This is a genomic window from Gilvimarinus sp. 1_MG-2023, assembly GCF_030548285.1.
In genome coordinates this window covers 1-82,695 of the sequence record NZ_JAUOSC010000015.1, presented here as the reverse complement: position 1 = coordinate 82,695, position 82,695 = coordinate 1, and the positions used below count along the sequence as shown (strand labels likewise).

Annotated in this window: 66 protein-coding genes; 39 read left to right on the top strand and 27 right to left on the bottom strand. The window is 48.9% G+C overall.

Annotated features, from left to right (window positions below; all coding sequences use genetic code 11):
• Positions 1 to 79: 79 nt before the first annotated feature.
• Complete coding sequence (rep, locus tag Q4563_RS14325) at positions 80 to 2,089, bottom strand: DNA helicase Rep (RefSeq protein ID WP_303604927.1); 2,010 nt, start codon at positions 2,087 to 2,089, stop codon at positions 80 to 82.
• 364 nt (positions 2,090 to 2,453) lie between these two features.
• On the opposite strand from rep, the gene Q4563_RS14320 reads away from it, so the two are divergent.
• Positions 2,454 to 4,190: a putative bifunctional diguanylate cyclase/phosphodiesterase gene (locus Q4563_RS14320; protein WP_215974816.1), complete on the top strand. Its 1,737-nt coding sequence runs from the start codon at positions 2,454 to 2,456 to the stop codon at positions 4,188 to 4,190.
• A 49-nt stretch (positions 4,191 to 4,239) separates the two neighbouring features.
• Here the strand turns inward: Q4563_RS14320 and Q4563_RS14315 are convergent, their stop codons facing one another.
• Both Q4563_RS14315 and Q4563_RS14310 read right to left on the bottom strand, forming a co-directional pair.
• Positions 4,240 to 5,733, bottom strand: coding sequence for a YifB family Mg chelatase-like AAA ATPase (locus Q4563_RS14315; protein ID WP_303604926.1), 1,494 nt, complete (start codon positions 5,731 to 5,733; stop codon positions 4,240 to 4,242).
• Positions 5,734 to 5,860: 127 nt separating this feature from the next.
• The gene (locus Q4563_RS14310; protein ID WP_442903760.1) at positions 5,861 to 6,088 is read right to left on the bottom strand and encodes an accessory factor UbiK family protein; all 228 of its coding nucleotides are present in this window, start codon (positions 6,086 to 6,088) and stop codon (positions 5,861 to 5,863) included.
• Between the two features lie 407 nt (positions 6,089 to 6,495).
• Between Q4563_RS14310 and Q4563_RS14305 the strand changes: the two genes are divergently transcribed.
• From Q4563_RS14305 to Q4563_RS14295, 3 genes are all read left to right on the top strand, one after another.
• Positions 6,496 to 6,834, top strand: coding sequence for a P-II family nitrogen regulator (locus Q4563_RS14305; RefSeq protein ID WP_215974819.1), 339 nt, complete (start codon positions 6,496 to 6,498; stop codon positions 6,832 to 6,834).
• Positions 6,835 to 6,864: 30 nt separating this feature from the next.
• Positions 6,865 to 8,133, top strand: coding sequence for an ammonium transporter (locus Q4563_RS14300; RefSeq protein ID WP_303604925.1), 1,269 nt, complete (start codon positions 6,865 to 6,867; stop codon positions 8,131 to 8,133).
• Between the two features lie 188 nt (positions 8,134 to 8,321).
• Positions 8,322 to 8,660: a P-II family nitrogen regulator gene (locus Q4563_RS14295; RefSeq protein WP_215974821.1), complete on the top strand. Its 339-nt coding sequence runs from the start codon at positions 8,322 to 8,324 to the stop codon at positions 8,658 to 8,660.
• 89 nt (positions 8,661 to 8,749) lie between these two features.
• Here the strand turns inward: Q4563_RS14295 and Q4563_RS14290 are convergent, their stop codons facing one another.
• Entirely contained in the window at positions 8,750 to 9,079 is a 330-nt protein-coding gene (locus Q4563_RS14290) for a hypothetical protein (protein WP_303604924.1), read from the bottom strand.
• Positions 9,080 to 9,362: 283 nt separating this feature from the next.
• On the opposite strand from Q4563_RS14290, the gene Q4563_RS14285 reads away from it, so the two are divergent.
• Positions 9,363 to 9,635 carry a hypothetical protein gene (locus Q4563_RS14285; protein WP_215975922.1) on the top strand — a complete coding sequence of 91 codons (273 nt, stop codon included), beginning with the start codon at positions 9,363 to 9,365 and terminating at the stop codon, positions 9,633 to 9,635.
• A 185-nt stretch (positions 9,636 to 9,820) separates the two neighbouring features.
• Here the strand turns inward: Q4563_RS14285 and Q4563_RS14280 are convergent, their stop codons facing one another.
• Complete coding sequence (locus Q4563_RS14280) at positions 9,821 to 10,399, bottom strand: exopolysaccharide biosynthesis protein (RefSeq protein WP_215975923.1); 579 nt, start codon at positions 10,397 to 10,399, stop codon at positions 9,821 to 9,823.
• A 4-nt stretch (positions 10,400 to 10,403) separates the two neighbouring features.
• Positions 10,404 to 10,607, bottom strand: a complete 204-nt coding sequence (locus tag Q4563_RS14275) for a CsbD family protein (RefSeq protein ID WP_215975924.1) — start codon at positions 10,605 to 10,607, stop codon at positions 10,404 to 10,406.
• A gap of 229 nt (positions 10,608 to 10,836) precedes the next feature.
• Between Q4563_RS14275 and Q4563_RS14270 the strand changes: the two genes are divergently transcribed.
• The 3 genes from Q4563_RS14270 to Q4563_RS14260 all read left to right on the top strand — a co-directional run bounded on the left by Q4563_RS14270 (position 10,837) and on the right by Q4563_RS14260 (position 12,723).
• Positions 10,837 to 11,109 carry a hypothetical protein gene (locus Q4563_RS14270; protein ID WP_215975925.1) on the top strand — a complete coding sequence of 91 codons (273 nt, stop codon included), beginning with the start codon at positions 10,837 to 10,839 and terminating at the stop codon, positions 11,107 to 11,109.
• Positions 11,110 to 11,223: 114 nt separating this feature from the next.
• Positions 11,224 to 12,258: a LacI family DNA-binding transcriptional regulator gene (locus tag Q4563_RS14265; protein ID WP_303604923.1), complete on the top strand. Its 1,035-nt coding sequence runs from the start codon at positions 11,224 to 11,226 to the stop codon at positions 12,256 to 12,258.
• 189 nt (positions 12,259 to 12,447) lie between these two features.
• On the top strand, positions 12,448 to 12,723 hold the full coding sequence (locus Q4563_RS14260; RefSeq protein ID WP_215975927.1) for a hypothetical protein: 276 nt from the start codon (positions 12,448 to 12,450) through the stop codon (positions 12,721 to 12,723).
• A 75-nt stretch (positions 12,724 to 12,798) separates the two neighbouring features.
• Here the strand turns inward: Q4563_RS14260 and Q4563_RS14255 are convergent, their stop codons facing one another.
• On the bottom strand, positions 12,799 to 14,307 hold the full coding sequence (locus Q4563_RS14255; protein ID WP_303604922.1) for an MFS transporter: 1,509 nt from the start codon (positions 14,305 to 14,307) through the stop codon (positions 12,799 to 12,801).
• Positions 14,308 to 14,380: 73 nt separating this feature from the next.
• Complete coding sequence (locus tag Q4563_RS14250; RefSeq protein WP_303604921.1) at positions 14,381 to 16,771, bottom strand: glycoside hydrolase family 15 protein; 2,391 nt, start codon at positions 16,769 to 16,771, stop codon at positions 14,381 to 14,383.
• 220 nt (positions 16,772 to 16,991) lie between these two features.
• Between Q4563_RS14250 and Q4563_RS14245 the strand changes: the two genes are divergently transcribed.
• The 3 genes from Q4563_RS14245 to Q4563_RS14235 all read left to right on the top strand — a co-directional run bounded on the left by Q4563_RS14245 (position 16,992) and on the right by Q4563_RS14235 (position 23,475).
• Positions 16,992 to 18,602, top strand: coding sequence for an alpha-glucosidase family protein (locus Q4563_RS14245; protein WP_303604920.1), 1,611 nt, complete (start codon positions 16,992 to 16,994; stop codon positions 18,600 to 18,602).
• A 392-nt stretch (positions 18,603 to 18,994) separates the two neighbouring features.
• A complete protein-coding gene (locus tag Q4563_RS14240; protein WP_303604919.1) occupies positions 18,995 to 21,823 on the top strand; it encodes a TonB-dependent receptor in 2,829 nt (942 codons plus the stop codon).
• Between the two features lie 161 nt (positions 21,824 to 21,984).
• Positions 21,985 to 23,475: a tryptophan halogenase family protein gene (locus tag Q4563_RS14235; protein WP_215975931.1), complete on the top strand. Its 1,491-nt coding sequence runs from the start codon at positions 21,985 to 21,987 to the stop codon at positions 23,473 to 23,475.
• 288 nt (positions 23,476 to 23,763) lie between these two features.
• Here the strand turns inward: Q4563_RS14235 and Q4563_RS14230 are convergent, their stop codons facing one another.
• From Q4563_RS14230 to lysA, 5 genes are all read right to left on the bottom strand, one after another.
• Positions 23,764 to 25,359: a polysaccharide lyase 6 family protein gene (locus Q4563_RS14230; RefSeq protein ID WP_215975932.1), complete on the bottom strand. Its 1,596-nt coding sequence runs from the start codon at positions 25,357 to 25,359 to the stop codon at positions 23,764 to 23,766.
• Positions 25,360 to 26,002: 643 nt separating this feature from the next.
• Positions 26,003 to 26,923 carry a tyrosine recombinase XerC gene (xerC, locus tag Q4563_RS14225; RefSeq protein ID WP_215975933.1) on the bottom strand — a complete coding sequence of 307 codons (921 nt, stop codon included), beginning with the start codon at positions 26,921 to 26,923 and terminating at the stop codon, positions 26,003 to 26,005.
• A 13-nt stretch (positions 26,924 to 26,936) separates the two neighbouring features.
• Positions 26,937 to 27,623, bottom strand: coding sequence for a DUF484 family protein (locus tag Q4563_RS14220; protein ID WP_303604918.1), 687 nt, complete (start codon positions 27,621 to 27,623; stop codon positions 26,937 to 26,939).
• Positions 27,623 to 28,456 (bottom strand): diaminopimelate epimerase, encoded by an 834-nt coding sequence (dapF, locus tag Q4563_RS14215; protein WP_215975935.1) that lies wholly within the window; start codon positions 28,454 to 28,456, stop codon positions 27,623 to 27,625. The genes Q4563_RS14220 and dapF overlap by 1 nt, the downstream gene beginning before the upstream one ends.
• Positions 28,457 to 28,568: 112 nt before the next feature.
• The gene (lysA, locus tag Q4563_RS14210) at positions 28,569 to 29,816 is read right to left on the bottom strand and encodes a diaminopimelate decarboxylase (protein WP_303604917.1); all 1,248 of its coding nucleotides are present in this window, start codon (positions 29,814 to 29,816) and stop codon (positions 28,569 to 28,571) included.
• A 413-nt stretch (positions 29,817 to 30,229) separates the two neighbouring features.
• Between lysA and Q4563_RS14200 the strand changes: the two genes are divergently transcribed.
• Genes Q4563_RS14200 through Q4563_RS14185 form a run of 4 tightly spaced genes read left to right on the top strand, consistent with a single transcriptional unit; the run spans position 30,230 to position 33,183 of the window.
• A complete protein-coding gene (locus tag Q4563_RS14200; protein ID WP_303604916.1) occupies positions 30,230 to 30,976 on the top strand; it encodes a phosphatase PAP2 family protein in 747 nt (248 codons plus the stop codon).
• Positions 30,977 to 31,027: 51 nt separating this feature from the next.
• Positions 31,028 to 31,816 carry a DUF1206 domain-containing protein gene (locus Q4563_RS14195; RefSeq protein WP_303604915.1) on the top strand — a complete coding sequence of 263 codons (789 nt, stop codon included), beginning with the start codon at positions 31,028 to 31,030 and terminating at the stop codon, positions 31,814 to 31,816.
• 25 nt (positions 31,817 to 31,841) lie between these two features.
• Positions 31,842 to 32,771 (top strand): lipid kinase, encoded by a 930-nt coding sequence (locus Q4563_RS14190; RefSeq protein WP_303604914.1) that lies wholly within the window; start codon positions 31,842 to 31,844, stop codon positions 32,769 to 32,771.
• On the top strand, positions 32,752 to 33,183 hold the full coding sequence (locus tag Q4563_RS14185; protein WP_303604913.1) for a hypothetical protein: 432 nt from the start codon (positions 32,752 to 32,754) through the stop codon (positions 33,181 to 33,183). Before Q4563_RS14190 ends, Q4563_RS14185 begins: the two co-directional genes overlap by 20 nt.
• A 41-nt stretch (positions 33,184 to 33,224) precedes the next feature.
• On the opposite strand, the gene Q4563_RS14180 is transcribed toward Q4563_RS14185, so the two are convergent.
• Complete coding sequence (locus Q4563_RS14180; protein WP_303604912.1) at positions 33,225 to 34,178, bottom strand: GGDEF domain-containing protein; 954 nt, start codon at positions 34,176 to 34,178, stop codon at positions 33,225 to 33,227.
• A gap of 383 nt (positions 34,179 to 34,561) precedes the next feature.
• Here Q4563_RS14180 and Q4563_RS14175 point away from each other — a divergent pair, with 383 nt between their 5' ends.
• Positions 34,562 to 36,637 (top strand): putative bifunctional diguanylate cyclase/phosphodiesterase, encoded by a 2,076-nt coding sequence (locus Q4563_RS14175; protein ID WP_215975942.1) that lies wholly within the window; start codon positions 34,562 to 34,564, stop codon positions 36,635 to 36,637.
• A 28-nt stretch (positions 36,638 to 36,665) separates the two neighbouring features.
• Here Q4563_RS14175 and Q4563_RS14170 read toward each other — a convergent pair whose 3' ends face one another.
• Positions 36,666 to 37,340 carry an HAD family hydrolase gene (locus tag Q4563_RS14170; protein WP_303604911.1) on the bottom strand — a complete coding sequence of 225 codons (675 nt, stop codon included), beginning with the start codon at positions 37,338 to 37,340 and terminating at the stop codon, positions 36,666 to 36,668.
• Between the two features lie 10 nt (positions 37,341 to 37,350).
• Positions 37,351 to 38,142: an AfsA-related hotdog domain-containing protein gene (locus Q4563_RS14165; RefSeq protein ID WP_303604910.1), complete on the bottom strand. Its 792-nt coding sequence runs from the start codon at positions 38,140 to 38,142 to the stop codon at positions 37,351 to 37,353.
• Between the two features lie 274 nt (positions 38,143 to 38,416).
• Between Q4563_RS14165 and Q4563_RS14160 the strand changes: the two genes are divergently transcribed.
• Both Q4563_RS14160 and Q4563_RS14155 read left to right on the top strand, forming a co-directional pair.
• Positions 38,417 to 39,109, top strand: a complete 693-nt coding sequence (locus Q4563_RS14160; protein WP_303604909.1) for a substrate-binding periplasmic protein — start codon at positions 38,417 to 38,419, stop codon at positions 39,107 to 39,109.
• An 18-nt stretch (positions 39,110 to 39,127) separates the two neighbouring features.
• Complete coding sequence (locus Q4563_RS14155) at positions 39,128 to 40,699, top strand: sensor histidine kinase (RefSeq protein WP_303604908.1); 1,572 nt, start codon at positions 39,128 to 39,130, stop codon at positions 40,697 to 40,699.
• A gap of 4 nt (positions 40,700 to 40,703) precedes the next feature.
• Here the strand turns inward: Q4563_RS14155 and Q4563_RS14150 are convergent, their stop codons facing one another.
• The 5 genes from Q4563_RS14150 to argH all read right to left on the bottom strand — a co-directional run bounded on the left by Q4563_RS14150 (position 40,704) and on the right by argH (position 49,137).
• The gene (locus Q4563_RS14150; RefSeq protein WP_303604907.1) at positions 40,704 to 41,153 is read right to left on the bottom strand and encodes a DUF6491 family protein; all 450 of its coding nucleotides are present in this window, start codon (positions 41,151 to 41,153) and stop codon (positions 40,704 to 40,706) included.
• A gap of 138 nt (positions 41,154 to 41,291) precedes the next feature.
• Positions 41,292 to 42,020 (bottom strand): NUDIX hydrolase, encoded by a 729-nt coding sequence (locus Q4563_RS14145; RefSeq protein ID WP_215975948.1) that lies wholly within the window; start codon positions 42,018 to 42,020, stop codon positions 41,292 to 41,294.
• A gap of 190 nt (positions 42,021 to 42,210) precedes the next feature.
• Complete coding sequence (locus Q4563_RS14140) at positions 42,211 to 45,072, bottom strand: class I adenylate cyclase (RefSeq protein ID WP_303604906.1); 2,862 nt, start codon at positions 45,070 to 45,072, stop codon at positions 42,211 to 42,213.
• Positions 45,072 to 47,558, bottom strand: a complete 2,487-nt coding sequence (locus tag Q4563_RS14135; RefSeq protein WP_215975950.1) for a response regulator — start codon at positions 47,556 to 47,558, stop codon at positions 45,072 to 45,074. Before Q4563_RS14135 ends, Q4563_RS14140 begins: the two co-directional genes overlap by 1 nt.
• 187 nt (positions 47,559 to 47,745) lie before the next feature.
• Positions 47,746 to 49,137 (bottom strand): argininosuccinate lyase, encoded by a 1,392-nt coding sequence (argH, locus tag Q4563_RS14130; protein ID WP_215975951.1) that lies wholly within the window; start codon positions 49,135 to 49,137, stop codon positions 47,746 to 47,748.
• Positions 49,138 to 49,368: 231 nt separating this feature from the next.
• Between argH and Q4563_RS14125 the strand changes: the two genes are divergently transcribed.
• The 7 genes from Q4563_RS14125 to Q4563_RS14095 all read left to right on the top strand — a co-directional run bounded on the left by Q4563_RS14125 (position 49,369) and on the right by Q4563_RS14095 (position 55,785).
• Positions 49,369 to 50,472: a sensor histidine kinase gene (locus tag Q4563_RS14125; protein WP_303604905.1), complete on the top strand. Its 1,104-nt coding sequence runs from the start codon at positions 49,369 to 49,371 to the stop codon at positions 50,470 to 50,472.
• A gap of 14 nt (positions 50,473 to 50,486) precedes the next feature.
• A complete protein-coding gene (locus Q4563_RS14120) occupies positions 50,487 to 51,212 on the top strand; it encodes a LytR/AlgR family response regulator transcription factor (protein ID WP_336623035.1) in 726 nt (241 codons plus the stop codon).
• A 49-nt stretch (positions 51,213 to 51,261) separates the two neighbouring features.
• Entirely contained in the window at positions 51,262 to 52,209 is a 948-nt protein-coding gene (hemC, locus tag Q4563_RS14115; protein WP_215975071.1) for a hydroxymethylbilane synthase, read from the top strand.
• Positions 52,206 to 53,015 (top strand): uroporphyrinogen-III synthase, encoded by an 810-nt coding sequence (locus Q4563_RS14110; protein WP_303604904.1) that lies wholly within the window; start codon positions 52,206 to 52,208, stop codon positions 53,013 to 53,015. The genes hemC and Q4563_RS14110 overlap by 4 nt, the downstream gene beginning before the upstream one ends.
• A 66-nt stretch (positions 53,016 to 53,081) precedes the next feature.
• On the top strand, positions 53,082 to 54,230 hold the full coding sequence (locus tag Q4563_RS14105) for a uroporphyrinogen-III C-methyltransferase (protein ID WP_303604903.1): 1,149 nt from the start codon (positions 53,082 to 53,084) through the stop codon (positions 54,228 to 54,230).
• A complete protein-coding gene (locus tag Q4563_RS14100; RefSeq protein WP_303604902.1) occupies positions 54,227 to 55,453 on the top strand; it encodes a heme biosynthesis HemY N-terminal domain-containing protein in 1,227 nt (408 codons plus the stop codon). The genes Q4563_RS14105 and Q4563_RS14100 overlap by 4 nt, the downstream gene beginning before the upstream one ends.
• Positions 55,447 to 55,785, top strand: coding sequence for a cupin domain-containing protein (locus Q4563_RS14095; RefSeq protein WP_215975075.1), 339 nt, complete (start codon positions 55,447 to 55,449; stop codon positions 55,783 to 55,785). The genes Q4563_RS14100 and Q4563_RS14095 overlap by 7 nt, the downstream gene beginning before the upstream one ends.
• Positions 55,786 to 55,810: 25 nt before the next feature.
• Here the strand turns inward: Q4563_RS14095 and Q4563_RS14090 are convergent, their stop codons facing one another.
• Entirely contained in the window at positions 55,811 to 56,047 is a 237-nt protein-coding gene (locus Q4563_RS14090) for a DUF5062 family protein (protein WP_215975076.1), read from the bottom strand.
• A 78-nt stretch (positions 56,048 to 56,125) separates the two neighbouring features.
• Positions 56,126 to 56,701, bottom strand: a complete 576-nt coding sequence (locus Q4563_RS14085) for a CPBP family intramembrane glutamic endopeptidase (RefSeq protein ID WP_303604901.1) — start codon at positions 56,699 to 56,701, stop codon at positions 56,126 to 56,128.
• Between the two features lie 267 nt (positions 56,702 to 56,968).
• On the opposite strand from Q4563_RS14085, the gene Q4563_RS14080 reads away from it, so the two are divergent.
• The 3 genes from Q4563_RS14080 to Q4563_RS14070 all read left to right on the top strand — a co-directional run bounded on the left by Q4563_RS14080 (position 56,969) and on the right by Q4563_RS14070 (position 60,064).
• A complete protein-coding gene (locus Q4563_RS14080) occupies positions 56,969 to 57,943 on the top strand; it encodes a hypothetical protein (protein ID WP_303604900.1) in 975 nt (324 codons plus the stop codon).
• Positions 57,944 to 58,255: 312 nt separating this feature from the next.
• Positions 58,256 to 59,416 (top strand): helix-turn-helix domain-containing protein, encoded by a 1,161-nt coding sequence (locus Q4563_RS14075; RefSeq protein ID WP_303604899.1) that lies wholly within the window; start codon positions 58,256 to 58,258, stop codon positions 59,414 to 59,416.
• Positions 59,417 to 59,419: 3 nt separating this feature from the next.
• A complete protein-coding gene (locus Q4563_RS14070) occupies positions 59,420 to 60,064 on the top strand; it encodes a hypothetical protein (protein WP_303604898.1) in 645 nt (214 codons plus the stop codon).
• Between the two features lie 46 nt (positions 60,065 to 60,110).
• On the opposite strand, the gene Q4563_RS14065 is transcribed toward Q4563_RS14070, so the two are convergent.
• From Q4563_RS14065 to Q4563_RS14055, 3 genes are all read right to left on the bottom strand, one after another.
• A complete protein-coding gene (locus Q4563_RS14065) occupies positions 60,111 to 62,510 on the bottom strand; it encodes a TonB-dependent receptor (RefSeq protein WP_303604897.1) in 2,400 nt (799 codons plus the stop codon).
• Between the two features lie 229 nt (positions 62,511 to 62,739).
• Positions 62,740 to 63,138 carry an ArsR/SmtB family transcription factor gene (locus Q4563_RS14060; RefSeq protein WP_303604896.1) on the bottom strand — a complete coding sequence of 133 codons (399 nt, stop codon included), beginning with the start codon at positions 63,136 to 63,138 and terminating at the stop codon, positions 62,740 to 62,742.
• A gap of 33 nt (positions 63,139 to 63,171) precedes the next feature.
• The gene (locus Q4563_RS14055; RefSeq protein ID WP_303604895.1) at positions 63,172 to 64,179 is read right to left on the bottom strand and encodes a permease; all 1,008 of its coding nucleotides are present in this window, start codon (positions 64,177 to 64,179) and stop codon (positions 63,172 to 63,174) included.
• A gap of 151 nt (positions 64,180 to 64,330) precedes the next feature.
• Here Q4563_RS14055 and Q4563_RS14050 point away from each other — a divergent pair, with 151 nt between their 5' ends.
• The 6 genes from Q4563_RS14050 (at position 64,331) to Q4563_RS14025 (ending at position 72,937) form a co-directional block, all read left to right on the top strand.
• A complete protein-coding gene (locus tag Q4563_RS14050) occupies positions 64,331 to 65,002 on the top strand; it encodes a glutathione S-transferase (RefSeq protein WP_215975085.1) in 672 nt (223 codons plus the stop codon).
• 52 nt (positions 65,003 to 65,054) lie between these two features.
• Positions 65,055 to 65,714, top strand: coding sequence for an NADPH-dependent FMN reductase (locus Q4563_RS14045; RefSeq protein WP_303604894.1), 660 nt, complete (start codon positions 65,055 to 65,057; stop codon positions 65,712 to 65,714).
• 200 nt (positions 65,715 to 65,914) lie between these two features.
• A complete protein-coding gene (locus Q4563_RS14040) occupies positions 65,915 to 66,478 on the top strand; it encodes a type 1 glutamine amidotransferase domain-containing protein (protein ID WP_303604893.1) in 564 nt (187 codons plus the stop codon).
• Positions 66,479 to 66,549: 71 nt separating this feature from the next.
• Positions 66,550 to 66,708, top strand: coding sequence for a YqaE/Pmp3 family membrane protein (locus Q4563_RS14035; protein ID WP_303604892.1), 159 nt, complete (start codon positions 66,550 to 66,552; stop codon positions 66,706 to 66,708).
• Positions 66,709 to 67,513: 805 nt separating this feature from the next.
• Complete coding sequence (locus Q4563_RS14030) at positions 67,514 to 70,639, top strand: CRTAC1 family protein (RefSeq protein ID WP_303604891.1); 3,126 nt, start codon at positions 67,514 to 67,516, stop codon at positions 70,637 to 70,639.
• A 6-nt stretch (positions 70,640 to 70,645) separates the two neighbouring features.
• Positions 70,646 to 72,937, top strand: coding sequence for a thioredoxin domain-containing protein (locus Q4563_RS14025; RefSeq protein ID WP_303604890.1), 2,292 nt, complete (start codon positions 70,646 to 70,648; stop codon positions 72,935 to 72,937).
• 319 nt (positions 72,938 to 73,256) lie between these two features.
• Here the strand turns inward: Q4563_RS14025 and Q4563_RS14015 are convergent, their stop codons facing one another.
• On the bottom strand, positions 73,257 to 73,466 hold the full coding sequence (locus Q4563_RS14015) for a hypothetical protein (RefSeq protein WP_303604889.1): 210 nt from the start codon (positions 73,464 to 73,466) through the stop codon (positions 73,257 to 73,259).
• A 356-nt stretch (positions 73,467 to 73,822) separates the two neighbouring features.
• Here Q4563_RS14015 and Q4563_RS14010 point away from each other — a divergent pair, with 356 nt between their 5' ends.
• The 5 genes from Q4563_RS14010 (at position 73,823) to Q4563_RS13990 (ending at position 82,146) form a co-directional block, all read left to right on the top strand.
• Positions 73,823 to 75,337, top strand: a complete 1,515-nt coding sequence (locus Q4563_RS14010) for a sulfatase family protein (protein ID WP_303604888.1) — start codon at positions 73,823 to 73,825, stop codon at positions 75,335 to 75,337.
• 600 nt (positions 75,338 to 75,937) lie between these two features.
• Complete coding sequence (locus Q4563_RS14005; protein ID WP_215975091.1) at positions 75,938 to 76,816, top strand: FCD domain-containing protein; 879 nt, start codon at positions 75,938 to 75,940, stop codon at positions 76,814 to 76,816.
• Between the two features lie 265 nt (positions 76,817 to 77,081).
• The gene (locus Q4563_RS14000) at positions 77,082 to 78,911 is read left to right on the top strand and encodes an arylsulfatase (RefSeq protein ID WP_303604928.1); all 1,830 of its coding nucleotides are present in this window, start codon (positions 77,082 to 77,084) and stop codon (positions 78,909 to 78,911) included.
• A 111-nt stretch (positions 78,912 to 79,022) separates the two neighbouring features.
• On the top strand, positions 79,023 to 80,387 hold the full coding sequence (locus Q4563_RS13995) for an alpha-L-fucosidase (protein ID WP_303604887.1): 1,365 nt from the start codon (positions 79,023 to 79,025) through the stop codon (positions 80,385 to 80,387).
• A gap of 115 nt (positions 80,388 to 80,502) precedes the next feature.
• Positions 80,503 to 82,146 carry a sulfatase family protein gene (locus Q4563_RS13990; RefSeq protein WP_303604886.1) on the top strand — a complete coding sequence of 548 codons (1,644 nt, stop codon included), beginning with the start codon at positions 80,503 to 80,505 and terminating at the stop codon, positions 82,144 to 82,146.
• Positions 82,147 to 82,695: the final 549 nt, after the last annotated feature.

Sequence of the window (82,695 nt, the reverse complement as noted above, 5' to 3'; positions counted from 1 at the left end):
GTCCAGCGTCCAGCGTCCAGCGTCCAGCGTCCAGCGTCCAGCGTCCAGCGTCCAGCGTCCAGCGTCCAGCGTCCAGCTCTCAATCAAACATATTCAATAAGCTAGTCAGCGTTTGCTCACCGGTGGCCTTGACTTGTTCTTTCGTGGCGGGGGAAAAGCCTTCGTAGGCGATGTCTTCTTGTGGCAGTTCGCTGATAAAACGGCTAGGGGTGGTCTCTGAGACATCGCCATACTGTTTACGTTTGCCCGCCAGGGTCATGGTAAGGGTGCGTTGGGCACGGGTAATGCCAACATAGGCTAGGCGTCGCTCTTCTTCGATATTCTCGGTTTCAATGCTGTTGCGGTGTGGTAGTAGGTCTTCTTCCATGCCCACTAAGTATACGTGGGGGAATTCAAGCCCTTTGGAGGCGTGTAGGGTCATTAGCTGAACCTGATCTAAAGTTTCTTCTTCTTCCTGGCGTTCTAGCAAATCCCGCAGCACTAGTTTGCTGATGGCGTCTTCAATGGTAATTTTGTCGCCCTCGTCGCTTTTTTCCATCATGGTGCGGATGGAGTCGGTAAGGTAGCGCACATTGTTCATGCGTTTCTCGGCAGCTTTGGCGCTGGATGAGTTTTGGTGCAGCCAGGCTTCGTAGCCGATATCTTCGATCATTTGCTCAATGGCGGCGATGGGTTCATGGCCGCTGCAGCGCGCGACAACGCGTTCAATCCACTGATTGAAGGTGCGCAAGCGCTCTAGGTTTTGCTTGGGGATATGTCGCTGTAGGGCGATATCATCGGTAGCGGCATATAAACTGATGTGTCGCTCACTGGCAAATCGGCCTAGGGCCTCCAGAGTACTGGTGCCGATTTGGCGGCGCGGGGTATTAATAATGCGCAAGAAAGCATTGTCGTCGTCCGGGTTCACCAGTAAACGCAGGTAGGACATGATGTCCTTAATCTCAGTTTTGCCAAAAAACGACGAGCCGCCACTGATTTTATAAGGTACCTGATGCTGCTGGAGTTTAATTTCCATCAGTCGGCCCTGGTGGTTACCCCGATATAGAATGGCGTAATCACTGAACTTTCCTCCGCGGCGCAACTTGTTGGCAAGGATCTCGGTGGCCACGCGCTCGGCTTCGGCATCCTCGGAGGCGCATTTTACAATGCGAATTTCATCCCCCAGCCCCATTTCACTCCAGAGCGCTTTGTCGTATTCGTGGGGGTTATGAGCAATCAGGTGGTTGGCTACCCGTAGAATACGGCTGGTTGAGCGGTAGTTTTGCTCAAGCTTAATCAGATGCAGATTGGGGAAGTCTTCTTTGAGCAGTACCATGTTCTCAGGCCGCGCCCCGCGCCAAGCGTAAATGGATTGGTCATCGTCCCCTACCACGGTTAGGGCATTTCGCCCGCCCACCAGCTGCTTTACCAGTAAGTATTGGCTGGAGTTAGTGTCTTGGTACTCGTCCACAAGCAGGTGCTGAATTTTGCGCTGCCAGCGCGCCAGAACCTCTGGGTGGGTCATAAACACATTAACCGGCACCAGAATTAAATCGTCAAAGTCCACGGCATTATAGGCTCTGAGCGCCTGGTTGTAGCGCTCGTACACACGCACCATAGTGAGTTCGGCGGGGCTTTGCGCTAACTCTTCGGCGGCCTCGGGGGTGGTTAGGTCGTTTTTCCAGTTGGAGATTTGACTTTGCACTAAATTGAGGTGGTCGCTGTCCAGCTCACCGTCTTTGAGCATTAACTCTTTGAGTAGGGAGCGGGCATCTTCGGCGTCAAAGATAGAGAAGCCCGGCTTAAACCCTAAGGTTTTCGCCTCACGGCGAATAATATTCAGCCCCAAGTTATGAAAAGTAGAAACGGTTAAGCCACGTGCCGCTTGGCCACGTACCAGCGAACCTACTCGCTCTTTCATTTCGCGGGCGGCTTTGTTGGTAAATGTCAGGGCGGCTATATGGCGAGCAGGAATATCGCACTGCTCGATCAAATAGGCAATTTTTCGGGTAATAACGGATGTTTTGCCAGAGCCCGCGCCTGCTAGTACCAAACAGGGGCCGTCGACATAATGAACCGCTTCACGCTGGCGGGGATTGAGTCGGGTCACAAAGCCTCGAATATTACGGATGAGTTTATTGAGGGGTCATATGCCATTGTAACAATGCATTGCCCCTTAAGAAACGAATGCTGGTAGGGTTGACAAAATCGCTTTATTTTTGTGCACATATCTTCTTAAATGGTGTATGTTTGACAGTCAACAGCCCAAGGTTGATTTGGGCGCAACTCTTACTTGATCACTTATGTTATTTAGCTATTTTAATTGGGTATTTTATTCAATTCAGCGGTCATTTGAGAGGGATGTTACAAATTCAAGGATGTAGTAAGCGCTAGCGTTGTGATTTACATGGTCAGCGTGTAGCTATAGCTCATGCATGAGCAATAATAAGATGGATTTTGTAAGGAATAATGTCATGGCTTCCACCATCAGCATTTTGCTGCTTAATGGCGAGCAATCACTTGCCGACCAAATCGGAGCCTGGTTGGACGAGGTAGCGCCCAATCAGTACAGCATTGTGCTCGGGAATATGGACGATGACGGTTTAATTTGCCTGCTATCGGAAGATTATCAGGTGGCTTTGTTTTACGCTGCTGACGACCCCGCCAGCGCTCGCGAGTTGCTCGACTCAATGAAAAGCCACTTTAGCCCGGTTCCGGTGTTGGTGCTTTCGAACAGTATGAATCAAGTGCTCGATCGCGAAGCTGTGCCTGCGGGGGCGGCGGACTATCTGGCCTTGGATACCGTCAATGCCTTTTGGCTGGAGCGCGCACTGCGCTACGCTATTGAGCGCAAGCGTACCGAACATCACCTCGCTCGTCTCGCCCATCACGATCCTCTGACTGATATTCCGAATCGGGTGCTGTTTCGCGACCGCCTGGAAAACGCTCTGCGAGTTGCTTCGCGTGAAAAAGCGCGCTTTGCCTTGATGTTTATCGATTTGGATGACTTTAAGGTGGTGAATGATCGCTATGGTCATGACATTGGTGACGGCTTAATCCGCCTATGTGCCGAGCGCCTACAGTCACTGCTGCGGCGCAGTGACTCCATGGCGCGAATGGGGGGGGATGAATTCACGCTGCTATTGCTCAATGTGGAGAGCTCGTCGGGATTGGCGCATCTGGCGGTCAAAATCATTGAGCAAATTACCACCCCCTACGAAATTGGCGGCTACCATATTAATGTGGGCTGTAGCTTGGGAATTGCCTCTTACCCAGAGGCAGGGCACGATGCCGATACCTTGCTCAAATCGGCCGATTTGGCTATGTATCAAGCCAAACAGGTGGAGGGCAGTAACTTTCGTTTCTTTACCGAAGAAATGAACCGCGATGTACGCTATCGCCTGCGGTTGGAAGAGGACTTACGGCGCGCGGTGGAAAATCGCGAACTGTATTTGGAATATCAACCTCGCTTTGCCATTAGTACCGGCAAGGTGGTTGCTCTGGAAGCTTTATTGCGCTGGAATCACCCGCAAAAAGGGATATTAAGCGCCCATAACTTTATCAGTATTGCCGAAGATACCGGGCTGATCTTTGCGATTGGTTATTGGGCCATTCGGCGCGCCTGTGCCGACCTACAGCGCTTAAAGCGCGATGTTGGCATTGAGCTTAAAATGGCGGTCAATCTGTCGGCGCGCCAATTTCGCGATGAGTCCATGGTGCAGCATGTGGCCAATATTTTTAATGATACGGGGGTAGATCCCAATAAAATTGAATTTGAACTGACCGAAACCGCGTTGATGGAAAATATCGATATGGTTAGTTTGTGTATGCGGCCATTGTCTTACTTTGGGGTGACATTTGCCCTGGATGATTTTGGTACTGGCAGTTCGTCATTTTTGCATCTGCAGCGCCTGCCCATCACCGCCTTAAAAATCGACTCGCAGTTTATGACGGATTTACTTAGACGGCGCAGCGAGCGACGGCTGGTGTCAGCCATGATCAATCTCGCCCACAACCTGGGCAAAGCGGTGGTGGCCGAGGGTGTGGAAAATGCCAGTCAGCAAAAATGGCTAATCGAAGAGGGCTGCGATCAAATGCAGGGGTACTTTTTGTCGGCCCCGCAAAGCTATGACCGTCTGCATAAAGTCATCGCCGATTTAACGCTGACCGATGTCTCGGCAGCAGTGCCGCCCGACGGTGAAGAAAGCTAAGCCGCAAAACACCACCCTCAGCGGCAGTGTTTATAAGTTTCATTTTAATTTATAAGCCGCGATCAAGCGAGCGGAAACTGATGGCCTCGGCCAGGTGAGCACGCTCAATCATTTCTTCCCCCGCCATATCGGCAAGTGTTCGGGCCACCTTTAATACGCGGTGATAAGCCCGTGTTGATAACCCCAACTTACTGACGGCCGATTCCACAAACAAATGTTCTGCTTTGCCCAACCGGCACACGGTCTCGATTTGTGGCGGTGATAGCTGGGCGTTGGCACATTGTTGTCGGTCGAGAGCGCGCTGGCGTGTCGCCACAGTGCGTGTCTGGACTGCGGCGCTGGATTCGCCTGCGGGTGCTTTGCCCAATTCGGTAGGGACAATGGCGGTTACCGGTACATGCAGGTCAATTCGATCCAGCAAGGGTCCAGAAATTCGGCCCCGATAGCGGCGTACTTGATCCGGTGTGCAGCGGCAGCGCTGATCATCGTGGCCATAATAGCCACAGGGGCAGGGATTCATGGCTCCAATCAATTGGAATCGGGCCGGGTAACACGTTTGCGCCCGCGCTCGCGATAGTCGAATTTCTCCACTTTCTAAGGGTTCGCGCAGCACCTCCAGCACTTGGCGTTGAAATTCAGGTAGCTCATCCAAAAATAAAACACCGCCATGAGCCAGCGATATTTCGCCGGGCCGGGGCACTGTGCCACCACCCACCATTGCCGCCGCAGAGGCCGTATGGTGAGGATTGCGAAAGGGCCGCTGTTGCCAGCTTTCGGGATTCGACTCGCCCACCACAGAGCAAATAGCGGCCACCTCGAGCGATTCGCGCAAATCAATGGGTGGCATAATGCCGGGTAAGCGACTGGCCAGCATCGTTTTTCCGGTCCCCGGCGGCCCGAACATCAATAAGTTATGCCCGCCGGCGGCGGCAATTTCGAGGGCGCGCTTAGCCTGAGCCTGACCGCGCACGTCTTGTAATTCCGGATAGGCAATCGGTTGTCGGCTGTAAGGTTCGGGGTGGGGAAGCTCGGCCCGACCGTGCAGTTGGGCGCAAACACTCAGTAAATTGGCAGCGGTGCGCACGTATTCGGCGCCTGCGAGCGATGCCTCGCGCCCGTTGTCTGTACCGGTGATTAAATGCCGCCGGCTGGCGACACTGGCCAGTGCAGCGGGTAGGGCGCCATGCACCTCACGCAGGTGGCCCGAAAGGGCCAGCTCGCCCAGAAACTCCAGTGAGGCCAGCGGGTCAGTTGGTACTTGTCCCGAGGCGGCCAGTATGCCGATGGCAATAGCCAAATCGTAGCGACCACCCTCTTTGGGGAGATCGGCCGGGGCGAGGTTGATGGTGATGCGCCGAGCGGGAAATTCCAGGTGGCTATTGAGTATGGCGCTACGCACCCGGTCTTTACTTTCTTTTACGGCGGCCTCGGGAAGGCCAACGATGGCTAGGCTCGGTAAGCCGTTGGAGAGGTGGACCTCAACCGTTACCGCCGGAGCGTCGATTCCGAGTTGAGCGCGGGTGTGAACAATAGCGAGTGACATAGGCAATCCTTTGCATACGGAGTGGGGCTTTGCCGCCCTATGTTCACAATCTAGTGGCCATAGCCGCTGAGGTCAATTCCAGTGTCGGTTTTATCTTTACAGCCCAGTAGTCAGCCCATGGTGCGCTTTAAGGGGTGTTCTGTTCCAGCTGTGCTACCTGCCGTTCTAGCGCTTCCAGTCTTTCACGGGTACGGGCCAGCACCGCGGCTTGGGCATCGAACTCTTCCCGGCTGACCAAATCCATTTTGCTAATGGCGCGATTGAGGGCGGCTTTAACGTTGGGGGTGGGCACTTCATCCAGCGAGGGAATGCGCTGCTTTAATTCATTGAATAATTGCTCGGCTAACGTTTGCATCATAGGCTCCTGAATAAAGGCACATTGTACACCGGTGGCAATTGTGCGTCCTGTGGGCGCATAAATGTGCGTCAAAATCGGGCATCTGTCGCGACTTTCGTCAGACAAGCAGAATCAGCGCATTATTGGTGCGCCGCTAAACGCCGATAGCACAATATTGGTGCATCAAGACTACCGCAGGTCGATAATGGGGCCAATGTAAGGCTAGTAGAAAGCTATATCTCATTGAAATAGAAAGGATATTTGTAATTGGCCTGCTCTGTGCAATGACCTGCCCGAGTACACAAAAAGGGCGTGGAGCCTCTTTTAGGGTCTGCTCTTCTGTTTTACCGCTTAGGCGGGACGACAGATCGTCTTTCCAGTGTTTCCCGCACTCTCGGGTGCGGGTTTTTTTAGGAGCACAATAAATGAAATTGGTAACTGCGATTATCAAACCGTTTAAGCTCGATGTCGTGCGCGAAGCGCTATCAGAGATCGGCATTCACGGTATGACTGTCACCGAAGTGAAAGGCTTCGGTCGGCAAAAGGGCCATTCAGAACTATACCGCGGCGCGGAATACGTCGTCGATTTTTTGCCCAAAACCAAGGTGGAAATCGCCGTAAAAGAGTCGGAGCTTGACTCTGTGGTCGAGGCCATCACCAAAGCTGCCAACAGCGGCAAAATTGGTGACGGAAAAATATTTGTCTCAAGCCTTGAGCAGGTTGTCCGGATTCGCACCAGCGAAACCGGTGATCAAGCGCTTTAAAACAATTTAAAATCAAACGGGGATTAAGCAATGGAAAATCAAATTTTTCAGTTGCAGTACGCCATCGATACCTTTTACTTTTTGGTATGTGGTGCACTGGTAATGTGGATGGCCGCCGGCTTCTCCATGCTAGAAGCGGGTCTGGTACGCGCTAAAAACACGACAGAGATCTTGACCAAAAACGTCGCTCTGTTTGCCATTTCATGCATTATGTACTTAGTGTGCGGTTACGCCATTATGTACGGCGGCGACTTTTTCCTAACCGGTATTGCCGGCGGTGAAACTCTAGTTGCTGATGCTTTGGCAGCCTCTGCCGAAGAAGGCTTTGAAGGTGGTTCGGTTTACTCCGGTGCCTCTGACTTCTTCTTCCAGGTAGTATTCGTAGCAACCGCTATGTCTATTGTCTCTGGTGCGGTTGCTGAGCGCATGAAGCTTTGGGCATTCTTGACCTTCGCTGTGGTAATGACTGGTTTCATTTACCCAATGGAAGGCAGCTGGACTTGGAATGGTGCCGACGTATTTGGCATGTATAACCTTGGCGACCTAGGCTTCTCTGACTTTGCCGGCTCTGGCATCGTACACATGGCAGGTGCTGCAGCTGCGCTGGCTGGTGTGATCTTGCTGGGTGCTCGTAAAGGTAAATATGGTAAAAACGGCGAAATTCACGCCATTACCGGTGCTAACTTGCCAATGGCTACCTTAGGTACATTCATCCTGTGGATGGGTTGGTTCGGTTTCAACGGTGGTTCGGTACTGAAATTGGGCGATATCGCCAACGCTAACTCCGTCGCGATGGTGTTCCTGAACACCAACGCCGCCGCCGCTGGTGGTTTGGTTGCCGCACTGATTGTCGCTCGCATTCTGTTCGGCAAAGCCGACTTGACCATGGCTCTTAACGGTGCGTTGGCAGGCCTGGTAGCGATTACCGCTGAGCCTTCTACCCCAAGCGCCTTGGGTGCTACCATCATCGGTGCAGTGGGCGGTATCATCGTAGTCTTCTCTATCCTGTCTTTGGATAAAATGAAAATCGATGACCCAGTCGGTGCTATCTCTGTACACGGTGTAGTCGGTCTGTTTGGTCTGTTGGTTGTACCTTTAACCAACGACGGCTCTACCTTTGTCGGCCAGATCGTGGGCGGATTGACCATCTTTGTTTGGGTCTTCGTCTGTAGCCTGATCGTTTGGAGCATCATCAAAGTGATCATCGGACTGCGTGTTAGCGAAGAAGAAGAGTACGAAGGTGTTGACCTTGCCGAGTGTGGCATGGAAGCATACCCAGAGTTCACTTCCGCTAAGTAAGTCTTGCTGGCGGCGGCTCGGTTACCCGGGCCGCCGTTTGATTTAGCCTCTCGCTTGTATTTGTGCTGATAAGGATGATTTTCCCGCTCTCAGCGTGTTATCTTTAACCCATCAACAGATTTAGGCTGGTGGGTTTCCTCAAAGAGGCCAAGCCAGAGCAGAGACTAAGACCAAAAAGGAACGCATAAATGAAACTGATTACTGCTGTCGTAAAACCCTTTAAGCTCGATGATGTCCGCACTGGACTGTCTGAGGTGGGCGTACAAGGGATGACCGTGACCGAGGTCAAGGGCTTTGGTCGTCAAAAGGGTCACACCGAGTTGTATCGCGGTGCTGAGTACGTAGTAGATTTTCTGCCCAAGGTAAAAATTGAACTGGCTGTGGACGACGCTCTCGTCGATCAGGCGGTTGAGGCAATTACCAAGGCAGCTCAAACCGGCAAAATTGGTGATGGTAAAATCTTTATCACCCCGCTGGAAGAGATTATCCGAATTCGTACCGGCGAAACCGGGCCAGAAGCTATCTAATTCTGGCTTATGGGTAAAAATCTTTGCCCAGTATTACAGACATAAAAAAAGCGCCTTTAGGCGCTTTTTTTATGTCTGTAATAGTTAAATTAGCTCGGCGGGTTTAATTTGGCCAGTGCCTGGCGAACCAGCTGAATGTAACGCCGTTGCTGCAGTATAAAAAACAACGGCAAAATAATGAATAGCATAATAAGAGCAGAAGCATCCTGTGACAGTGACAATGCCGGCGCTACAAACACCATAAAAAGCACAGAAACGATAAACATGATGGCAAATTGCATTATGTTGCCACGCCAGCGCGTGAGTTTTTGATTGGGGCCAAAGGCCAAGGCCTTTGCTTCGGTTAAGCGGTTGGCTTTTTCATCGTCGGGTAGGTCATGTAGCTCCGGAAAGTGTTTGAACTCTTGTTTACGTGCCATAAATAAGTAACCGTAAAAAGGTCGAAGTCTAGCGTGCTCAGGGTTATTGTGCAAAAAATATGATTTGCACAGGCCAAATAACAAAATCTTAAGTATGCAGGCTTGGTAATAAAAAACTGAACTAAAAAAACAATAAAAAAGCAATGACCTTAAGCGTAGGTTGCGCTATAAAGTCACAAAGCGCAGGTTATTAATAAACACTTTGGGGCAGGCATTAAAAGTATATTTTTCGTCTGTTTCTTGTTGACGCGTACTTAACGCGGGTTCATTGAGGGGTGTGATTATGGCGAGTCAATACGACGAAACCGAACAGAATCTGGATCAGAACGACGATATGGAATCTGAAGAGACAGAAGCGCTTAGCGTGGCAGTTACCGGTAAGGTTCACTCTGCGGAAGATTACAATATTGCCTCGCGAGAAAAGCTTCGTACCGAGCTTTCCTGTCAGATAGAAGCCTTTTTGGCTCGCGGCGGAAAAATTAATGAAATTCCCAACCATCCAGTGTCCAGCCGGCCGGGCAAACCTGCCAGCGACTTTACCGGCAGCTTGATGTAGTCAACTTTCAAACGCCTGTTGGGCAATGTCTCAGCGGTATGGTTGTGGGATGCATTAGGCATTGTCGCCTTGGGCAATTATGACTGTTGGGTGATATGCCCAAGGCGCGTTTAAAACCCTAGGTGGTCGTGTATCTTCCTAATGAGTTTTGCCCGCTTAGGCCACTGAGTAGTTTCTTGCGTAGCCTAAAAGGCCATCAACGCCACCGCGAGCACACTTAACACGCCGCCGATCACAATTAACAACCCGTCCTTGGCGACTATGCCTAAAGCCAGCAATACCATAATGCCCGAAGGTATAGCCGCAGCAAAAGGAATAGGCCCGAGTGGAATCAGTGCCAGTGCCAAGCCAATGCATAAAAGAGCGGTGACTTTAATGCCTACAGCGCCCAATAAAAAGCCTAAGCGCGGCTTTAAGACCCGATCAACCGGCGTTGTATAACGCTTTGCTGGCCGCAAAACTTTATCCACAGAGGATCGCTCGACTTCGATTTTTCGCAATCGCTTGGGTAGCCACGGCGTGTTGCGGCCCAGCAATATTTGCCCGGCAATTAAAATAATCACTATCGCCGCTACAATAGGCACACCGGGAATCCCCCCTGTGGGTAAAAAAGTCACCAGTGCCGGCACCAAAAGCATTGGGCCAAAACCTCGATGGCTCGCACTTTCTAGCACATCGCCGACGCTGAATGAATTCTGGCTGCTGGCGCCGAGAATGAGGTCAATGGTTTGGGTTAAACCGCCTTGCTGTGTGTTAGCCATCATTCACCTACTGCTCGTATTTAACAGACCACTGATTCACTTCATCCTCAGCGGCTTGTCGGGTGATGCCGTAGCGCTCTTGTAAGCGTCCGACCAGTTTGTCGCGCTTGCCGACCACTTTTTGAATATCATCGTCAGTTAAACGTCCCCACTGTTCTTGCACACTGCCTTTCAGATGTTTCCAGTTACCCTCAAATTGCTCGGTGTTCATAGAGTCCTCCTGTCGGCTTGAAGTTAAACGCAATAAAGCAAAGAACAGTCCAGTCGTGTGCCGAGATCCGCTGGGCTGTGTTTTAGCCTGTTCGAGTGGGGGGGCAGGCAAGGGTTGTTTTGGTAAAAAGCAGACTGAGTAAAGATTTTTTATAAAAATTACACAGATTTTGGTATTTTAGGGAGTATAAGCCAAACATTAAGGGGAGCGGGTTAACCCGCTAAAGCGTATGTGGGTATGGTTTTTGTTGATTGTTCCATCACTGTTGACGGGCGCTATTTGCGCGTTAATTTCTCGCGGTTTCATCAGCGCGATTCTCGCTGGTGCCTTGCCTTGGCTGGGACTATTAGCCGCTTTAATTTACAGTGTTTACTTCACGCCTTATGAGGGCGGAGGTGCCAGCTTGTGGTTAGTGGCACAAGTTGTCGGTGGTACAGTAGCCGCGGCCTGTGGTTTTGCAGGCTTTAGCTTGGTCAAGCAGTTGCGTTCGGACAAAGGCTAGTCTGAAAAATAACGTTAACACGCCTTGCTATACGTGGCAGAATAGCCACAACGAACTATAACAAAAGCGTCGCGAGCGGCTCTCAAGGCTTGGCTTCGCCCATAGGATGGCTGGATGAAAGATCGCAAACCCACATCGTTCGATATCGCATATCAAGCGGGCGTGTCTCAGGCGACAGTATCGCGGGCACTTAGTGATAGCCCGCTGGTCAATGAAGAGACCAAGCAGCGTATTAAGGAGATTGCCCGCGAGCTCAACTACAAAGTCGATAAAAATGCGCGCAATCTACGCTCACAGAAAACCCGTACCATTGCCCTGTTACTTAACGAAGATCACGGCACCGGTGATTCACTGATCAACCCTTTCTTTCTGTCCATGGTGGCGAGCATTATCCGCGCCAGCGCCACCCGCAACTACGATGTTCTGATTTCTTTTCAGCAGTTTAGTGACGACTGGCACGCCGATTATGAAGACGCTAATCGCGCCGACGGTATTATCTTTTTAGGGTACGGTGACTACACCACCTATGTCGAAAAGCTAAACCATTTAGATGAACAGCAGGCTCACTACATTACCTGGGGGCCGGTGTTGCCGGGCCAGCCGGGAGTCTCCATTGGTTGCGACAATTTCAGCGGTGCTAAGAAAGCCACTGAGCACCTATTGAGGTTGGGCTACCGGCGCATTGCTTTTATTGGCGGTATTTCAGAGGGCAGCCCGGAGTTTCGTCGTCGCTATCAAGGCTACTGCGCGGCTCTTGAACAAGCTGATTTAAGGATTGATTCGCAACTGCAAGTAGACGCTGAAACATCGGAAGATTCCGGCTATCAGGCGGCGGTGTCACTGCGCAACGATGGGGTGGCCTTTGATGCCGTGCTCGGTGCCAGCGATTTAATTGCCATCGGTGTTATGAAAGCGTTGGAAGAGAAGGGCGTACGCATTCCACAAGATATAGCGATCATGGGGTTTGACGATATACCCATGGCTGCTTATACCTATCCACCGTTATCAACAGTGCAGCAGAACACCAAAATCGCAGGTGAGTTGTTAGTGGAAAATCTATTGAAGCTGATGGAAGGTGAAACGATTGAATCGTTTTTAATTCCGGCGCAACTAGTGGTTAGAGGGTCTTGTGGCGGCAGGTCCAGTTAGCTGTATTGCATATACCACTGAATGCTTAAGATCTATTACGTTGAAGACTAAACAATAGCCGAATAGCGATTGCCACACTGTATAATTGTATATAGCTTAAGGTAGTCAATTTGGGATCTCGGCAAAAATTTTTAGCGGAAATTACATTATCAATAAGTCTCATTTAATAAATTTAATCCGTACAAAGCAATGAAATCAGACCCTAAGAAATTACTAGAAAAGAATCGTGAATTGGTGCACTCGGAGGCGATGAAGGTGGTGTCTCACGTTCAGCGCGAGCAAGGCGAGTGGATGTTGCATACGGTGATGATAGAGGGGTGTGATATACCGTTTAAGTTTAAACGTAAAGATAAATATCAAAGTTTAAAGGGTGCACGTGTCAACATCACTTACTACCCGGAGGCCGAAATGGTTGCGGGGTTGCGTTTTGAAGTGATGAAGGTTGTGCGGATTAAACGCGCCTAAAGACTTTAAATATTACTTCGCATTGGGGTGGCGCGTTTTACAGGCTCACCCCTAACGTTGTAAATCTGGCGACGGTTACTCCCCCACATCATCTACGTTTAAGGTAAAACCTGCTGCCAGTAAAAAACAGCCGCTCGCTAAGGCCAGAGCATAAATACTGCTGCCAGCGAATACAGTACTCATAACAAGCCCTAAAATACTGGCCGCCAGTATTTGCGGAATGACAATAAAGAAATTAAAAATTCCCATATAAACGCCCATCTTATGGCCGGGCAAGGCGCAGGAAAGCATGGCGTAGGGCATAGAGAGAATTGACGCCCAGGCAATACCAACACCCAGCATAGAAGCCAGTAACCAGTTGGGGTCGCGCACAATTAAAAAAGAAAGAAAACCCAAGGCACCACAGGCGAGATTAATACTGTGAGTTATTTTACGCCCCAGTTTGCGTGCCATAAGTGGAATAATAAAAGCGGCCAGCATGGCGTAGCCATTGTAGGAGCCTTGCAGTACCCCGGCCCAATCTGCGCCCTGGTTGAACAATTCGCCTGAAGTGTCTGTGGCGCCAAAGTGATGACTGGAAACCGCAGGGGTTAAATAGATCCACATAGTGAATAAGGCAAACCACGAGAAAAACTGCACAACTGCCAGTTGCACCATAGTGCGAGGCATATGGAATAGGTCGTGTGTTATTTGATATACCCCGTGCTCAGTGCGCCGATTGTTTTGCAACCAGCCGGCGGCTAGCTGTAACATCGCAAAACCGCCGCAGCTGCCCGCTAGAATATACAGTTCGCCCTGCAGGGCAAAACCGGTAATAGCCGCAGCGCCTAGTACGCTTAGCAGCAGCCAAACTAGGCCGCTTTTATGGTAGAAGCTGGCGGGCTTAAGGGTGGCCGTTTCCTTGGTGTCGACTTGCCCTTCAGCGCTGTTGAACTTCGCCAATTGTTCAGGCGAGTATTCGCGGGTGGTTAGTATGGTCCAGCCGACGGCCAGTAGTAAGACAACTCCGCCCAGGCTAAACGACCAGATAACCGAATCGGGTACAACGCCCACAGCGGCCGTATTACTGACACTCCAAACGTTGGTCATAAGCCAGGGCAGGCTAGCCGCAACCACCGAGCCTACGCCAATAAAAAACCCCTGCATCACAAATCCCAGGGTACGCTGTTTTTGCGGCAGCATATCGCCCACAAACGCGCGGAAGGGCTCCATGGAAATATTAATGGAGGCGTCCATAATCCACAGCATACCCGCGGCAATCCACAGGGTGGGGGAGTGCGGCATAAACAACAGGGACGCCGTAGTGAGCAGTGCGCCAATTAAAAAGTAGGGACGGCGGCGCCCCAAACGGTTCCAGGTTTTATCGCTGAAATAACCAATAATGGGTTGTACCAGCAGTCCGGTTAAAGGCGCGGCGACCCAAAGAATGGGTAGCTCATCAATCGAAGCTCCCAGAGTTTGAAAAATACGGCTGACATTGGCGTTTTGCAGGGCAAAGCCAAACTGAATGCCAATAAAGCCAAAGCACATGTTCCAGATTTGCCAAAAACTGAGCTCTGGCCGGGTGTTCGCGGTGGTTGTCATAGCGTTTCTCGTTATTTTATTGCACGGCCGGCCGCAACTCGTGGGTTGGGCCGGCTATTGTCACCGTAAAGCGTTAGGGGTTTTGATAGCGCTCGCCTACCGGTGGATAGTAGTCCCACACTTGACCGTCGCTGAGTGAGCGCAGCAGTTTAATGTATTCGGCATGGGTCCAGGCCAGGGGTGTGGCGGAATTAGTACCCTGGCCCATCTCGTAGCCATAAACTTGGTTACTGCCTACGCCGTCCCAGACTTGTTCGGGCAGCATAAGCCCTTCATTGGCAAAAAATTCCATGCTGGCGACATACTGATCTTTTAGCGTTTGTATTTTACCGTCACCCTGCTGGTTGTTGTGTGCCAGTTCATAATGAGCGCGCTCGCCGGTTAAAAAAGGCCATACCCGGCCGCGTTGATCGCTGTGATTTTGGCCGTTTTCGCCGTAGCCTGCGCCGTTGCCGGTGCGCTCGCCGTAGCCATCCCCTCCGTAGCGGCGCCAGCCAACATAAGTGTGTTCGCCGGCGGGGAAGTCGTACTTCACTTGCAAAAACTCGGGCAGGTCGGTGTTATCCACTTCATTTAATGATTCGCGGATGGGACCAAAACTGGCGGAGTGTACGCCGTATCGCACGAGCTCTAAAAACCCCGGATCGACGATATCGCTCTCGTTGAGCGCAATTTGCCCATTGCGTTCGGTTAAAAGGCTCTGGTCGTTAGGGTCTTCGTTGCTGTTGATGCGCAGGTAATACTGGCCGTCGGGAGGCAAGGTGCCCCGGGTGGTAAACGCGCGGGCTTCGAGTGCAGCGCGATACTCGTCAGCCTTGGCTAAAAACAGCTCAGCTTCGTTACTGTTGCCAAATGCCTGGGCAAATTCGGCGGCGGTGACTAACCCGGCAATGGTGGCTGCGGTGGTTGAAGGCGAGTGCCCGGCTTGCTCTTCCCACCTTTCTTGTTGGGTAAACGGTGGGGTAATGGTGGTGGTATTCCAGCCTAGGGCAATGTCGCCACCGTGGCTAAGAAACTGCGCCGCTGGTTTTAACATCTGGTTGTACCAGTGCTTGGCTTCGGCGTCGGACAATACATCCGCTTGCCAGAGCTTCCAGCCCAGCATAATGGGCATGGCCGTTTGGTCTAACTGAACGGCGTACCACTCGAGTGTGCCATCGACATGGGTTTTCTGCAAAAACCAGCCGGGGGCACCAGTGTAGCCGGGGGTATTGGAGCCGGCTTGAACTTGACTGAGATATTCAAACGCGACTTTGGGTGTTTGGGTGTCACCTAGCGCTAAAAAAGCCATAGCAACTTGGTAGAAGTCGCGCGGCCACACGGCTTTATAACCAGTAGAGGGCTCGGTAGCGGCAACCACATCGCCCCAGGGGTTCGATAAAGAGGCAATCAGCGCCCCAGCGTGGGTTTTATCTTCCTGAGCTTTTAATACCAGCGCGCTGGCATAGGCGAGTTCGCCGCCGTCGGTAGCGCTTTCGGCAAGCCGATCCAGTGGTTGTAGGCTGGCGATATAGTCTTGCCAGCCAATGTAATCACCCTCGCCATTATAGTGAGCGAGCACCTCGTCAAAGCCGCGGACTAATGTGTTTTGGGCGCTGGCCGCAGCGGTTTTGGGTGAGTCGCCAAAACCATAGGCAAAATCCCATACAATAGTTTCGCCATCCGGAGCTTTCAGGCTCTGGCTGATACTGACGTTGCCCGGTGTACTGCCGGTGTCGGTAAAGTGCCAGTCCTGCTGGCCATTTAGCATGTCGGTTGGCAGGTCGGACTCACCCACAAAACCAACAGCAAGTTTGGCGTTTTGGGGGCCGACTAGGGCCATGGCGGAGTCGCCCTCTTGCGCGTAGGCAATTTGATCGGCTACCCAGGCGCGATCACCGGTGCCGGTATTGGCGATATGAGGGTTGGTGACCAGATGGGCCTGAATGTTAGGTTCGTGTGCGGTAAAGCGTACGCGTTGTAATAGGGTGTTGTGGGAAGGGTCTGTGACCAGAAACTTTTCTATGGTGTAGCGCCCTTCTACATCTCGGTTGATGATTTTATAGGCCAGTGATAGGGGGCGGTCTTGACTGTCGGTGTGCAGATACTGAATGTCGCTCAGAGTATCTTCCGATTCTAGGTCGGTAAAGTTATCGCCGGTGATAACAAATTGTGAGTCCCTGATTTGGGCTTCATGAATCAGCCCTGCTATGGTTTCTGTCAGTACGCCCTGCGCAACGGAAAACCACACCCGAGATACTGCACCCGTTGCGGCCTTATCGCTGTAAGCGCCCTGGTGATACTGCTCGTAACTGGTGCCAATACCGGTTTTGCCCGAGTAGGCCCAGGTGGGGCTAGCGCCAGGTGCGCCGTGGGCAGTTGTTTGTCCGGCTGCTGAAGGCTTAGGGTCGGGACCCTGACAGGCTACCAACGAGCAGGCGCCGAGCAGAGCCAGTGTTGTTGTCATTGCGCGATGTAACATCATTATTATCTCTTATTCATAGGGGATAGCTTCACACAATAATAGACGTTATCGCGGCTCTCAATAAATTACATACGTATTCAATGACTTTGCAGGGCTGCATACGTATGCAGTGTGTTGCGTGCAAAAGTCGTAGTGAACTAATCTTTATTGCAAGGTAGGTAACAACTGACAATAACAAAGCGCAGGCACACCGGTGAGTGGATCTGGCAGAGGATTTTTTATGCAACAGCAACCCTGGTGGCGAGGCGCCATAATCTATCAGGTGTATCCACGCTCTTTGATGGACGCTAATGGCGACGGCGTGGGTGATCTTCCGGGTATTATTAATCGATTGGACTATATCGCATCGCTCGGGGTGGATGCCATTTGGGTCTCCCCCTTTTTTCGCTCGCCGATGAAAGACTTCGGGTACGACATCAGTGATTATCGCGATGTAGACCCATTGTTTGGAACCCTAAATGATATAGATGAGCTTATTCAACAAGCTCACGCGCGCGGCCTTAAAGTGATGATTGATCAGGTGTTGAGTCATACCTCCGATCAGCACGCGTGGTTTCAGCAAAGCCGGGAAAGCCGCGATAACGAAAAATCGGACTGGTATGTCTGGGCGGACCCTAGCGAAGACGGTACCCCCCCTAATAATTGGCTGGCCATTTTTGGTGGCAGCGCTTGGGAGTGGGAGCCGCGTCGCGGGCAATATTATTTACATAATTTTCTCAAATCACAGCCGGATTTGAATTACCACTGCATCGAAGTGCAAGCGCAAATGCTTGACGAAGTCGAGTTTTGGTTGCAGCGCGGTGTCGATGGCTTCCGGCTGGATGCTATTAATTTTTGTTTTCACGATAAAAGCCTCCGCTCGAATCCGGCCAAGCCTGTTGATGAGCGAGAGGGGCGTGGTTTTAGTGAAGATAACCCCTACGCTTTCCAGCGCCATATTTACGATAAAACGCAACCGGAAAACCTGCAGTTTTTGCAAAAGCTGCGCGCGTTGTTTGATCGCTACGATCAAATTGTTAGCTTGGGCGAAATCTCTTCTGAAAATTCGCTGCAAACCATGGCTGACTACAGCCGCGGCAACGACAAGCTGCACATGACTTACAGCTTCGAGTTGCTAACCGACGATTTTTCTCCGCAGTATATTCGCGATACGGTTTCGACTCTGGAGTCCAAGCTGGCTGAAGGTTGGCCGTGTTGGGCGGTGGGCAACCACGATGTGGCACGTGTTGTGTCGCGTTGGGGGGGCGCTAAAGCCGGTGATGCCTTGGCCAAAATGGTTAACGCAATGTTGTTTTCTCTGCGCGGAAGTGTCTGCTCCTACCAAGGTGAAGAGCTGGGTTTGCCCGAAGTCTCCCTCACACTTGAACAGCTGCAGGATCCGTATGGCATCACCTTTTGGCCGCGCTTTAAGGGCCGGGATGGCTGCCGCACACCTATGCCTTGGGATGATACTGAGCACGGCGGTTTTTCTAGTGTTGAGCCCTGGTTGCCGGTAGTAGAAGAGCACCGCAGGCGCAATGTTGCTCGGCAAATTAAAAATCAGAGCTCTGTGTTAAACGCGTATCAGCGTTTTACCCAATGGCGTAAGGAGCAAAATTCACTTCGCTATGGCGATATTGAATTTGTTGATCTGAATAAGAATGTTCTGAGCTTTTATCGAACCTTTGCTGGCGAGCGAGTCCTTTGCTGTTTTAATTTTAGTGAAGAATCTTGCGAAGTGACCTTACCAGATGATTCTAATCAGGCGCTAACAGGGCACGGGTTTGATTTTAAATTGACAGGCAATAAGCTTATGTTGCCAGAATTTGGGGCAAGTTTTCTGCAATGCTAGCCGATTAAACATCGAGCGGCTGTCGAGTGCAACGCCGGCAGCCGCTTATTGAAAATCCCTGCAATCAACTTCAATAAATCTTCCTGCCAATCGGCCTCATTCTTTCTTCAAAATCTTCAAGTTGTCACTTTTTAGTACACTGTGGGAAAGGCTTATGGGCGTCATATGGCCGATCAAAAAGCCGCAAAAATGCCGTGTGGTCTGACTGACAAATGAATACGTATGTAATCACGCCACTGTTAGCTATTGAATACGTATGCAGTGTATTGTTCGGGGGTGGGTGTCCAACTAGTATTAAACAACAGAGACTACTGAGCCACACACTTTATATTGACAGTAGAAATCTCCTACACAGAACAATAAATTAGATCTCCCGGCGAGAGGACACCAAAATGATAAAACGTAAGTTCAACCCCACCCTGGCACTTCTGCCCATGCTGACGATGGCCGCAGGCTCGGCCAATGTCTATGCTCAGGGCGATGAGATGCTCGAAGAAGTTGTGGTACAGGGCTTTCGCTCCGTAATTCAGCAATCCCAGGCTATTAAGCGCGAATCGACCTCGGTAACCGAAGCGTTGACGGCTGAGGATATCGGTAAACTACCCGATACCAGTATTGCCGAGTCACTGGCCCGCTTGCCCGGCTTGGCCGGTGAGCGTCGCGACGGACGCACCAGCGGCTTGTCGGTACGTGGTTTTAATGAGAACTATGTAGGCACCACACTCAATGGCCGTGAACTGTTGGGTATGGGCGATAATCGCGGTGTGGAGTACGACCTTTACCCTGCAGAGATCATTAATCAGGTGGTTGTGTATAAAACACCGGAAGCCAGCTTAATGACCCAAGGTGTGGGTGGTACGGTGGATATGCGTACGATCCGTCCGCTGGATAACGACCGCATCGTCGCATTTAATGCTAACTTCGAGCAAAACGGTAAAGAATCAGCCAACCCGGATTTTGACGATAGCGGCCATCGACTGGCATTCACTTACTCCGACTCTTTTGCCGATGAAACTCTAGGTGTTTCTGTTTCTCTGGCTTCTATGGAATCACCCAGCCAGGAAGAGTATTTTCGCGGTTGGGGTTATGCCAATGTAAACCCGGATGCAGCGGTAGAAAATGGTATTACCCTGACCGGTGATGAAGTCATTTTGGGCGGTCACGACTCGTTTGTGCGCTCGGGGCTTATGGAGCGTGAGTCGATTGCTGGTGTTGTCCAGTACGAGCCGAGTGAGCGTTTGAGTATCACCGTAGACGCGCTCTATATCGACTTTCGTGAAGACAAAGTATTTCGCGGGCTGGAAGAGGGTGGTGCCGAGTGGGGTACGGGCGATTACACGGTTACAGGTTTGGATAATGGCCTGGTTACCACGGGTTATTACGACGGTTTTCACAGCGTAATTCGCAATGACGCCGAGCGCAAAGATGCCGAGTTAACCACCGTGGGGGCCAATGTTGAGTTTGCGATTACTGATGATTGGAGCCTGGCGTTCGATGCTTCTATCGGTGAAGTCAGTAAAACCATTACCAATATTGAAAGTTATTCAGGTGTGGGGCGTGCCCAGTCGGCGACTCAGGGAGCCTTGACCCCACGCGCCTGGACCATGACCGATACCGGCGTTATGTACAGTGCCCACCCGAGCCTGTCAGCGCCAGATTTGTCTGACCCCGACCAAGTTCGCCTTGCCGGGCCTCAGGCGTGGGGCGGTTCATTGGCGCCGGTGCAAGACTTTCAAGCCAGCGATGGCCAGCCATTGAACTATGTCAGCGCTCAGGATGGTTTTGTTAATAACCCCGATTTTGATGAGTCTCTGGACAGCTTTCGCTTAACGCTAAATGGTGAAGTTGATTGGGGTGTGGTGAGTGGTCTGGAAGTGGGTATTAATTACTCCGACCGGTCAAAAACCAAAATCAACCAGGGTGCATTTCTGACGGCTCCGACCTGGCCAAGCGATGGTCCAATTCCAGAAGAGTATTACGTGGGCAGTGCCAATCTGGATTTTATTGGCTTAGGTAATATGGTGGCCTACGATGCTATTAGCCTATACAACAGCGGCTATTACACCGAAACGGCGGCTGAGGAGTTAGAGACCGGTCGTGAGGGTGATACTTATACGGTCGATGAAGAAATTACCACCGTTTACGCAATGGCCGATTTGTACGCTGAACTTGGCTCCGTAGAAATGACCGGTAATATCGGTGTGCAGTATGTTGATACCGAACAGATGTCCTCCGGTTTCAGTTCTTTTACCGGGCCAGACTTGTATGTATTGGCGACACCGGTCAGCGGTGGCGACAGTTATGATAAAGTTCTGCCCAGTATGAATCTGAACTTCCGCTTAGCAGAAGATCATACCCTGCGCTTCGCCGCGGCAAAAACCATTAGCCGTCCGCGTATGGATGATATGCGTCCTAATACAACGGTCACGTTCTCATTTAACGATGCACAGATTCTGGAGACTTCCGATATCAATAACAGCCCCTGGAGCGGTAGTTCGGGCAACCCCGAATTGCGCCCTTTAGAGGCAAATCAATATGACCTTTCTTACGAGTGGTACTTCGCCGCCGATGGTATGTTCGGCGCCGCTGTATTTTACAAAGATTTGGTGAACTGGCACCGAGAAGGCGAGACCGTATCTGATTTTACGCCTTACTATATTCCCGGCTATCACCAAAGTGCCAACACTGGAGAAGGGCCTGCTTTATTTGAAGGCATCGTAACCAATCGAGAAGATGGTTTAACCGGTGAAGTGAGCGGTGTTGAACTACAAGCGAGTCTGCCTTTTCATTTGTTTAGTGAAACGCTGGATGGTTTTGGTCTGCTCGCCAGCGCCACTTACAATGACGGTGAGTTAGATGATGGTGGCGACGTACCGGGATTGTCGGAAGAAATTTTCCAGTTGACAGCTTATTATGAGCGCGGTGGTTTCGAGTTCCGTGTCAGCGGTCGCAAACGTTCGGAATACCTCACTGAGACGCGCGGCCAGAGCCTATCCTTGGTGGATACTCGCAGTCAGGGTTCGGAGTTGTGGGATGCACAAATCGGCTACAACTTCAGTGAGTCTGGTATTGAGTCACTGCAAGGTTTAACTGTGACTTTGCAGGCGCAAAACCTGACCGACGAAGATACCGTGCAGTTCAATGAAGGTGACTCTCGTCAGATTACGCAGTATCAGAGCTTTGGCGCTAATTACCTGTTAGGTTTGAACTATAAGTTCTAAGCAACTCTATGAATTTTTACTATGCTTAGATGTACTTAAAAGGATGCTCGAAAGAGCATCCTTTTTTGTTTGTGACGGATAATAATGAATGGCCGATAGAGCCAGCAGCGCCCGGAAATTTAATAGTTTTTTGGGGTACTATTTATAAGTGGAGTGTCGGAGTGCAGAAAACGGTAGAAAAAGTGGTCATTGTTGGCGGTGGCACCGCCGGTTGGATGAGCGCCGCGTTACTTAAAAAAGTCCTTGGCTCTGTAGTAGATATTACCCTAATCGAGTCAGATCAAATTGCAACGGTGGGGGTGGGTGAGGCGACGATTCCACCCATTCAGCATGTTAACAGCGTGCTCGGTTTGGATGAGGCTGAGTTTTTACGCGAAACCAAAGCCACACTAAAACTGGCAATACAATTCGAAAATTGGCATCGCCAAGGGCAAAGCTACTTTCACACTTTTGGTGCCGCCGGTCAAAGCAGTGCGTTTTGTCAGTTCCATCATTACTGGTGTCGAGCGAGTCAATGGTCTGATACGAAAAGTTTGTGGCATTACGATTTAAATTACCTGGCGGCCAGTGCCGGTAAGTTTTCCAAGTTGCAAACCGAAGATGCGCGGCTGGACATGCCTTACGCTTATCATTTTGATGCATCACTGTACGGCCAGTACTTGCGCAAAATCAGTGAGGGCTTAGGGGTGGTGCGCCAAGAAGGCCTGGTGCGTGATGTGTTGCTAAACCCGGACTCCGGCGCGGTAGAGCAACTATTACTCGACAGTGGTCAAAAAATTGCGGCGGACCTCTATATCGACGCCAGTGGCTTTCGAGCCTTATTGTTGCAAAAGGCGTTAGGGGTGGGTTTTGATGACTGGAGTCATTGGCTGCCCTGCGACACGGCAGTGTCTGTTCCCTCGGAGCGGTTTGAGCAAACCTTGCCCTACACCCGTTCCATAGCGCGCGAGGCGGGTTGGCAGTGGCGTATACCTTTGCAGCACCGCAACGGTAATGGACTGGTTTATTGCTCACGTTTTATGAGCGATGATCAGGCAACACAGACCTTGCTAAACAATCTGGAGTCAACCGCACTGGCCGAGCCAAGAATTAATCGTTTTCGCACGGGCAGGGCGCGGCAGCAGTGGCAAAAGAATGTGATTGGCGTCGGTTTGGCGAGCGGTTTTCTGGAGCCATTGGAGTCAACCAGTATTCACTTAATTCAATCGGCAATCGTGCGCTTGTTGCGCTATTTTCCTCACCAGGGGATTCAGTCCGATGTGGTAGCTCGGTTTAATAAAGAGTCGAAGCGAGAGTACGAGCAGGTACGGGACTTCCTTATTTTACATTACACGCAGAATAACCGCAGTGATTGTGATTTTTGGCGGCAAATGCAAAGCTTGCCGTTACCTGATGCATTGCAGCAGAAAATCCAGGCGTTTACTGCTCAAGGTGTATTGATTCGCGACGATCAGGATTTATTTGCCGAGTCCTCTTGGCTGCAGGTTATGCTGGGGCAAGGGTTAGTGCCGCGAGATTATCACCCTCTTGCCGAACGGCTCGATAAAACCCAGTTACAAGCGTTTTTTCAGCAGACGCATCAGCTTAAATCGGCGGCGGTTAAGAAGATGCTGGCTCACGATGAGTTTATTGATCGCTATACCCGGCAGTGAATACGTATACAGTGCTTTCATCGTCAATGAATACGTATGTAGTCTCTTGAGAGAGGTGGGTATACGTATTAATCTGATAATGTTCTCTCAAGCAATAACCTGGATATGGGCATAGTTCGGGTTAGATGGAAGTATTGAGTTAACGTGCTTTTATACATGACGCTTTTCATTACGATTGGGCGCGGCTTTGGCTGCGCTTTTTTTTTGATTTCAATCCAGATATTTTAACCGCGCCCCACTGGACGCGGTGATAATGATTATGAAATAGACTAGAGCCGGATAATACAATTACTCACAGGGTGTATATGTTTTAGGATTATCATTCCAGTTCGGATTTAGCCAGTCCGGGCCCAGTCGTGGGGATTTTACTTTGTCGCTCCAAACCAGCGGTGCAGTCATCAACGATAAATCGGCGCCAGCGCCGTCAAGTTGTTCATAAACCATATCGCCAGTACCAAATGCATCGCAACCGGTTAATGTTTTTTTGGAGTTTTCTGTAATCCCGTTTTTCAACGCTGGTGAGACTCGTCCATCGGTTATATTGCCTTTAATGCTAGTAAAACTTGGGGCGTATTCCGCTTTGTCGGTCCCGTGTTCGTTGCCGTACTCTGACTCTGGATTGAAGTCAGCACTGATGGCGAGCCCTTTTACCCAATTCGCATCCGAAGGCTGTACATCCATCTGGAATACAAGGTTGTCGACAAAGGTAATCTGCTTGGGCGGGCGCGTCATGCTGAGCTTCCCGCGGTCATACCACGTTGATAGCATCACCGGTTGCGCAGAGCGGATAACGGTGTTGTTTTTTATCACCGGTCGCTCGCTGAGTTGGTAGCCATTAATATTGGCTTCGTCGTCCTTTTTTGAGTAAGCGGCAGGCAAGCCAAGAGCGGGGCGGTACGGGGAAGATTTGCCGCCGCCGGCAACGCTGTCCATGTAGTTGTTAATAGCTTGGTTGTCGTCTCCAATCATACGTATACCGGCGGTACCTTCTTCACCCGCCTGGAAGAACCAGTTATAGGCGACAGTATTTTTATCTCCGTGTCGTAGGGTCAGGCCTGCGGATGTGTTTCGGATGGTGTTGTGACGGAAGGTGTTGTCAGAGGATTTGTTGGAAATAACTTCCGGTTCACCTTTAATCGCGGCATCATAAAAAAGATTGTTTTCAACCAGTACTTTAGCAACCACATGCTGCATTTTGGATTCGCCAATTAGCAAAGCCTCACCACCGTTGCCGATGGTTTTTCCTGCATTGCGAGAGGCAAAGTAATTGCGGGTAATTAGGTGCGAGACGGGAAGTTCTTCGTTATTGGCGTGTTTTAGCTGGACTTGCAGTACACGGCTGTCGGATTTTTTGGCGCCAAAATAGTTATATCGAATGACATTATTGTAACCATAAATTTCAATCCACTTGTATTCATTTTGAGCCCCTTCTGGGGTTTCGTTGTCGATTCTTACCCGCTGCAACACGCACGCTTTACACATGTCTTTCGATTCACCACTACTAGAGCCTGCTCTGCGGTTGGCAATGATGGGGCGTATTTTGTTTTTATAGGTGGAGTAGTTAACATCTTGAAAATCAAATCCGTCTACCACAATATAATATCCCCAGTAGCGAATCCAAGAAGCACCGGTTAAAACAACTTTGCCAGGGGTCTGCGCTCTTAAAATGATTGGCTTAGATTGCTCACCTCGACCCTGTACGTTGATTTTTAAATCGTGATAGGTTCCGTCGGGAATAATCACGATGTCACCAGCGTCTAGGCCTTTATGGGTCCAAGTTTCTTCACCGGAACCTTCGTAAACAATAGATTTGGAAGATGCTAACGGGCTAAAACACAAAGCCAGTACAAGGGCGGCGAGTGTGTTTGTTGTTATTCGTATCATAAAAACTCCACTTCAGGTTTGAGAAATTGGACAATAGGGCATTTTTAATGCTTGTGTGATTGCACCTCAGTAGAGGCGGGTCTGGATGTTTTGTTATTAAAACGATGGCTAATAATTTTATGTTCTGTCAGCTTAATATTTAACAATTGGGTCGAAGTTATATGCGTAAGTGACAAGTGCCTTGTTGGTTATGAGGGGCTATTGTGGCCTGAGCTACTTATACTTTCGCGACCAGTAAGTCCGGTGTTAGCGCTTCAATCACCGGCGGATTATAAAACCACGCAGAGCTTAGTATAACTGGAACTTCCCAGGCATCCTAGAGGGAACGTTTATACGCCCGGTAGGCCCTATCAGACCGCTTATTTATGAAAGCTTATTGAAACCACATAGTTTATTGGGCATTAGAAGTAGTGGATAAAAAAATTGATAATTCCTAACAACCAATAACTCTTATAGATAATGAAATCAGACTTCAAAAAATTACCGGGAAAGAACCGTAGATTGATTCGCTCGGCGTCGATGAAGGTGTGGTGTGAATCATGCGGGCGTAATAATTTTTCTGCGCATGATAGTTAAGGTTTAAACACGAAAAATTTATTGTTGATCGTAAAATTTAATATCTCATTGCGCTTGTATTCTGCGGTTAGTCAGAAGAGTCTTTGTTTTTCTTTTGCGCTCTGGGGTGAGCGTTGTCGTATACTTTGGCCAAATGTTGGAAGTCGAGGTGGGTGTATATTTGCGTGGTTGATATATTGGCATGGCCCAGTAGTTCTTGTACCAATCGCAAGTCTGAGCTGGACTCCAGCATATGACTGGCAAAGGTGTGGCGCAGCATGTGTGGGTGCACCGGTTGCGTCATGCCTTGTTTCAGGCTTATTTGGTGCAGCCGTTGTTGCACATTGCGTTGACTAATACGTTTGCCTCGGCTGGAGATAAACAGTGCGGTTTCGGCCTCGTCGGTGTGCTGAGCTCGCACGGGTAGATACGCCGCGAGCGCGGTCAGGGCCTTACTGCCGACAGGTAAACTGCGTTCTTTATTGCCTTTGCCCGTTACGCGAACACTGCCATCGATGCGATCTATGTCGGTCAAGTTAATGCCCACCAACTCGGATAAACGTAATCCCGAGGAGTAGAACAATTCCACCAGCGCTCGGTCGCGCAGGCTAATAAAATCGGTGCCGTTTATTTCGACAAATTGCGTGGCTTGATCGACATCTAAGGTTTTGGGCAATTTCCGGCTGACCTTGGGGGTTTGTAGGCCATCGGCGGGATTGTTGCTCAGCCAACCGCGCCCAATGCCAAAGCGGAAAAAGCTGCGTAACCCACTGAGCCAGCGCTGTAACGATTTTGCACTGAGCCCATGGCGGTGCAGTTCGGTGAGATTTAACCGTATGTCATGCGTAGTGAGTTGATTCACCGAGGTTATGCTTCGCTCGGCGGCAAAGTGCTGTAATTTAATCAGGTCACGCCGATAGGCCTCAAGGGTTCGGTCGGATAATTGCCGCTCGGTTTGCAAATAGGTATAGAACGCATTCAGCTCTTGTTGAAAAGGCAGTGCGCTCATGGAAATGTCTCTTTTATGATGGCAGGTGAGGGGGAATAAGCCGGTTGAGCACTTCGGCAATATAGGCCAAAAAGAGAGTGCCCATACTGGAGCGGTAATATTTAGGGTCGCGATTGCCGATGGCAAGCAAGCCGAATGTATTGCCGTGCACCAGAGGAACGGTGGCGGCCGAGCCTATCTCGCTGGCGGCGTCGCCAAAAATATACTGCTTGTGAGCATCGTCCAGGTGGCCGCAAAACGAGCGATTGCTTTTGAGCAGGGCGCCAATGTTTTCGCGTGCATCGAAGATGCTAACCACGCGAGCTTCGGAACCGGCAATTTTATCGACATCGCCAAACAATATGGTTCGGGTGAACTGAATATTAAATTCTTTGTTAAAGCTGTAGTGCAAAGCGTCGATGATATCGCCCAAGTCGCGTGCTTCGAGCAGAGAAAGAATCAATAACTTGGTTTTGTCGAACAAGCGATCGTTGTCGCGCGCATTGTCCAGCAATTGACTTAGCCGGTGGCGCATGTCCATATTGCGATCGCGCAATACGGAAACCTGCCGCTCGACCAAAGAAACGGCGGTGCCACTGTCATGGGGCAGTTGCAGTTCGGTTAGCAAGCCTGGGTGTTCGACAAAAAACTCTGGATTGTCGGCCAAAAATTGGGCGACATCGGTGGCTTTGATTCTCTGCGGCGTATCGGCTTCGTTCATCAGAGCTTTACCTGTCCGTGAAATACATTGGTTGCCGGGCCGGTCATGATAACCGGTTGGCCGATGCCTGCCCACTGGATGTCGAGGTCTCCGCCAGGAAGGTGAACAGTGACTTGGTTATCCAACAAGCCGCGCACAATACCCGACACCACTGCCGCGCAGGCGCCGGTACCGCAGGCTAGAGTTTCGCCCACCCCACGCTCAAAGACGCGCAAACGTACCTCGGTGCGGCTGCACACTTGCATAAAGCCGGCGTTAACCCGCTGGGGAAAGCGTGGGTGTGACTCGACCTGTGGCCCCTGCTCGGCCACGGGCGCGCTATCGATATTGTCCACGAGGGTAACCGCATGGGGGTTGCCCATAGAGATCGCACCAATGGTGAGTACCTGACCATTACCTAAATCCAGCGGGTAGTCGGCGGCTTCGTTTTCGGCTTGAAAAGGGATATCGGTCGGGGCCAGAATGGGTACACCCATGTCGACACTGATTTGTTCGTCTTCTTGAACTTTTAGCAGCATTTGACCCGCCGCGGTTTGTACACGGATGTCACGTTTGCCGGTCAGGCGCCGGTCGCGTACAAAGCGTGCGAAGCAACGCGCGCCATTGCCGCAGTTCTCCACTTCGCTGCCGTCGGCATTGAAGATGCGGTAGCAAAAATCCACCTCGGGGCTGGTGGGTATTTCCACCAACAGAACCTGATCGCAACCCACACCCAAATGGCGATCGGCCAAATGGCGCACTTTTTCTGGGGTGAGTTTCACTTTCTGGCTAATACCGTCGATGACCACAAAGTCATTGCCGAGGCCATGCATTTTGGTAAAGCGCAGTCGCATAGTGGTGTCCGAATCTCTTATCTTTGATTGGGGTGCCGCTCGGGCAGCCCGAATTCGGCGCAACATGTTGAATGCGCCGATGTGTTAAGGCGATAGTATCGCAGTGTGCACACTATTGCTCAATAACGTGTTCGCCACGAATCATATCGACGAAGCTTTCGCGCTCGCGAATAACGTGCACTTGGTCACCATCGACCAGCAGCTCGCAAGCGCGGGCGCGGGTATTGTAGTTAGAGCTCATGGTAAACCCGTAGGCGCCGGCGGACATAACCGCAAGGTTGTCGCCCTCTTCCAGTACCAGGTCGCGATCTTTGCCCAAAAAGTCGCCAGTTTCGCACACAGGGCCTACCAAATCCCAGGTTAAAGCGTGACCGGTACGGCGCTTGAGAGGGCGAATATCTTGCCAGGCCTGATACAGCGCGGGACGGATATTGTCGTTCATAGCGGCATCAATAATGGCGAAGTTGTGCGCCTCGGTGGGCTTGAGAAACAGTACTTTAGTTAGGAGGACACCTGCGTTGGCGGCAATGGAGCGACCGGGCTCGAACATTAAGGCCAGGTTGCGGTCGCCAATTTTGTCTTTAAGGGCGTCCATATAGTCGCCAACGGCCGGAGGCTGTTCATCTTTATAGGTCACACCCAAGCCGCCTCCTAAGTCTAGGTGACGAATATTGATACCCTGCTCGGCCAGGCTGTCAATCAGCACCAGCAGGCGAGCTAGGGCGTCCAAAAATGGCGGCAGCTCTGTCAATTGCGAGCCAATGTGACAGTCGACACCGTGGACTTCAATGCCCGGCAGTTCGGTCGCACGACGGTACACCTCGGGGGCGCGCTCAATATCAATGCCAAACTTATTTTCTTTTAGTCCGGTGGAGATATACGGATGGGTGCCGGCATCGACATCGGGGTTTACGCGCAGAGAAATACGTGCGGTAAGGCCTTCGGCTTCTGCCACGCGGCTGAGCAGCTCCAACTCTGGTTCCGACTCGACATTAAAGCAATAAATACCCACCTTGAGGGCATTTCTCATCTCTTGGGCGGTTTTGCCCACACCGGAAAAGACAATACGTTTGGGATCGCCACCGGCGGTAAGAACACGCTCTAGCTCCCCACCTGAGACAATATCAAAACCTGCCCCCAAGCGAGCCAGCAAATTAAGCAGGGCAATATTGGAGTTGGCCTTTACGGCGTAGCAGATCATGCCTGGGTGTTGGCCCAGTGCTTGGGCGTATGCCAAATAGTGTTGGGTGAACGCGGCACGGCTGTATACATACGCCGGGGTGCCATATTGTTCGGCAATATCGTTTAGACGTACATCTTCCACATACAGCTCACCGCTGCACTCGGTAAAAAAGGACATAAATTTCTCTCATGGACTAATCGTCGGCTGGCGTTTGCTCAGGCGCTTTATCATCTGTGGGCAGGTATAGGGGACCTTGTTGACCACAACCTGTGCCTAAGCAAAGTAGTGCTGTGGCGCATAAAAGCCTTAGATAAGTCATATTGGGTCGCTAATAGTTGGCAAACAAAGGAGCTAGTATAACCTGCCGGTTCCGGTGGGAACAATTGCACCGCTCAGCCCTCGGTTTCAGGCTCTTTCAGCCTTTGTTTTGCAAACTCTACCAAGGAATTTGCCGACTTTTACACGTCACTAGCGGGCAATGGTGTGCCAGGCCCCTAAACTTGGCCCCATTGCTGTGGCGCTATTCTTGCTATACCTCTTTATTCTATCGCTCTAATGAGTGTTGAATAACAGCAAATAGGATTGAGCCGATGTTGGGAGTTAACCGTTTTTTTTCTTGGTTGGGCAGCCGCGAGCTGACGGTTTTGCTTGTGGTGTTTGCACTGCTGGGTTCCGTTTGGGTATTTGCCGAAATTGCCGATGAAGTAACCGAGGGCGACACCCACGATATCGATCGCAGTGTGTTGCTTATGATGCGCACCGCGGGCGATGTTAGCGACCCGGTTGGACCCGGTTGGGTCGAAGAGATGGGGCGTGATATTACTGCGCTGGGTGGCAATGTGGTGCTCACGCTCGTGACATTAATGGTGATGGGGTATTTAGTGTTGTGCCAACGCAGGCGCTTGGCTTTAGTCGTGCTGGTAGCATCATTGGGTTCGCTTGGAGTGAACACCCTGTTGAAAGATTCCTACCAGCGCGATCGGCCAGATTTAGTTCCCCACGGTGCGGCGGTCTATACCGCGAGCTTCCCCAGCGGTCATTCTATGGTCGCGGCGGCTACTTATCTGACACTGGGCGCGCTATTAGCCCGGGCCGAAAGACGGCGCCGGCTAAAGGCGTTCTATTTACTGGCGGCCTTGTTTATTACGTTTATCGTTGGTGTGAGTCGTCTTTATTTGGGGGTGCATTGGCCCACAGATGTGTTGGCGGGTTGGACGGCGGGGGCCGGCTGGGCCTTGCTCTGTTGGTTGTTGGCCAATTGGTTACAGCGCCGAGGGCAGATTGAGCCGGAGCTGGACAGTCCTGCGGTATTGGGCCCGGATAACACTCGTTCGTGAGCGTTAAAGGCATTACAAAACATGACATGTATTTTTACATTAGGACGTACTATGAAGGCTGAGGCTGCTACATTGAGCAAACTTTCACCCATCGGTATGTTGGCTCGTATGGGCTACGGCGCTCGTGCACTGGTGTACTTAACAGTGGGATCATTGGCGCTACTAACAGCCACTGGATTTGGTGGCGAAACCACCAATAGTCGCGGTGCTGTTCGTACTTTAGCCGAGCAACCTTTTGGTTATATTCTATTAGTGGTGCTTGTGCTGGGATTGGTGGGATACGTTACTTGGCGGGCAACACAGGCATTGCTCGATACTGATAACCACGGCACCTCGGTAAAGGGCTTGGGTGTGCGAATGGGTTTGCTGATAAGCGCCGCTATACACTCAGCACTTGCTCTGTTTACCGCTAAGCTATTATTGTCAGATAGCGGTAGTGATGGCGGTCAACCCACGTGGTTGTCGAGCGAGTGGGGTTTGTGGTGTTTGGCGGGCGTTGGTGTGGGCATGGCCGTGGCTGGGGTAGCCCATATGGTGAAAGGTTGGCGTGCTGGCTATCAAAAGTTCATGCAATTACCCCCATCTCAGGTGGTTTGGATGCAGCCGCTGTGCCGCTTTGGTTTGGTCGCGCGTGGACTGGTATTGGTATTAATGGGTGCAATACTAGTGCGCTCCGCTCTAGTGGCTCATAGCTCAGAGGTTAAAGGTATTGCCGACGCGCTCAATACGCTGCGCGATAGTGCTTATGGCGCATGGCTGTTAGGGGTTGTTGCGACGGGATTAATCGCGTTTGGTTGTTATAGCTTGCTGGAAATGATATTTCGTCGCATCAATTATTAATGTGTAAAAGGAATCGATAACACCCATGCCAAAACAGCCGATAGAGCGCGCCCTGTTAATTGTGAATCCTAAGGCCCGTCAGTGCGCAGAGGCGGAATTGGATGCTGGCATTGCGCGGCTTGAGCAAGCCGGTATAAAGATTGAACAGTACCAGTCTGCCGGTCCGGAGGAGAGTCGCCAGGCGGTGCTGGAGCGAAAAGCCGCATTGGATTTGGTCATTGTTGGCGGCGGTGATGGCACCATCAGTTCAATGGCAGGGGTGCTAAGTGAATGCCAGCTACCATTAGCGGTGTTGCCCTTGGGCACAGCCAATGACCTTGCGCGTTCTCTGGGTTTAACGGGCGAGCTGGATAACGCTTTTGCGGCTATTGAGGCCGGGCATCGTCAGTTTATTGATTTGGGGGTGGTGAACGGGCATTACTATTTTAATGTCGCACACTTGGGACTGGGAGTTAAGGTTACCGAAGAGTTAACCGACGAGGTCAAAAAGCATTGGGGCGTTTTTAGTTATTTAAAAGCCTTGTTCGCAGCTTTGGCCCGAGTGAAACAGTTTAAAGTAGAGTTGAAAGCTGACGGCCAATGGATGAAATTGCGCTCTATACAGCTTGCGGTGGGTAATGGGCGGTACTACGGTGGCGGCAATGTGGTGGATGAGCAGTGTCGGATCAATGATGGGCAATTATCGTTGTACAGTATTCGGCCGCAATCGTTGTGGGAGTTACTGGCTTTGGCGCCGTTGTTACGCGATGGTAAGCAGCGTCAGGCTGACCGTGTGACACTGTTGCGAGCGAAAACGATAGAGTTAATCACACGGCCTAAAGAAATGGAAATACACGCTGACGGTGAGTGTGTTGCCAAAACGCCCGCTAACTTTACGCTGCAAAGGAACGCTTTAGACGTGGTAATTGATGCTGACAATTGGATTGGAGAGACTAATGACACTGTTGAGAAGTGATAGGCAGGTCGCCCTGCAACAATTGCATATAGCTTTACTGGAAAACGCTGACCACTATCGGGACGCGGCTGTTTTTGTCTCAGATATCAGCGCTGAATCGTGCTTTGAACAACTGGCGGCTGAGCGAGAAAGCCTGGCGCGCGATTTCGCCGCTGAAATTCGTTCGACCGAAGATTTACCGTCGGTGCCAGACCCCGAACGAGAAGAGGGCGAGCAGTTCATCAACCATTTGTCGGGCTTGTTTGCCGCCGATGAGACGGGAAAGGTCGTGGCTCAACGCCTGCAGGCAGAACAACAGTTAGCGCAAATGATCTCCGAACAGGAGCAGTGGTTAGAGGCTCAAGATGAGCCGCTGCTACGCCGTTGTCAGCAGCTGGTGAATGACAGTATTGAGCGTTTAAGGGCGTTGTAAGCAATTAGCCGTAGTGCGACCTTAAATAAGATCGCTAACGCTTAGCCTACATCCACCATGCGGTTGCGCCCCTGTTGTTTGGCCATATAAAGGCGGCGATCTACCGATTGGAGAAATTCTTTGATGGTGTCTGTGTGCTCCGGCAGCGTAGTGTCTATACCCATGCTGACGGTAACGATGTGACTGGCGTCGGAACCCTGATGGGGAATTTGCTCTTTAAAGATTAAGCTACGGCAGCGGTCTGCGACCTTGCGGGCCGATTCGATATCGGTTTCGGGCAAGACTAAAATAAATTCTTCACCACCGTAACGCGCAAAAAAATCCCGCGGGCGAGTAGCGCTTTGACTGAGAACTTTGGCGACTTTTTTCAGACAATCGTCACCCTGAATATGACCGTAAATATCGTTGTATTGTTTAAAGAAATCGATATCAAACAAAATGACAGACAGGGGTTGATTGTTGCGCCGAGCATTGGTCCACTCTACTTCAATGATAGAGTCGAACATACGGCGATTAGCGACATTTGTCAGACCGTCTTTAAACGATAGATCCTCCAATTCTTTTTGCAGGTCAAAGAGCTTATCTTCAATCTTTTTGCGTTCGCTGATATCAAACATAAAGCCCACGAGTGATTCAACGTCACCGTTTTCGTCGCGAATAACGTGCACGACATCGCGAATCCATACGTAATCACCCTTTTTGGTCAGGGCGCGGTAATCGGCTTCGTGATCGGCTCCGGCCTTGGATTGTGATACGCAGTAGTCGACAGCCCAGTCGCGATCTTCCGGATGCATACGTTCAGCCCAGTCTTCAACGGATTTCCAGCTGTCTTGCGTCCAGCCCAACAACGTCTCAATTTGTGGGCCAATATAGCTAAACTTGAGTGTTTTCCAGTCAATTTGCCAAGGGATAGCTTGCGTGGATTCCAGCAGTGTTCGGTAAAACTGGGCATTGAGTGGAGGGTTTAGCGTGTTGATTCCATTCGAATCCGACATAGATTGTAAACCTTGTGAGTGTTTGCTCGATATAACTTGATGGGTTGCCGAGAGCGAGTCTAGTCATACAGTATAAGTGACCGTATTTAAAATATCAGGTTGTCATAATGAGATCGACTGGTATGTGTTATTCAGTGTCAGGGAAGGCATAATAGTTTTATCAGGCAATGTACAGTCTTCAATATTGCCAATAAGTGCGATAAAAATGACAGCTAATAGAATTATCCAGTCATAGTCGCAATAAATTATTTGATAATGGGTCGCATTTTCTGTTTTTAAGCGCTACATTTAGTGTGACGTCGTGTTTGTTTATGTGCTGAAATTTAGTTGGGTAATAAGGGCTCTAGCCTTTCCCTTGCCGATGGATGAGGTTGATTTTTACTATGGGAACCCCCTTAAAAGTATTGTTTGTGGAAGACTCCGAGGTGGATGCGGAGTTAACACTGGTTGAATTGGAACGCGGTGGGTTTGAGCCCAGCTCTGATCAAGTGCAAACATTAGAAGAAATGCGTTCAGCCTTAGGTGATCAGCAGTGGGATGTCGTGATCTGCGACTATAAAATGCCTCGATTCACCGCCGAAGAGGCGTTGACCACTCTACAGCACAGTGGTCAAGACTTACCCTTTATTATTACCTCTGGAGCTGTGTCGGCAGAAGATGTGGTCTCCTTGTTAAAGCAAGGGGCGCATGATTTTATGGATAAGCGGGCACTGGCTCGTCTTGTGCCCGCGATTGAGCGAGAATTACGCGAAGCTGAAATGCGCCGTAGCCAGCGCGAAGCGCAAGAGCGCGTTAGAATTTTATCCCGTGCGCTAGAACAAAGTCCCGTTGCCGTATTGATTACGAACCCTGATGCCTGTATTGAGTATGTTAACCCGCGCTTTGAAGAACAAAGCGGCTACAGTGCCGCTGAGGCGATAGGGCAAAATGTTGGATTCACCTTACAAGATGAGCGATCCGACGAAACTCTCGCCCAGCTTTGGGCGACAGTACGAAATGGGCAAGAGTGGCACGGGGAATTTACTAGTCGCACCCAAAAAGGACAGTTGATTTGGGAGCACGTAACGGTTTCGCCTCTGACTGATTCGCAGGAAATCATTACGCACTTCATAGTGATTAAAGAAGATATTACTATCCGACGCAGCTACGAAGAACAGCTGCTGCGTCAAGCCCACTACGATGAGCTAACTGGTCTGGCTAATCGCGTGCTGTTGATTGACCGTTTACAGTTGGCGATCAATAACAATGAGCGCGAAGTATGCCAAGCGGCTGTCTTGGGTATTGATCTGGATCATTTTAAAAATGTAAATGATAGTTTGGGTCACAGCATTGGCGATAACCTATTGAAAGAAGCCGCTGATCGATTAGCAAAATGCGTTCGTGGTGGTGATACGCTGGCGCGTATGGGCGGTGATGAGTTTATCGTGCTGCTGCCAAGTCTGAAAAATCCACGCGACGCACAAATTGTTGCTGAGAAAATATTGCGTCAATTTGAACAGCCATTTGTTATTTTTGGGCGCAATTATTTTGTAACTGCCAGTATTGGTATTGCATTATACCCTAACGATGGCGCCAACCCTCATTTGTTAATGCGCAATGCAGATTTGGCGATGTACCAAGCCAAAGAGCAAGGGCGTAACGGGTACCACTTTTTTACCGAAGACATCAATGTTCAATTATTAGAGCGTCTTGAACTGGAATCGCAGTTAAGATTTGTAGTGGAGCGCAATGAACTACTGCTTCATTATCAGCCAATTTATGATTTGGAAAGTGTGCAGGTAGTCGGTTACGAAGCTTTGGTGCGATGGCGCCGAGACCGTGATACTTTGACGATGCCCGGAGTGTTTATACCCTTGGCAGAGGATATCGGCATAATTCATGAAATCGATAGCTGGGTGTTGCGAACCGCATGTCGAGAATTGCGCGATATTATACAAAATCATGGTATGCGTTTGGCGGTAAATATTTCAGCTCGACAACTTGATGTCGAAAACTATGCGCAGTATGTAGCCGAACAATTGGAGTTAAACCAGTTGCAACCGGATCAAGTTGAATTGGAAATAACTGAGAGAGTGTTGGTCGAAGATACCGATAATACCCAAGAAAATTTACAAGCGTTGTGCGAAATGGGAATCCGTTTGTCAATTGATGACTTTGGGACAGGGTATTCATCGCTTGGTTATTTACAGCGTTATCCTTTTAAAACACTGAAAATTGATCGCAGTTTTGTGAGTAATATAGCGCAAGAGGGTGGTTCTGGCTCGTTGATAGAAACGATAATAACTCTGGCACATGGGCTGAATTTGGATGTTGTGGCAGAAGGCATAGAGCGTGAAGAGGAAATGATATTTTTACAATCATTGGGGTGCGACTATGCGCAAGGGTTTATGCTGGATAAACCCATGACATTGCGAAAAATACAGTTGATTTTAGCGCAAGAAGAGGGTTCGAAATCATAAAACGCCCCGTTAACAGGGCGTTTTATGATTAAGGCTGGATAATTTCCCAGCCATTTTTTGACGCTTCCGCTTCCAAACCGCGCCCCCCTGCTACAACTCCGGCGGTACCTATTAGTTGCAACATCGGTAAGTCAGAAATATCATCACCATAGGCAAAACAGTCCTTGGGATTGGTATTATGTTTTTGTAAAAACTGCGTTATGGCGATTGCTTTACCCTCCCCGATGGTTTGGGGTGACATGATGTCACCCGTGCACTGCCCATTTTTTACTTTCAGGTCGATGGCTAAAATATGGTTTACCTTGAGTTCATGCGCAATAGGCTCTAACAATTGGCGAAAAGAGCCTGAAACAAACACTGGGGTGTGTCCAAGCGCTTGGTGCTGCTGTAATCGCTCTACAACGTTTTGATGATAAAAGTGTGTTGATTTATGCTGCATGGTTTCGTACCACTGGCGCGAAACAGAAGCGATGTGCTCAATAGCCCGACCCGAAAAATGCTGATAATACAAGCGATTTAAATGGGCCCAGCATGCACCAGGATGCATATGTTCCAATAAGTCTTTTCGGTAAGAGGCTTCCTTTTCCGCGTCTGGATACATATGATACCAATAATCCTGAAAACTCAGCATGCTTTTCACAGAGATAAGCGTGTCATCAACGTCGAAAAAAGAAAATTGTCGTCGTTTTGTTGGCTGTTGCATATGGCCCCCATTAGCTCGCTAATTGAGAATCGATAGTCGAGGCTAGATCTGAGTAAGCATGTGCAAGATAACGTTTTTGAGTTTTCTTGGCCTGCATTTCCTCTTGCCGGCCTATACGCAACTTATCGATGGCTGAGATGTTGAAAAACAAGCTCGACACACAGGTGTTGCACTGAACCACATCCGCTTCGATCGTGAAGCTCAAACGTTTAGGGTTATCGATATCTTTATTGGTAATACGGCAGACAATAGAAGCGTTTACTGGGAATGAAAAATTATTGTATTTTACCGACATATCGTTGAGCACGAACGCATATTTAATCTCTTTATTTTGAATGAAATGCGTTTCAGTGATTGCCACTGTAGCTTGGCGAACGGCTTCAATTAGTATCATGCCCTGCACATGTTGACCACTTTGGTGATCACTCATCAGCTCACAGTTCTCGTCAATCAGCAATTGTAATTCAAAAGTGTTCTCATTAATCTGTCGAGGGTGAGAGATCAACGTATTTTCTGGTTTATGCTTGTGGGTAATAGATTGACTGGCTCGTTTGGGTAAATGACGCCATAGGCTAAAATCGAAGCATGAGAAATTGGGTGATTGTTCGGCAATAGTGAGGACTTCCTCGATGCAGTGATCCCCCATCCCTTGGCCTGGGAGCAAGGTCGTCGATTCGTGCATAGAAAGCATTTGATCAGGCAGTGCCAATAAGCCTTTTAATTGTGAAACAGTCATGGCATCTTTGCCTATGGCATAAGACGCAAATTTATCACCAACCACCAAAATAATACGGTTACTCATGGGTTTTCCCCTTTGCTCGTGTGAGATTAATCTATCCTTGATCAGAGAAACCTGATCAACATTTGCTTGGAGTGTCAAAAATCGATCGTTTTGTACGCCCTGCGATCTATATCGCACTATTCGGGCCAAATTGATAAGACGGCCTATACTTATAAGAATAATGGAAGGATTCGCTGTAATTTGGCGTCAAATTTTGCATAATGCCGATTGAACAGCTCATTGAATAATTAAATAAGCAGGTAATTCAGTGTATAAATCAGTAGGTGTCAAATATTTGTTATGGCTAAGCGTTGTTTTGACGCCTGCTCAGGTGTTGGCAGCTAGTCTTAATTTTATATCAATCGATGTAGAGCCCTGGGCGACCGAAAAAAATGGCGAAATGTCAGGAGGGTTTATCGAGTTGGTGAAAGAAATATCCGCCAGAACCGGGTATTCCATTGATATTAGCTTAACCCCTTTTGCCAGAGTTGATCGGGAGCTGGAAACCGGCGGCCACGACTGCACGATATTGATTCCGCGCAGCGAAGAGACCGTGGTGCCAGGAGAGTTGGTGTCATACCATGAGATGGGTTTAATCGCCCGCCCGGGTGTGGAAATTAACAGCTACGAAGATTTAACCGGCCTTAAGATTTCGCTGATACGAGGCTCTTCTATTACGACACGCTTCGATTCTGACCAGTCCTTAAATAAGGTATATGATACGGATTATTTAATTGCATTGCGAAAGCTGGCGCGTGGACGAATTGATGCTATAGCAGGGGCCATTCCAACAGTGCGATACTTGGCGGTTCACAATCGTTTGTCAGCCGCTATCGGTGAAACATTGGCGTTGGCCGATATACCTCTAATTTTTCAATGTTCACGTAAATCGAGTCAATTGCCACAGATGGAGAAAATAAATCAGGCCATTCGAGCAATGAAGCAAGATGGTACTATCGAAAAAATACGGCAACAATATTACTTCTAGGGCCAGCGGGTGAGGAAAATGGAGTTCTTCAAGCAAATTTCCAAAGCTGTAAGCCATACAGGCATTGGTCGACGGTTGTTACTGCACATCATTTTATTTAGTTCGGTAGTGACACTGCTAGCTACGGCGGTTCAGCTTTTTACCGATTATCAGCGCGATATTAGCTTGATTGAGGGACGCCTGGGAGACATACAGAGTAGCCACCTGTCGGCTATAAGCGCAAGCTTGTGGAATCTTGATACTAAGCAGCTTTATATTCAAATAGAAGGTATTCGTCATTTGCCAGATGTGGATGCGGTTGCAATCTATGAGCTGTCAGAAAGTGTGATAAACCCATTAGTGATTGAGCTGGGAAAGTTTCAAGATACTAACGCCATTGTTCGCGAATATTTTATCTTTAAGCCAGATACCAATGACAAGCAAGTGATAGGAGTGCTGAAAGTTCAAGCTTCTTTGCAAGATGTATACGCAAGGTTGTTAGATAAAGCAGTAGTTATATTATTAAGCCAAGGGGTTAAAACCTTTTTGGTGTCCATGTTTATATTATTTATATTTTATCGATTAGTTACCGTGCACCTCAGTGAGATTGCCAACCATTTGGCGCGATATAAAATAGTTGAACCAGCCCCAAGGTTAGCACTGCAGCGAAAGCAGCTTGACGATAAAGATGAACTAGATCAGGTTGTAGAGGCGTTTAATCAACTGACAGATAATTTAGTAAGTGCTTATGATAATTTACAATCTATCAATAAAGCACTAGCAGACGATGTCGCGGCTCGAAAGCGTGCGGAGAGAGAGGTAAGAAGGCTTAATCTTGAGTTGGAAGAGCGTGTACAGCGTCGAACTGCAGAGTTAGAGGCTGCCAATAAAGAGTTGGGCAGCTTTTGTTTTTCAGTGTCTCACGATTTACGTGCGCCGCTTAGGCGTATTGATGGTGTTTGTCAGGTGTTACAAGAGCGACTGGTAGATGATTTATCTGATAAATCCAGGCACTTCTTTGATCGAATAACTCAAGAAAGTCAATCAATGAGTGAAATGATTGATAGCTTTTTGCAATTGTCACGAGCGACACAAAGTGAGTTGAATGTAGATAGTGCTAACGTTTCGTTGATAGTGGAAAAGCTAGTAAATGAGCTGCAAGAAAATAATAAAGATCGACAGGTAAGTGTAATCATTGAGCCCGATATTTGGGCTGATATTGATCGGCGAATGATGACGGTATTATTGAACAACTTACTGTCCAATGCATGGAAATATACCGAAAAAGAAAGTGCTGCGGTGATTGAGTTTGGGCATTATGAAGAAGAGTCGGGCCAGCAAGTGCTGTTTATTAAAGATAATGGGGCTGGTTTTGATATGAAGTATGCCGATCGGTTATTCACGCCCTTCACACGACTTCATCGACAGGACGAGTTTGAGGGTGTTGGGATTGGCTTGGCAACCGTGCAACGTATTGTGGCAAGACATGGTGGGCACATATGGGCTGAGTCTGCCCCAGATTCAGGGGCAGTATTTTATTTTACTCTGTGGGAGATGCATAGCCACAGTAGCTCGGGTACTCATCGGTTGCCAGTAATCAATAAAGCGTAAAAAATCAGGGCTTGTCTTTCTGCTGGCTTTGCTTGCGGATAGTAAGCGCATCATCGTGGGCGGTAAATGCCTGTTCACGATCTTCAAATTCAAACACGGAACGGATTTGGCAGTGGCTATCGCCGGTGCGTAAGCGACTTACCCCGCCCCCGCAGACATCCCCAAAGTGATCGTCAAACAACGCATTTGGGGAGATGCCTAAATCGAAGCAGCCTGGTCTAACGGTAGCCAAATAATAATGATTGCCTCTGGCGTTGATCGAAATGACGTCGCGTTCCAGAACACCATACCCTGTTATATCATTGACTTGAACACAAGCCCGCCCATTCTGCTGAGTGACCTCTAACAGGGCTGTAGTCATACTGGGCACGGCCGGTTTTGTGGACGTGCTGCAGCCCAAGCTGATTGCACTGGCGACGATAGTAGTACATAAAAGCTTGTGGGAATAAAACATAGTGCGGCTCCGTAATGGGAGTGTAGATTTGATAATTGCGAGGTAAAACCGAATAATGATTACGTCTTACCATATACTTTAAAAGGATAAGCTACCGATAGTTTAAATACAAAAAATCAATATTTATATAGATAAGCCTTAAACTTCAAATGAAAAGCCACGGCGAGTGAGTGAGTGGTAGGTATGTTCATCGAATCGGTACAATTTAGCAGCTCGATGTGAAACGCCGATTTCTTTTTCTTCGCAGTTTATTAGCAGGTTCATTTTCATGATTTTTCGACGAAAATTAGGTTTGTCGAGTTTTATGCCCAGGATGGATTCATAAAGTTCTTGCAGTTGCAATAAAGTAAATTTTTCAGGTAGCAAATTAAATCCAATTGGCTGTCGGCGTATGTTTTGTTGTAGTTGTTTGATGCCGTATTGCAGTATGTCTGAGTGATCGTAAATCAATTCCGGTAGTTCTCGGATGTTAAACCAGCAAACATCTTCCGTTTTATGTCCTACGGCCAGTTCGAACTTTTCAGCACTGACCAGGGCATAATAAGAAACGGTAATAATGCGCCCCTTGGGGTAGCGATTAACCTGGCCAAAGGTTTTAAGTTGCTCAAGATAGAGTCCTTTTATGCCGGTCAGCTCGAGTAAGTGCCGACTGGCAGCATCGCGTAGGTTCTCATTATAACGAATGCGCCCACCGGGCAGCGCCCAGCAGCCGGCACTTTCCCCTTGACTGTGCTTGACGAGCAAAATGCTAAGTTGCCCCTCGTGAAAGCCAAAAATGAGATTATCGATAGAAATGGTAGGAATAATGCTGTCTTGCGGGGGGGCTTGGTCGAGCTGAGCATCTGCAGACGATTGATTTTCCGACACGTGACTATCCTTGGCTTAAGATTAAATGCATATTCAGTATAGGGTTATAATAAATTGAGCCATTATAGTCAAATATACCTTATTGTTAGAGTGGCTAAGTTGAAGGCTTACAGGGTTACGAGTGTTGGCCAGTTTGACCAGAGAGGTGCTCTTAGGTGAGTGGCTTAAGGCCAATTGGGAGGCATAATCATTACCGATAGATTTTTGTTAATGCTTGATTCAGTCTCGACTCGATGGATCGTTTCTGCTGTAGGTAATGTATTAACTGTAGCCCAGTTTCGGGCGCTAGAAGATCAGAGCAGGCAGTCAAATCTAAATCACTAATATGGCAGTGATAACGGTTTTTACCTTGGCGCTTATGCAAGATATAGCGCGCTGCCATTTCGAATGGATCTAGTTGTTTGGCATTGTATTCGTGATTGTCGCAAATGATTGTGTAGTGTAGGCAAAGGTTTTCATCCGGCTCGACAATAACTTTGATATCCGTGTATTGTACTGATCTGGTAGCAGTCGAGTCATTGTGGCATTCGATGGTGTAATCTTTGCCATTAATAATCACCTGACGAATTTCAATACCGTGCGAGTTGTCTAACGAGACAAAGTGATCTAGTGCGAACTTTTCCCCTTGAGAAGAAAGTCGTGCATTGACAGAGGCAATAAAGTTGATAATCGGAAGAGGGTAAGCTTGACGATCTTGTGATTGATAGTTAAAACGAAATAAAGCCCCGCTTACATCACAATAGGTATAAATAATCCCGCTATCCGTCATTTCATAATAGAGATAGTGCTTGGCGGGTTTGGTTGATTCTATAATGCAACGAAGAGCTGTATTCAATAAGGCTTTGGAGTCAAGAATTAAAGGCCTGTCGTGTGATTGTGGCGTTTCCATATACCGAAAAAGATCTTCTATAGAGCGGAGCTTGGTGACTGACGGAGTTCCCTGATGAAACTGAACAACATAGAAGTGTCGATGAGTTTCAATCAAATAGCGTGCATACGAATTACCATTGACACCATAAAAGCATTGAGTAATACGATTGAAAAGTTCATAGAGCCTATTTTCAATAAGTGCGCCAAATTGCTGGTCGGGGCAAACTATATCAAGTTCTGGTGGGGTTTTTATGGCGTGGGGCGGGGCAAATCTTAAGTAAGCGATAAGTATTTCGCTAAGAGAGTCCCGGTTATAATTTCTGACAATCAATTCCGACCAGCTATTGATATGGGCAATATCCGCAGAGCGGACCAGATTGTCGTGCAGACCACTATAATTGAGCGCATCTGATTGCTCACTTAACAAGGTTAAACCTTGTTTGTCATAATTTTCATAAGCTGATGATATTAAATTAATGGCAATTTGAACTCGTGCAACGTGTGCAGTTTCCATGAATGCCTCGTGAGATGGAGGCGATTGCGATTTAGATAACCATTTTTTGGTGCGCTGAATAAGGTTTTGTTGTTCAGTATCCCGGAGGCAATTATTGCCTTGAATCTCGACTTGAGTCGCAGTGTCAACAATGCCATTCCAAATGGCCCAGACCAGCAATGCGTAATATGAATCGGCCGACAGCAGGTGGTTATGGATTTGGGGTGATGTTTTTTTCTGAGAGCGTTTATCTTTAAAGAGCGACCAGTGAGGTTTATCCTCGTTGAATGTAATCCAGATGTTAGGTTCTGATAAATCTTTAGATATTTCTGGATTAATCGTTTCAATTTTTCCTGATTTTCTTTCAAAAGCAGCGTGTAGTTTTCGACCAAGTATGGCGAGTTCCTGTGAGCTAATAGATGCTTTTTGAAATGATTGACGCGATAAGTTGCTGAGCAGTCGATAGCTTTGGCTTAACTCTTTGATTAATAAATCACGCTCATGAATAACTTGATTTGCTTTCCAAAGTTTATGGGAGTCAAGACGTAATAGTTGAGTGTTATCCCATTGCCACTGGACAACGAATTTTTCCAATAATATTCTCTGCCACGACTTTTCTCGACTTGATGGCTGATGTGTTAAGGCTTTATTGACCTTAAAGTAGAAGCAGCGCCGGGCGAGATCTAGCCGGTCATTTTGATTGGTTTTGGTAAAGTATTCTTCAATACGTTTGTAAATAAGAAGATAGCTGTCCACCTCATCAGCACATGGCTCTGATTGATGTACAATTGATTTATAGTCAAGGGCAAGTGGGTAGGCTGTACCATTGACGGCATAAGCTTCCAACAGCATTAACTTTATCACTGATTTGTGTGGAGAGTTGATGCCTTTGTACAGCTGCCAAATGCCTGCTCCTAAATATTCCTCATGAGGGATGTGGGTAATTGGGCCAAAATCAACGACATCTTGTTTTCGAATAAATCGCTTTTTTAATAGTTGGTCGGTAAAATGTTGGTAGTTGTTTTCGTGTTTAACGGGGACGTACCACCATAGCGGAATCTTCCCTGCCACCCATATTGCACTTCGATAAAATTCATCCAGCAAAAGATGGTTCTGCGCCGAACCGCTGCTTTCTTTAGACATGGCGCCTGATGCAGGCTTGCCTTGTTTTCTATCACCGCAAACTGGAAAGAAATGCGCCTCAACGCCAAGCTCTTTGTCGGCCCATGCACTGATAGCCTCGAATTTAGCTTCTAGTTTGGTTAAATCTTTCTGCGGTATGCTGTTTTTATGACAGACCCAAATGTCAAAATCACTGCGTTCGCTGTGCGCAATGGTGCCGACGCTACCCATAATAAACAATGCATCGATCGCCAGCTCTTGTTGGGCAAAAGTTTTTTTCAGCTCAAAGCTTCGGGTGATAATTTTAGCGGCACTAATTTGAATACTGTTGGGCTTGAAATAGGGAATGCCGCAAGGCGTGTCGCTGCCTTGATATCCGGGTAGCATAGGATGATTTACATGCAATAATACAGGTAACACATCTAAAAATAGTTGTTGGCGAATCCCAATGGCCTGCCGGGTTCGCTCTAGGCGCACGGTATTTAATCCTAAAAAACGCTGTTTAAGGCGTTTAAGTTGTTTGCGATCTATGCCGTCATCTGGGTTGAGTTTCGAGAAATCATACATCAGTGTTTAACGGTTGAGATCTGCCCGTTGAGTAGGTCTGAAAGTGTTTGATAGAGTAATTGGGGTTTAATCGGTTTGCTGATGTAGTCATTCATGCCTGCCTCAATACAGCGTTCTCGATCACCATTCATTGCTTGTGCCGTTACGGCAATAATGGGTAGTTTCTTGCAGTGGTCAAGCTTGCGAATGACACGAGTTGCTTCAATACCGTCCAAGATGGGCATCTCTATGTCCATTAATACTGCATCAAAAGGGGTAGCATTTTGAAGAATATCAACGGCCAGTTGTCCGTTTTCAACGCAGGTGACATCAATGCCCTGTTTTTTCATCATGCCTCGAGCTACCTGTTGATTAACGGTGTTGTCTTCCACCAAGAGAACGCGTTTGCCTTCCAAATGTGCGCGTGTGTCGGTAACAGAGGGTTCTTCGTTAAGATCGGACAGGCATTCGGGTATGGCCCGGCAGATGGCGTCGAACAGGCGCGACTCGCTGACCGGCTTACTGAGGAAGTCGTCGACAAAATCCGTATCTTTATGTTGTGAAAATATCTCATCACGCTGAAATGAAGATACTAAAAATATTTTTGGCTTATGATGAATAAAAGGTGCGTGGTATATATCTCGCGCCGCTTCCAATCCATTTTTTAATGGCATTTTGTAATCGAGTAGTAGCAAGTCGTAGGCATGATGATTGGCCTCGGCAAGTTTGATTTTTTCCAGAGCTTCCTGCGCGCTTGAGGCGGTGTCGACATGATCGACCAGTTTTCCGGCAGACTTGGCGAGGATGTCGAGTGCCAGTTGGTTGTCGTCTATGACTAGCAAGCGCAGGGCGCGGCAGCTGCTTTTTTCTCCGGCAATATGGTGGTCTCCGATGTGGCTGTGCTCAAATTGGGCATGAAATGAGAAGTTAGAGCCTTTTCCCAGTTTGCTCGAGATATCAATTTTTCCGTGCATCAAAGTCACGAGCAATTTACATATTTGCAAGCCAAACCCGTGCTTACCCTGTGTGCCGGAGTGTGGCTGGGTGTTGAGGTCGTCCCGCAGGGTCTTCAATGTGGTGGCGTCTAGCCCTGTGCCGTGATCAATAATGCTAAATCGAAGATCAATTTTATCACTACTAGCATTCATGTTCTGAGTTTTAACAATCACTTGGTCACTGTTCGAATACTGCAACGCATTAGTGACTAAATGGCTGATGATGTGGCCCAGGCGAACTGCATCACCCCGTAAAAAGCGTGGCACGTCATCGGCAATATCAAAAATAATGTTGACCGGCTTGTGTACGGCTGCACTTTCGAACATACGGGACAGTCGCTCAAATACATGTTCCAGGTCAAAGTGTGAGTTCTCGAGGATGATATGGCCTGTATCTAATTTGGCATAATCAAACACTTGGTTGACGGTGTGCAATAAAGAATTGGCCGCGTGGTTGATGCTGCTTAAATAACTTTCCTGTTGCGATTCGAGTTGAGTGTCAGTCAGTAGGTGGCCGAGCCCTAAAATAGCGTTGAGTGGCGTGCGTATTTCATGACTCATACTCGCCAAAAATTTACTTTTGGTTTGGCTGGCCATTTCGGCCTCTGCTTTTGCTTGAATAAGTGCTTGCCGATCGGTTATGGATTGGGTGATGTCTGAGTTGGTGCCAACGCAGCGAGTGGCTTTGCCCTGCTGGTCTGGCTCAACCAATAGACATTGACTGTTGACCCAGACAGTCTCGCCGCTGCGTTTACGTAGGCGGTACTCCAGGCACAGGGATTCGCGCCGGTTGTCGATAGCTGTATTGAACTCTTGCAGCACATTGTCTACATCCTCTGGGTGGATAACCTGATTCTTGAAGGTCTCGAAGGTGCCGGGTAATGAGTCGGGTTCAAAGTCCAGCATGCGCAAATAACCGCGGCTAAAATACAGGGTGTTTTGCTCGAGATTCCAGTCCCAGAGTCCATCGCGCGAGGCTCGCATGGCGTAGCGAAATCGTTTGTCACGTTCGTTTAAATGATTGATTAGCTGACCGCGCTGATAGGTTTCTTGTATTAAGGTTGCAACGTGCTTCGCAAAGCTTAGTAAAGCCGGCGCTGGTGCACTGGGTAGCCTGAGAATAGCCAGAGTTTGGCCACGTACCTTAATCGGGGCAAACAAGCCGTCTTCGATCGCGAGATCTTCGCCGTTGCTAAGTTGCTCGCGATAAGCGCTTGGGTTCGGCGGAGTTGGTGCGGCCAGTTCACCTGCAATTAATTGCCAGTGGTTAAGGTCACTGTCGACCGACCAAAGTGTCAGTGGTTGAATGTCGAGTTGTTCACTTAACAGCCGCAGGCTGGCGTTTATGTCGCCGGGCTCAGTGGAACCCAGTAATAGCTCCAAATGACACTGCATAGAGGGCAGCGCCCGATTCGTAGAATCAGAGTTACTTCCGGTCAGCGCCGATAAGGCGTGCTCCAGCTGCGCAATACGCGCCTCCAGGGCGGCCGTGTTCTCACTTTTATTAGCCATTAGCTGTGTGTCCTGCCTAGCTGCCTGTATACAGGCGAACCGTAGTACGGGCGTGCCATTGCCGCCCTGTTGTTGCGGGATAGGCTAATAATAGACGAAACTCGCGACAATTCCACCCTGCTAGAGTGGTTGTTGCACAATAAAGGAAGGCGCTGCAGTGGCGGGCACTGCAGCGTAAAGGCTGGATTTAGCCCAGCAGCTGGCGGGCGCGGGCAACTGCTGCGGTAACCTGCGCCGGGGCGGTGCCGCCCACGTGGTCGCGCGCAGCTACTGAACCTTCAAGCGTGAGCACTTCAAACACATCGGCAGTAATGGTGTTGGAGAACTGCTGTAGCTCCTCCAGGCTCATTTCCGATAAGTCTTTGCCAGTTTCTATGCCGTAGGCCACGGATTTACCCACTACTTCGTGGGCGTCGCGAAAGGGCATGCCTTTGCGTACTAGGTAGTCGGCCAAATCGGTAGCCGTTGAGAAGCCGCGGCGGGCCGCTTCGTACATGCTGTCTTTGCGGGCGGTAATCGCCGGCACCATATCGGCAAAGGCGCGCAAACAATCTTTGACCGTGTCAATGGCATCGAACAAGGGCTCTTTATCTTCTTGGTTGTCTTTGTTGTAGGCCAAAGGCTGCGACTTCATCAGCGTTAATAGACTGATTAAGTGGCCGTTCACCCGGCCGGTTTTACCGCGTACCAGCTCGGGTACATCGGGGTTTTTCTTCTGCGGCATAATGGATGAACCGGTACAGAAGCGGTCGGGTAGGTCAATAAAGTCAAACTGAGCGCTGGTCCAAAGGACAAGCTCTTCACTGGCGCGAGACAGGTGGGTTAGCAAAATACTGGCAAAGGCGCAGAATTCGATGGCGAAATCTCGGTCGGAAACAGAATCTAGGCTGTTGTTAGTGGGGCCATCAAAACCCAGCAGCTCTGCGGTGTAGGCGCGGTCGATGGGGTAGGTCGTACCGGCCAAAGCGGCGGCCCCTAAAGGCGATTGATTAAGGCGTTTACGGCAGTCTAGCAAACGGCTTGCGTCGCGGGTCAGCATCTCATTCCAGGCCAGTAAATGATGGCCGAATGTGACAGGCTGGGCGGTCTGCAGGTGGGTGAAACCCGGCATAATAGTGCCTGCCTCGCGCTCGGCTACCCCCAAAATCCCCGTTTGCAGACGCTTGAGTTCGGTGGCAATTGTGTCGATTTCATCGCGCAGGTAAAGGCGAATGTCTGTGGCGACTTGATCATTGCGCGAGCGGCCGGTGTGCAGCTTTTTACCGGTGATACCAATTTTCGCGGTTAGGGCAGCTTCGATGTTCATGTGCACATCTTCCAGGCTGACCGACCACTCAAAATTACCCGCATCGATATCGGCGCGTATTTCTTCTAGCCCGGTAATAATTTGCTGTTTCTCGTCAGCACTGAGAACACCAACTTTTGCCAGCATTGTGGCGTGGGCAATAGAACCGTTGATGTCGTGGTGATACAGTCGCCAGTCAAATCCGATGGATGCGGTAAAACGCTCGACAAACGCATCGGTCGCTTCGCTAAAGCGGCCCCCCCATGATTTGTTGGTCTGATCGGTATCGCTCATAATCTCTCTCACAGCAGTCGTTGATGGCACACTGGTATAAACAGTGGCCAGAATACAAGAAAAGGCGGCATTATAGCGTATCTAGAGCTGAGTCCCTATGCTTGAGAGATAGGAGGTGTGGAGGGCGTTATACTTGAACGCAGAACGCAGAACGCAGAACGCAGAACGCAGAACGCAGAACGCAGAACGCAGAACGCAGAACGCAGAACGCAGAACGCGGATTAATAACGGATGGGACTTGGCATGATGGCGCAAGGTAAGCAGCAACACAACGGGCAGGCGACAGGGCTGCGCGAGGCGCTTGGTTTTATCCCTAACCTGTGTACCGGCTACGCTCTTTTATTGTTGATTCTGGCCGCGGAGTTACTCTCGGTTTTATTAGTTGTCGCCAATAGCGGGCTGCGAGACTTGCGCTGGGCCGAGTTAGGTTTAGTGTCATTTCTGGTACAGTGGGTTGTGCTGAGTTCGGCCTCTATCCTCTGCTATTTACAGAGCTATTTGGCTCGTTTGGGACCGATGCGTGCCGGGCTGATCAGTTACGCCATTGTGTTGGTGGTGACTATGATCTGCTCTTTGGGCGGACAATGGCTATTGCGCGATATTGGTAAGTTGGCTATCGATTGGTGGCAGGTGGCCAGTCATTTGGTGATTGCCGCGGTACTGGCGGGTATTATTTTGCGCTATTTATACCTACAGCAACAATTGCAAAAACAGCAGCAAGCTGAGCTGCGCGCGCGCATTCAGGCGCTGCAATCGCGTATCGAGCCGCATTTTCTATTTAATAGTATGAACAGTATTGCCAGCCTTATTGCCGTGGACCCACAGCTAGCCGAGCGCCAAGTGGAAGATCTCAGCGATTTAATGCGGGCAAGCTTGGCCGAGGTTGGGTTAATTCCCGCCGCGCGCGAATTACAATTGTGCCGTAGTTATTTACACATTCAGCAGGCTCGACTGGGGCAGCGCTTGCAAGTCAACTGGCAAGTTCAACCCTTGCCCGAAGCATTATTATTGCCAAATCTTCTGTTGCAACCTCTGGTTGAAAATGCGATTAAATATGGCGTGGAACCCGACCCACAGGGGGGCCAGGTTACGGTGCAGGCCGATATTCGAGCCGAAGTATTGGAGTTGGTGGTGATCAATTCGCTGCCTGTTTCCGATATCAATCAGCCCTCAGCGGGTAATCAGATGGCACTGGAAAACATACACCATCGCTTGGCCGCTCACTATGGCGTGGCGGCTTCATTGGCGGTCGATAATAAGACCGATCAATTTAAGGTGAGTGTCACCATAGAACTCACCGCCTGTTTGGCTCAATCGCGCCCCAGGCAATCGTAAAAGGTATTTGTTTTATGTTGGAAGTGTTAATCGTCGACGATGAACATCTGGCTCGCTCGCGCCTTGTGCGTATGTTCGATGATCTGGACGCGTACCAGGTGTGTGGTGAGGCGGAGAACGCCGAGCAGGCACTGGCTAAAATAGAGCAGTTGGACCCCGATATTGTATTGCTCGATATCGAAATGCCAGGCGCCAGCGGTATGCGCGCGGCCGAGCAAATCGAGGCGTTGGAAGACCCACCGGCGGTTATTTTTTGTACGGCTTATGAGCAATATGCACTGGATGCTTTTACTACCACAGCGGTGGGTTATCTACTCAAGCCCGTGCGCAAAGAGCAGCTGGAGCAGGGGCTGAGTAAAGTCACCCGCATCAACAAAATTCAGCGCGCTGTCGCCAGTACCAGTTCGGCACGTACCAGTATTACGGCCAAAACCCACCGCGGTATGGAGCGTATACCGGTGGCGAATATCCGCTATTTTTTGGCTGATCAAAAATACGTCACTGTCTATCACACCGCGGGCCAGCATTTGCTCGATTGCACGCTTAAAGAGTTGGAAGCCGAATTTGGCGAGCAAATGGCGCGAGTGCATCGCAACGCTTTAGTGGTTACCCGATGGATCGAAGCGGTTGAGCGAACCTGCGAGGGCGGCTACCGCCTGCGGATGGCCGATATGGAAACTGGGCCTATGGTTAGCCGGCGTCACGCCAGTGAAGTGAAGGCCCTGTTACAGACGCTGTGAATTGGTATGATGTGCAGCCGCTACAGACCCACCGAAAACAGAGAAGACTATGACTGCAAGTGCACCCAGAGTAATCCGAATTGCCACCCGCCAAAGCCTGCTGGCCCTCTGGCAAGCCGAATACGTCAAAGCTGAGCTGGAGAAGCACCACCCGGGTATAGTGGTTGAGCTGGTACCGCTAAAAAGCAAAGGCGATAAAATACTGGATGTGCCTCTGGCCAAAGTGGGCGGCAAAGGCCTATTCGTGAAAGAGCTGGAGCAGGCCATGCTGGAAAATCGAGCGGATATTGCCGTGCACTCGATGAAAGATGTACCGATGGAGTTCCCCGAGGGCTTGGGGCTGTCGGTGATCTGTGAGCGTGAAGATCCGCGCGATGCCTTTGTTAGCAATCAATACCAAACGATCGACCAGCTGCCCGCAGGTGCCGTGGTCGGCACCTCCAGCTTGCGTCGTCAGTGCCAAATTTTGGCGGCCAGGCCTGATCTCGAAATTAAATTTCTGCGCGGCAACGTCCAGACCCGTTTACAAAAACTGGATAACGGCGATTATGACGCCATCGTGCTCGCCAGTGCGGGGTTAATTCGGTTAGAACTGCAAGATCGTATTGCTAGTTTTCTAACCCCCGAGCAGTCGCTGCCCGCCGGCGGTCAAGGCGCGGTGGGAATTGAGTGTCGTAGTGATGACGAAAGCCTGCACCGTTTACTGGCCCCACTACACCATCAGGCCACTGCCGAGTGTGTCATGGCCGAGCGAGCCATGAACCGCCGCTTAGAAGGTGGCTGCCAAGTGCCTATCGCCTGTTACGCCGAACACCAAGAGGGTGGCTTACGGCTGAGAGGATTGGTGGGCGCGGAAGACGGTACGACCATGTTGTACGATGCCATTAGTGGCACCGTAGCCGAGGCCAATACCATGGGCGTGACGCTGGCCGAGCGCTTGCTGGCCGCGGGCGCCGACAAAATTTTGGCCGAGGTGTACGGTCGGAATGTGCAATGACTGTCAGCCGTATACTGATTACTCGCCCCGAACCGGCCGCCAGCGCCTGGCAGGCCCAACTGGCTGAATGCGGTTGGGCGGCGGATATAGTCAGCTGTATGGTGATTGACCCTTTGCGTGAGCCGGCTGCAGAACAAGCCATAAAAAACCATATATTAGCGTTTGATGAATATCACAAAGTCATTTTCGTTAGTCGCAATGCAGTGGCGCATGCTCTGCACTGGCTCGACCAGTACTGGCCCCAACTGCCGGTGGGCATCGAGTACTTTGCGATCGGTGAGAGTACGGCCGAGGCGCTGCGCGAGGCAGATATCGCCCCCAGTGCATTGGGGGGGGCTGAGTCCCCCATGAACAGTGAAACCTTATTGACCAGCAGCTCTCTACAAAATGTGGCAGATGAGCGTATTTTGATTTGTAAGGGCGAGGGGGGGCGCGATTTACTTGCGCAGACGTTGTCAGCACGTGGGGCGCAGGTTAATCAGTGCGCGTTATATCGACGGGTTATACCCTCGCAAGCACTCGAGCAATTGCGCTGGTGGTTACTAAGCTGGCCAGCAGGGGTGTCCTGCGATGCGGTGATTACCGCCCATAGTGGCGAAAGCTTACAAAACTTGGTGACATTGGCCCGCAGCGCCGGTGGTTTGGCTACACTGTTGACGGCGCCTGTGGTGGTCCCCGGACAACGAGTTGCAGCACTGGCTCGGGAGCTTGGCTTTGAGCGTGTAAGCACCGCTTTAAACGCCGGTGATCGGGCCATGCAAAAAGCATTAGAACCTTTGCTCGGTAGCACCAACCTCAATCAGTGAATAGCTGATTGAACGCATTACTATCATTTTGGTACTTGAACTGTACTTGTGAGGAGAATTCATCCCATGGCCGAAACGCCCCAATCTAAACAAGATCTGCCGGCCGAGACGACCAGCTCGACTGCCCCCACCAGTGATACTCCCACCAAGCGTGCGAAGCCATCACGCACAGGGTCGGGGCTGGCTTTGCTTTGCTTGTTTTTGCTTATTGCCACGGCCGGTGTGGGTGGCTGGTACGGTTGGCAGCTATGGCTACAAGTGCAAAACCTTGAACAGCAAGTTGATAATCGGCCGGTACAAGACGCGCATGAGCCTTTCGATCCCGCCCCCTTGGAGCGGCAGCTGGCCGAGCTGCACGAGCGCTATTTGGCTTTGGAAAACCCAGCCCAAGAAATGCAAGAAGAGCAGGCCCAGCGCCGCGCCATGGCTCAGCTGGGGCGACAACTCGCCTCACTAGAGAGCCGTTTGGCGGCGATATCCGGCACCACACGCAACGATTGGAAATTAGCCGAGGCTGCTTTTTTATTGCGTATGGCCAATCAAAAGGTGTTGTTGGAACACAATAGCGTCGAAGCGCTGGCCATGACTCGCGCGGCAGATGCCATTTTACAGGCGCAAGATGATCCGGGATTGTTCGCGGTGCGCCAAGTGTTATCTGATGAAGTCGTTCAGTTACAGCTGGCGGACACCGTTGATAAAGAAGGCATTTACTTGCGCTTGCAGGCGGCGATTGATCAGGTGGGGGCGCTACCGGTGCTGCAGGCCTATCAGCGTCAGTCTAGCAATATCGTACAAGCTGGGTCTGCACCTCAAGCAGATGACGCATGGGGAAAAGTCAAAAACAGTGTGGCCAATGCTTGGCGCACACTGGGTAGTCTGATCCGGGTAACTCGGCATGACGTTAACGTAGCGCCACTTATGGCCCCCGAGCAAGCCTATTTTTTACGGCAGAATTTGCGCTTGATGCTCGAGCAAGCGCAAACCGCGCTACTGCGCGAATCCCAACCGGTTTATCAGCAAAGCCTGCAAGAGTCGATTGCCTGGCTGCAAACCTATTTCGAGCTGTCCGATGCCGCCCGGGTGATGGCTGAAGAGTTAACCGCACTTTCCGATATGGCAGTGCAAGTTGAGCTACCCGATGTGGATCGCGCGCAACGCTTATTGCGCGACTATATTGAGCGTCTGCATCAGGTTCAGTCGGAGGAAGATCTGTGAAAAAGAAGCTGATCCTTCTGCTGCTTGCCATGGTGGGCGGCGCTCTATTACTTCAATTAATGCGCAGTGACAGTGGCTATGTATTGCTTTCGTGGGGGCAAGTGGCTATTGAGATGAGCATCTGGACGGCACTGGCTTTGTGGTTGCTGGGATTTGTCTTGTTTTATTGGGGGTGGCGTCTGCTGAGTGGATCGCGCCGTCTTGGGCGTATGGTGTTCGGCAATCGCAACGCGTCCGTGCGCGCTCAACAAAAAACCTTCTCCGCTCTGGTGAAATATATCGAAGGTAGCTGGCCTCAAGCGCGCAAACAGTTGGTGAAAAGTGCCGCTGGCTCGGCCAATCCATTGGTTAATTATCTCGCTGCCGCTCGCTGCGCCTATGAGCAAGGGGACTTCTCCGCGGCCTTGGATCTGCTCCACAAGGCTGAGAAAAGTAAGCCGGGCAATGAGCTAGCAGTGGCCCTGACCCAAGCTCGCATGCAGCTGGACAGCGATCGCTATGAGCAATGCCTGGCAACACTCAACCGCATCAAACGACTGGCGCCAGAGCACCCGGTTGTATTGGACCTGTTGGCTGATGTCTATTGGGCGCTGGATGATATCGATGCGCTAGAGGAATTATTGCCCAGCTTGCAGTCATTGTCGGGGCGCAGTACACAAGCGCGTAAACAATTAGAGCTGGATATCTATCTGCGTCAGTTAGCTAACTTACAAGCACGCCGCAAAAAAGGCGCGACTGACCAAGAGCAGAAGCAACGGCTGGATGCTATCTGGCAGCGAGTCCCTAAAAAACTACAGCGCGAGCCAGAGTTGATGGCGGCAGTGGCAATGGCGCTGCATGGGTTAGGCGTTGATAATGAAGCAGAACCACTATTACAAAATGCTTTGCAAAGTGAATGGCGGCCCGAGTGGGTGGAGCTTTACGGTCTGATTGGCGCCGATGCCGAGCAACAGCTTAAGGTGGCGACCCGCTGGGAGAAACAACACGATGCCGACGGCGCTATGATGGCAACATTGGGCCGGCTCTGTGGGCGCAATGAGTTGTGGGGTAAGGCGCGAGATTATTTTGCCCAAGCGATAGAAATGAAGCCTGATGCCCAAGTGTATCTCGATTACGCCCAATTACTCGATCAACTGGGCGAGCCTGAAAAGAGTGCCCAACTGTGTCGGCAAGGGTTAAATTGTTTGGCCCAGAAAAAAGTCGCTGCAGGGAGTGAATGTTGATTCCTGTGGGGCAAATTCTGGCGGATATTCCCGAGCAGCTGCCCGAGGAATTATTCACAACTCTGGCCGAGGTGGCCGGAGTGCGTATCGAGCGTATCGTCTCGCGCGGCCACGCCAGTCCTCCCGATTTTTGGTACCAACAAGATGAGCACGAATGGGTGGTTCTACTCAGCGGGGGTGCGGTGCTGCGTTGGGGCACAGGCCAAGAGCAAGCCTTGGCGCCGGGTGATTATGTCATGATTCCAGCCGGAACCCGCCACCGAGTAGAGGGCACTCTCGCCGATGAGGACTCCGTCTGGTTGGCGGTCTTTATTCCGCCATCAGGCACGTGAACTAAGACTTGATGATCGTTCGATGTTATTCAAGCCGCGATGCCCAAAGCGCTAATTTGTGCTGAATGGACTTTTGCGAAACCTGATCTTCTGGTAGCGGTTGAATCAGCTTGTCGTGAACTAACAAACGGTAGATGTACAGCATTCGATCCCCAGCCGAATCGGTTGCCTCAAACTTGGCAGCGCCGCGCTTTTCGGCGTAAACCGATCCCACTCGTAAAGCCTTCTTTGTCAGTTCTTTTTCGTTTTCCAGTTTTTTCATGGCCGTCTCCAGCGCAAAGGTTTTTGCCGAACTCTTAAAACGTTAGAGGAAAAAATCGCCGTGTACAAGATAAACCTGTTAGCGACTTGTTGTTGGTAGCAGCCAGTGCGCCTGGCGGGTTAGAACTACCAGTGCGATAAAGTCGTAGAGCCCGTGCCAAGTGGCGACTAATACATAGCTTTGCGTTGCGTGGTACACCAGCCCAAACGCGATGCTCATTATCAAGGTTAAGATAAAATAGGTGAGTGATAGCCAGTGCATAGCGGCGAATATCAAAGAAGAAAAGATAATCGCCAAACTGATGGGCATCCAGCTGTCCAGCCAGCTTTGCAGCAATACCCGAAACAACAACTCCTCCCCCAAGCCTGCTAAGGTGGCCATCAGGGCGAACTGCAATACAGTCAAAGGCATAAAAAGCTGGCGTAACTGCTGAATATGTCCGGTGAGTTTGCGCTGTAAATAGGGCCAAAATCGTAGGCCGCTGGCAAGTGCTACATAGGTGAGTAAGGCACCGATAATGCCCCATGCCCAAGCACTTGGCCCGGTGGAACCTAGTAGCGGTATCGGGCGATGGGTCAGACAAAGGATGATAAAGGCGACAACACCAAGGCCACCTTCAAACAACGTTAACAGCCAAAAAGTTTTTCGATTCATAGCGAGCATTATACTCCGGGTGTGCTGGAGTGCGGGCGGATGCAAGCCGGTTTCTGGAGAAAAAGGCTTGAGCGAATAATTTGAGCGGTAATATCGGCAACACCACTGGCGAGGAAACAGAGCGCTTGTGCCTTAGTGCGCGGCCCGTCTGTCGCCAAAGACCACCTGCCGGCGCTTGATTGCTTCTCTTAGGAGCGTATTATCGTCACAATGAGCTAGGAAAATAATGATGTTACGTAAACTATAATCTGAACAAGGAGTGACGGTATGTGGGATTTTAATCTCGGGGCGGCCGTGGGTTTGATGCGCAAAACGCTGCCTTTTTTATTGATGCGCCTGGTGGTGTATGTTGGTATTACCCTGGCTTATATGCTGGTTACGGGTATTGGGGCTGGGATTGGCTATGGCTTAACATCCGTGGGGGACGGTCAAGGTGGCGGAGCTTTTATGGGGGGCGCCATTGGTTTTGGTCTGGTCAGTGCGGTTCTCTACTTTGCTCGTGAATACTTGCTCTACTTAATTAAAGCCGGCCACATCGCGGTATTGGTTGAATTAATACAAGATAAAGAGCTGCCCGAAGGTCGATCACAGGTCGAACACGGTCAAGCGGTGGTGAAAGAGCGTTTTAAAGAATCCTCCATTTTGTTCGGCGTCGACCAGTTGATTAAAGGTATTTTGCGTACCCTCAACCGTATGACTATGACGATTTCCAATTTTATTCCTATTCCGGCAATCCGTAGTTTGGTTGGAATCGTGAACAAAATCATCAATGTTTCACTGACCTATGTCGATGAAGTGATATTGGCTTACAATATAAAAACAAATAGTGAAAACCCCTGGCAGTCGAGTAAAACCGCCATCATTCTCTACGCGCAGAACTATAAAGTGATGCTGAAAAATGCGGTGTTTTTGATGTTATTTATGTATGTCGCTGGTTTTGTTATCTTCCTATTGGTACTCGGCCCAGTGGCGGCTATTGCTGCACTGTTTCCCGGAGCGGTTGGGGTGTGGACGGTCGTGTTCTCCGTTTTATTGGCTTGGGGTATCAAAGCGGCCCTGCTGGAGCCTTTGGCAGTTACGGCCATGATGCAGGTGTATTTCAAAACCATTGAAGGCCAAACTCCCAACGCTGAGTGGGAAGAGAAGTTGAACGGAGCGTCTGATAAGTTCCGAGAAATGGGTGAGAAAGCGGTCAGTTATGTGGGCGCGAGTAAAACCTCCGATAAAACCGAACCTGCCTAAACTTATGCGCCGTCTTAAGGGCGGCGCTTATTTGACTGAATGATTACGGCTCGGTGTATGGCTGGCGGCCGGTTAGACCCTTCCTACGTTATATTCACAACGAGCAGCTCGCGTACGGTTTCCCTATCGTGCGCTCTAAATACTCTACACCCCGTCCTAATGTGGGCTGTGAGGCGCCGTAAAGCCCTCGACTGAGACTATTTCCGTCTACTTCCCTCGAAATACACAATTTTTTCGCCAAGTGATGCCACAATTATGACGTGACAAAGTTGTAAAGCACAAAAAATAAAATTAATAACAATAGGTGTAGTTATGACAGAAACCGCCGACGTGGGTGCGGAGCTACTCAAACTGCTGTATATCGCCTCTACCAGTTTAGGTCTATGGACCTGCCTGAGTATCGGCTTGAATAAGCGCTGCCCCGCCAATATCAAGCGGAGCTTATTGCTGTTTATTGGCCTGCTGCTGGTTGTGCCGGTTAACGCTTATCTCGGCTTGATAATGCACCAGCCGCCACCGCTGCTGCACTCACTAGCCAGTACTCTGACGTGGTGCTATGGCCCCCTGCTGCTGATGCTCGTCAATGATACTGTGCAGCGTACGCAAAATAGCCAGCGCTTGCTGCTGCAATTTTTTCCCTTTATCGCTCTGGCGGCCATTCACTATATCAAGCTAGAGTGGTTGCACTTCGGACTCTACTACAGCGCATTGCTTCTGCACGTGGTGATTTATTTAAGTGTTATCGCTGTTAGGTTATACCGCTATCGTAAAAAGCTCGCTATTTTGGGCAGCGAGTTTAGAAACTCTACCTACCATTGGTTGTTGTATTTGATTGCCGGTATGTTCGTTATCCTTATTTACGACAATGTATTGCTGGCATTACTGCACCTTGGTGTTCCGATTCGCTATATCTTTGTCGCAGTCTCTATTGGCGGTCTTTCTTTTTACATTAGTACGATTGCGCTGTTACTTCTCTTGCAACCCCATATGTTTGACCAGCCGGTAGATTCCTATGATTCGCCCACCGACCTTGAATCCACAAAGCCCGCACAAGAGGCGCTAGAGTGCGGCCGGCAAACCGAGCTGTCAGAGGCGGTAGCCGGTACGCTGCAAGAAATGCTTGAGAAGGTGATGAGCGAGCAAAAATTATATTTGGATACCGGTATTAACGTGGCAAAGCTGGCGGCAACACTGGAGATATCAAGTCATCAGTTATCGGAGCTTCTCAACATTCATTTGCATACGAGTTTCTATGATTATTTAAACCGATATCGTTTGCAGGAGGCGTTGGTGCTGATGAACACAGGACCGAAAACGCAAAGTATTACCGATATCGCTTTTGTTTCAGGTTTTAATAATCGCAATACGTTTTATCGGGTGTTTAAAGAAAGTACTGGCCTAACGCCAGGAGAGTACAGAAAGCAACGGCTGGCCGAAGGTGTTGGCCCAGAAACTTTTACTTCAGGAGAGTGACCTATGAAATATATAACCACGATCGTTAGTAAGTTATTTGTGCTGAGTGTGATGCTTGTTTTAACGTCAAAAGCCGCCAGCGCCAGTTTGGAACCTATGCAGTCGCAGGAGTTTGATGAGTTTTATATTGCCGAAAGTATTCAGCTGTCGCCCAGAAGAACGGTTTTTATCGAAGAGGTTCCGGTGAGCTTTTCCAAAGTGTGGTTGAACGAGTTTAGCAATGAAACGTCGAGTAGCTATCGACAATATATTAAAAAAACATACGGCGTCGAGTTCAAGAGACAGATGCAGAAATCATTATCTGAGGCGGGTTGGAAAGTGCTGACCGAGCGCGATAAAGCCAATATAATTGTTCAGCCTAAACTCGATGAGCTTAATATCGTAGCGCCAGAAAAAATTGGTATTAGCGATACAATCCTCGCTCGTTTCGCTGGTAGTTCGGTGATAAATATTGTTATATCTTCGGGCGCTGGCGATACCTTAATGACAATTTCCGATTACGGTACAACACCGGCAACAATTGGCAGTCCGTTCGCTAACCGAAGAACTAATTTTATTTATTTTAAATTGCTGTTAAACAACTGGGCCCAGCTGTCATCTACCTATCTAGATAGCTTAATGGAGGAAATAGAAAAACAGGCTCAGTAATTTTGTGAACCCGCGTGGCGTGTGTTTTGAGCGGTAGCGCCCGCGGTCACCATTCAAAACGCAACCCTAGCAGTGGTAAGAGGCTGCCTTCTTCTGGTTTTATCGTGCCGCTGCGTTCGTTAAAGTTAATGTTGGAGGGGTTTTCTTCGCCCAATAAGTTAATGATGTCAATAAACGCAATAACTTGTGTAGCCCCTAGCGGGCGGCGGTAGTCGAGTCGAATATTGAGTGAGCCATAGTCATCGTAGCGCAAATTATTTTGGCCGATGGTTTCTCTGCTGTAACGCACCGGTTGCCCGTCGCCCAGTACATTCGCATGCACAATGTAATTGCCATAGGGTAGACCAGAGGCCCACTTCCAGCGGCCAGATAATTTCCAGCGAGCATTGATTTCCCAGACGCCGCCCACGCTCAATGCGTGTGGCCGGTGGTAATCGGCGTCGTATTCGGGCAGGCCGGCAGCATCGCGCTGCTGCGTCTGGTTATACGAGTAGGTGGCACTGGCCGACCAGCCGTAAGCGAACTGGCGGGTTAGTGCAGCGTCGATTCCCCAGGAGGTACCCGCCCCGGAGTTGGAATAGGTTTGCGTGACGGCGTCGCGCTGTACTACTAGCTCGCGCCGCTGCTGGTAGTAAGGTTCGATAAACATTTCCCAGCGTTGGTTTAGTTGGTAGTGTACACCTAGGCTGATCTGATCGATACTTTCGTAGCCTAAGGTGGCGTCACTGGTATTCCCTGCGAGGTCATCTAGGCGGGGCATTTGCACATAGCGGCCCACAGTGGCGCTGACGCCGGCTCGGTCCGAGACTTGCCATGAGACGGCCAACCGGGGTGACAGCTCGCCGTCACTGGTAAATTTATCGCCCTCATACCGAAGCCCGGCGCGCCAATCCCAAGCGCCAAGGGTAAATTCTTGATCGATATACGCGGCATATTGCAGCGCGCGGGCGCGATAATCGGTATTGACCGCGGCAGGGGTAAGTACAACGTAGCGCTGTTCGGGGTTGGGACGGAAGCTACTAGCTTGATACTCGTAGCGGTTCCACGGTCCATCAATCGCGCGCTGCAGGGTAAGGTCAGATTGGCTGAGCCGGGTCCCCGCGCTCAATCGCCCGAGAGCATTATTATCACTGAAATCTAAACGCCAGCCGATTTCGCTGTCGTCTTGATGCGCACTAATAATTGGCTGGCGGCGCGGTATTAATTGCGCTGGGGTATCGGTGGCAACCTGTTCCGGGTAAGCCTCACCCGTTTGAGTATCTTCACCATAGTGGCGGTAGTACAGCTTGTGTTGCAGGCTGGCATTTTGCCCCAGAAGTTGTTGGTAGGTCGCGACCAGCAGTGTGTTGTCGGACGCCTGCTCAACCAGTCCGACGTTGTCGTACACCCCTGGGGTGTCATTATCCGAGGCCAGCACGTTGTCCATGTCGCGTGAATAGCGTTCGGGCGCGTAGATGGCCAAAAATTCCAGGCTGTTGCCGCCGGTAAGCGCGGTATGGGTTTTAAGAATAACGTGGGTGACCTCCGGCTCACCCACGTCATCGAGACCAACGGCTTCGAATAAGCGACCAAAGTTGAGCTGTCGCGCCGAAAAGAGCACGCTGGTATTGGCATGCAGATAGCTGGGGCCATCGTAGCCCAGTTCTACTCCAGCGATATCAAGCCGTGCAGTGTAGGCTGGGGTTTGTGGGTTGCCCCGGGCGACCTCCAGCTGCAATAGTGAGCCGGCGCGCCCGCCGTAGGCCGCGGACCAGCCGCCGGGTTGAAAATCAGCACTGCCCACCGTGTTGGGGGCAAACACGCTGTAGCGTCCACCATCTTGAGCGTCGCTCAAGTCGCCAAAACTATCGCTAAAATGAACCACGCGCGCAAAGGGCACGCCGTCGACCAGAATTAAGTTATCCCGCGGTCCGCTACCGCGTACGGTAAAACTGGAGTAGGCACCAGAGGAGAACAGCCCCGGCATTCCATCCAGTGCGCGCAATACATCGCTGCCACTGCCTGCGGCACTGCGCAGGGCTTCGCGGTCTTTGCGGCTCGCCCCAGTAGAGCTAAGCCAGCCGCCACCTATACTGTTGCCGATGACAACCAGCTCTTCTACCTGCTTGTTGGCGCTGGCCAGTGACAGATCAAGCGGGGTAATTTTATCCTCAATCAAGCGTACGCTAGGCAGGCGCGCGGTGACATATCCTGCGCGGCTGACCGTCACCTCGTAGAGCCCAGCGTCCAACCCCTCAAAGCGGGCAATGCCCGACTCGTCGGTGAGTCCTTGCCAGGTTTGGTTTTGACGGTCGCTCACCCGTACCTCTGTGCTGCTCAGCGGGCGCTGGTTGGTTTGGTCGCGAATAGTCAGATGCAAATCGGCCGCCCACAATGGCTGGCACAGCAATAGTGCAGTAAGCGGCCAGAATCGGCGGTGTATGGCGGGCTGGGCGCGTAGCGTCATTATTCGTCCTTAAATACAGATCGGTGATAGCAATACTCAACTATACGTTGGCGTCGGCGTTTAGATGACCGGCGCGACGGCTTGGTACGCGCCGCAGTCTGCGGCAGCATGCCAGTCGAGGTATCTATGAAAGGTAGCAGGTAATAAGGTGTTGGGCCGTGGCGCAAATTAGCTCTGGCAGGGTATTGCCGCGCGGTGGCTGTTGTTGGCCCGTGTCTGGCGGGCTGAATTAGAGGTGATTGCTCAAGGCTTGCTGCCATTCGGGGCTGTCTGGGCCAACCACACACTGGCCGTCGCGGCGCATATTGAGGCGCAGCTGGCAGCGCTGAATCTCGCCGCTAAATTCCTGCGCTGGGATGTGCCGCACGGCGGCCAGGATTTGTTGGTTGAAAGCCGAGTCGTCGTTATTGAGTGTGTAGAAAACCCATTTACCTTCGCGGCTCGCCGTGACGATATTGGCTTTTAGCAATATTTTTAGATTGCGTGAGACATTGTAGTGCGACTCCCCCAGCACATCCATGGCTTCTGCGACACAAATTCTTTGATCAATATGCGCCAGAAGCCAAAACAGTCTAAGCCGGTTTGGGTCCGCTAATGCTTTAAGTGTATCGATATAATTGTTCAGCATTACAACCTCAGTCGCTCTATCTATAGTAAGTCGCTAGAGTATCAAACTAAAGAGCACCCCGCCGAAAACAGCCATAGCCAGCACAATAGTCACAAAAGCGACCACCGCTCGGGGTTTTAGCACGGTAGAGACAATGGCAATTTCTGGCAAGCTGGCGCCTGTGCCACCAATCAGCAGGGCCATGGCGGCGCCCATACCCATTCCTTTGCCGATTAGGACATCGAGTAGTGGTAGCGCCATCTCGATGCGCAAATATAAAGGTACGCTGATCACCGCCGCAACCGGAATGGCGAACCAATTATCGTTGCCTACGTATTTCTCGACAATGTCGGCGGGCAAAAATACCGCCGACAGCGCACTGATGGCCGCACCAATCAAAACATAAGGGGTGATTTTTTTGAACAGCGCCCACGCAAAGCGCATAGCGCGCTTTAATTTTTCTTTGTGGCTGTCGGCATCGGCAGTCGATGCTGCGCAGGTTGCAGCGCCGCTGCAATTGTCGACTGCCAATGCTTTATCTTCCTCCTCCATAATAAATTCGACTTCGTGGTCTTTGACCGATGCAGGTGCGGCATTGCCACAGCTGGCTTCGGGTTCGACAAGATCGCGCTTAACGGCATGTTTAAGACTGGTACAGCCAATAATATAACCGGCCGCGATGGCGCAACTTAGAGTAAGGGCAAAATAAATGGCGGCAATTTTAAGGCCAAAAGTCGCCATAATCAGTCCTACGACGACAAAATTGGTGAGGGGGGCCGAGATTAAAAAGCTAAACACCGTGCCAGTGGCAACTCCCATTTGCACCATACCGATCATTACCGGAATCATTGCAGCGCTGCAAAAGGGCGTTAGTATCCCCATAAGTCCACCGATAATGGGGCCGCGACTTTCGTGCTGTTGCAGTTTACTTTGCAGCTTCTCTTGCGGGACATAGTGTCTTACTACACCGGTAAGTACAGATACGGCAGCGATAATAAGAAGTAACCAACCACCGATATAAATAAATTCTTGCAGGGCCATTGCCCAATTGTTTTCTGACATCTTCGATTCTCCTGTTCTCATATGCATAAATGTGCATGTGTGCGTATATTGTCGGGAGAAAGATGTGCTGTCAAGTGGTAGAGAGGTTTGGCATCGGTTGAGTAACGCGGTCGGATCACTTCTTGTTGGGCAATTCGGTATAATTATCGGCATGATAAATCTGCAATATCGACAGCCCTGCGCGGCAGCGCCCGTTCTCTACTCCTTCCGCCGCTGCCCGTATGCAATGCGTGCCAGGTTGGCGCTGCTGTTTGCCCAGCAAACGGTGCAGTTACGGGAGGTTGTGCTTAAAAACAAACCCGCCGTTATGCTTGCTCTCAGCCCTAAAGGTACTGTGCCTGTCCTGCAGCTTGGCGATGGCTCAGTGATTGAGGAGAGTCTTGATATTATGCGCTGGGCCTTGGCGCAGAGCGATCCGTATAATTTATTGCGGCCCGAGGTGGTAAAGCAGGCCAACACACTGATTGAGCAAAATGACTCGGAGTTTAAGTACTGGCTGGATCGCTACAAGTATGCCGACCGCCATCCAGAGTTATCGCAACACGAATATCGATTGCGTGGCGAAGAATTTTTGCAGCAGCTGGAGAGTCGGTTAGCGGACAAGCGCTTTTTATTAGCGGACGAATTAACCTTGGCGGATATCGGTGTTATGCCTTTTGTGCGGCAATTCGCCCATGTTGAGCGCGACACATTCTACGCATTACCCTATCCCAAGTTGCAACAGTGGTTGAGAGCATGGTTGGAGCACCCACTGTTTATTCAGGCCATGACCAAATATTCACCCTGGCAGCCAGAGCAATTGCCGGTGTTGTTTCCCTCGTAGCAGGCTTACCGCTACACTGATGTGACAGTGAACGATTAACGGAGTAAGCCAAATGAAAATTCTACTGTTCTTGGGGACGGTCCGCGATAGCACCCCGCCCAAGCCCGCGCGTTTAGGGCAGCGAGTGGCTGAGGCGTGCCTAGCCTGTTGGCGCAGCGGTTTTGCCGAGCACGAGGTGGAGCTGATTGACGCACTGGATTACCCGGCCGAGGCAGTGTTTAAGCCGCATTTTGCTTACGCAGATGGCCGCGCACCGGCTGCTCTTGATACATTGGCGCAAAAAATTGAACAAGCTGATGCATATATTATGATCAGCCCTGAGTACAATCACAGCTTAAGCCCGGCGCTGTCCAATTTACTCAATCATTTTGGCAGTTCATTATTCTCTTACAAACCGAGCGCAATCGTGACCTACTCAGCGGGGCAGTGGGGCGGTATGCGGGCAGCACTAGGTATGCGCACCTTCCTGTCGGAGCTCGGATGTTTACCGGTTTCTGCCATGGTTCATGTACCCAAAGCGCAAACGGTATTCGATGAGCAAGGCGTGGCAATGCCCGGCGAGGATCAGGCCGCCTGGTTTAATTATTTTGGCCGCAGTTTTAATCAGCTGGTGTGGTGGGCACAGGCCGCCGCCGAACAGAAAAAACAGAGTGACCCTCAAGCTTTGGTTAAACCTTTCACCAAAGCTCCTTCCGAGCGCAACGCCCCTTAATGGTTATGACGTGCATTGGCACATCAATAAAGAAACGTTGGGCAGGTCTGCCTGGGAGATTGTAAACACTACAGCGCATGGCAGTTATTGCATAAAAAACAGCTAAATATAGGGTTAAATACGCATAATTTACGTGTATTACCTCGGCCCGGTTTTTGCTCTACCTCTGATGACTGATTATTAACTCTTAGGAGGTAACTATGTCTACATCAGTACAAGGCAAAACAGTGGCCATTCTGGCAGCCGATGGCTTTGAAGAGTCTGAGCTAGCATCACCGCGTGAGGCATTAACCTCGGCAGAGGTGAATGTTGAAATCGTTTCGCCCAATGGCTGGCAAATCACGGCTTGGGCAAAAACTAATTGGGGTCAAGAGTATACCGTCGACAAAACGCTGGAAGATACCAATAGTGACGACTATGATATGTTAATTCTACCGGGCGGTTTATTTAATCCCGATACTTTGCGAACCGATCCGGCAGCGCTGGAGTTTATCCGAGACTTTTTTCGGCAACACAAACCCGTTGCCGCTATTTGTCATGCACCTTGGGTACTGATCAGCGCTGGCGTAGCTAATGACCGGGACTTAACTTCTTATCCTTCGGTTAAAGACGATTTAATTAACGCCGGTGCGCGCTGGCACGATCGCTCAGTTGTGGTTGATAAAGGGCTGGTCACCAGTCGCAGTCCCGATGACCTTGAAGACTTTAATACTAAAGTGTTAGAGGAGCTGGCAGAGGGTAAGCATAAGCGCCAAGTGGCTTAAGCAATAATCGATGCAGTCGTATCGCTGTGTTAATTTTACTCAACCCATTACCATTAAAAAAGGAATAAATCATGGATTTAATACGAGTCATACTGTCAATTTTACTGCCCCCACTGGGGGTGTTTTTACAGGTTGGTTTCGGCATGCACTTTTGGTTGAATATCGTGTTGACCCTGTGTGGCTACATCCCAGGTATTGTTCATGCAATATGGATTATTGCCAAGAAGTAAGTAACGAGTTCTACGTATAAAAAGGCGGGTTTAAGAGCTCGCCTTTTTTCGTCGAGTAAAATATAAAAATACCGCGCTAAAAAATTTCGGTATAGAACAGTATTGGTTTTCATAATAAATAAAAGTTTTAATTTCGTTAACTTTTTCCTACCATAGCTTGTGATATTTTCGCTTTCCCCCTTCTTTTTAAACGGCCATAAAATCTGATAACTATATACGATCGCTAATGCCACTTTATGAATCGCGCTGGCAATGTTAATGGCTTGGCATAATAGTATTCAAAATTTAATATATTTAAGGCTCTGTTGGAGTGCCTGATAGTTTATCAGTTGGGAAAGTACGCTATACAATAGATAAATTATATCTATTTTGGCGGTATTGGCACGCTAAATTTTGTGCTTTAGAAGGTGTCGACAATATAAAGGGTGGCTCATCACTTCAGTCCAGATCAGTGATAAACCAGTGTCAGCCTTGTAAGGTTGTTTATATACCCTATAAGTATGTTCCGGATTGGCGCGGAATTTTACATTCTGCGACTTGGCTAGAGTGAGCTTTGTGAGATTCGTGTCGCGTGCTGGGTTAGGGCTATTAACTTACAAGTTTGATGTGCTGAAAAGCCTAAGGCTTAAGTGATCTGTAGGGGGGGAGGGTCAAGCTTTTACCGTGTAATCTGAATACACTTTTTAATTTATAGGGAATCCTTCATAATAGCCCATAAATCAACGATTATATCTGCTATTTTTGATGACTAAGTATAAAAATAACAACCTTCAAGAATAGCCAATGACCATGGAGCAACCAATCTATGTTAGGGATTAGTAAAACCGCTATTATTTCATGTGTTCTATTTTGTTCGACATACAGCCTGATGGCTATGTCTGCACAGTCAGAAGATTCGGTTGAGGATATCGTCAGTCAGATAAAGCTTCTGGAAAAAGAAAGAGACCCAAAGTGTTATGCGACTGCATCTAGATTAGAAGATTTTATGTTTGGAACACCTCTTTCTAAAGAGGCACGTTTCAGTAAAAACTTAATGCAGAAGGAGTTTGCCAAATTCATTTGGAAGAGCGCTAGTGAAATAGCACTTAAGAATGATTTGTCCACAGTAAATTTAGATGTTTTAAATCAAGCTTTGAAAAGTTCAATAAGCTATCAACGAGGTGAAAATGATCACTGGCAGATCATTTACCCTAACAAGCAAGAAATTAGAATTAATAAAATTGATAAGCGTCAATACTCTACAGTTGCTTATTCTTTGCGAGCGATCTTAGCGGTACAGCAAGAGTCACTGTTTGATGCTAATTCAAAACTTTTGCCAATTAGCCAAGAAGTGATCGAAAAATTAAAGGAAGCATTGGATCTGCACAGTTTGGCAGTTTTAAAAATCTCAGATGCAAAAGCTAGAAAGAATGATAGCCATGAAGTCTCGGTTGAAAATTTGGTCGAAGTTTGGACGGAGTTATTGGGGGCGAGTAATCTAGATAAGATCGCAGATAAAGAAAGTAAAGATTCTGTGGGGAGGGAAGATTCTCATTTGGCAGATTTGTCACTGGTCAAAAAAATAATAAAACAAAAAGTCGACTCATACGAGGTCTACAATAATATAACTGAACAAATATTTGTAAGAAATTTACAGGTGTATTTTGCGCGAGTTAGTTGGCCTAAGGATCCGGGTGAGGCCAAAAAGTTTCAAAGTCTCTATATTGACACGCTAATTCTGTTTTCTCGGGATTTTTATCTGGAGTCAGAAAAAATTGCTCTTGCTAAGGGGCATGAAACCATTCAAGAAAGTGACGTGCAAGATTTGATTGATGTTTTTATGCCACATCAAATCAATGAATATGAAGATGCATTATTCTTTCCTAAGTTGGAAGCAAAAAAACAAGTTGCTATAGAGTCTTATGATATGGACTCATTTCGAGACAGCGGCCTGCATTGGCGCTATTTAGAATTTGCATTAAATTCTCCTGATTTTAATGCAAAGCTTCAGCCGGACCCTTTTGCTTTAGAACTTATTGTAGAGAATATAGCTCAGTTTGGTGTCTTGTCATTGAGAACGGCTGGTGAAATTGCAAAATCTGAAAAAAAGGAGAGGATTTCATCTGACGTCTTTGTCACCGGACTGAAGTCTATACAGAAGAAGGTTGATGAGCACGCAACAATTAAGAGTGTCTATGGGGGCAATAATGTAATCGTTTCTTCTGATAAGGATTACACAAGTAAGTCAGATAATAAGTTTTTTACCGATGTCTCGTCCGAAGCTGGCATTGATTTTATGCATCGCACATCAGACTGGCTTAACCGCCAGTTAAGAAGTTATCTGGATAAAGGTAAGGGGGTAGGGGTTATCACGATTCCTCCAGCATTTGGTGGCGGTGGGGTCGCTGCGGAGGATATTAATAACGATGGGTATGATGACATTCTAATTCTAGGTGGCTTAGGTAATAAGCTGTACCTAAACCAAAGTGGAAAGAGATTTGTGGATATAACGGAGTCCTCTGGTTTAGGGTGGTTGCGAGAGTCAGACAATACCCCTGGTGAGCCTCGACAACCCATTATTGCTGACTTAGATAATGATGGTCTTCAGGATATTGTCATTACTTATGTGGAAGATATTCATCGAGTCTACAAGAATTTGGGCGATGGAAAATTTGAAGACGTCACTGATAGGGCTAATTTAGGAGGTGTTGGTTTAATAGGTGGGCCGGCCACTGTGGCTGATTTTGATAATGATGGTTTGCTGGATATCTATATTACTTATTTTGGCCATTACACGAAGGGTGTCTTGCCTACTCTAAAAAGAAGAAACGACAATGGGTTGCCCAATCAATTGTTTAAAAACATGGGTGATTTTAAATTTAAAAATATCAGTGAAGGCAGCGGCACTGAAAATACCGGTTGGGGGCAAGCTGTGGCCCATACAGATCTTGATGGGGATGGCCTGCAAGATATTATTGTTGGAAATGATTTTGGTGTTAATGCGTATTTGAAAAACCTTGGGAATAATAAATTCAAAGATATTTCGAAAGAAATAGGCACTGACAAGCCATCCTACACAATGAATATTGGTATTGCCGATTTAAATCAAGATTTACAGCCGGATATATACATATCAAATATTGTGACTATGAATAAAGATGAAAAATATGTTTTGCCCAATGAAGATACAACTATGAAGTTCAACGCTGAAAAGCTGGCAAATATGAGAGTTGTCGAGGCGAATGATTTGTTTTTATCTAAGTCGGTCGATAATCCTTCATATGAATTAAGTGATGCTGTTGGAAGGGGGTATTCATCTACAGGATGGTCATGGGATGCTGATTTTTTCGATTTTGATAATGATGGGGATAATGATTTATATGTCACCAATGGTATGAATGAATTTAATATTTATAGTAATGAAAATCCATATTATACCGATCCAAATTCCAATGAAGAAAAGAATGTCTATATTCCAGTGTCGACAAAAGAGTCTAATGTGTTCTTTGTTAATCAAAATGGAAAGCTGAATAATCGATCGAAAGAATCGGGAATGGACTTGGTTGGTAACTCAAGAAGTGCAGCCTATTTGGACTTTGATAATGATGGTGATTTAGACGTTATTCTTAATAACTATCACGAGAAAGCGTATTTCTATAGGAATGAATTGGGCGAATCGAGCTGGGTGAAAATTAAGCTTGTTGGTAACCCGGATAAAGGTGTATCTAGAGACGCCATTGGTGCGCGTATCGTGCTTTATACCTCTGCTGGGCAGAAAATCTGGAGAGAGATTCATAGCACAATTGGCTATATGTCGGTTCATCCGAAAGAGCAGCATATCGGCTTGGGTGATAATGCAATTGTTAAAGTGGATATTGTTTGGCCAAATGGAGAGAAAACAGTTCTAAATACGTTAGCTCTGAATCGTTCTCATGTAGTGAAACAGAAGTAATTTAAGTTGATTAATTTCAAGGCTGTAAAATTATTTGGTTTATTGTGTTTTGCTTTCTGCCTTAGTTTTCAAGTGAAAGCTAAGGCAGACTATATGGCGCCGCCGCAAATTCCTGAATCTGAAAAGGTTAAGTTTGATGGTTGGTTAAGATCTGCTGAAAAAAAGACAAAAGATGTAGTGTTTTCTGATGCACAAGGAATGCATCTAAATGCTCTAGTTGATAGCACATCTCCTTATTTACGCCAACATGCAAAAAATCCTATTAATTGGAAGCCTTGGCGATCTAATATTTTGATGGAGGCGAGAAGAAACAATAAATTAATATTTCTCTCAATTGGTTATTCAACTTGCCACTGGTGTCATGTCATGAAAAAGGAAAGTTTTTCTGATGTGGGAGTGGCTAAGGAAATTAATGGCTCTTATGTTGCGATTAAAGTTGATAGAGAGGAATTGCCGCAAATTGATTCTTATTACGCCTCAGTATTGGAAGCGGTAACAGGCTCCGCTGGATGGCCTATAACGGCCATTATTAATAGTGAAGGACTGCCAATTTACATTAGCTCTTATCTTTCTAAAGATAAGCTCGTGACTTTGTTAGGCCGTGTAAATTCTGCCTGGAAAAACAATCCTGAATTTTTACTTTCAACTGCAAAAACAATGGCCAACATGGTCACAGTTGAGGAAAGCTCTGGTGACGATAAAAATGATATTGATTCTTACGAACTTTTGAGTGACTCTAAAAAGAAAATATTATCTGAGCTAGATCATAAATCTGGTGGAATAAAAGGAAATGTTAAGTTTCCTCAAGAATCACTATTGCTGTATATGCTTGATGAGTTGAGGAGAGCTAAAAGCCCTGAGTTTGAACGTTTGTTGGTGCTGCAGTTGAATAATATGATGAAGGGAGGAATTCGAGATCATGTTAGTGGTGGGTTTCATCGATATTCAACAGATAGTAAATGGATGATTCCTCACTATGAAAAAATGTTGTACAACCAAGCATTAATGTCGCAAGTCTATCTAGAAGCTTGGCAGCTTTTTTATCGGAATAGTTATTTGTTTGTTGCAAAGCAAACATTAGATTTTTCAATTGAAGAACTCTATCGCGAAGGGAAGGGATTTTACTCTGCATTAGATGCAGATTTTAACGGCCAAGAAGGCGGGTATTATTTGTGGCCAGAAGCTGAATTAGTGGATGTGTTGAAGGTTCAAGGTATTACCTCTTACCTATTTACTCCTAAAGATATAAAACAGGGTGTTAAATCTGGAATTCTAGTTGATGAAAGTAAGAGAAATTCTAAGGTGTCGGATGTCTTAAATAAGATGTCTGAGCAACGTCATAATCGAGGTGTTTTGCACAGGGACGATAAGATCATTACCAGCTGGAACGGGCTTATGATTTACTCCCTTGCAGCGGCTTCAGTGGAGCTTGGAGATAATAAATATTTAAATATTGCCACAAATGTTGGAGATTTCTTGTGGGACTCTAGATTTGATTCTAAAACAGGTCGGCTATTTAGAACCTCGGATCGGAGTCAAGAGCTTTTTAGTCTCGAGGATTATGCCTATCTTGGTCGAGGTTTTATTAGGTTATATGACGCCACACAAGACCAAAAATGGTTAGAGCGCGCTAGAATAATTTTTCAATCTGCTACAGTTGAATCTACTCTTTCCGGAGGCGGTAGTTTAGCTGCTTTAGGTGTAAACACATTATCTAGCTTATTGGATGGCGAGTTAATTTCTCCAATAATCATTTTGCAGGAAGTAGGTCTGGCGCTTGAGCAGAGAATCTTGCAGGCTGAATTATTTAATTCCAACAAGAAAAGTGTTGCTCAAATTAAAAGTCAAATTTCCGAGTCACCAATTAATCGATTTTCTTCTTTGCTATACATAAATAATGAGGTTAATGGAAGTTCAGGGGATATTCGATATTTTGGCAAAGGTGCTGGTCGTTTAGATATTACATGCACTGAGGTGGTTGAGACGAAGTGTTTCTCTATTGAGTTACAATTTAGTCTCAAGCCTGGTTGGCACATAAATTCAACGAAGCCGTTGCAAGACTATTTGGCACCCACAATCATTCAATCAAGCGCGGAATTGATGGTTGATTATCCAGAACATTCAATACTGAAGCTCGGGTTTCAAGATGAGCCCTTAAGCTTGTTCGAAGGCGATTTCAAAATATCAATTAGTAAGGTTCCGGCAAAGGCGGTCGAAAGGGTAATGATAAAATTACCTTTGCAAGCTTGCAACGACAGAATGTGTTTGTTCCCTGAAGAGAGTTTTATTGTCTTCTAATATAAATATCACTCAAATTTATTAGTCTAAATAGAGAAGCTTATTTCTAAGTTGAATGAGCTTCTCTATCATGTCGACATTAAGCACTAAAATCGCATTGGGTTTGATTTAAGAACGTTCACCTATTGTCGACTAGCTGTAGTGCTGAGGGCTAAAGAATATCCAGTTCATCCCACAGTGCATCTTGACTGCGGGGTCCATTTCGAAAGGTTCATCCCATTCGCGGTCGGTTTCACCGGGCCATTTGTTGGTGGTATCCATACCCATTTTGGAACCCATCCCGGAAACGAGGGTGTGTTTCAATTGGTTGCGCCTGCGGTCACCATTCAAAATGCAACACCAGCAGTGGCAAGAGGCCGCCTCTTTCTGGTTTTATCATGCCACTTCGTTGGTTGAAGTTAATGATGTCGATAAACGCAAAAACTTGTGTAGTACCTAGCTGGCGGCGGTAGTCGAGTCGAAAATTGAGTGAGTCAGAGTCATTGTAGCGCAAGTTATTCTGGCCGATGGTTTCTCTGTTGTAACGCAACGGTTGCGCTTATGCCCTGTAAACCCGCTACTCAGTTACTGGTAGGCGGTATATTCATTTGAATGACATTCAGCACTATTGCGGATACAAGCTCTTATTGCCCATCAGTCAAACGCCCGTTGATTTTACGGCTGATTTTTAATATATTCACCCTTTGTGGTCTTTATTAATAATATTCAATGATCTGTCGGTTGGTAAATCCGAGTTTTTAGATCGGTGTCTCTGGTGGTAAAACACTGATTTGGGTGTGCCGGAACATTTTCCTAGGTCTGGATGCGAAGCCGTAATGAATCAAGTTGGTCGTATTAGGGTGGTTTTCTACGTCCCTTTATAATTGTCTACGGAGTATGAGTTACGTGCGCACTTATCCTTGTTATTTATTCACGCTGCTGGCTTTGTTGTCAGTGAATGTCTGTTATGGCCTAGAGAAGCTGGAGCCTTCAGGTGATGATCGCACGGGGCGGCCCAATATTGTTGTGATCCTAGCCGATGACATGGGCTATGGAGACATTGGCGCTTACAATGAGAAAAGTTTGATTCCAACGCCCAACCTCGATGATATGGCTGCAGCAGGCATGCGATTTACGGACGCGCATACCCCCTCCTCTGTCTGCACTCCTAGCCGTTATTCATTGTTGACGGGACGCTATGCGTGGCGTACCCATCTCAAGACAGGGGTGCTTTGGGGGTATTCTCCCCTTCTGATTGAGCCCGGCCGGGAAACCATCGCATCAATGCTGCGTAAGCAGGGGTATCACACAGCCGGCATTGGCAAGTGGCACTTGGGGCTTGGTAATGGTGAGCCTAGTTACTATGGTGTACCTGTGACTGAGGGCGAGAGTCCGGCAGTGGATTCCAAGCGTCTGCGGCCGGGCCCTAACGAGGTAGGCTTTGATTACTTTTTCGGTACTCCCGCCAGTCTTGATATGAAGCCCTATGTTTACATCGAGAATGGCCAGCCCCTTACGCCTATGACAGGAAAACTGGTGGAAGCTAGTGAGCGACGTCGTGGCGGCGGGGGTGGTATGTGGCGCAAAGGGGAAATTGCAGAGGGTTTTGACCACCAGAAAGTGTTGCCCACTCTTACAGAAAAAGCTGTTCACTATATTCACACGCGAGGCCAAAGCGACGGCGAGCCATTTTTTCTCTACTTTTCTCTAACCGCGCCTCATACACCTTGGCTGCCGTCGGAGGCGTTTATTGGTAAGAGTGAGGCTGGGTATTACGGCGATTTCAACGTGCAAGTTGATCATGTAGTTGGGCAAGTTTATAACGCCCTTGAGTCCGCCGGAGTGGCCGAAAATACACTCGTCGTCTTTACGTCGGATAATGGGGCAAATTGGCTCACGGTAGATATAGAAAAATATGGCCACTACGCGAATGGCTCACTCAGAGGGCAAAAGGCAGACATCTATGAAGGGGGGCACCGGGTTCCGCTCCTTTTTACCTGGCCTAACCACATTCCTCAAAATACGGTAAGCGATCAACCGGCGACCTTGGCCGACTTAATGGCGACGTTTGCGACCCTAACAGATGTGGCTCTTGCGGACACTTCTGCACCCGACAGCGTTGATATTTCGCCAGTTCTATTGGGGGGCGCAGCCAAGGTTACGCGGGAGCCCCTGATACACCACTCCGTGGATGGAATGTTTGCTATCCGCGAGGGGGAATGGAAGCTCGTGGAGGGCTTGGGCTCGGGAGGTTTTACAGCCCCAGTCCGAGAAAAGGCAACAGAGGATGGTGTCAAAGTACAATTATATAACCTAGCTCAAGACCCGGGCGAAACAAAAAATGTAGCGGCAAAGCATCCTAAAATTGTTGCTCAATTGCAGTCTAAACTGGATCATATAAGGAGCAATGAGTACCGATAATACGCCCAGCCGCTAACGGTAAGCATTGTACCAGGCGGCGCAAGTGTGCATCGTATATAGAACGGTAGGCAAAGAGCATGACATGGAGTGTTGTGCCCTCTGGATATATTCTTACATTTTATTCTTCGGTAACCCGCGCCATAGCTTTAATGTCTGCCGGCTCTCCAGCCATCCTGATCGTCACCCACAGCCACGATAACCAGAAAACTCCCACGGCTCGGTATTCTGATTGTATTGGCAGCGGCTATTGCAATATATAACGGGGTCAATTCCTTGCCCATACGAGAGTTCTGACTCAAAGGGGGTGCAGCGGTATCTGATTATTCTTGTTCGTTCTGGATAGGCTAAAAGGTAGTCATTGACTATGCGTCGGTTGGGTTTTGCTAAAAGCGGTAGGTTAAGCAGGCTTAAGATCGTCAAGCGGCGATTATGTAGAAAGAGATCAATTGCACTGTCTTTTTAGTGCGAAGTGTTTATTTTTAGTAGTATACCGACCGTTGGCCAGTATATTAATGCCGTGCTTTATCAACAAGCAGACTTCACACCGAGGGTGTATACGTGAAAAAAAGCTATCTAGTACAGAAAACTAGCAATCTCCTCTTGGACCAATTGAAGGGCCTCGAAAAATCTTCTGATCCGTATCTGGCGAGCGATTTGTCACTTGCTTTTGAGCTGGATGTCAGCCGGACCACGATCCGAACAGTGATCGAGGGTCTTGAGAAAAAAGGAATAATTAAGCGTGATAGCCAGGGTAAGCGGGTGGTCAGAGCGCCGCAAAAGCAAGATTATTATGACATCAGCAGCGCTGCTTCCTCCAAAGAGGAGGAGGTGCAACGTTACTTTCTCTCAATGATTAACAGCGGAAAATTATTACCGGGCGATCGATTTTCAGAGCTTGAATTAGCGAAACAGTCCGGCTGCAATACCGTCACCGTTAGAGAGTTTCTGGTTAAGTTTTCTCGGTTTGGTCTCATTGAGAAGCCACCTCGCGGGCAGTGGCAAATGGTTGAGTTCGATGAAGATTTTGCGGGGGAGCTGATTGAGTTTCGCAAGGTGTTGGAGATGAGAGCCCTAGTGAAGCTTATGAGTCGCGACGAGGGGCATCCGGTCTGGGACGAGTTGCGAGACATTCTGTCGGCCCATAAAGAGGTGAAAAAAAGCTTTGATAAGCGCTATCGTGAAGTGCCAGATCTGGATGCACGGCTACATACAGCGATTCAGTCGGGTGCCAATAACCGGTTTATTAAGCAGTTTTTCGAGGTGGTCTCATTTGTATGTCACTACCATTACCAATGGAAAAAAGAAGGTGAAAAGGAGCGCTTTTGGGTGGCGCTTAATGAACATATTGATTTACTGGTCGCCATTTTGGCGCAGGATGTTGCCTCTGCGGTTCAGGCGCTCGAAGTGCACTTGGATTCGGCCGAACGAACGTTGCTGGCGTGCGCCACCAGTGTGAATCAGGAGTCAGAGCAGCCGTAGGTGAGGGCAAGGCCCAGAGCCTTTTTGCCGCGTGAGCACCAAACATTGACTTTGTATCGAGAGTTGGGTAAATTTACCGCTGTACTATTATTAATAAAATACTGTCCGGTGCCAGGGAGGTTGGTCATGGCCGGTATAGGTAGTGCGAGTGGTCAGAAAGGCCGCACATTGAAGTCGAGCTAAGTAGCTTTTGCCGTTATTGGCAAGTGTCATCGATTTCTTGGGGCGGCTCAATATAACAACACTTAGACAGGAAATGTTTGTGATGCCAAAACTTGCAACATTCATTGTGGTGCTCCTTGGGATGGCCCTATTTGGCTGTGCCACCGAAGAGCGCCCAAAAGAAATAACCTCCGAACGCTCAACCGATCGCCCGAATATTGTGTTCGTCATCACGGACGACCAAGGCTATGGTGACCTCGGTGTCCATGGTAATCCTTTTGTTCAAACACCTAATATCGATCAGCTAGCCAAAGAAAGCGTCAGCTTGACGGATTACCACGTCGCGCCTACCTGTTCGCCCACGCGTGCGGCTTTGCTGACGGGGCGTTGGACGAATCGCACCGGTGTTTGGCACACCATCATGGGCCGCTCGATGCTGCGTGAAGATGAAGTTACGATTGCGGACATGTTACAAGCCAATGGCTATCACACCGCTATGATTGGCAAGTGGCACCTCGGAGATAACTACCCTTATCGACCTATGGATCGTGGGTTCGAGCACGCTTATTATCACGGTGGCGGTGGTGTTGGCCAAACGCCTGATTATTGGAATAACGCCTATTTTGATGGTTCTTATTTTCGCAATGGAGAGCCGGAGCCTGCTAAAGGTTTTGTAACGGATGTGTTGTTTAAAGAGGCTATTCAATATATAGACTCAGTAAAAGACAGTGGTAAACCCTTCTTTACCTATATTAGTGCGAATGCGCCCCACGGTCCTATGCACGCTCCGAAAGAGTATGCGGACCTATACGCTAATAAAGGTCTGCCGGAAAAGCCAGAGTCAACGACGCACTTCTACGGAATGATTACCAATATTGATGACAATATTGCAAAGCTTCGTAGTTATTTAAAGAAGAATAATCTGGATCAAAACACAATTTTTATTTACACCACAGATAATGGTTCATCTGCCGGGGCGGCTGTTTACAACAGTGGTATGCGCGGTAATAAAGGCAGCGAATACGATGGTGGCCATCGAGTACCGTTCTTTATGCACTGGCCTGAAGCTGGGCTAAACGAAGGGAAGATTGTCGATACCATCACCTCTTATGTGGATATTGTTCCGACGCTTCTTGATTACACAAATACTGCAGCCCCCGAAGGTATTAAATTCGACGGTGTGAACATTCACGCACTGGTTGAGGGCGATAGTACCGACTGGCCGGACCGCATCCTTGTCACGGATTCACAGCGTGTTCTTGATCCTATTAAATGGCGTAAAAGCGCGGTGATGACTGATCAATGGCGTCTGGTAAATGGTGAGGAGCTTTACGATATTACCCGAGATCCTGGGCAAGAAAATGACATTGCGGGTCAGCACCCTGAGGTGGTTAAGCGTCTTAGAGAATTTTATGAGCAGTGGTGGCAAGAGCTTGAGCCAACCTTTGGCGAGCCGACACCAATCTATCTGGGCTCAGAACAAGCAAATCCTGTTTACCTTAACAGTCATGACTGGCTTGGCCACAACAAAATAGTGCCCTGGAAGCAATCCTATATCCGTCAAGGTGTGAGGGAAGACGATGGCGAGCATAAAGGATATTGGTGGGTGAACGTGGTAGAGGCGGGAGAGTACGAGTTTGAGTTGCGCCGTTGGCCCGAAGAAGCAAATACTCCCATCAGCAGTGGCATGCCGGCCGGTCAACCTGTTGCGGGCGACCGCTCTTATCGTGATTTCAAAGGTGAGGCCTTTGATGCAGAGTTAGCCTACATGACGATCGAGGGAAAAAGGTTAGAAGCGAAAGTCGATGATTCGGCAACGCATATCACTTTTAAAACATCTCTAGAAAAAGGTAAGGGAAAGTTGGCGGCGGCGTTCGTTAACAAAGCAAAGGAGGAGCTTGGGGCTTACTACGTAACTGTTAAAAAACTGTAGTGATTCGAAAACAATGGACTGGCAGTTTGCCAGTCCGGCAACCTTGTTAGTCACAGCCCTAAACGCTGGGGCTTATCCTCTGCCACTGGCAGGTTTTAGGAGTACAGAGTAATGAAAATAACCATACGTTTCGTGCTGATTTTGGCGGTGTTGTTTCAGCTGGGATGTGCCCAGCTCAGCGCGCAAGATAAACCGATCGCAAAGAACCCTGAACTGTCCGATGAGCAAAGAATGCAGTGGTGGAAAGATGCTCGCTTTGGCATGTTTATTCACTGGGGTCTTTATGCCGTGCCCGCGGGAACCTATAAAGGTCAGACGGTAGAAGGTAATGCAGAGTGGATTATGGAGAAGCTGCAAATCCCGGTCGCCGAATATGAGCAATTCGCACCACAATTTAATCCGGAAGAATTTGACGCGGAAAAATGGGTCAAGATCGCCAAAGATGCGGGCATGAAATATATCGTTATCACCACTAAACACCACGAAGGTTTTGGTTTGTGGGATTCAGAGGTGAGCGACTACGATATTATGGATGCAAGCCCATTTAAGCGAGATATTTTGGCTGAGTTGGCCGAGGCTGCACGAAAAGAAGGTATCAAGCTCGGCTTCTATTACTCGATTGTCGACTGGCATCATCCGGATGCCCAAGCGCCTTTATACCCACACTACAATGCGGGGCAAACGGACAAAACGATATCCAATCCTGACTTTCCTAAATACTACGAAAACTATATGAAGCCTCAACTTAGAGAGCTTCTGACTAACTATGGGGATGTTGCCGTTGTTTGGTTTGATGGCGACTGGATTCCAGATTACACCACAGAGATGGGTAAAGAGATTTATGACTTTATCCGTGAGTTGCAGCCCAATGCCATTGTCAATAACCGAGTAGACAAAGGCCGTGCCGGCATGAGTGGTATGAACAAAGAAGGCAACTTTGCCGGAGACTTTGGTACGCCAGAAAAAGAAATTCCAGACACGGGTATTGAAGGGATTGACTGGGAGTCGTGTCTTACCATGAATGATACATGGGGTTTTAAATCTGTTGACGATAACTGGAAAAGCAAACAAGAGCTGATAGAAAGCCTGGTTGATATCGTCTCGAAAGGCGGCAACTTATTGTTGAACGTAGGGCCAACCGCAGCAGGTGAAATTCCAGTGCCGAGTGTGGAAAGGTTGGCTGCGATGGGGGATTGGCTGGAGCAAAATGGTGAGGCCGTCTATGGTGCAGACGCCAGCCCTTACGAGAAGCCTGTGTGGGGTCGATACACCAGTAAAGATGGTGTGATTTATGCGCACGTGTTTGAAGCCCCCAAAGATGGAAAGCTGTTACTGCATCCAGAAATCACAGTGCGCTCAGCCACATTACTTCAGGCTCCTAATGCGCGTCTAGAAATGATTGATGGCGAAAATGCCCTTTTGCTCCCTGCAACGTATTCTGATTCACTGGTGCCAGTCATTAAAATTGAAATGTAGATGTAAAGCTGCTATGTCGCGGAGTGATGCTGTTTAACTTAACAGAACCACTCCGCGAACTATTGAATATTGAGTCATATAGTTTCCCCTGGATAGCAGGGAAAGGATAATAACAATGCCTAAAACTACTTACACTCGGTTACCCCTGAGTTATCTTTTGAGCAAAGTAACACTGCCTGTGGTTTGGCTCTTATTGAGTTGGCTTGGCCTCACTGCAGTGGCAGTCTCTGCCGACACGGTTGAAAAAATCGATGCGAAAAAGAATGTTGTCTTTATTCTTTTGGATGACTTGCCTACTGATAACTTCGGCTTTGTTAATCCGCGCCTTAATACTCCTAATATTGATGCGTTGGCAGAGCAGGGAACCTATTTCCCCGGTGCGGCAGTGACGACCTCTCTGTGTTCGCCTAGTCGGGCAACCATCCTGACTGGGATGACCACGCGAAACCATCGTATTGTCGACAATAACGACTCAAGCGAAGATCATCTGACCTATTTTCCATCCTACCTACAAGAAGCGGGTTACGAGACCGCGTTTATTGGTAAGTGGCACTTAGGCCGTAAAACTGACAACCCGCGCCCGGGTTTCGATTATTGGGTGAGTTTTAAGGGGCAGGGAACCTACTTGCCTAAGGGCGATTTTGGTGAAAATCAAACCCAAACTTTGAATGTAAATGGTGAGGATGTTGAGCGCACTACTTACATGACCGACGAGCTCACTAATTATCAGATGCATTGGCTTAAAGAGCTTCGCGATCCATCCAAGCCGTTTTTTCTCTATATGTCTCATAAAGCCGTGCACACAGTTTGCAGACCTGCGCAGCGACATAAAAATCAATATGCAGACTTAACTATGGAGATTCCTGACAATGCGCACAATACGGAGAAGAACAACCGCAACAAGCCGATGTGGGTTCAAAACCAGCGCAATAGTTGGCACGGGTCAGATATCAAGCATCCTCAAGGGCTAGAAACCATGATGGATGAGAAACGGGATTGTGACCAAGTGCTCAGTGCTGTGGACGATAGCGTCGGTGTTACTTTGCAGTACCTGAAAGAGACGGGCCTGGATAAAAATACGATGGTCGTTTTCTTTAGTGATAATGGCTATCTATGGGGGCAACACGGTCTGACCGATAAGCGCAACGCCTACGAAGAGTCTGTTCGTGTCCCCATGATTGTTTCACTGCCTGGCTTGGTACCAGAGGGCAAAGTCAGCGATGCACGTATTCGCAATCTCGACTTGGCGCCAACGTTCTTAGCGATAGCAGGGGTCAATGCGCCCGAGCATTTCGATGGGCAAAATACACTGCCTATTATTACGGGTGATGCTTCGTGGGAAGAGTGGGATCAACAAGATTTTGTTTACGAGTACTACTGGGAGTGGACTTTCCCGGCGACCCCCACAACATTTTCGATTGTTCGGGATAATATGAAATACATTCAGTATCACGGTATCTGGGATCTCGAAGAGCTTTATGATCTGGATAAAGATCCGAATGAAATGAACAACCTCATTTTTGACGAGCAGTACGAAAACGTAAGAGTGGATTTACGTGAGCGTTTGTATCGACAGCTTACTAATAATCGTGGCTTAAATACGGTGCCTTATACCGAGCGTAAAAGCCGAGGGTTTGTCTACCGGCGAGAGTCTGGTGCGGATCAGGCAAGGTTCCCCGAACAGTGGATGCTAGAAACGACACCACCGGGTAAACCCTTGGATTTCCCCACCGTCTATGAGCAAGCTGTTAAACGCTGAGGTTAACAACCACAGAGTTAATAGCGAGTACCTCTAACGCCCTACAGGTTCACCACTAGGCCTGTCGGGTGGCAGAGGTAATACGTATCGCGCAGGCCCCTTAACGACAAGGCGGCCTGTGCGATACTGTCCTTGTCCTTGTCCTTGTCCTTGTCCTTGTCCTTGTCTGCCGAGCGCCAGCCGCCCGTTTTACTGCTTGCCTACCTTAGGATTGGCGCAAAATAGCACCTCCAAGGTTCCAACTTTACACACGAAATTATTCGTTAAGGCGGTTGACACCCATCTCAATTATGTGGAAATATTGTGCTATTATTAATAAAAAACAATCGATAGACGGTAAGCCTAACTGTTAAATAAGTCGCTGCAGTCCATAAGAAAACAGTACCCAAGGCAGCGCGAGCCCTTTAGCCCAATGGCCTAGGCTTAGCTCATTAATCTCCGGGCCTGCGCTAGCAAGCCCGGAAAATATAATTAAATAAATCAGATAACGATGGGTAGCAACATGACTATGAGACTGAATCGTCTGTGCGTCGCAATGGCAGCAGCAAC

Excerpts from the sequence above, each read along its gene's own strand:
- Q4563_RS14320 (WP_215974816.1), top strand. The coding sequence starts at position 2,454 with ATGGCTTCCACCATCAGCATTTTGCTGCTTAATGGCGAGCAATCACTT.
- Q4563_RS14315 (WP_303604926.1), bottom strand. The coding sequence starts at position 5,733 with ATGTCACTCGCTATTGTTCACACCCGCGCTCAACTCGGAATCGACGCT.
- Q4563_RS14310 (WP_442903760.1), bottom strand. The coding sequence starts at position 6,088 with ATGCAAACGTTAGCCGAGCAATTATTCAATGAATTAAAGCAGCGCATT.
- Q4563_RS14305 (WP_215974819.1), top strand. The coding sequence starts at position 6,496 with ATGAAATTGGTAACTGCGATTATCAAACCGTTTAAGCTCGATGTCGTG.
- Q4563_RS14300 (WP_303604925.1), top strand. The coding sequence starts at position 6,865 with ATGGAAAATCAAATTTTTCAGTTGCAGTACGCCATCGATACCTTTTAC.
- Q4563_RS14295 (WP_215974821.1), top strand. The coding sequence starts at position 8,322 with ATGAAACTGATTACTGCTGTCGTAAAACCCTTTAAGCTCGATGATGTC.
- Q4563_RS14290 (WP_303604924.1), bottom strand. The coding sequence starts at position 9,079 with ATGGCACGTAAACAAGAGTTCAAACACTTTCCGGAGCTACATGACCTA.
- Q4563_RS14285 (WP_215975922.1), top strand. The coding sequence starts at position 9,363 with ATGGCGAGTCAATACGACGAAACCGAACAGAATCTGGATCAGAACGAC.
- Q4563_RS14280 (WP_215975923.1), bottom strand. The coding sequence starts at position 10,399 with ATGATGGCTAACACACAGCAAGGCGGTTTAACCCAAACCATTGACCTC.
- Q4563_RS14275 (WP_215975924.1), bottom strand. The coding sequence starts at position 10,607 with ATGAACACCGAGCAATTTGAGGGTAACTGGAAACATCTGAAAGGCAGT.
- Q4563_RS14270 (WP_215975925.1), top strand. The coding sequence starts at position 10,837 with ATGTGGGTATGGTTTTTGTTGATTGTTCCATCACTGTTGACGGGCGCT.
- Q4563_RS14265 (WP_303604923.1), top strand. The coding sequence starts at position 11,224 with ATGAAAGATCGCAAACCCACATCGTTCGATATCGCATATCAAGCGGGC.
- Q4563_RS14260 (WP_215975927.1), top strand. The coding sequence starts at position 12,448 with ATGAAATCAGACCCTAAGAAATTACTAGAAAAGAATCGTGAATTGGTG.
- Q4563_RS14255 (WP_303604922.1), bottom strand. The coding sequence starts at position 14,307 with ATGACAACCACCGCGAACACCCGGCCAGAGCTCAGTTTTTGGCAAATC.
- Q4563_RS14250 (WP_303604921.1), bottom strand. The coding sequence starts at position 16,771 with ATGATGTTACATCGCGCAATGACAACAACACTGGCTCTGCTCGGCGCC.
- Q4563_RS14245 (WP_303604920.1), top strand. The coding sequence starts at position 16,992 with ATGCAACAGCAACCCTGGTGGCGAGGCGCCATAATCTATCAGGTGTAT.
- Q4563_RS14240 (WP_303604919.1), top strand. The coding sequence starts at position 18,995 with ATGATAAAACGTAAGTTCAACCCCACCCTGGCACTTCTGCCCATGCTG.
- Q4563_RS14230 (WP_215975932.1), bottom strand. The coding sequence starts at position 25,359 with ATGATACGAATAACAACAAACACACTCGCCGCCCTTGTACTGGCTTTG.
- xerC (WP_215975933.1), bottom strand. The coding sequence starts at position 26,923 with ATGAGCGCACTGCCTTTTCAACAAGAGCTGAATGCGTTCTATACCTAT.
- Q4563_RS14220 (WP_303604918.1), bottom strand. The coding sequence starts at position 27,623 with ATGAACGAAGCCGATACGCCGCAGAGAATCAAAGCCACCGATGTCGCC.
- dapF (WP_215975935.1), bottom strand. The coding sequence starts at position 28,456 with ATGCGACTGCGCTTTACCAAAATGCATGGCCTCGGCAATGACTTTGTG.
- lysA (WP_303604917.1), bottom strand. The coding sequence starts at position 29,816 with ATGTCCTTTTTTACCGAGTGCAGCGGTGAGCTGTATGTGGAAGATGTA.
- Q4563_RS14200 (WP_303604916.1), top strand. The coding sequence starts at position 30,230 with ATGTTGGGAGTTAACCGTTTTTTTTCTTGGTTGGGCAGCCGCGAGCTG.
- Q4563_RS14195 (WP_303604915.1), top strand. The coding sequence starts at position 31,028 with ATGAAGGCTGAGGCTGCTACATTGAGCAAACTTTCACCCATCGGTATG.
- Q4563_RS14190 (WP_303604914.1), top strand. The coding sequence starts at position 31,842 with ATGCCAAAACAGCCGATAGAGCGCGCCCTGTTAATTGTGAATCCTAAG.
- Q4563_RS14185 (WP_303604913.1), top strand. The coding sequence starts at position 32,752 with ATGACACTGTTGAGAAGTGATAGGCAGGTCGCCCTGCAACAATTGCAT.
- Q4563_RS14180 (WP_303604912.1), bottom strand. The coding sequence starts at position 34,178 with ATGTCGGATTCGAATGGAATCAACACGCTAAACCCTCCACTCAATGCC.
- Q4563_RS14175 (WP_215975942.1), top strand. The coding sequence starts at position 34,562 with ATGGGAACCCCCTTAAAAGTATTGTTTGTGGAAGACTCCGAGGTGGAT.
- Q4563_RS14170 (WP_303604911.1), bottom strand. The coding sequence starts at position 37,340 with ATGCAACAGCCAACAAAACGACGACAATTTTCTTTTTTCGACGTTGAT.
- Q4563_RS14165 (WP_303604910.1), bottom strand. The coding sequence starts at position 38,142 with ATGAGTAACCGTATTATTTTGGTGGTTGGTGATAAATTTGCGTCTTAT.
- Q4563_RS14155 (WP_303604908.1), top strand. The coding sequence starts at position 39,128 with ATGGAGTTCTTCAAGCAAATTTCCAAAGCTGTAAGCCATACAGGCATT.
- Q4563_RS14150 (WP_303604907.1), bottom strand. The coding sequence starts at position 41,153 with ATGTTTTATTCCCACAAGCTTTTATGTACTACTATCGTCGCCAGTGCA.
- Q4563_RS14140 (WP_303604906.1), bottom strand. The coding sequence starts at position 45,072 with ATGTATGATTTCTCGAAACTCAACCCAGATGACGGCATAGATCGCAAA.
- Q4563_RS14135 (WP_215975950.1), bottom strand. The coding sequence starts at position 47,558 with ATGGCTAATAAAAGTGAGAACACGGCCGCCCTGGAGGCGCGTATTGCG.
- argH (WP_215975951.1), bottom strand. The coding sequence starts at position 49,137 with ATGAGCGATACCGATCAGACCAACAAATCATGGGGGGGCCGCTTTAGC.
- Q4563_RS14125 (WP_303604905.1), top strand. The coding sequence starts at position 49,369 with ATGGGACTTGGCATGATGGCGCAAGGTAAGCAGCAACACAACGGGCAG.
- Q4563_RS14120 (WP_336623035.1), top strand. The coding sequence starts at position 50,487 with ATGTTGGAAGTGTTAATCGTCGACGATGAACATCTGGCTCGCTCGCGC.
- hemC (WP_215975071.1), top strand. The coding sequence starts at position 51,262 with ATGACTGCAAGTGCACCCAGAGTAATCCGAATTGCCACCCGCCAAAGC.
- Q4563_RS14110 (WP_303604904.1), top strand. The coding sequence starts at position 52,206 with ATGACTGTCAGCCGTATACTGATTACTCGCCCCGAACCGGCCGCCAGC.
- Q4563_RS14105 (WP_303604903.1), top strand. The coding sequence starts at position 53,082 with ATGGCCGAAACGCCCCAATCTAAACAAGATCTGCCGGCCGAGACGACC.
- Q4563_RS14095 (WP_215975075.1), top strand. The coding sequence starts at position 55,447 with ATGTTGATTCCTGTGGGGCAAATTCTGGCGGATATTCCCGAGCAGCTG.
- Q4563_RS14090 (WP_215975076.1), bottom strand. The coding sequence starts at position 56,047 with ATGAAAAAACTGGAAAACGAAAAAGAACTGACAAAGAAGGCTTTACGA.
- Q4563_RS14085 (WP_303604901.1), bottom strand. The coding sequence starts at position 56,701 with ATGAATCGAAAAACTTTTTGGCTGTTAACGTTGTTTGAAGGTGGCCTT.
- Q4563_RS14080 (WP_303604900.1), top strand. The coding sequence starts at position 56,969 with ATGTGGGATTTTAATCTCGGGGCGGCCGTGGGTTTGATGCGCAAAACG.
- Q4563_RS14075 (WP_303604899.1), top strand. The coding sequence starts at position 58,256 with ATGACAGAAACCGCCGACGTGGGTGCGGAGCTACTCAAACTGCTGTAT.
- Q4563_RS14070 (WP_303604898.1), top strand. The coding sequence starts at position 59,420 with ATGAAATATATAACCACGATCGTTAGTAAGTTATTTGTGCTGAGTGTG.
- Q4563_RS14065 (WP_303604897.1), bottom strand. The coding sequence starts at position 62,510 with ATGACGCTACGCGCCCAGCCCGCCATACACCGCCGATTCTGGCCGCTT.
- Q4563_RS14060 (WP_303604896.1), bottom strand. The coding sequence starts at position 63,138 with ATGCTGAACAATTATATCGATACACTTAAAGCATTAGCGGACCCAAAC.
- Q4563_RS14055 (WP_303604895.1), bottom strand. The coding sequence starts at position 64,179 with ATGTCAGAAAACAATTGGGCAATGGCCCTGCAAGAATTTATTTATATC.
- Q4563_RS14050 (WP_215975085.1), top strand. The coding sequence starts at position 64,331 with ATGATAAATCTGCAATATCGACAGCCCTGCGCGGCAGCGCCCGTTCTC.
- Q4563_RS14045 (WP_303604894.1), top strand. The coding sequence starts at position 65,055 with ATGAAAATTCTACTGTTCTTGGGGACGGTCCGCGATAGCACCCCGCCC.
- Q4563_RS14040 (WP_303604893.1), top strand. The coding sequence starts at position 65,915 with ATGTCTACATCAGTACAAGGCAAAACAGTGGCCATTCTGGCAGCCGAT.
- Q4563_RS14035 (WP_303604892.1), top strand. The coding sequence starts at position 66,550 with ATGGATTTAATACGAGTCATACTGTCAATTTTACTGCCCCCACTGGGG.
- Q4563_RS14030 (WP_303604891.1), top strand. The coding sequence starts at position 67,514 with ATGTTAGGGATTAGTAAAACCGCTATTATTTCATGTGTTCTATTTTGT.
- Q4563_RS14000 (WP_303604928.1), top strand. The coding sequence starts at position 77,082 with ATGCCAAAACTTGCAACATTCATTGTGGTGCTCCTTGGGATGGCCCTA.
- Q4563_RS13995 (WP_303604887.1), top strand. The coding sequence starts at position 79,023 with ATGAAAATAACCATACGTTTCGTGCTGATTTTGGCGGTGTTGTTTCAG.
- Q4563_RS13990 (WP_303604886.1), top strand. The coding sequence starts at position 80,503 with ATGCCTAAAACTACTTACACTCGGTTACCCCTGAGTTATCTTTTGAGC.